This window comes from Bacillus inaquosorum, from assembly GCF_023238325.1.
GTDB lineage: Bacteria > Bacillota > Bacilli > Bacillales > Bacillaceae > Bacillus > Bacillus inaquosorum.
Genome location: NZ_CP096592.1, coordinates 3,099,419 through 3,214,761 on the forward strand (window position 1 = coordinate 3,099,419; position 115,343 = coordinate 3,214,761).

Below are 115,343 nucleotides of genomic sequence, written 5' to 3' on the forward strand. Positions count from 1 at the left end.
CCAAACTAAAAAAAACTCCCTCATCCCTAAAAGGGACGAGAGACTTTCGTTTTCCCGCGGTACCACCCTCGTTAGCGCGGCATTCGCCGCACTCACTTGATACTTTTAACGCAGTTATGCGTCAGCGGCTTTTCACCGCTGCAACTCTGAGGTGAGTTCGGAAACAAACTTGATTGACTTTCACCAGCCGTCAACTCTCTGTTACAATATCTGCTTCTTACTGCTCCTCTTCATTGTTCTTATCGCAACCGTAATCTTAACTGTATTTTATAGAATTCTGTTCATAAGTGCAAGCAGGTTTGTATACAATGGGAATGTACCCTGAACGGGCGAGGATTGAGGACAATTATTCGGGTGGAGTTTTGGTTTGACGTTTGGACTCGGCCGGTTCGCCGCCGCTGTTCAGTTCTCTAACAAAGTCAAAACTTCTGAGAACAGCTTCACCGCCGTAGCCTGAGATAATGGATAAGATGACAAGTTGAATTCCTGAATCGGGGTCAGCGGATAATACAAGTAAAATGGAAGCCGTCATTCCGATAAACCAATCTTCCAAAAATCCAAGGTAGATAAACCGCTTCGTCATTCTGGGCTTCTCCAGCCTGCCTCTCTTTTTCACATGACCGAGAATCCCCATGATACCTCCAATTACACAAGCAATGAGTACCTGATGCAGCATCTTCATCATCACCTTCCTAAAGCCCTTATTTCGTAAAGCGACTTCAGGCCATCCAGCCCCCTTAAACGATTCCGATGATTTTCGATATCTACATACTGGCAAATCTGAAAAAGCTTGTTTCTTCCATTATATGTGAACACATGATCGGTAAGCTTGATGCATTGGATTCATTTTTCACCCAGTGACATTGACCTAGTCACTTATTAAGCTTATACAATATTCTTCCGTTCATATGTTCAATCTCTGTTCTTATTTTTAGTGTATACGAGGACAAGCCCTAATGACAAACAACAAACTGCGCTTGCTTGAATCAGAACATGTGTTGTGCTACGGTTACTGTAGAATTCATTACAAAAAGGGGAGTACCAGGCTTTCGCACAGTTAGCTGACAGCCTAAGGGGGATTTATATGGCTAGTTTTCAATCATTTGGAGTACAAGGACAGCTGGAAGTCATCAAAAAAGCGCTTGATCACGCGCGAGTCGGTGTGGTAATTACAGATCCCGCACTTGAAGACAATCCTATTGTCTACGTCAACCAAGGCTTTGTTCAAATGACCGGCTATGAAGCTGAGGAGATTTTAGGAAAGAACTGCCGCTTCTTACAGGGAAAACACACAGACCCCGCTGAAGTAGACAACATCAGAACCGCGCTACAAAATAAAGAGCCGGTTACCGTTCAGATCCAAAACTACAAAAAAGACGGAACAATGTTCTGGAATGAATTAAATATTGATCCACTGGAGATTGAAGGCAAGACCTATTTTGTCGGTATTCAAAAAGACATCACCAAGCAAAAAGAGTATGAAAAGCTTCTCGAGGATTCCCTCACAGAAATTACTGCACTTTCAACGCCTATTGTCCCGATTCGCAACGGCATTTCGGCTCTTCCGCTGATCGGCAGCCTGACAGAGGAACGATTTAATTCCATCGTCTGCACATTGACGAATATCTTATCAACATCCAAGGATGATTATCTGATCATTGATTTATCAGGATTGGCACAAGTGAATGAACAAACTGCAGACCAGATTTTCAAGCTGAGCCATTTGCTGAAATTGACAGGAACCGAATTAATTATTACTGGCATTAAGCCCGAATTGGCTATGAAAATGAATAAACTCGATGCCAATTTTTCATCGCTAAAAACATATTCAAATGTAAAGGATGCCGTTAACGTGCTTCCGATCATGTAAAAAGATCCCGCTCATCCGGCGGGATCTTTTATTATGAAGAGATTGATGCTTGCCTATTTGTTTCTTTTGCCGGTTTTATCCGTTTGTCATATAAAAGCGTTGTGGCAATACTGATCAACAGCAAAACCAAAAGAGATAAAACAAGAGCCTGAATGCCGAAGTGATCGACAAGCAAACCGCCGAACAGCGGACCAATCATTCTCCCGCCTGTCGCCGCGCTGTTGACAAAGCCTTGATAAAATCCTTCTTTCCCTTTAGGGGCAAGCTGGTTGGCAATCGTTGGCACCGCAGGCCAGACAAGCATTTCCCCGATAGTCAGGATCACCATTGCAGCCAAAAACATCGGGAAGTGCTTTGCCGTCAGCAGCATGCTGAAGGATACAATAAAAATGATAAATCCGATGACCATTTGCGCTTTCAGCGACTCCGCCCATTTTTTCACCACAAAACTGACAAGCGGCTGGCCAAGCACAATTAAAATTCCGTTAACCGTCCACAGCACGCTGTATAAGGAAAGAGATATTCCAATGCTTTGTGTGTACGAAGCAATCGTGGTAGACCACTGAGAATAAGCGAGCCATCCAAGTACATAGCCACTGCATAATATGATGAGCGCGGCAAATTTTGCTTTGCTGTTTACAGCATCATAATCAAGCACAGACGTTTGAGACGCATCCTTCGTCTGAATATTTCGAAACCCGAAATATACGATAAAGAAAAAGATCAGATACAATACAGCATTCGCCAAAAATACATATGAAAACGAGAAAGACGCCACGACACCGCCAAGCGCTGATCCGACAGCCACACCAGCGTTTTGCGCGACATAAATCGCATTAAATGCCTTCCTTCCCCCTTCAGGCCACACTGATCCTGCCATTGCGTAGCTGGCCGGAAAAACAACACCGGAACCAAAGCCCACAATCGTCAGCAGCACAATATAGGCCGGCCAATCATGAAAAAAGACAAGACCCATCAGGCTTGCTAACGTAATCGCAATCCCAAGCATAATCGATTTAAAGCCGCCGATTTTATCAAACAAAACACCGCCGCATAAATTTCCGGCTACGCTGGCGCCTGAATTCAGCATGAGGACAAGCCCCGCTACTGTTAATGACTTTCCTAAATGATTATGGATATAAATCGTATTCAGCGGCCATAAAAAAGAAGCACCCGTCACATTAATAAACATTCCAATAATTAAAATTTTAAGAGCACGCGGCATACTAATCCCCCTTTCTTACCTAAAAAAGCTCATGAAAAAAACGAAACCTAAAACGGCTCCGTACGAATCCAGTTATCATAGCACATTCATTCTATCTGTCTATCTCACATTTTTCAACTGATGAGCGTGAAAAAATCTAACAAATATTGTTCATAAAATGTAAAATAAATAGAAAAAGGGGTAATTTTATGGAAATGGTATTAGCATTCTTAGGTTTTCTTGCATGTCTCATTTCGCTTGGCTATGGATTGTATCACCTCGTCAGATATGTGCTGAAAAAGGAAAAACGTTTCTCTAAGAGACTCTTTTGGCCGCTTTTCATAGGAGGTCTCGTGCTGCTCTTCACCGGAGCAGGATTGTCAGAACCTGATGCTGCTGCAGCAAATGCTGAGAAAAAATATTCAGCGCTAAACGCCGAATACAAAAGTCTCACAAAAGAGCATGAAGAACTTGAGAAAGAATATAAATCTGTCAGCTCTGAAGCAAAGAAATTGAAAGACAACACAGAAGATCAAGGCAAGCTTGAACAGCTTAAAAAAGAAAATAGCGAACTAAAAAAGACTCAGAAATCATTAAAAGCTGAGATGAAAGAGCTTCTAGAAAATCAAAAACAGCTCAAAGAAGATACAAAAACGGTAAAGGCTGAAAATAAAACACTCCAACAAGATAAAACAAAGCTTGAAAAACAATTAAAAGAGGCAAAAAGCCAAACTGCCAGTTCTCATGAAGACACTGGAGGTTCTTCCAGCAATACGAATAAAAGTGATGAAGCCAAAACAGCTGACACAGCAGAAGGCTGTAATATCAAAGGAAGCAAAAACGGCATCTACCACACGCCGGGCAGTACATACTATGACCGGACAACCGACCCGGCTGAAATGTTTTGCTCAGTAGAAGAAGCTGAAAACGCCGGTTATCGGGCGCCAAAACGATAAACAAAAAGCTCCAGAATCTCTGGAGCTTTTGCTGTTTTACAACGACGATTTAATAACCTTCTTATAATAAAGAACTGACAGAAAACCAAAAATGGAGTAGAGCGCAGTATATAACACCATCACCACTATCATCGGCGTCCACACCTCAGATCCGAATAAGAACCAGCCGGATTGGACGGCAAAGTAGCTGTGGAAGAGGCCGACAACCAGCGGAATGCCGAAGTTGTACATTTGTTTGATGCGTATCCCCTTTATCAGGTCGCTCTGCGTAAAACCGAGTTTTCTCAAAATCGTATAGTTCGGTTTTTCATCTTCACTTTCACCCATTTGTTTAAAATAAAGGATACATCCTGATGTAATCAGGAACGTTAATCCTAAGAAGCCGACGATGAACATAACGAGACCAAACAGTGATTTTTGCACGATGCTTGTATCCAGTCTTGATAAATGCTGATCTTTCTTGTTCACCTTTTGAAAAAGCTCATTTGCTTTTTCCAGCTGGTCTTCTTGTTTTACATTGATGCCGATAAATTCAGATTGCGCGAGCTGAATGCGGGGGTCTTTATCTTGGTTCAGCCGTTTATACAGGCTGTCATCCACTATAACTGTGGGCATTCCCCCGCTTGTGAACGTGTAGGATACAAGAAACTCATCTCTTAATCCTTTATAGTTTAATGGTTGCGTTTCATGCTTGCTGTTTACTTTAATGCTGCCGGAGTCTTTTAAAATCATTATTTTTTGCAGCAAGTCGGTATACCCTGAGAAAACCGCCTCTCCAGCCGCCACATCGACTCCTTTTACATTCTTGTCGCTGACAACGGCAAGCTGTAATTTGCTAGGATCGCCCTGCATTTCTTTCGGGTTTCCATCCATGATATGTGTGACATCAAAAGTTGCTTGCAGAACGGGAGTTTCTTTTTTTACATACGAAATGTTGCTTTCACTCAAACTGTTTTCAAATTGTTTGGCATCTTTCTCATTCATGAATGAAAAATCAGCCGCTACATTTTGTTCAGCAGTCTTTTCTGCAGAGTAATACGAAATATAAGCGAGCGATAACAGCCCGATGGCGAGCGCTGAAACGGTTGTAATAATCGTCAGCAGCAACGCATTTGATTTCATTCTGAACATGATCGATGACAGTGACAGGACCTCGGAAATATTTAAGTATCCGCCCTTGCTTTTTCGGATGATGTTCGAGATAAACGTAACCGATCCTTTATAGAAGAGAAACGTCCCGATAATGACGGTCCCCAGGATAAAACTCATCGCAGCAAACAGTTCATTAATGGTCTTAAATTTTCCGCCGAACAGCTCAGAGGACACATAGTATCCTGTCAAAATCAGCACGATGCCTAAAGCGCCGATCAGCATCTGGAAAAATGATATTCTCTTCACTTTATCTTCAGTGGAGGACGTCACTTTAAACAAAGATAAAATACTCTGGTTTTTGATAAACGTATAATTCATGATCATAATCAAAAGGTAAATGCCGCAGAACACAATGATCGTTTGGATCAAGGCTTGCCCGGAAAAATGCAGTTTCGCATCAGCTTCGACATCGACAATTTTGAACAAGATCATGAGCACAAGCTTTGATATTGAAAACCCGGCAAATACCCCGATGGCTAAAGAGCCGAAATACAGCATGATATTTTCTGCACTTAAGATGCGAAAGATTTTATGCTTCGTCATTCCGATTAATTGAAACAGCCCGATTTCTTTACTCCGTCTCTTAATAAAAATCGTATTGGCATATAAAATGAAGATCGCCACTACAGCCACAAGCAAAATCGAAGCGGTTTTAATAGCCGCGGCTCCCTTGATTGAAGCCTTCACTTCGTTAATCGCAGGGTCATATTGCAGTGTGACAAAGGCGAAATAAAGCGCCACGCTAAAGATTAGCGCAAACACATACAGATAGTAATTCCGAAGATTCTTTTTCAGATTTCGCAGGATGAGCTGATTAATGTTCATGCTGCACCCCGCCTAACACGCCTTGCGTTTTCATGATATCCTGGAAAAACGTCTGCCTGTCTTGGCCCCCTTTATTAAGCTGCGTATACATTAGCCCATCCTTAATAAAAATGACTCTGCCGCAGTAGCTGGCCGCGACAGGATCATGGGTGACCATAATAATCGTGGCGTTGCGTTTTTGATTGAGCTGGCTCAGCTTGTTTAATAGATCGGAGGCTGATTTCGAATCCAGCGCGCCGGTCGGTTCATCAGCGAAAATAATGCTCGGGTCATGAATAAACGCTCTCCCGGCCGATGTTCTCTGCTTCTGGCCGCCGGAAATTTCATTCGGGTACTTATCACGTAATTCATAAATTCCCAGTTCCTTTGCAACTTCCTCAAACTTGCGATTGGCTTCCTTTTTTGATATTTTCGTGATCGATAATGGCAGAAGGATATTCTCTTTTACTGTCAGTGTGTCTAACAAATTGTAATCTTGAAAGATAAAGCCTAAATGCTGTTTTCTAAATTCAGCCAGCTGCTTTTCCTTCATAGAAGTCATTTCGTTTCCGTTAATGTTGATCGTTCCGTGACTGACCTGATCAATCGAAGACAGTACGTTGAGCAAAGTGGTTTTGCCCGATCCGGAAGCACCCATAATACTGACGAATTCGCCCTTTTCAATGTGAATATCGATGCCCTTCAGCACTTCCTGTTTATTCAGCTTGTTTCCATAGCTTTTTCGAATTTTATTCGCTTCTAAAATCATCATTTCCGTAGTCTCCTTTATATTGGATAATGTTATTATAAAAAGGATTGCCGGGCTTTTCCTTCGATTAGGCGAACAAAAAAGAAAAGCATGTGACATTTTCGTCACACGCTTATGACACGTTCAAATTGATTCCGTTTTGGAAAGGTTAATGTAAAAACTGTCCCCGCTCCGAACTCCGAATGCACATCAATATGGATCAATAACGGCGCCGCGGCTTTTTTCGCCAAGTACAGCCCCATGCCAGTGGATGCTTGATCATGGTGGTCCGTTGTAGATGTAAAACCTTTATCAAAAATACGCGGCACATCTTTTTGATCAATGCCTCTGCCAAAGTCTTTCACTTCGAGGTGCGTCCGCTCCCCTTTTTGAAAGCTTTTGATCTCAATTTCAGAGGCTTCGCTGTATTTCACTGCGTTTGTCAGCAGCTGCCTGATGATAAATGCCAGCCATTTTGCATCGCTCAGCACCTCCTCAGCCTCCAGCTGAATATCAAAGCCAATCCCTTTTTGGATACACCACGATTGTAAATCTTTGATTTCCTTGAAGATCAAAGGCTGAAGCTGAATGAATTCTACAGACAGATCATTTTCAATAAATGACATGCGTTTTTGATGAAGCTGCTGATCAAGAAGCAGGTGAATACGGAGCCATTCATATGACAGCTGGGATTTCAAAGCTTGGTCTTCCATTCTATCAATGATTAAATGCATCGCTGTTAATGGGGTTTTGACCTCATGAATCCATGCCATCAGCTCATCTTTTTCATTTTCTAATGCCAAGCGATGCCGGTCTGCGGTTTGCTTCAAGTGTTCCGTTTGCCCGGTAATGCTTCTTTCAATCATTGATTCAAACGGCGTTTCCGGTTCACTTATCGCTGTCACATCAAGATTGTTCTCCCATGTTTTCAGGCTTTTATAAAACGCCGTTTCTTTCCGATAGCGGACCCAAAGGAATATCATAAAAAACAAGACACACAAATACACCATATAAAGAACATTTTCAAATGAAATGGAGGGATCAACAAAAGCAATGAGCAAAATCAAAACCTGCTGAAACAAAAACACGGCAATCCAGCTTCGCCTTTCAGTGAGGAATGCTTTAATCATAGAAATGATCCTCTTCCTTCGCTAGGTAGCCTTGGCCGACCTTCGTCTCGATATATGTGCCAAGCTGCAGGGCGTCCAGTTTTTTTCGCAGGCGATTGACATTGACGGTCAGCGTATTATCACTCACAAAACGCTCATCGTTCCACAAGCTTCTGATCAGCTCTTCCCGGCTGACGATCTTGTTTTTTTGTTCTATTAATTGTTTTAAAATAAACATTTCATTTTTAGTCAGTTCAACAGTGCCTTTGTCGTTGCTGACGAGGTTCTGCTCTGCGTCTATGGCAGCCCCGCACCACGTTTTGAGCGTGCTCGCCTCCGTATTATAATGATATACACGCCGGAAAATCGCTTGGATTTTCGCAATTAGCACATCAAAATGAAACGGCTTTTGAATAAAGTCATCTGCCCCGAGCTGCATGGACATCACCATATCGGCAGGATGATCTCGGGAGGATAAAAAGAGAATCGGTACATTTGACCGGGAGCGGATCAGCCGGCACCAATGAAATCCGTCAAATTTAGGAAGCTGGACATCAATAATGACACAATCAGGCTGAACCGCCGCAAATTCCTGCAGCACTTGACTGAAATCCTGAATGCCGTATACATCATAGGACCATCCCGTTAAACGATCCTTAATTTCATGAAACAGCGATTCATCATCTTCAATCAGCAAAAGTTTAAACAATTGACTCACCGCACTTTTTCCTTTTTTATCAAGTGTATAGCAAAACGCCATCATGCGCTATAGAGAAAGCCGGCTGTCTCAGCCGGCTCGTACGCATTATAATTCTCTTCTCAACGCTGTCAGTACGTTGGTTTTGGTTGCTTTTCGTGCCGGGTTCATTCCGGAAATCACCGCAACCCCTCCGCAAATCACAACGGCAATGATGACAAGGCTGACCGGGATGTAGGAGAATGTGTAATTCAAATCGCCCGCATCGCCCCCGCTTGTCGCCGCGAGAATCATTGGAACGGCCAAGTTAACAAGGTAGCTCACGCCATAAGAAATGATAATCCCAATCACACAGCCTAAAATCCCGATATACGCGCTTTCCATCAAGAACATTCGGCGAATAATAGACGGACTCGCTCCAATCGCTTTCATAATGCCGATCTCCTGCGTTCTTTCTGTAACCGCCATTGTCATCGTGTTAAAAATGCCGATTGCAGAGATAATAACAGCGATACATCCGACAAAGATCAAGCCGATTTTGAAGACCATGAAGAAGGTGTTGGCTCCCTCAAGCTCGGTAGTCACTGAAGTAACATAGTACCCGTCATCTGTTAGATCATTTGTCAGCTGTTCCACATTCTCAAATTTATCAGCAAAAACGCCGATGTTAGTCTCAACATTTCCGCCTTTAAAATCCAAAAATTCGGAAAAATCTTTTTTGAATTGATCACTGATGAAGATGTTTGAGTCCTCCATCCAATCTTGAGATGGTTTTTTTGTAATACCAACAATTTTAAAGTCATATGTTTTTGTTTTTTTAACATCCCCTGTTTTGGGATCTGTTTTTGATACACTTAATTCAATTGTTTTGTTCAGAATGTCTTTCGTATAGCCTTTTGGTTCTTTTATATCTTCTGGATTTCCTTTTGCTTCCTCAATTTTTTTGTTATATTCTTCCGATTCCTTTTTCGTCAATAATCTCTTTGCAAAGTCGTATCCTACTACGATTTCATTTTCCGACTTTGCGACTCTTCCCTTTTCCAATTCCATATTGGCCTTTAATTCATCACTCATATTAGTAAAGATGAGATTAGAGCTTTCATTTGTACGATTGCCTAAAGTTGCTTTGTTTGGTTCATACACTTGCGTTCTTTCTACAACTGACCTTACATGATCATACTTCTCTAAATCAGCTTTTTTAATAGGCTTATCCCCTTCCTTGCCCATTACACTGACTTTAGTCACAACCTGCTGGCTCATCGTCATATCTGTGATTGTCTTTTGAATCCCGAATCCAACCGACGACAGCACAACCAAAAACGCACACGCCATTGTTGTCGCAAGAATTGTCATAAAGACGCGGAGTCTGTTTTTCTTCATATTTCTTCTGATAAAATGAACCTGATCCTTAAACCTCAACGGTAATTCCCCCTTTTAACACACCGTCATGAAGCTGAAATTTTGAATGTCCGATAGAAGCGACTTCATCATCGTGAGTAATGATCACAAATGTAATGCCACGTTCACGGTTCAGCTGCTTGATCAATTCCAGCACTTCCTGTTCCGTTTCTGAATCAAGGCTTCCCGTCGGCTCATCCGCTAAAATAATGGATGGGTTTAAAATCAATGCTCGCGCAATGCTGACACGCTGCTGCTGGCCGCCTGACAGTTCATTCGGATAATGAGCGGCGTGATTTTCCAGACCGACGCGTTTCAGCATGTCCTGCACCTTTTGCTTGCGCTCGGACGGTTTGATCCCTTTTAACGCCAGCGGCATTTCAACATTCTCATACGTTGTTAACCCTGGGATAAGCTGAAAGCTTTGAAAAATAAATCCGAAATGGTCAAGACGAAATTGTGCCCATTCCTTTTCATTAAAGCCCGTAACATCAGTGCCGTTAATGACAATCCGCCCTTTTGTCGGCGATATGTAGCCGGATATTAAATTCAAAAGCGTTGATTTTCCTGAGCCGCTTCGTCCGACGATACAGGCGATTTCCCCTTTCGCCACGCTTAATGAAACATCCTTCAAAACTGGAACTTCATTCTCACGGCCCTTTTTCCCGATCGTGAAAGAATGGTCGATATGCTGAACATCAATCATATGTTCTCTCTCCCTTATAAAAGTTTCGTTTTTTTATAAATCGCAAAATAACTGATGAAGAAACCGATCACAGCTCCTGCAGCCATGCCAATAAGATAGCCGGCAAAGCTCTCCGTTGCGGCAAATCCAAAGTAGCCAAAGCCCAAAATGCCAATGATGATGACAATCACTTGCACCGGACGATCCAACGCTTTCCACAAAAAGAAATATCCGTTTCGTTCATTTGACAGTTTGACGAAACTGATGTAGCCGATAATGTAGAACATGATACTCATCACAGCCGGAATCACTAAATATTTCGGTGAATCTTCAACCCAGTTTGGAATGACATATGTGATTGGAAATATATACTGCATCCATTCAGGTATAGGGTAATCTAAAAATGCTGCTCCGCCAAAAAGGATATCAATGTTGATTGCAGGCAGAGTAATAACTAAAAAAGGCAAGATGGTAACGGTAAATGAGACCAGCAGCTGTGCAAAAATATGGCCTGTCAAAGCTCCGCCAGCCATAACCAAAGAATAAGCCAGCATGCTGACGATAATCATTCCCAGGCTGTAGTTGTGAAAATAAACAGCCTGTTCAGGCTTCAAAAGCATTATCAGCAAAACAGATAAAACATAACCTATGAGTTGCGGTATCACAATCACCATTCCGCCGGTAAGGAACTTCGCATTAAATATCTGCCCTCGTGTATAAGGAAGGCTCAATGTAAAATCAAACAAGCCCTTGCTTCGTTCAATCCCAAGCTGGCTGACCGCCAAAACAACACCCCAAATCCAAAACAGTGAGATAAATGTGCCGTTTAAATAGTTAATCGTAAATACGCAGGTTCCGACCCACTCGTTCTGATTAGCCACGCAGCCTTGATATGAGATGTACGTATTTAAAACAGTAAAAGGATTGCTAAGCATAAATACCAAAAAAATCATGATTAGCAGAGCTTTATTTTGCTTCCACTCTTTATAAAACAGCCCAAAATCCGGCACATCACTTCCCTCCAAACCGAAAGTATTTCTTAATGTTTCGTTTTCTTATAAATAGAGAAGTAGCTCACAAAGAATCCAGCCACTGCTCCAATGATCATACCCAAAATATAACCAATAATGGAATGTCCAGAGTAATATCCAAATAACCCAAATCCAAGAATTCCGAAAGCTATGACAAGGATTTGTACCGGACGATCTAATTTGTTCCATAAGAAAAAGTGTCCGTTTCGCTCACTTGGAAGCTTTTTGAAGCCTATTAATCCAATTAAGTAAAAAAGAATGCTCATTACGGCTGGAATCAATAAAAGATATTTACTGTTAGTCAGCCATTCATTTACAACGTAACTAATCGGTACTAGATACGATAAATTGCTTGCCAGAGAGAAATAATTCTCAGGTGAAGGAAACAATTCCCACATACTCACACCAAAAACAACTTCAAAGTTTCCAACCGGCAATGCAACAATTAAATACGGCAATATGCCGGCAGAAAGAGCAGTTAATAGCTGGGCAAAAGAATTTCCAGTTAACGCTCCGGCGGCCATCACGAGTGAAAAAGCCATAAAACTAATCACGATTACTCCAACGCTGCTGTGCTCAAAATAGTAAACGTGTTCAGGGCTATAAACAAGAATTAGCAGCCATGCAAGTAAAAAGCCAATCAATTGTGACAGCACAATCACAAAACCGCCTAACCAAAATTTCGTCTGAAAAATTTGGCTTCTGTTATATGGAAGGCTTAATATAAAATCCATCGTGCCTTTCGAACGTTCCATTCCCAGGAAGCAGACCGCCAAAATGACACCCGGCACCCAGTTGATATCTATCAGATTGCTTATGGAATAATTCACAATAAAATCACAATATTGCGGGTCTTGGCGATCAAGACATCCTTGATAAGTCAAATACGTATTAACGATAGAAAGCGGATTTGCCAGCACTAAAAACACAATACTTAACAAAAGCACCACTTGATTCTGCTTCCACTCTCGATAGAGGAGGCCTCGGTCTACCATCTCCGCTTCCCTCCAAACTTCGCAATGAACACTTCTTCCAAGTTGACAGGAAGCTCATTCCACACTTTTGGCTTCAGCTCTCTTAAAAAGCTCTTGTTCTCTTGGTCGCTTTTCGGAATCAGCACCGTATAGAACACGCCGGCCTGATCGAGCATCGGAATGTTTTGCTCTCTGATGGCCAAATTGACATCTGTATCAAACGCCATTTGAATTTTGATGTATTCTTCTTTTAGCTCATCAAGATCCATCACATTCGTCAGCCTGTTATCTTCGAGAAAACCGATTCGGTTGCACATCCGCTCTATGTCCTCAAGCCGGTGGGAGGTGATCAGAATGCTCGTATCACGCTCTGCCACTTCATCGACCATGAGCTGCAGTACATCATGCCTTGTCACCGCGTCTATTCCATCCGTCGGCTCATCAAGGAGAATCAGCGCCGGTCTCGCTGCAAACGACAGAACGAGTGACAGCTGTTTTTTCAAACCTGTCGACAGCTCGCGGTATTTTTTCGTTTCTGGAATTTCGTATCTGTTCATCAGCTCATTTGCGTACGTGACATCAAATTTCGGATACATTCTTCTCAGGATATCGACAAGCTGCTTGTATGTATACTTATCATAAAAAGGATTCTGAACAGGCATGTAGATGATATTCTGTTTCACCTTCGGATGCTTTTTAATTTCTACGCCGTCAAATAAAATCGTTCCGCTGTCGGCGAAAATGATTTGCTGGATTAAGCGGAGCATCGTCGTTTTGCCTGATCCATTGCGGCCGAGCAGTCCGAAGATTTCTCCTTTTTCAATTGTTAATGAAACATCTTTTAATACTTGATTGCCGTCTATCGTTTTTGACAGCTGCCGTAGTTCAATCATTTTCTGTGCCTCCTTTCACATCAGCGCTGATTTCCTTTATCCATTCTTGCAGTTTCTCCAGCTCAACCCCTGCATAGTGTGCATCGATGATGAGCTGTTTGAGTTGCTCTTTAATCATCGTCATCTTCCCTTCAACCAGTGTCGTTTTTGCATTCTCCGATATATAGGTCCCTCTGCCCCGAAGCGTTTCAATAATCCCCTCTCGTTCAAGCTCTTTGTACGCTTTGCTGACAGTATTCGGATTCGCAATAATGATCGTCGCCAATTCTCTGACAGAAGGAAGCTTATCACCAGGCTTCATGATCCCTTTCAAACAAAGCTCTTTCATTTGCTGAATAATTTGTTCGTAAATGGGTGTTGAGCTTCTTGGATCGATTTGAATCATTTACTTCCCTACTTTCTATACGATCTGAACCTTTATAGATAAAACTGATCAATTATACTTTTTTGACATTCAAAACCGATCATCACAAGAACAAGAAAAAAAGAACAAGCGATCACAGATGCCGTGATTAGCATTGGCACGTTACGTTTGTTTCGTTTTTTATGTTTCATAACTGCCTCCCTTAATTTCAACATATATAAATGACTTTCCATCAGTGTCTATAGTGTATTACTTCAATTAGTACACTTAATACAATAAATACTTTGACGCACAAAGTCAATCCTTTTTTCACAAAAAACGGACCCTTATCAAAAGGGTCCGTTTCTTATACATCAAGAGGGTGCTGCAGGATCATATTATTTTGTAAAGCTTGCAGCTGAAGTCTCATTCTGTACAGCTGTTCTCTCTGCTGATCATTTGACGACAGCCACAGCTTATTCAAGGCATTTACCGCGTTTTCAAGCTGCATTTGTGCATCACTGTATTCTTGATCGTTATAATGCTCTTGTTTAGAAGCGATTTTCAGCTGTTCTTCAGCATAATCATACGCCTGCATACATTGCTGGAGATGTTCATCTACTGATTGTCTTGTTGCCACAGTAACCCCTCCTCTTGGTAATGGAAACAATCCATCATTCATATTGTAGCCCCATCTGACTTCGTTCAATAAAGTAATTTATGGTCGATATTCATTTGTTCTCTTGTGAAATGCGTGCTACAATTTTAGGATGCAATCGTACGCAAGGAGGCACATGAATTGTGATACAGAACAATCCTTTTCCTTATTCAAATACGGAAAAACGCTATCATACATTGAATTATCATCTCAGAGAACATTTCGGCCATAAGGTGTTTAAAGTGGCGCTTGACGGCGGCTTTGACTGTCCGAACCGGGACGGCACCGTTGCCCACGGCGGCTGTACATTTTGCAGCGCAGCAGGCTCCGGCGATTTTGCCGGAAACCGGGCCGATGATTTAATTACGCAATTCCATGACATCAAAAACCGCATGCACGAAAAATGGAAGGACGGCAAATACATCGCCTATTTTCAGGCCTTCACCAATACGCATGCGCCGGTTGAGGTGCTTCGTGAGAAATTCGAATCCGTCCTTGCCCTTGATGATGTGGTCGGCATTTCGATCGCCACACGCCCGGACTGTCTGCCTGATGATGTCGTTGACTATTTGGCAGAGCTGAATGAACGCACATATCTGTGGGTGGAGCTTGGGCTTCAAACGGTTCATGAACGGACCGCTCTTCTGATCAACCGCGCACATGATTTTAACTGCTATGTGGAAGGCGTCAATAAATTAAGAAAACACGGCATACGGGTCTGCTCACATATTATCAACGGACTGCCTTTGGAAGACCGGGACATGATGATGGAAACCGCAAAGGCCGTCGCAGATTTGGACGTACAGGGCATTAAAATCCATCTGCTGCACCTATTGAAAGGCACACCGATGGTCAAGCAATATGAAAAGGGAAAACTGGAATTCCTTTCTCAAGATGAATATGTGCAGCTCGTCTGCGATCAGCTAGAAATCATTCCGCCGGAAATGATCGTCCACCGCATTACAGGTGACGGACCGATAGAATTGATGATCGGGCCGATGTGGAGCGTCAACAAATGGGAAGTGCTTGGCGCCATTAATAAAGAATTTGAAAATCGCGGCAGCTATCAAGGAAAGTTCTTTCAGCGGCTTGAGGAGGAATCAGCGCTATGATTTTGAAAAAAATTCTTCCTTACAGCAAAGAGCTGCTGAAAATGGCCGCGGGAGAAGGAGATATCGTCGTAGATGCAACGATGGGCAACGGACACGATACGCAGTTTTTAGCGGAGCTTGTCGGTGAAAACGGCCATGTGTACGCATTTGACATCCAAGAATCAGCCGTGGCCAATACGAAGGAACGGCTCGGCGAGACATTTCAAGCGCGAACAACGTTATTTCACAAAAGCCACGACAAAATCGCTGAATCCCTTCCGCTGGAAGTACATGGCAAAGTGGCGGCCGCTGTGTTTAACCTCGGCTATCTGCCGGGCGGGGACAAATCGATTACGACGAACGGCAGTTCAACGATCAAAGCGATTGAACAGCTTCTCAGCATCATGAAAGATGAGGGCCTGATTGTTCTGGTCGTCTATCATGGTCATCCGGAAGGCAAAGCTGAAAAAAACGACGTGCTTGACTTTTGCCGGGACTTGGACCAGCAAACAGCCCGTGTGTTAACATATGGATTTATCAATCAGCAAAATGACCCGCCATTTATTGTCGCCATCGAAAAAAAAGCTCAAATCAGCAAATGATTTGAGCTTTTTTCTTTGAGTTTTTCATCCAGGCCATTTTTTGAAATTTCCGGTAGGCTCTGCCGTTGATATAAAAGAAAAAGGAGGTTTTTCCGCTTGCTTTGATCAGCTTCTTCGCGAGCCGGCCCATTTCCTTTTGGCCCGCCACTTTATCATCTGACAAATAAACACCCAGCAAGCCGCGATTGATTAAACGATGGAAGTTTTCATGCGGAATGCCTTGCAAATGTTCGTCGGCTTTATGGATAAAGTGTTCAAGCCGCTTCATCATTTCTTCATGCGACTGATAATACGAGCAGAAATTCAAGTCCCCTTCTAGCAAGTCCTCCTCTTGATCGATCAAATAATCCAGCAGAATGTGAAGACCTTGTATGTAAGGAAAATAACTATTGCGGATTTTTTTAGCGGTGTTTTCTGTGAAATCAGGCTGGAACGAATACGCAACAAGACAGAAAATGCCTAGCGTAGAGCCTGCACAAGCTGAAAACTCATACCATTCCATCTTAGGCAGCTCTGATTCATATTGAGTAAACCACTTTTCAAGCCGCGGAACACGCTCATGCTCAATAACGTGCTTATGCACCTGCAAATCGCAATAATAGCCGCACAGTTCAAGCAGATACGGTTTAATCATGTCGTAGTGCTCAATTGAACCAAGTACACGCTGGCACGTTTTGACCAACTCATGCAAATATCCACTGTCATCCTGTTCTTCACGGAATTGATAATAATTTTGCGGTTCCGCTCCCACTGTCAGTGCGTCCTGCATTGAGGTGTGGAGCATCCGAAAATCCTGCGGGTCAAGTGATGTGCTGCGGTCGCACAGATTGTCCAGATAATCACTGATCGTTTGATACGCGATGATAAACTCGACGCATTTCTGCTTTTGATTGCCTGACAACAAGGCCAGTATGCCGCCGCCTTCACAGTGGAACGTTTTGTCTCGAATACTTGCGGTTGCCTGTGCTTTTAATTCACTGTTATGAATTGATTCTGATTTTTGCTTCCATATGTCCAGCTCTTGATGAACGAGCGGAAAAATATCTCGATATACTTTTGCCATCAGTCCAAAAGGATGTTCCGGTACTGTCAACACATGCACCCCCAACTAGTTCAAATATATTGATCAGTAAACGCTCTTGCTGCTTTAAAGACATCTTCTCTTTCGGGTTCATTAAATATTTCATGATAAAGCCCTTCCCACTCTTTGTACGCTTTATTGTGGGAAGCAACACCTGAAAACCACTTGATCACCATCGTTTTGTCGACAAGCTTGTCGTCACCTGCCTGCATAACAAGGAGCGGCACTCTCAAAAACGCATCTGTCGGCACCATCGCTGACTCAATTGTTTTTAACAGTTCTCTGTACCATCTGACAGATACTTTCCTGACGTATAACGAATCATTTTGGTCTACCTCGATGACGTCCTCATTGCGCGTCGCCATATCAATTGATAATCCCGAATCAACCTTAAGTGACGGAGCAATGACATTCAGGCCTCTTGATGCAATGTCAAGCGCTTTATTGACTTTAATTTGCAGTCCGAGACACGGTGATGATAAAATAATTCCCGTAATGCGGGGATTTCTTTGCTGTTTAAACCATTCAATCGCGACCAGGCCGCCCATGCTGTGACCAAGTAGAAAAACAGGCAGCTCAAAGGTTCGCGCTTTATCTATCCAAGTATCTACTTCATCAATGTATTCTTGAAATGAGCGAATATGACCTCTTGCCCTTGTGGTTGTCCCCTGACCCGGCAAATCGCCCATGACAACGTGATAACCCGAAGATCTCCACATTTCAATCAGCCATTTATATCGTCCGTGATATTCACTTGCCCCGTGGATCATCACAATCACTGCAACAGGTCTGTCTGCTTTCCAGGTCCACATGCTGTTCACCTCATACGAAATTTAAATAGAGAAAGAAGGATGAATGTTATGATCTACCCTTATAAGGAACACAAGCCAGATATTCACCCAACAGCCTTTGTAGCTGATAATGCCACAATTACCGGTGACGTCGTTATCGGAGAACAGTCCAGCATTTGGTTTTCTGTTGTCATAAGGGGAGATGTCGCGCCGACCAGAATTGGAAGCAGAGTCAATATCCAAGATTTAAGCTGCCTCCATCAAAGTCCGAACCGGACGCTTCTCATTGAAGATGACGCCACGATAGGTCATCAGGTTACACTTCATAGCGCTGTTATCCGAAAAAACGCCTTAATTGGCATGGGCTCAATCATCTTAGACGGAGCCGAAATTGGCGAAGGGGCCTTTATTGGTGCCGGCAGTCTTGTCCCTCCGGGAAAAACCATCCCGCCTGGCCACCTCGCCTTTGGCCGACCTGCAAAAGTCATCCGCCCTTTGACGGAAGAAGACCGACAAGATATGCAAAGAATACGGTCGGAATATGTAGTAAAGGGCCAATATTATAAATCACTTCAGCAAACATAAGACCTGCTTCGTCTTACTTTACCATTTTTCAAATTATGTTTGAAAGCAATAACCATCGTTTACCCGGACGTAATGACAGTTCGGGTTTTGATTTTTCCATAAAACGTTCACATGTAGCATTAAACGTATGACTTTTATCTTATCATAAAACATAATCTGCAACTGTAATCTGGCTCTGCAAAAATCACATTCCTATTCTTTCCTATTCTCTATTTTCTATGAGTACATACAAAAAGAGCCCGCTGGGAGCTCTTTTTGTCAGCTGATATTGCGTTCGCTGGCAGCAGCCGCATTTTTCTTATGAAAACCTTTTCCATAATACACAGCAAGTAAGATAAGAAACCATATCGGCCCGATAATCACGGCTACTCTTGTATCGGGACTGTAAGCCATAAGAATAACGACAAATGCTAAAAATGCCAATGACACATAAGACGTAAACGGAAAGAAAGGCATTTTGTACTTTAAGTGTTTCTTTTCTTCTGGCTGCAAGCTTTTCCGGTATCTAATTTGAGAAAGCAAAATGATCGCCCACGTCCAAATCGCTCCGAACGTCGCAATGCTTGTAACCCAAGTAAACACTTTCGCAGGTACAACGTAGTTTAACAGCACGCCGACCAATAAAGCGCCCGCTGAAGCCAGAACAGCTTTACCCGGGATGCCGCCTTTTGTCAGCTGGCCATAGGCTTTTGGCGCCTCCCCCTGTTCTGCTAAGTTAAACAGCATCCGACCCGTGCTGAAAATGCCGCTGTTGCATGAAGACAGCGCGGCCGTCAAGACGACAAAGTTAATGATGCCTGCCGCAGATGGAATGCCCACTTTTTCAAATGTGAGGACAAACGGACTTCCTTGTGAGCCAATTTCCTGCCATGGATAAATAGACATAATGACAAATAAAGCACCTACATAAAAAATCAAAATACGCCAAAATACCGTATCTATTGCTTTGGCTAACGATTTTTGCGGGTTCTTCACTTCACCAGCCGTCACCCCGATCATTTCAATCCCTAAATAGGCGAACATCACCATTTGGAGTGACAATAAAACCCCTTTTATGCCATATGGAAAAAATCCTCCGTTGTTCCACAAATTGCTGATTCCCGTGGCAATGCCTCCATTGCCGACCCCTGCGATGATCATCAATAACCCGACAGCAATCATAGATAAAATCGCGACAATTTTAATCAAAGCGAACCAAAATTCCAGCTCTCCGTAAGCTTTAACAGCCAAGAAGTTAACACCCGTCATAATGATCAGCGCCGATAATGCCCATATCCAGTTTGGCACGTCCGGAAACCAGTATCCCATATAAATACCGACAGCAGTGATTTCAGCCATACAGGTGACAACCCATAAAAACCAGTAGTTCCATCCGGTTAAATAGCCTGCAAGCGGTCCCAAATAATCACGCGCATACCTGCTGAAGGAGCCAGCGACCGGTTTTTGAATGGCCATTTCTCCAAGCGCTCTCATAATAAAAAACATGATCAGGCCGCTTACGGCATACGCTGCCAAAATACCGGGCCCTGCTAATTTGATAGCTGATGCGGAGCCGAGAAACAACCCCACTCCAATGGCAGCTCCTAAAGACATTAGAGAAATATGCCTCTGCTCGAGTCCGCGGTGCAGCTCTTGTTTTTGTTTTTGCATGCTCTTCTCCCCTAGAAAAAAATATCAATAAAACATTTTTCTGAATTTTTCGTGTGGATTAGGTAATCAATGATCATGGAGAAATAAAAGTATACAAGGCTTTCGACGAATCGAAAGCCTTGTCTGTTACACAAAGATGACTTCTTTAGGCTGATGGCTCAGCTCTTCAGGCATATACCGTTTTTCGATATTGATGCTGTGCCAGATCATAAAGATTAATACAGTCCAGATTTTACGGCTGTTATCAGCCTTATCCGCACAGTGGTCTTCAAGAAGCTGAAGGACATAATCCTTGTGGATGTAAGCATCCGTTTGGCTTTCCTGAATAATGTTCCGCACCCATTCGTTCATTTCGTTTTTCAGCCAATGACGGATCGGTACAGGGAAACCAAGCTTTTTGCGGTTTAAAACGTGCTCAGGCACAATTCCTTCAGCTGCTTTGCGAAGAAGATATTTCGTCGTGCCGTTCTTTGTTTTCAGTTCGTCAGGAATTTTTGAAGCGACGTCAAATACGACTTTATCCAGGAATGGCACACGCAGTTCCAAAGAATTCGCCATCGTCATTTTATCTGCTTTTAACAGAATGTCACCGCGCATCCAAGTGTGGATATCAACATATTGCATTTTGTTGATATCGCTGTATGAGCTGCTTTCTGTAAAGTAAGTCTTTGTCACATCGCGATATGAAAGGTTCGGATTATAATGTTTCAACAGCTGTTTTTTGACAGACTCTTCAAAGATCTTCGCGTTACCGATGTAACGATCCTGAAGCGGAGTACAGCCGCGCTCAAGCAGGCTCTTTCCTCTCATTCCTTCAGGCATAACGGCCGCAACGTGCAGAAGCATCTTTTTCAGGCCGGACGGAATGCGCTCAAACGGTTTAAGCGAAAGCGGTTCACGGTAAATGTTATATCCGCCGAAGAGCTCGTCTGCACCTTCACCTGATAAGGCAACCGTTACATGTTTTTTCGCTTCTTTTGCAACAAAGTACAATGGAATCGCCGCCGGATCAGCAAGCGGATCATCAAAATGCCATACGATCTTCGGAAGCTCGTTCATGTATTCCTCAGGGGAAATGACTTTGCTGATATTTTCAATGCCAAGTGCCGCAGCAGTTTCTTTCGCTACATCGACTTCACTGAAGCCCTGCTGTTCGAATCCGACAGAGAAAGTTTTTAAGTTTGGATGAAATTCTTTCGCAACGGATACAATAAAGGAAGAATCGATTCCGCCAGACAGGAATGAACCGACAGGAACGTCACTTCTCATATGAACGTTTACAGAGTCATAGATCGCGTCTCTGACTTCTTTCACAAGCTTATCTTCTTCGGTCTGAACTGGCTTGAAGTTCGCTTTGAAATACGTTTTGAATGTGATATCGCCGTCCGGGCGGATTGTAAACTGTGAACCCGGCTCTACTTTTTTCACATTGGCATCAAGCGTGCTTGGTTCAGGAACGAATTGGAAAGACATGTACTGCTGCAATGCCTCTTTATCTATTTCAATATCATTCTGAGCAACCATTAAACTTTTTCTCTCTGAGGCAAAATAAACCTGATCATTGATCGTTGTGTAGTACAACGGTTTAATGCCGAATGGATCTCTTGCTCCATAAAGCACATGATCGTTTTTATTCCAAATCAGAAAGGCAAACATACCGCGCAGTTTGGACGCCGCTTCTTCTTTATAGTGACGGTAAGTCGCAAGAAGAACCTCTGTGTCCGAATCCGTGTTGAATGTATACCCCTTTGCTTCAAGTTCTTCTCTCAATTCAATATAGTTATAGATTTCTCCGTTAAAGATAATCCAATATGTTTCATCTTCATATGATAAAGGCTGTCCGCCATTTTCTACATCAATAATGCTGAGCCGTCTGAATCCGAATCCAACGTGCTCATCATGGAAATATCCATCACTGTCAGGACCGCGGTGAACGATCATTTGGTTCATTTGTTTGATTAGTTCTTCTTGATCAGCGGTTTGAGCTAACGGATGCTTGTTAAAAACCCCGACAAATCCACACATAGTATTGCCTCCATAATTAAAATTGTCATCATTGAACCCCTATTTATAGACGCTGTGAATAGTATTTGGTTTCACGGTTATGTAAAAAAATAAACATGAATACAACGTAAAAAAGGGAAAGCCGCTTAACCAGTAAGCGGCTATAAAATTATTCTCCTAACGCTTCTTTACGCAGCTGCTCCGCTTTGTCTGTACGTTCCCACGGAAGATCAACATCGTGGCGTCCAAAGTGGCCGTACGCAGCAGTTTGTTTGTAGATCGGACGGCGTAAATCAAGCATTTTGATAATGCCGGCAGGTCTTAAATCAAAGTTATTGCGAACAACTTCAATCAGTTTTTCCTCAGAAGCTTTTCCGGAACCGAATGTGTTGATTGAGATTGACACAGGCTGTGCAACACCAATCGCGTAAGCAAGCTGTACTTCGCAAGAATCTGCAAGCTCAGCCGCTACGATGTTTTTCGCAACATATCTAGCTGCATATGCCGCAGAACGGTCTACCTTCGTCGCATCCTTACCTGAGAACGCGCCTCCGCCGTGGCGTGCATAGCCGCCGTACGTATCAACGATGATTTTGCGTCCTGTAAGTCCCGCATCCCCTTGAGGGCCTCCGATAACGAAACGTCCTGTAGGGTTGATGAAATATTTTGTTTCTTCATCAATTAGCTCTGCAGGAACAACCGGATTGATAACATGTTCTTTAATGTTGCGCTGGATTTGCTCAAGCGTAATTTCAGGGTGGTGCTGAGTTGAAATAACAATCGCGTCAATGCGGACAGGTTTGTTATTTTCATCATACTCAACCGTTACCTGTGTTTTGCCGTCAGGGCGAAGGTACGGAAGAATATCTTCTTTACGCACTTCACTCAGGCGGCGGGCCAATTTATGAGCAAGTGAAATTGGAAGAGGCATAAGCTCTTTCGTTTCATTGCACGCATAACCGAACATTAAACCTTGGTCACCCGCACCGATCGCTTCAATTTCTTCGTCACTCATTGTGCCTTCACGGGCTTCAAGCGCTTGGTCTACACCCATCGCGATATCAGCAGACTGCTCGTCAATTGATGTTAAAACCGCACAAGTTTCCGCATCAAATCCGTATTTCGCACGTGTGTATCCGATTTCTTTAATTGTTTGGCGAACTGTTTTCGGAATGTCAACATACGTAGATGTTGTGATCTCTCCGCTGACAAGAACCAAACCAGTTGTCACAGACGTTTCACAAGCAACACGCGCGTTAGGGTCTTTCTTTAAAATTTCATCTAAAATGCTGTCAGAAATCTGGTCACAGATTTTATCCGGATGCCCCTCCGTAACAGATTCTGATGTAAATAAACGACGATTTTTACTCATGATTTGCTTCCTCCTGCACAAGGCCTCCCGAAAGACCTTGTATATATGATACGGAACTCGCTCCCTCTTTTATACAATGTAACGTTATATTAGAGAATGTTAATTGGCATATTTATGAAATAAAAAAACCTTTTCCATCGAGGAAAGGGTTTGGACTTTGTGCCTTTCACTCTTATCGCTCAAGGAATCATACAACCTTGCAACAGGTTAGCACCTTGGTTGTCTCACACAGTTGAACATAATAAATAACAGAGAAACCGGTTGCTGGGCTTCATAGGGCCTGTCCCTCCGCCAGCTCGGGATAAGAGTATCCGCTCAATGAAATATCTTATCGTAAAAGGGTTTGCAATGTCAATATGATTCAGAAGAAATAGGCACCTATATCGAGGGAAAACATTGGAAAACACACACACAAAAAATGATAAATAGTATAGACTATTTGAAAATATATGTTATACTAATTCACAATTAGCAAAACACAAAAAACGATAAAGGAAGGTTTCATATGAACTCAGTTGATTTGACCGCTGATTTACAAGCCTTATTAACAAGTCCAAATGTGCGTCATAATTTATCAGCAGCACAGCTTACAGAAAAAGTACTCTCCCGGAACGAAGGCATTTTAACATCCACGGGTGCTGTTCGGGCGACAACAGGCGCTTACACAGGACGTTCACCTAAAGACAAATTTATCGTGGAGGAAGAAAGCACGAAAAATAAGATCGATTGGGGCACGGTGAATCAGCCGATTTCAGAAGAAGCATTTGACCGGCTGTACACGAAGGTTGTCAGCTATCTGAAACAGCGAGATGAGCTGTTTGTTTTCGAAGGATTTGCCGGAGCAGATGAAAAATACAGGCTGCCGATCACCGTCGTAAATGAGTTCGCATGGCACAATTTATTCGCCAGACAGCTGTTTATCCGTCCGGAAGGCAATGATAAGAAAACAGTTGAACAGCCGTTTACCATTCTTTCTGCTCCGCATTTCAAAGCGGATCCAAAAACAGACGGCACACATTCCGAAACCTTTATTATTGTCTCTTTCGAAAAGCGGACGATTTTAATCGGCGGAACAGAGTATGCCGGCGAAATGAAGAAATCTATTTTCTCCATTATGAATTTCCTGCTCCCTGAAAGAGATATTTTATCTATGCACTGCTCCGCCAATGTCGGTGAAAAAGGCGATGTCGCCCTTTTCTTCGGACTGTCTGGAACAGGCAAGACCACACTGTCAGCCGATGCTGACCGCAAGCTGATCGGCGACGATGAACACGGCTGGTCTGACACAGGCGTCTTTAATATTGAAGGCGGATGCTACGCCAAGTGCATTCATTTAAGCGAAGAAAAGGAGCCTCAGATCTTTAACGCGATTCGCTTCGGGTCTGTTCTCGAAAATGTTGTTGTTGATGAAGATACACGGGAAGCCAATTATGATGATTCCTTCTATACCGAAAATACGCGGGCAGCTTACCCGATTCATATGATTGACAACATCGTGACCCCAAGCATGGCAGGCCACCCGTCAGCAATTGTATTTTTGACGGCTGATGCATTCGGGGTCCTGCCGCCGATCAGCAAACTGACGAAGGAGCAGGCGATGTACCATTTCTTAAGCGGTTATACGAGTAAACTTGCCGGAACCGAACGCGGTGTGACGTCTCCTGAGACGACATTCTCCACATGCTTCGGCTCACCGTTCCTGCCGCTTCCTGCTCACGTCTATGCTGAAATGCTCGGCAAAAAGATCGATGAACACGGCGCAGACGTTTACTTGGTCAATACCGGCTGGACTGGCGGCGGCTACGGCACAGGCGAACGCATGAAGCTTTCTTACACAAGAGCAATGGTCAAAGCAGCGATTGAAGGCCAATTAGAGGATGCAGAAATGATGACTGACGATATTTTCGGCCTGCACATTCCACTTCACGTTCCTGGCGTTCCCGATCATATCCTTCAGCCGGAAAACACGTGGAACAACAAGGAAGAATACAGAGAAAAGGCTGTCTACCTCGCAAATGAATTCAAAGAGAATTTTAAAAAGTTCGCACATACAGATGCCATTGCGCAGGCTGGCGGCCCTCTCGTTTAGAAAGCAAAAGCCAAGAGCAATTATGCTCTTGGCTTGTTTTAATTGACAGAATGCAGTGAAGTCAGCTTGTACGTAATGATGGTCCGGCCGTCTTCCCATTGAAGCTTCTGCACTTCAGCTGTGCCCGATTTTTCGCCAAACTTTGTTTTGCGTACATCCATCGGAATCTCCATCGGATACACACGGTATCCATCTTTCTCTAACGTGAATATATTTTCATCTATGCGAACTTCTTTTCCTTTTGTCACAATCAGTGTATTAAATTCAACAGGCATTCCCAAAGTGAAATCCCCTTTCGTTCTCTTTTTTCTTTATCATACCATATTTCACCGTCAGCGGTTTTTCATCCATTGTGTGAGCTGCCGTACGATACGCCGGTTTTCTTTTGGCGGAAAATAATGTGTGAATTTACTGTAGTACCACGTCTCCACCGGCTTATGCAGCTGTTTTAGCTTCTCTTCAAATAGATAGGAATGCTGAATCGAAACGTTTTGGTCTTTTTCTCCATGGATTAATAGCACGGGGGCCTGAATTTTATCTACTTGGTCAAATGGTGTTCTCCATTTGTATTCCTCAGGCACCTTTTTCGGTGTTCCGCCGATGACTCTTTTCATCATTCGCCGCAAATCATGCCGCTCCTCATATGTAAGGATCATATCACTGACGCCTCCCCAGGAAACAAATGAAGCCGCTTGCCGGCCCATTTCAATCGCAGTGAGCATTCCCATAATTCCGCCGCGGGAAAAGCCGAAGATATGGATTCTGTCCTTCTTGACATTTGGATGCTGCTGAAGGAGTTGAAATGCAGAAAAGGCATCCTCCCTGTCTTTTCCGGCAAAATCCTCATTGCCCTCTCCTCCTTGATTTCCTCTGTAAAAAGGAGCAAACACAACAAACCCTTGGGATGCAAACTGGATAATCCGGCCCGGCCGAACCATGCCCACGCTTTTAATTCCGCCGCGCAAATATAAAAAACCGTCATATTGTCCCGGTGCCGCCGGCTCAGCCAGAAGCCCCTTTACCCGTAAGCCATTTGAAAGATAGCAGATCGTATACAAACGCACATGCTGACTTGGCGACGGAAATCTTCTTTTCTCAACAATCAAAGCAGCCGCCTCCTTTTTTCTATATGCTTTCCTTCCTCCAAAATTACATCCGAAGAACCTGATTAGGCATTCACACATTTTTATACCCATCATACGATATGTAAAGCAAAAAAGGATATTAACTTGATGCTAAATAAGGAGGTTGTCTATGTGAACAAATGGTTAAGGCTGGGCTGCGCCTGTGTCGGCAGTATATTTCTGATGATCGCCCTGGCGGCTTGCAAGCAGGAAGAAACGCTCACCAAAGTCAAAGTAGCTGAAGTGACCCATTCGATTTTTTACGCACCTTTATATGTTGCTGAGTCTAAAGGATTTTTCAAGGAAGAAGGGCTTGATGTTGATGTAAACACGACATGGGGCGGCGACAAAACGATGACATCGCTTCTTTCAAACGGCTCAGACATCGCACTTGTCGGGTCAGAAACATCTATTTATGTCGAAGCGCAAGGGGCTAAAGACCCTGTCATTAATTTCGCCCAGCTGACCCAGACAGACGGAACGTTTCTTGTCGCGAGAGAAGATGTTGAACACTTTGACTGGGATCAGCTGGAAGGAAAAACGTTTCTCGGCCAGAGAAAAGGCGGCATGCCGCAAATGGTCGGCGAGTATGTGCTGAATAAACATAAAATTGACCCGCATAAGGATATTGACCTTATCCAGAATATAGACTTCGCCAATATCGCCAATGCATTTGCTTCTGGAACCGGCGAGTATGTACAGCTCTTTGAACCGCAAGCTTCTCTCTTTGAGAAAAAAGGCATCGGCCATATCGTAGCTTCTTTCGGAGAAGAATCAGGCCAGGTTCCTTATACGACTTTTATGGCGAAACAAAGCTATCTGAAGAAACATGAAGACACAGCCGTCAAGTTTACAAAAGCCATTTATAAGGCGCAGCAGTGGGTGGAAAACCACTCGGCGAAGGACATCACTGACGCCATTAAAGATGAATTTGATGATACCGATCCAGAAGTCATCGAAACATCCATTGAACGCTATAAAAAGCAGCATTCGTATTCGCCAGACCCTCTGCTCAACGAAAAAGAATGGGAGCTGCTCCAAACCATTATGGATCAATCGGGAGAACTGCCGAAGCACATTCCATACACTCAGCTAGTAAATAAACAAATTGCCGAAAAAGTCACCTCGGAAAAATAGGAGGCGCCATTTATGTCTTTCTTACATGTCGACCATGTAACCCATACTTATTTTTCTGTAAAAGAAAAAACAACGGCCGTGCGGGATATTCATTTCAATGCTGAAAAAGGTGATTTCATCTCATTTCTCGGCCCAAGCGGCTGCGGAAAAACAACACTGCTTTCCATTATTGCCGGCCTGATTGAGCCATCGGAAGGCAGAGTTCTGATTGAAGGCCGTGAGCCAAATCAAAAAGAACATAACATTGGCTACATGCTTCAGCAGGATTACTTATTTCCCTGGAAATCTATCGAGGAAAATGTGCTTCTCGGTTTAAAAATCGCCGACACGTTGACGGAAGAAAGCAAGGCCGCTGCACTCGGTCTATTGCCGGAGTTCGGCCTCATAGATGTGGAGAAGAAATATCCGAAAGAGCTGTCGGGCGGAATGCGCCAGCGGGCCGCGCTTGCAAGAACTCTTGCGCCAGATCCAAGTCTGCTTTTGCTGGATGAGCCATTTTCCGCGCTTGATTTTCAGACAAAGCTGTCATTGGAAAACCTGGTATTCCGTACATTAAAGGAGTATCAAAAAACAGCAGTGCTTGTCACTCATGATATTGGGGAAGCGATAGCGATGAGCGATACGATCTATTTATTTTCAAACCAGCCGGGCACCATCCATCAGATTTTTACCATTCCTAAGGAATTGGCCGCGATGATGCCTTTTGACGCCCGCCAAGCGCCATCCTTCCAGACGCTGTTTCAAACGATATGGAAGGAGCTGAATTCTCTTGAGAAACAGCAAAGAAACCATTGATTTGCTTCACGAGCAATATCAATTAAAACAGAAAAAGGAAAAATGGAATGTACATTCCTTTCAGCTTGCCATATTTATTCTCTTTTTCTCGGGTTGGGAAATCTCCAGCAGGCTCGGCTGGATTGATCCACTGATCTTCAGCTCTCCGTCAGCTGTATGGCGTTTATTGCTGGAGAAACTGGGTGACGGGTCTTTACTGTCACATATCGGCGTCACTTTATTTGAAACAGTGCTTGGATTTTTGCTTGGGACGTTGATGGGCACGTGCCTCGCTGCTTTGTTATGGTGGTCCAACCGGCTTGCCAGAATTTTAGATCCGTATCTCGTTATTTTGAATGCAATGCCGAAAGTGGCGCTGGGTCCGATCCTGATTGTCGCGCTCGGTCCCAGTTTTATCAGCATTATTGCGATGGGGGCCATCATCAGTGTCATTATCACAACCATCGTCGTGTACACTGCCTTTCAAGAGGTTGACGAAAACTATATAAAAGTCATGAAAACATTCGGTGCAAAAAAATGGGTCATTTTTAAAGAAGTGATTCTGCCCGCATCCTCCCCCGCTATTATTTCAACACTGAAAGTAAACGTCGGGTTATCATGGGTTGGCGTCATTGTAGGGGAATTCCTTGTCTCTAAGGTCGGGTTGGGATATATGATTATTTACGGTTTTCAAGTCTTCAATTTCACGCTCGTCTTCTTAAGCCTGCTGATCATCGCCATATTTGCCACTCTGATGTATCAGGGCGTAGAGCTTCTGGAAAAGAAATGGACGAAGGGCAGGACATAAAAAAACCCGGCACATGTGCCGGGTTTTTCATTCGATCCATCCAGCTTCTTTCAGTTTTTTCAAACTGATCGGAAGAACGGAATCCTTCATAATAAAGCTGAATTTTTTATTGCGGGAAAGGTTTTCCGGAAGCTCATGAAACAGAACCGGGCCTTTCGTTTCAAAGTAATCAGCTTGCTTTTCAAGCTTTTCTATATCTGCAAAATATATATTTTTTACAATCACTTTTTCTTTACCGAGAACTTTATACTGTCCGAGGTACTTGAGGCTTTTCACTCTCGCACCCGTCTCTTCCTTTACTTCCCGGAGCGCCGCCTCTTCTGCGCACTCCATCGGCTCTACTTTCCCGCCTGGAAACTCATAGCCTCTGTCCTCATGTTCTGTTAAAAGCCATTTGCCGCCAAAACGGCAAATCACCCAGACATGTTTCGGGCTGTCCGAGAAAGGCTGAGTGTCAAAGGAAAGCTGAACAGTATTCTGATAATAATCTTTAAACTCGTACATGTTTATCCCTCAAATCCGTTCCTAGCTATCTTCCATACATCATACCACAGTTATGTTTCTTCGGAAGCCTTTTATCAAAAAATTAGGGAAACCCAGCACGCCATCAGGGTATAAAGCATGCAGACCAGCTCGTACAGTTTTTTGCCGTGCCTTTTGCCAGAATGTGCGACTGGCGCTCTGGGCTTTATTATGACCCGTGAACAGCTAAAAGTTACGGTTTGCGTTTGAATTTATTTTTTAACGTTTCTAAAAGATCGACAAGCATCTGAGGAACCGGTATGCCGAGAGAGCTGGCTGTCACTACAATTTGCACAGACTCATAAAGAATATAAAACATAATAGCCAAGTCACGTATTGACCCCTGTGTATTCAGCAGCTGATCAAAAAAGTGGCATACAGAGATCAGAGCCAGCGTGACTAATTTTTTGACAAGCCGGGTAAATACTTTTTTAAACGCCAGCTTGTGAATAATCGTTTCCTTCAAGGTCGTACTGATAAATTCAATGGCCATAAGAGAGAGCAAAATCAGGAATGAATATTGAAAACCTCCGAAGAAAAACCCCGCTGCTGAAACGCTGACTGCGAAAAACGAAAAGATGCCAAAGTCTCTATCCATTTATACCAACATCCTTTCACAGAAACGGCCTTACGATATTCTATGGAAAACAAGCCGAACGGATTGGATTTTTCAGAAAAATGGACTGGTTGTCGCCTATTTTTTTGGGATACAAAAGAAAAGCCGGACGTCTTTTAATAAGACATCCGGCCTTTCTTTTTTGGATTTATCCCAGGTAAGCTTTCAGCATCCAGTTGTGTTTTTCAATATTTTGATGGATCGCAAGGAGCATGTCCCCTGTTGTTTCATCACCGACTTCATCAGCTAAATCCATTCCGTTTTTCAGCTCTTCCGCGATGACTGTAAAATCATCATATACGCTCTGAACCATTTGTTCAGCCGTTTCATTTCCTTCCGCTTCTTTTATAGAAGCTGTTTCCAAGGATTCCTTCATTGTCGCAATTGGTTTTCCGTTCAGTGCCAAAAGACGTTCTGCTAAGTCATCAATATAAGTTGCCGTTTCGTTATACAGCTCTTCAAACTTTTCATGAAGAGTGAAGAAATCTTTCCCTTTCACATACCAATGATAATTATGTAGTTTCACATACATGACTGTCCAGTTGGCTACTTGTTTGTTCACTGCTTGAATCAATTGTTCTGACATGATTATCTTCCTCCTTGTTATATGACTATGTATACCCTTTATATCGTACGTTAAAACCTCTTTTTTACCCTTATCTGTCACAATTTCTTCTACTATGCTACAATTGTTAAAAAACGGGAGGTGGAATGTCATGACGCTTCTCATTACGGTAAGTATTTTGATTGTGCTGGCTGTTTTGCTTGTCACCATTTGGACGACTGTGAAAGCCTATAATGTAAAGCACACCATCGATCCTCCGCAAGAAACTCGCTCTGATTCAAAACGTCAATGATTATGTGAATGCTCGTCATCAGTCTGATTGCTGGCAGCATCAGCGTCTCCGACTTGGACTTTTAAGGTCGGCATGCTATGCTGTTTTTTTGCTGTGACATGGGATTGGACAGTGTATATACCATCTTCCTTAAACGTTGTTTCCAATCGATATACGCCTTTTTCCTGTTTCGCTTTATACATTTGGCTGGCGTCTTTTTCTCCTTCTTTCCACACTTCAAACTCCACTTCATCAGCATCCGTCACCGCTTCGTCACCATAAGATACCGCTGCTTCATAAGCGGCACTTTCTCCGGGATTTACTTTTTCAGGTCCGGTCAGCTTGACATCCAATACCTCGGGCGTCTCAGCTGTATTTGCTTTGTTTTCGCCAGATCCGCATCCATTAAGCAAAAAAGCAGAAAAAAGCAGAACAACCCATATCTTTTTCATGCCATCACCCTTTCATCATTTACCTAAATAGTAGCAAACGCTTACAGCAAATGGTATATAAAAAAAGAAGACGTCACAAAAAAGACCTTTTTGCTTAAGTGCAAAAAGGTCCCTTTCTGTTTAGCCAAATACTTTTAGCAATTCTTCTTTATCCTGTGACAGCCAGAAACGCATTAAACGTTTAGCGCCTTCCAGATCATGAAGCTTCGCCTGGCCGCACTGCTTTTCATTTGCAGCCGGAATTTCGGTAATTTCTACTGCTTCGTTCATTGTATCTTCAAGAAGATCAACGATTTCCGCTGGTGTCGGCTCTCCGCTCACAACAAGATAATAGCCTGTTTGGCAGCCCATTGGAGAAATATCGATGATATCAAAATGATCATATTTCTCAGCGTGAGAACGAATCGTAAACGCGAGCAAATGCTCAAGTGTGTGAATGGTGTCAGGCTTCATCGCCTGTTTATTCGGCTGGCAAAAACGAATATCAAATTTATTAACAACGCCGTCTGTTCCTACTTTATGCACGCCGCAATGTCTTACGTATGGAGCAACAACCGCATTATGATCAAGCTCAAAACTTTCTACTGAAGGCATAATGGCACTCTCCCTTTTTTAAAAATGTACATTCATTATAACATACCTTTCCGATAAGAATTATCGAATAACTTTTCAATCTGCGTTTTTTTTCTTATACTTGCATCAGAAAGGTTGCTGAAGAAATATGAAAACCCTATTTATCGCTCTGATCAGAGGATATCAAAAATTCATCTCGCCGCTGACACCGCCAACATGCCGCTTTTATCCGACTTGTTCCCAATACGGAATCGAAGCGATTAAAACGCATGGTGCTCTAAAAGGCGGATGGCTGACCATCAAACGGATTTTGAAATGCCACCCGTTACATCCGGGAGGAGTCGATCCCGTTCCTGAAAAGAAACGAAAACATTAAGCGTTATAGCCGTTTACGACAAGATCCAGTTTTCCGGTTTTAGGATCAATAACTAACCCATGGACAGGAACATTTTCCGGGAACAGCGGATGATGTTTTATAACGTCTACGCTGTCTTTTACACTAGCTTCCACTGAATCAAAGCTTTTAAACCATTGATCGAAGTCAACACCGGAGTACTTTAATGTTTCGATGCGTTCTTCAGGAATTCCTCTTTCTTTCATTCTATCAAGCATGCTTTCGCTGCTGATTTTGCTCATGCCGCAATCGTGATGCCCGATCACACATACCTCATCTGCGTTCAGCTCATACACTGCGACGAGCAAACTTCTCATGATGCTTCCGAATGGGTGTGTCACAAGCGCACCAGCACTTTTAATGATTTTCACATCACCGTTTCGCATATTCATTGCATGCGGCAGCAATTCAACCAAACGAGTGTCCATGCAAGAAAGAATTGCCATTTTTTTATCTGGGAATTTTGATGTTTGAAACTTTTCGTACTCCCTTTGTTCAGTAAATGTCTTGTTAAATTCAAGAATATCATTTAGTAGGCTCATAAGCTAGCTGTATTCCTTTCTGGTCTTTTTACTCTTCAATATATCACAGCATTTGTCTTTTCGTCATCTTATCAAAAATCAAACTGAGCAAGAAAAAAAGACAAACCCTCAGGTCTGCCTCATTTCCCCATATTATAGCGTTTTTTGAACTGCTCCACTCGTCCGCCTTTTTCATTGAATTTCTGGCGGCCTGTATAAAACGGATGCGTGTCAGAACTGACCTCTACTTTAATGACCGGATATGTGTTGCCGTCTTCCCACTCTGCTGTTTCATTAGATGTTTTAGTAGAGGTGCTGAGAAAACGGTAGCCGCTGTTGACATCCTGAAATATGACTTTGTGGTTCTTTGGATGAATTCCTTCTTTCATGTCTATCCCCTTTCTTCAAATCGTAATAATTACGTTTTATTTTATATCCTCACAAACGTTTTGTCAATCTCCTTACATCCTTCCCTAGGTTTTCGCATCGTAAACCTCACAGCATTTAAGAATAGGAAGAATAATCTAACCGAGGAAGCAAATAATAAACCCAAAATACATACAGAACGTCTTTTTAGAAAGGTGGTTTACGATTGTGGATGATTTAGTTTTGGCTAGAAGCCTTTTTGGCACGACAATGGGCTTTCATATCATTTTTGCAACGCTTGGAGTCGGTCTGCCGCTGATGATTTTAGTGGCGGAATTGATCTATCAAAAAACGAAAGATGACCATTATGCGATCATGGCGAAAAGATGGACGAAAGCGCAAGCCGTTTTGCTGGGGGTCGCCATACCGACCGGGACGATTGCGGGCACTCAGCTCGCGCTTTTATGGCCGGGATTTATGGAAGTCATCGGCCGGGTCATGTCTCTGCCGTTTCAAATTGAGATCTATGCTTTTTTTGTTGAAGCCCTTTTCATGTCGATTTATGTATATGCCGCAGACCGTTTGTCACCGGCTATGAGGATTGTTGCTGTTTTCTTTGTATTAGTCGGCGCCGCAGCGTCAGCTGTTCTGATTACGAATGTTCACGCCTTTGAAGGAACGCCGGCCGGTTTTAAAATTTTAAACGGAAAAATTACAGATGTTGATCCGTGGGCTGCGTTCTTTAACCCAAGCTTTTTTATCACTGCCGGCCATGTCGTTTTATCCGCGTTTATGACGGGAGCTTTTATCGTGGCTTCTGTGGCTGCATATAAAATGATCCGGACGAGAAAAAAGGAAAAGGTCTATCGCTTTCACCGGAAAGCCCTTTTGCTTGCACTGACGATCGGCGGTATTTTTTCATTGCTGACCGCTTTGAATGGACACGAATCTGCACAGATGCTTTATGAATATCAGCCCGAAAAGTTAGCCGGTGCCGAAGGCTTGTTTGAAACAAGGTCTCACGCCCCTCTTGCTATCGGCGGTTTTACCGACCCGAATGAAGAAAAAGTAAAATGGGCAATCGAGATTCCATGGGCGTTAAGCTTTTTAGCAGCGAACCGCTTTGACACAGTTGTAAAAGGATTAAATGCATTTCCGAGAGACGAATGGCCTCCGCTGTTTATTCACACGCTTTTTAATGCGATGGTCGGAGTAGGAATGCTGCTCATCCTTTATTCCATTATCGGTGTGGTCTGGAGAAAGGTGCTAAAGAAAGACCGTTTCCCAACGTGGCTTTTGGTCATTTTTATGACGGCAGGCCCTTTTAGCATCATCGGCATTGAATTTGGCTGGATTTTCGCCTGTACGGGGAGGCAGCCTTGGGTCATCTATCATCTCCTGAAAACGTCGGATGTTGTGACGACGACTGGCTCGATCGGGGTGCTCTTCTTATTTTTCACATTCGTTTACGCCGTGTTGGGCGCTGCTGTCGTCTACGTGCTGCTGTACTATTTCCGCAAACACCCGGTTGACGAAGATTTAAATACAGCGGAGTCGTAATGGCTCCGCAAACAGGAAACCAAATGGAAGGAAGATCGATAAATGGACATTTCAACTGACGCTCTGATCGCCATCTCAATTATTTGGGGTTTTGTGTTTATCTACGCCGTCATGGCGACAATGGATTTTGGAGCGGGATTTTGGTCTATGATCTATTTAAACAAGGAGCACATGAAGGCCACCGACATTGCGAACCGCTTTCTGTCCCCGACTTGGGAGGTAACAAATGTCTTCATCGTGGCCATCGTTGTGGCGCTTTTCAGCTTTTTTCCGGGCGCGACATTTGTGCTCGGAACCGTTTTATTAATTCCCGGAAGCATGATTTTACTGCTTTTAGCGATCCGAAGCGGGTTTCTCGTTTTTTCAAACACAGCGAAAGAACGAAAATTGCTAAGATATATTTCCGGCATCTCCGGCTTTATCATCCCTGCTATTTTAATTTTGGTGCTTCCTGTGACGCACGGAGGGTTTATAGAAAAAACGGACGGAATCTATAACTTAAATATGTCTAAAATCTTTTCAAGCCCGAACGCCTATTCATTTATCGGGTTTGCGATTTTAAGCACTTTATTTTTATCCTCACTGCTGCTTGCTGATTTTTCAAATGTGGCGGAGGAACAAGATGCCTACCGCGCTTACAGAAAAAGCGCCTTGATTACCGGCCCTATTTCACTCCTGTTTGCTGTATGCATTATGCTGACTATGCGGAATGAAGCAAACTGGCTGTATAGCGGCATGATGAATGATTTCTCTTGGATTATTGCATCGTTCATTACATTTGTCATTGCTGGAATTGCTCTTTTTCTGCCTAACAAGAGCTTTGGCCAAAACATCGGAAAGCCGCGGCTTGCACTTGTCGCGATTGCGATACAGTATTTTCTGGCAAGCTACGCGTACGGGCGGGCGCATCTCCCTTATATGATTTATCCTGATGTGACAGTTATGTCGGGCTTCACAGAACCAGCAACGTTCAGAGCGCTGTTTGCGACGTATATTGTTGCATTTATCATCCTCTTTCCGGGCTTCTTTTTCTTCTGGAAAATGTTTATGCGAGATAAGCGGTATATCCGTCAGGAGGAATAGAGGACAAACCCGCCGGCTATACTAAGGCAGAACCTTGATAAGGAGGGGATGGCATGGAGCAGAAAATTCTATGCGAAGTCAACAACTGTTCTTATTGGGACAAAGGGAACAAATGCACCGCTGATGCCATTTATGTTGTCAGCCATACTGGTGAAACGGCTGAAAACAGCCGGGAAACGGACTGCAAAACGTTTAAGCCGCATGATTTGTAATCAAAAGAAAGAGCTGCCTCAGCCAGCTCTTTCTTTTCGCATGTTCAATGTTCTCAGTTTTTTTGTCATGACCCCGTTTGCAGGTGAAAACAATAAGGCACCTGTATAACATACACCTGTCATGGCCGCCATCGCTCCGGAAATCGAAACATTAAGCCACGTTGCGAAGAAATAGCCCATGACCGCTGAAAGCCCTCCAATCACCGCGCTGAGGATCAGCATATAAAGCAGCCGGTCAGTCAGCAAATGAGCTGCAGCAGGCGGGACAATCAGCATGGCCACAACCAATACAGCACCCACCGAATCAAAGGAAGCAACGGTCGTCAGCGACAGCATGCCCATTTGCACATAATGAATCAGCAAAACCGGTATTCCCAGAGCTAAAGCCATTTGCGGATCAAACGAAGCGATTTTGAACTCCTTATAGCACACACTGATCAACAATACATTTAAAACCAGAACAGATGCCAGCATCCAAAACGCTTTCGGCCCGATGTCAACTCGGAATACCGTAATCGTATTCCACGGCACAAAAGCGATTTCTCCCATTAACGAGTGCTCAATATCAAGATGGACATTCGCTCCATACACAGATAGCAAAATGACGCCGACTGCAAATAAGGATGTAAAAACAACGCCTATGGCGGCATCTGATTGAACCCCCTTGCTGTGGAGAAGCTGAACCAAAAATGCCGTTAACAGTCCAGATACAGCCGCGCCGATAAACATAGGAATCCCGTCAAGACTTCCTGTCACAAGAAAAGCACCGACGATGCCAAGCAACACAGTATGGCTGATCGCGTCGGCCAGCATTGCCATTCTTCTCAACACCAAGAATGTGCCGATCAGCCCACAGCTCACACCGACTAGTACACCAGTAGCTATAATCCATGCTTCAAAACTCATTTGCGATCTGTCCCTTCTCGGCATCAGGGGGTGCCTTTCGAAGCTCAGGCATCCGTCCATACAGCTTTAAGAGTGAAAAAAGCCGCTCTCTCGTTTCCTCAGGCAAACGATCCGGGACAAAATGATCCTGATCGAATTCTATATTCGCAAGCTCCATTTCATGCATGAGGTACACTTCATACATCCGCTGCTTCAAAGCGATGTGATAGCCTTTTTCTATCCCAGTGCGTGTCATTTGCCAAACCCCGTTTTCGATACGCACGATGCATCTCTCTTTTTCCAAGTTATTCAATACCCTAAGACATAATGAAGGGGATATCCGCCTTTTCTTTCTTACACCTTCAGCCGTTACATAAAGATCCTTCTTTTCATACTGCTCATAAATCGTCAGCAGCACCTGCTCTCGGCTTGTTTTCCGCCGCAGCCTTATCAGCCTTATTGCTTTTGCTGCCAATCCACGCTTAGGCGCGCAAATCATTGAAAATAGAAAGATCATTGTTGCTGATAAGATCATTAACGGCCCTGTCGCCATGCCCTTCATCGTCGTGCTCAGCAAGGTTCCGGCCACGCCGCTTACACCGCCTGTGACCCCGGCAATGACCATCATTCCGGTTAACCGCTCGGTCAAATACCTTGCAGCTATGGCAGGCGTAATCAGCATAGCCGCCATTAATATCACACCAACTGTCTGAAGCCCGATGACGACAGCACAGACGATAAGGCAAGCCAAAAGCCCGTTTAAAAAACGAACCGGCATTCCCAACCCCTTTGCAAACGCCAGATCGAAAGTGATCAATGTAAACTCCTTAAAGAAAACAATACAAAGAAGCAATAAAACAGCGGATATTCCTGCAATCAGAATGATATCCTGTCTGATCAATGAAGCGGCCTGGCCGAACAAAAAAGAATCAAGCCCGCTTTGGCTTCCCGCCCCCTGCTGCTGAATATATGTCAGCAGTATGATTCCGACGCCAAAGAACACAGAGAGAACAATCCCGATCGCCGAGTCCTCTTTTGTTTTTGAAAGCCGCGGAATCAGCTGAATACACCAAGTTCCAAGCAAACCTGCAAGCGCTGCCCCCAGCAAAAAGAAAGGCAGTGATTTTTGCCCGGTGAACAGAAAAGCGAGACACACGCCCGGCAGAGCTGAATGAGCCATCGCATCGCCGATTAAACTTTGCTTTCTCAGCAGCACAAAGCTGCCCAAAACACCGCTTGCCGCCCCGAGCAAAAGTGTACCCGCAAGCACCCACTGTGTATTTGGATGCTGGAGCTGCAGCCACAAACTTTCAAACAATGCGCTCACCCCTTCTGTCCTTCTGCCAGCACTTTATCTTTTAGAAACGTCAGCTTTCCTCCATACGTTTTTTGCAGGTTTTCGATCGTAAAAACGTTTTCCGCCGGTCCGAAAGCGATTTTTCTTAGATGAAGCAGTAGGATCCAATCGAAATAATCCTCGGCGGTCTGCAGGTCATGGTGGACGACAAGCACTGTTTTTCCTTTTTCTTTGAGTTCTGCCAAAAGCGTCATAATCGCCCGCTCCGTCGCTGCATCAACGCCGGCAAACGGTTCATCCATAAAATAAATGTCGGCGTCCTGGCAGAGCGCCCGGGCAAGAAACACACGCTGCTGCTGGCCGCCAGACAGCTGGCTGATCTGCCTTTTCGCATAATCAAGCATCCCGACTTTTTCTAAAGCGGCCTTCGCCATCTCCACATCAGTTTTTTTTGGCCTTTTTAATAAGCCGATGCGGCCGTATCTCCCCATCAGCACAACATCGAGCGCGCTTGTGGGAAAATCCCAGTCAACCGAGCCGCGCTGCGGAACGTATCCGATTCTTGTCCGCTGATCCTTATAGTCTTTGCCGTAAATAGAGATGTCTCCTGAAGCGCGGGGCACAAGACCGAGAATGGTTTTGATCAAGGTTGATTTTCCCGCGCCGTTTGGACCGATAATGCCAATCAGTTTTCCTTCCGGCACCTGCAGTGAAATTTCCTGCAGAACAGGCTTTTTATGATAAGCGACCGTTACATTATCGAGCTCAACAGGGAACATATCCATCACCTCTTTTCTTTATTTAAGCGCTTTGGTAATCGTGTTGATATTGTGGCGGAACATTCCTTCGTAAGTGCCTTCTTTTGTTCCCTTTTCACCCATGGCATCCGAATAAAGCTGACCGCCGATTGTGACTGTATGGCCTTTTTCTTTAGCCCCTTCTGCCACTGCATTGATTGATTTTTCAGATACGCTGCTTTCTACAAAAACAGCTTTTATTTGTTTTTCTGTCAGGAGATCGACCAGTTCCTGAACATCCTTTAATCCGTAATCCGAATCTGTGCTGAGCCCCTGCAGGCCTTTCACCTGAAATCCATACTCTTTCCCAAAGTAGGCAAAGGCATCGTGAGCAGTGACAAGCACACGGCTTTTCTCCGGAATATTCTCGATCTCCTGGCGCGACCACTTATCTAAATATTGCAAATCTTCTTTGTACTCTTTGGCATTTTTCTTAAAATCATCCGCGTGCTCAGGCATCGCTTTGCTGAATTGCGCTTCGATTTCATCCACTGCATAGATCCATAACGGAATGCTGAACCAAACGTGCGGATCAAACGTCTTGCCTTCTCCTGCAGAAATGAGCTTGTTTTTCGGTATAGCCTCAGCGACTGCCGCTGCTTGTTTTTGTTCGCCGATTTTTTGGAGAACGTCCTCCATTTTTCCCTCCAAATGCAATCCGCTGTACAGAACAACATCGGCTGACATTAGTTTTTTCGTGTCACCCTGTGAAGCTTTGTAAAGATGCGGATCGACTCCCGGCCCCATTAAAGAGGTGACTTTTACATGCTTTCCTCCAATGTTTTCGGCTGCATCGGCAATTTGGGATGTTGTTGCCGTTACCTGCAACTGTTGATCAGCGCTTTTTCCGGCTGAATCTGTTCCGCATCCCGTTAGAGCAAAGCAGGTCAAAAGCACTGCTGCCATCAGTCCCTGTTTCATTTTAACCCTCCTCTTTGCCATCAATGTCCGCTTATATTATCTTATGTTTTCATTTCTTAGACATGTGACATTAAATTAGCCAAAAGCATATTTTATTTAGTTAGGACAAAAAGTTTCCTTAGTGCAAAATTATCGCGTTTGCCCACTTTTGTCAAGGACAATTTTCACAAAAAAACCGGCTGGGTTAGCAGCCGGTCCAAACGAGAAGGGATGTATTCAACGAACGCTTTTACTATAACAGCACACTGACATTCTTTCAAAATGGCAAAATGCTTTTTTCTTATCCATGTTGCGTGAAAACATCCATTTTGGTCACATATTTTCGCATAATGTCCTGGTTCACCTCAACCCCTAAACCAGGCTGTTTTGACACAGAAATAAATCCATTATCAATACGGATATCAGGGGTCACAATATCCTCATCCCAATAACGTGAGGATGAAGAAATATCACCAGGTATTGTGAATTGCGGCAGTGAAGCTAGCGCCACGTTCTGGGCTCTGGAAATGCCAGTTTCCAGCATTCCGCCGCACCAAACCTGCATATGGTGCTCTCTGCATAAATCATGAATTTTTAAGGCTTCTGTTAAGCCGCCGACACGGGAAGGCTTAATATTAATGATTTTGCAGCTTCCGAGCTCAATCGCCCGTCTCGCATCATCAGCCGAACAAATGCTTTCATCAAGGCAAATGGCCGTTTTCAAATGTTTCTGCAAGTGGCGGTGATCAACGATGTCATCAGCTTGAAGAGGCTGCTCAATCATCATTAAATGGTACTCATCAAGCTCCTTTAAACGGCTGATATCCTTCAGCTCGTATGAGGAATTGGCATCGGCCATAAGCGGGATGTTTGGGAACCGACTGCGGATGGCCTTGACTAATTCCACATCCTGCCCAGGCTGAATTTTAATTTTTATTCTTTGATATCCTTCTTTTTGATAGCTCTCGATTTCCTTCAGCATATCGTCAAGAGGCGCCAGGCCGACAACTACCCCGGCAGGGACTTTATCTCTTATCCCGCCCAATGCCTCGGCAAGGGAAATGCCCTTCTTTTTTGCATAGATATCCCAGACAGCCGATTCAAGTCCTGCTTTTGCCATCCGGTTTCCTTTGAAGCGCGCCAGGCTGTCCGGCACTTCGGAAGGGTGCTTAAATTCACGTCCGACAACATTGGGAATAAAAAAATCCTTTAACATGTGCAAACATGTTCCAATGGTTTCTTCGGTGTACCAAGGCGAAGAGAACGCAGATACTTCTCCCCAGCCTGTGACACCGGATGTATCAATGGCTTCCACGATCAGAAATTTACGCTCTTGAAGCGTTTCAATACTGTTTTTGAACGGTTTCTTTAAATTCATGCTCAAATGGTAAAGCGTAATTTTCTCTATTTCGATCATAGCAGTTCTCCTTTACGCGCATCCTTCAGCTGATTTCGCAAGAGCTTATTAGACGCATTGCGCGGCAGGCTGTCCAGTATAAAGAATTTCGCCGGAATTTTATATTTCGCCAAGCGTTCTTTGCAGTAGGCGGTCAATTCTTCTGCGCTTACAGGCTTGTGAAGGACAAGATAGGCGTGGGGCACCTTCCCCCATTTTTTGTCCTCAGCACCTGAAACACCGGCTTCGGCCACAGCGGGGTGTGAAAGCAGCACTGACTCCACCTCAGCCGGATAAATGTTTTCTCCGCCTGATATGATCAGATCTGAACGTCTGTCTAATACATATAAAAAGCCGTCGCTGTCTAAATACCCCAGATCACCTGTTTTCAGCCAGCCATTTTGAAAGGAAGCTTCGGTTGCGCTCTCCCGGTTAAAATAGCTTTTCATGACATTCGGGCCTTTGACCATGATTTCACCGTGTTCAAACGGTTCACATGCCTGTCCGTCCCGCTCTATTTTAATTTCGCATGAAAACAGCGGTTTCCCTGCAGATCCGAGCTTTTCCATACTGAATTCCGGCGACAGGGTGACGATTTGTGAGCATGTCTCTGTCATTCCATAGGACTGAAAGACAGGGAATCCTTTCTCACGGCATTCCTCAAGCAACGGTAGCGGTGCAGGGCCTCCGCCGAGCAGGATGCATCTGATGGTTTCAGGGCAGCGGCTTGTTTCTTCCAAAAGACTGGCCAGCATTGTCTGCACCGCAGATATCATTGTCACTTGATGCCTGGTGATAGAATCCAGCACATCGCTTACGGAAAAGCGCTGGTGAAGCACGACAGTCATTCCGTAGATCACAGATTTAAATAACGCGGACAATCCGCTGATGTGAAAGAGCGGCAATGCGATAAGCCAGCGGTCTTGTTCTGTTATACCCAAATTAAGCGCGGATGACACCGCACTGAAATAATGGTTTCCGAACGTTTGCTGAACTCCCTTGGGCTTGCCTGTCGTACCCGACGTATACATCAGCGTTGCCGTTTTATCCAATTGCATATAATTCTCGATCGTAATTTCCTTTGCGTCTACTTGGGCAAGTTCGTCCACATCAATAGTTTGAACGGTGTGCTCATAATCTTGCTTGTCAAAGCTTGAATCTGTCAGTAAAAAGCGGGCGCCGGAATCCTCCAGCTGAAACAGCCTTTCATGTGTTGACAGCTTCGTATTCAGAAGCACCGCCTTAACACCGAGCAAAAAACAAGCGTGAACGGCGTAAACCATTTCTGTACGGTTTTGGAGCAAAATAGCCGCAGTGTCCCCTTTCCGAACCGAATGAGCAGCAAGCTGCGCCGCCATTTGCTTAGACGCAGCAAACAAGTCTGCAAATGTCACGGTTTGGTCTCCATAGATGAGAGCGATTCTCTCAGGTGTCAGATGTGCCCGTTGCATGAGCCAGTTGGGCTGTTCAGTCAGCATGTCATCATCTCCGAGGTAAAATGTCTGTATTGAAAAGAAAACAGCTTGGACCGCAAAGTCTCAAGCTGTTTGTTTACTAAGTATTGCTGATCACGGGAAACGAGGGAACTGTCCGAAATCAGGTTTGCGTTTTTCCTTAAAGGAATCACGGCCTTCTTTTGCTTCATCTGTTGTGTAGTAAAGAAGGGTAGCATCCCCTGCAAACTGCTGAATTCCAGCAAGTCCGTCCGTATCCGCGTTAAACGCAGCTTTAAGAAAACGAAGTGCGGTCGGGCTTTTTTCAAGCATTTCTTCACACCATTTAATCGTTTCTTCTTCAAGTTGTTCCAAAGGAACGACTGTGTTGACAAGACCCATGTCCAGTGCTTCCTGCGCGTTGTACTGACGGCACAGGTACCAGATTTCACGAGCTTTTTTGTGTCCAACGATTCGAGCCAGATAGCCAGAACCGTAACCAGCGTCAAAGCTTCCCACTTTAGGGCCTGTTTGTCCGAAAATCGCGTTGTCGGCAGCGATTGTTAAGTCACATACGATGTGAAGCACGTGGCCTCCGCCGATCGCATATCCGGAAACCATCGCAACAACCGGTTTCGGAATGACGCGGATTAAACGCTGAAGATCCAGTACGTTTAGACGCGGAATCTGGTCGTCTCCTACATATCCGCCGTGGCCGCGCACTTTTTGGTCTCCGCCAGAACAAAATGCTTTGTCTCCGGCACCTGCAAGCACGATAACCCCGACGTTTTGATCGTCTCTCGCGTCAGCAAACGCATCAATCATTTCAGCAACCGTTTTAGGGGTAAACGCGTTATGTACCTCAGGGCGATTGATTGTTATTTTTGCAATACCATTATACGTTTCATACAATATTTCATCGTATGTCCGTTTTGTTTTCCATTCTGCAGCCATATGATGACCTCCTTTTATTCTCTATGTGAGTGAATCAGATGCTTGTTAAAAACTCACTCACTATTTTACCAAAAAATCGCGGTTGTTCCACATGGACCGTATGGCCGGCGTTTGGAACAATCTCTATTCTACTAGATGGAAGCTTCTTATGCACCTCTTGATTGATGGCACAAAACTTTTCGTCCCACTCCCCACAGATCAGAAGCACAGGCACCTCAATTTCGTCTACACGGCTCCACCAGGAAGGCTGTGAGCCGGTGCCAATACCGGTTAAACTGTTCGCAAGCCCAATCTTATTGTTTCGCAGACGGCCCGACCGTATCCTGTGCCGAATATCTTCAGCCAGCCGCTGCTGGGATGAAAACAAAGGGATGCTCTCCCAATACTGCACAAAAGCTTTGATGCCGTTGCACAAAATAAAATCTGCAAGCTTTCGGTCCCGCATGATTCGTTCCCGCCGCTCTTCAAGCGTTTTGAGCCCCGGCGTTGTGCTTTCAAGCACAAGTGCCGATACCCGTTCGGGATATGTCATCGCAAAAGAATAAACAAGCCTTCCTCCCATAGAATACCCAATCAATTTCACTTTGTGAAGTTTTAATTGATCAAAAATCTGGGCAAGGTCAGAAACTTGCCGGCTTGTGCCGTATCTTTTCCCATTCAGAGGGGCATCGGTTTCACCATGCCCTAAACAATCAATTTTGATCAAACGGGAATCAGGCAGCATCCCATCAAGAAAATTCCATGATTGTTTGCTGCCGGTAAACCCGTGCAGACAGACGATGGCTTCGGAAGCATTCGGCCGCTCGTCTGTCACAGCATATCGGACACCGTCTGAAACCGTTATGTTTACAGTTCCCATTGTTTTTTCACTTCCCGCACAGCCTCATTCAGCATATCGCGATGAAGGTGGACTCTTGATTGTCGATCCGTTTTGATTTCTATCAAATGGAGTCCGGGCTTGTCTGCCTGCGGCGCGTAAGCTGCTTTGAATTCATCCCATGAAGCCGGGCATGAATACGTACCGCCGTATAGTGCAGCCGCATGCTTGAAATCGAGCCCTGTCGGCGTGCCGAACAAATCTTCAAAATGTGCTTTCTCAGATGCCTGCGGCAAAAATGAGAAAATCCCTCCGCCGTCATTATTCACGAGAATCACAGTAAGAGGAATGCCCAGCTTTTTAGCAGCCAGCAGTCCGTTTAAATCGTGATAAAAAGATAAATCTCCAATCACGAGGGTAACAGGCGCTTTTGTCCCTTCACATACCCCCATGGCAGAGGAAACGACACCGTCTATCCCGTTTGCGCCCCGGTTTGAATAAATTCGGAAATCGCGTTCCTGCTTTTCAAAAAACGTATCAACATCCCTGATTGGCATGCTGTTGCCGACAAACAGCGAGCTGTTTTCAGGCACAAGATGCTGAAGGATCCGATAGAGATTGCCTTCAAACGAAACCTCTTCACTGCTGATTGTTTGCAAATGCTCACGGAACCGCCCATTGACAAACTGCCACTTTTCCAGCCATTCTGATGACCTGGTGATGTCAGCAAGGTCAGCCATGATCGCTTCAGCAAAAGCAGACGCGTTGCAATGAATCATATGCGCGCTTGCCTGTGTCGGGTCTCTCCACCCTCCATCCTCGTCAATCACAATCTGCTGAATCGCCGGATCATCCTTAAGCCATAAGAAAACCGGTTTTGAAACAGGCATCGGACCAAAGCGGATGACAACATCTGGACGCAGTTTCGCCTTCAGCTCATCATCTTTTAAAAATGAATCGTACGCATCAATGACAGTGCTTTTATCATGGACGCCGTTCCGCAGATTAGACAGCGGGTCCGCTAAAATCGGATATTGAAGCGCCTTTGACAGTGCAATAATGTTTTCCTTATCCGTATCACTATGGAGCTCTCCGCAGACGATCATTCCTTTTTCAGCCTCTGTCAGCATCACAGCCACATCGGACAGGGATTCCCGGTCAACAGACTGCGTTCCCGTTTTCACAGACACGTGACGGCCTGTTCTCATTCTTCCAAACGGCTCAGCTGAAAGATCCGGCATCAGCGGTTCGCGCAGCGGCACATTCACATGCACAGGTCCCATAGGGCGCTTTTGTGCTTCGCCAGCGGCACGGCTGGCCAGCGTTCGAATATATCTCAGCATATGCGGAGACTCTTCAGGAAGAGCAGAGTCTGTGAAAAACTTAACAAAGTTACCGAATAAGAAGTGCTGATTAATAGCCTGCGGTGCGCCTACTTCGCGCAGCTCGTGAGGCCGATCAGCAGTTAACACAATAATGGGCACTCTTGAATAATGGGCTTCAATCACAGCCGGATAAAAGTTAGCCGCGGCTGTTCCTGATGTGCAGATCAAAAGCACGGGACGCTGCTTCGCTTTTGCCAGCCCTAAAGCAAAAAACCCGGCAGATCTTTCATCAATTTGAACATGGACGCTGATATCAGGATGCGCGGCTGCAAGAATAGCCAGCGGTGTGGATCTTGAGCCCGGACAAACGACGGCGTCCGTAATTCCGGAAAGGGCGAATTCATCCATAAAACTTCCGATGTAATGAGTAATCGGGTTAGCTGTCAACGCCTCTCACCTCCTAATGCAGAGATCATCGGCTTCAATTTAATCTGCGTTTCCTCATATTCCAATTGCGGGTCTGAGTCTTCCACAATGCCGCACCCAGCAAACAGCCTTGCTGTGCTGCCTTCGATCAGCCCTGAACGGATGGCCACTGCGAATTCCCCGTTATCCTGGCTGTCAATCCAGCCGATAGGAGCCGCATACCAGCCGCGGGACATCGGTTCGATCTTTCTGATCACTTCAACAGCTTTTTTCTGAGGTGCCCCCCCAAGCGCAGGTGTGGGATGCAGTTTCTCAATTAAGTCAAAAAGCGAAGCAGACTCACGAAGCTGTCCGACAATCGGCGTAAATAAGTGCTGGACGCTTTTCGTTTTGTACAATGCAGGTCCGTCAGGCTTTTCAACCTCCGAACAGCTTGATATGAAAGCGTTATGGATCATGCCTACAACAATATCATGCTCCAGCAGATTTTTCTCATCGTTTAATAATTCAAGGCCTATCCGGCGGTCTTCTTCTTCATCCGCGCCGCGTTTAATGGAGCCTGCCAGACAAGAAGACATAACAGTGCTGCCGTCTCTTTTGATCAGTCGTTCTGGAGACGCGCCGACAAAGGTTTGGCCTTCCTGTTCGATTGCGAAAACATAGCTTGTCTGCTGATCGTTCAGAAGCGTTTTAAGCATCGGTTCAATTTGGACCGGGCCGTCAAACGTGAGCAGCAGCTCTCGGGCAAGAACCACTTTATCATATTGTTTCTCTTTAATTTGGCTTGTTGCCGTTTCGATTGCTTTCAGCCAATTATCCTTATCCAGCTCTTGAGATGCTGCAATCGCAGCCTGATCTCCTTGCTCTAAAACTGGAACCATAAATTCCGCTGCAAAAGCTTTTAAGCCTTCCAAAACAGCTTCTGCATCTTCTTCTTCGCTTACCCATCTGTTGACTGTTAAGAATGGGCCTTCAGCAGTCATCGTCAGCATAAGCGCAGGCACAAAGAAATCCCCTTCCGAGAAATGGTCCCATTGTGTACCTCTTTCTTCGCAAGGGTCAAAAGAAAATCCTCCGAATAACACAGGTCCCACTGCAGAATGCTGCAGCTTTTCTTCTTCATAAATATGAAAAGCCGTCTTTTTAAAGCGCTCCCATTGTTCAAAAACCTCGCGGTACCGCTCGCTGTTTTTTTGATTTGTCTGGAAAACCGCTTCTTTGCCAAGACCGACTATTGTCAATTCACTTTCAGGATCTGACCAAAAAAATCGATTGCCTGTATATTTTTTTGCTCCGTAATTGAAAAATGATAGAGGGTCAAGAGACTCGATTTGTCTCGAATAGCTTATTAAGACAGCATGGTTGACTTCTTTGGCTTTATGTAATGCATGTAGAACTTCCTTTCGGAACGTACGCTGCACCGTTGTCACCATGAGACATTCCTCCATAATCCTTAAAATGCTTTTAATACCATACACCTGTGTCTCCTTTGTGTCAAACACACAGATCATGCAGTCCAAATGGCCTGCCTTACCTATTATAAACCTAATTTCAGAAATGAAAAAGAAACAAACCTTAATTTTCTTTCTCCACTGATAGCAAAGGTTGTATCCGCTTACCATATAAGGAAAATCTCCTATATTCCTCCACGCGCCATTTATGAAAGTTCTCAGGCGATCTGTTCATACTAAGGGTATGCATCACAGAGAAACGAGGCGATCACATTGCTTACAAAAGACCAGCTGCAGCATTTAAAAAATGAACTGGAACAAACGAAAAAAGATATCTTAAACCGTTTCAAAGACAATGACCATTTTCAGCTTAACTCAGCCTTTCCTTATGATTCGTGGGGTGAGCTTTCCGCTTACGACAACCATCCCGGCGATCAGGCGACAGAGCTTTACGAGCGTGAAAAAGACATCGCTCTCGACTTGCATGAGCGAGAGCATCTCCGGGACATTGAGCATTCATTGAAGGCGATAGAAAACGGTACGTACGGTATTTGTGAAGTCAGCGGAAAGGAAATCCCTTACGAACGTCTTGAAGCGCTTCCGACGGCCACGACGCTCGCAGAGTATTCGTCACAGGATGTCGTTTCCAAAGACCGTCCGATCGAAGAAGAAACACCTTTCGGGCAATTTGAATTTGACGATGATGAAGAAATCAGAGCGCCTTATGACAGTGAAGATTCCTACCAGGACGTTGAAAAATACGGAAACTCATCAACACCGCAGGATATGGAAAACCCGCCGCTCAGCTATGATGATATGACGATGAATGCCGAAGAAAATATCGGCAATACGGAGTCATACGAAAATTTCATCGCTACTGATATCACAGGAAAAGAAATTACAGTTTATCAAAGCAGAGCCCATGAGCGTTATGAGGAAGAACTCGATGAAGAGGGAATCATGACAACATTCGGCGATCTCCACGCTGATTGAACCCCCGATTATTGGGGGTTCTTTTACGTTTTCTGCATATCAGGGTTTGATCTTTATAAGATAAAGGGTAAGTTTAAATGTAAAATAAATACATACGGAGGTTACAAACATGAAGAAGATTGTCGGCGCCATAGCGGTATTTGTGATTACATATGCGCTGTTTTCAGCCGCAGACTACCTGTTTCCAATTGACCAAGAATGGTACAATTCACTGGAAAAACCGGACTGGACGCCACCCGGATCTGCGATCGGCATCATTTGGGCCATCCTGTTTGCCCTGATCTCCCTTTCAGCTGCCATTGTGTATGCCGCGTTTTCATTTAAAGATGCGAAAAGCTTTTGGCTTATGCTTTTGCTTAATTATGTGCTTAATCAGGCATTCAGCTATTTTCAATTTACGCAAAAGAATTTGCTGGCTGCATCAATTGACTGCCTGCTTGTCGCGATCACAGCACTCATATTAATGATCGCAGCGAAAAAATACAGCAAAGCCGCAAGCTATCTTCTTTTACCTTATTTTTTATGGAGTGCATTTGCGACATTCTTATCCTTTACAATCTATTCAATGAATCTGTGAACAAAAAAAGCCGCTTATACAGCGGCTTTTTCACATCATCGGCCGGATGCCCCAAATGTCTTTCGCATATTCCCGGATCGTGCGGTCGCTGGAGAAATAACCAGAATGGGCAATGTTTAAAACCGAACGCTCAGACCATTTCCGCTGATCGCGATAATCAGCTTGAATACGCTCCTGCGCATCTGCATATGAGCTGAAATCCTTCAGCACAAAATACTCATCATTATGCGGAAGCAGCGAGTCATAGATCGATTCAAATTCATCTGCTTCCCCTTCAAAAAAACCGTTGATCAGCTGATCGACCACCTGTCTGATTCTGCGGTCATGCTGATAATATTCCCTCGATCTATAGCCGCCGTTTTCCTGATACGATAGAACGTCATCCGCCTTTAAACCGAATGTATAAATGCAATCAGGCCCCACCCGCTCAAGAATCTCAATATTTGCGCCGTCATGCGTGCCGATCGTCAAAGCGCCGTTCATCATAAACTTCATATTTCCTGTACCAGACGCTTCTTTGCTTGCGGTTGAAATTTGTTCACTCACATCTGAAGCCGGAAAAATACGCTCAGCCATAGAAACTCTGTAATTTTCCAAAAAAACAATCTTAATTAGCTGTTTGACTGCCGGATCATAGTTGACCTTTTCTGAGACAGAATGGATCAGCTTAATGATTTTCTTAGCATAATGATAGCTTGGTGAAGCCTTTGCACCGAAAATAAAGGTTTGCGGATAGATTGAAAATCCCGAGTCCTCCTTAAGCCGGTTATACAAATACATAATATGAAGAACATTCAGCAGCTGCCGTTTGTATGCATGAAGCCGTTTTACCTGTACGTCGAATATGCTGTCAGGATTCACAACCACCCCGGCCGTGCAAAAAATCAAATCGGCAAGCTCTTGTTTTTTCCTGCTTTTGTTGTTTTGAAACTGCTCGATAAAAGCGGGATCAGAGGCGTACGATTCTAATCCGATAAGGGATTCCGGCTGTTTCACCCATTCATTGCCGATCGCCTCTGTAATGATGGCAGACAAGCCGGGATTCGCTTTTAGCAGCCAGCGCCTGTGGGCAATTCCATTCGTCTTATTGTTAAAACGACTCGGGAACAGCAAATGAAAATCGTGCATCTCCCTTTCCTTTAAAATATCAGAATGAATTTTGGCAACGCCGTTTACACTGTAGCTGCCCACTATAGCCAGATGAGCCATTTTGACAACACCATGCGCCGTAATCGCCATGGCCTCTATTCTTTTCCAGTCTCCGGGATACTTTTCCCAAACCGCTCGGCAAAACCTTTCATTGATCTCTTCAATAATCATATACATTCGCGGGAGCAGCGGCTTAAACAAATGAATCGGCCATTTCTCAAGCGCTTCTGACAATGTTGTATGATTTGTATAAGAAATCGTATGTACGGTAATATGCCAGGCCTCTTCCCAGCTCATGTTCTCTTCATCGAGTAAAATCCGCATCAGCTCAGGCACCGCAAGCGCAGGATGGGTGTCATTAATATGGATGCTTACTTTTTTATGCAGGCCGGATAAAGATTTATTTGTTTTTCGGTAATTGTTCACAATGCTTTTTAAGCTTGCGCATACTAAAAAATACTGCTGCTTCAGCCGCAAAATTTTCCCCTCGTCATGGGTGTCATCAGGATATAAAAATTCAGAAACAGCTTCTGTTTCCCGCTTATAAGACAAAATATTGCCGCCATGATAGTGCGCAGAAGGCTCGGCGTTCCAAAGCCGTAACGTATTAACGGTGCCAGTCTCATAGCCGATGATCGGGATATCATAAGGGACAGCGGAAACAATTGTAGCTTGTTCGTGGCGAAAATGCAGACGCCCGTTTTTTTCTGTCATATGCACCTCGCCCCAAAACGGCACATCAACTGCCTGATCCGCATTTCTTACTTCCCATACATTCCCGTTTTTCAGCCATTGCTCAGGCAGTTCCACTTGATGCCCGTCTACAATTTTTTGTTCAAACAAGCCATGTTTATAACGAATGCCCATCCCGTGCCCCGGCAAGTTCAACGAAGCCAGAGAATCTAAAAAGCAAGCGGCCAAACGCCCAAGCCCGCCATTGCCGAGACCTGCATCGCTCTCCATCTGAACGATCTCCTCTAAATTGATGCCGATATCCTTCAAGCCTGCTTCTACAACATCACGAACGCCCAGATTCATTAAATTTTGTTCAAGGAGCTGACCGAGAAGAAATTCGATTGACAAATAATATGTCTGCTTCCCGGAATTGGACCGGCTCTTTTCATTCGTCTGGATCCAATCAGCGCTGATATACTCTCTGACCATATTGCCCAACGTTTTATATTGATCCAGCTTGGCAGAGTCTTTAAAGCTTTTTCCGCACGTCATTTCCAGACGCTTTAAAAATAAGGCTGCAAAGCGTTCTTTACTCGAGAACATCCCGTCCACTCCTTGTCACATGCTCGAAAATGCGCTGATACTCTTTGGCTGACTGCTCCCAGCTGTAATCTGCATTCATTGCGGTCTTCATGATGCTCTTCCATACGTCCTTTTGACGATAAAACGACAGCGCCCTCTCAATCGTAAATTTCAGATCATGCGCATTGAAGGCAGAGAACGTAAAGCCATTACCCGTTCCCTCTTCCTCCTGATAGGAACGGACAGTATCATAAAGCCCGCCCGTCTCTCTGACAATCGGAATGGCGCCATATTGGAGAGCAATCAGCTGCCCCAAGCCGCACGGCTCAAATTTCGACGGCATCAAAAACAAATCAGAGCCCGCATAAATTTGATGGGCAAGCGGCTCGTCAAACCCAATATACGCTCGGCACTTCTCATGAAAAGCAAATTCTGCATACCGGAAATAATCTTCAAATTCGCGTTCCCCTGTACCCAGCACAATCAGCTGTATGTCCTGCTCCTCAAGAAGTTCATGCATAATCCTGCGGACAAGATCAAGTCCCTTTTGTTTAGTCAGCCTTGTCACCATACTGATCAGCGGAATATCGTGTCGTTCCGGAAGCCCCATCCGCCGCTGAAGCTTCTTTTTATTTTCTTCCTTGTTTGCAAGATGCTCCGAATCGTAATGCGCCTCTATATAAGGATCGCTTTTTGGCTGGTAGAAGGAATCATCAATGCCATTTAAAATGCCGGTTACATCATTTTCCCTATATCGCAAAACCTGTTCCAGCTGTTCACCGTAATAAGGCGTCAATATTTCATTTCTGTAAGTAGGGCTTACAGTTGTCACATGATCAGCCGCAATGATGCCCGCCTTCATAAAATTAACAAATCCGTTGCATTCTAACCTTTCATAATGAAAATGATCCATCTCAAGCCCCAGCAAGTCATGTGTGACATCAGGCGGAAATATGCCTTGAAACTGCAGGTTGTGGATCGTGAGCACACTTTTCATCTGCTCATAAAAAGGATGTTTTCTGTATTCCTCTTTCAGCAAATAATTGACCATCGCTGTATGCCAGTCGTGAGTATGAACAATATCCGCTTGAACATTCACAGCTTTGGCAGCCTCCAGTACAGCTCTTGAAAAAAAGGCAAATCGTTCACCGTCATCATAATGCCCGTACAACGAATCCCTGTTAAAATAATATTCATTGTCGATGAAATAATAATTCACATCATCTTCGGCCATATGTTCAATTCCGCAATATTGCTGACGCCAGCCAACAGCTACCGTACACTCAGCCATTTTTCTCATGCGCTTTTTCCAACGCTCAGGTATTTGGCTGTACTTCGGCAGCATCACAGCTACTTCATTGCCTAATCGTGCAAGTGCCTTTGGCAGAGCACCGGCTACATCGGCAAGACCTCCTGATTTAACAAACGGGGTACATTCTGATACAGCAAATAATACCTTCAAGAATTCATCAGCTCTCCTTGCACCAAACCTTTTCTTAATACAAGCGGCTGCTCAGCTGTTCCTGCAGCCTCAGTCGCATTTCCGATTTTAACGTCCTTATCAGAAATGACCTGCTCAAGCAGGCACTCCTCGCCAATCTGCGTTTTTTGCATAACAATGCAGTTTTTCAGCTTCGTACCCTTTCCGACATGAACCGCCCTGAACAAAATGCAGTTTTCAACCTCTCCTTCAAGCACACAACCGTTTGCCACCAAGGAATTTTTGACAGTGCTGTGTTTTCCGTATTTCGTCGGCGGCTCATCCTTCACTTTTGTATAGATCGGCTGCTGGGGCAAAAACACCTGCTGCCAAAAACGAGGCTGAATGAGCTCCATACTGTGGGTATAATACTTTTCCACCGAATCAATGACAGCGGCATAACCTGAATATTCATAAGGGCAAATGGTCAAGGAGGATGATTCTTTTTCAACAGCCTCCTGAATGGTTTTATAGCCTTTTTCACTATGTCCGTAGATCAGATCCTTTAAGAGCGCTGTAGACATGATATAGATTTGCAGCGACTGGCCGTCCTGAAATACCTCGGTGACATCGCAGCCAACCTCCTGATGGCGTTTCAGCACATATTGAAATTGAATGTTGCATACGGTATGGCTGTTGGAGATCACGGCATATTGCTGTGTGCTTCTGTGGAAGTAATCAAGATGGTCGGAAAACTGGCGAAAGGAACCGAATTCATCGTATTCTTGGTGAAGATGGGGTGACGGGAAAAAAAAGAGGCCATCCTTTTTTCGATGCAAATCCCATTCCTTACCCGCTCCAAGATGATCCATAAGCGAACGATAGCGATACTTCGGAAAAATCGCGACGCTCCTAATATCCGCATTCACCATGTTGGAAAGCATAAAATCGATCAGACGGTACCTGCCGGCAAAAGGGATCGCCCCAAGCGACCGCTGTGCCGTTAAATCCTGAAGAGAATGCTTATATGTGGTTTCATCTATAACACCTAACATTTGATTATTGAACACTGGCTTTGCCCCCTCTTCAGTATTAAATCAATTCTTTTTCTACAAATTCCTCTGAAACGAGCAGCACCTCCTGAATGTCTTTTTCGGATCGAATCACTGCGCCATCCGGAAGCACCAGACCCTTAGGCACGATGGCATTTTCAATCACTACATGCTCGCCAATTGTCACATCCGGCATAATGACCGACGATTTGACAGTCGAATGCTTGCCGACAGTAACACCTTGAAAAAGAACGGAATGAGACACATTTCCATACACGACACACCCTTCGTTCACAAGCGAATCATGAACCTGTGCGTCAGATGAAATAAATTGCGGAGGCTGATTGGGATTGACGGAGTAAATTTTCCACTTGCGTTCAAACAGCTTTAGCTCCGATTCCTCTTTTAATAAATCCATATTGGCTTCCCACAAGCTCTGCACTGTTCCGACATCCTTCCAATATCCTTTAAACGGATATGCGGAAAGCTTCTTTTTTTCCTCTAAAAGCAGAGGAATAATGTCTTTGCCGAAGTCGTGGCTTGAATAAGGGTTTCGGTCGTCCATCTCAAGGTACTGTTTCAAAAGCGGCCAATTGAATATATAAATTCCCATTGAGGCAAGATTGCTCTTAGGAAATTTGGGCTTTTCATCAAAATGCGTGATCATCCCATCTGCATTGGTCTTCATGATGCCAAAGCGGCTTGCTTCCTCCCAGCCCACTTCGATGACAGAGATGGTGACATCCGCTTTCTTTTCAATGTGAAAATCGAGCATTTTGCCGTAGTCCATTTTGTAGATGTGATCTCCTGATAAAATCAGCACATACTCAGGATCATACTGATTCAAATAATTGAGATTTTCATAAATGGCGCTTGCCGTCCCTTTATACCATTTGACTTCTGATGACTCGGCATAAGGGGGTAAAACCGTCACGCCGCCATTATATCTGTCAAGGTCCCATGCACTGCCGATTCCAATATAGGAATTCAGCTCAAGCGGCTGATATTGTGTTAAAATCCCGACCGTGTCTATGCCTGAATTGGAACAGTTGCTGAGCGTAAAATCAATAATCCTGTATTTTCCCCCGAAAGATACAGCCGGTTTTGCCATATGTTTTGTTAATCCGCTAAGACGGCTGCCCTTCCCGCCGGCAAGGAGCATGGCTACACATTGTTTTTTCATCTTTTTATCTCTCCTCTTTTTTTAACCGCCCGTAAAATTGAAATGCCGTAAGGGGGGATGGTCATCGTGATATAACACGGTTTATGATGAAGAGCTCCCTTTTTGGCCGCTAACGGCTTTTTGTTGATTTGTCCTGAGCCTCCATATGTTTCACTGTCGCTGTTCAGCACTTCGATGTATTGGGTTAGAAAAGGAACACCAACATCATATTGATGATAGACCGCGGGTGTAAAATTACAAATGATGACAAGCGCCTCACCGTGCCTTTTCCCATAACGAATAAAAGAAAAGATTGATTGTTCGTTATTATGGACATCAATCCATTCAAACGACTGGGCACGATGGTCATTTTCATAAAGGATTTTGCTTTTTTGATAAAAGCGGAGAAGATCTTGCGTAAAAACGCTGGCTTTCTGATGCATGGGGAAGGAGTCCAAAAACCAATCTAGCTGCTCTGTGTCTTTCCATTCATCAAATTGGGCAAATTCTGAACCCATAAAGATCAATTTTTTTCCGGGATGAGCCGTCATATATCCGAGCAAAAGCCGATACTGGGCAAATTTCTGCCAATAGTCGCCAGGCATTTTATTAAGAAGTGATTTTTTTCCGTATACGACTTCATCATGAGAAAACGGCAATACAAAATGTTCACTAAACGTATACAGTAATGAAAAAGAGATAAGCTGATGACAATTCCGCCTTTCTTCTGGCGGCGTCTCCATGTATGTCAGTACGTCATTCATCCAGCCCATATTCCATTTAAAATGAAAACCGAGCCCCCCTTCCTCAACGGCACCTGTCACTTGAGGCCATTCCGTAGAATCTTCCGCAATCATCATGACATGCGGATATGCCTCTCTCATGGTTTGATTGAGTTTTTTTAAAAATTCAACAGCATATGGATTCGTATGGCGTTCATCCTGATTTGGCCAATACAGGATGTTAGCCACTGCATCAACCCTAAATCCATCTATATGATAGAATTCTGCCCAGTACAACGCATTAGAAATTAAAAAACTATGAACTTCCGGTTTTCCTAGGTCAAAGTTTGCCGTGCCCCATAGCCAGTTCTCCCGATCACGTTCTTCTTGATATTCATAAAGAGGCTCTCCATCAAACATATAAAGACCATGTGCATCTTTACAAAAATGTCCGGGCACCCAATCCAGTATGACTCCGATGTTTTCTTGATGGCATTCATCCACAAACTTCATCAAATCATGGGGTGTGCCAAACCTGCTTGTCGGGCTGTAATAACCCGTTCCTTGGTACCCCCAGGAACGGTCATAAGGATGCTCATATACCGGAAGCAGTTCGATATGAGTAAATCCATGTTCTTTGATATAAGGAATAAGCGACTGGCTTAATTCTTGATAGGAGTAATGCCTGCCATCAGAATGTTTCTTCCACGAACCGAGATGAAGCTCATAAATAAAAACAGGTTTCTCATACACCGTCTTAGCCTTTTGTTTCTTTTGCCATAATTGATCTTTCCAGCTGTACTCACCTAAATCGTAAGTAAGTGACGCTGTATGTGGCCTGACTTCCGAATAAATAGCATATGGATCTGCCTTCAGCCTGATCTCACCGCTATGAGTCACGATTTCATACTTATATCGTTCCTTTTCTCCCAAACCTGGAATAAATAACGTCCAAATGCCGTTATCGTTCACTCTGTGCATCACATGCTGCTCTCCTGACCAGCTGTTAAAATCCCCTGCCACTCGTACTTCTGACGCATGAGGCGCCCACACACAAAATTCATATCCGCTTTGGCCATTCAGCTCGCGATAATGCGAGCCAAACAGCTGATAGCTTTTAAACAGACTGCCTTCGTGAAAAAGATAAACATCATGTGCTGTCGGGCTGGCAGCGGCCATGTAATCATCCTTTCTGACATCATAGTTTTCACTTATAGTATTTATTCGAAGAAATAAAAAAAAGCCCTTTCATGAAAGCGCTTATACTTATTGACATTTAACTTCATTTTCCGAAGAAAAACGAAATATATGAAGATTTTTGTTGTCTGTTTGTAGAATAAAGTATGAAATCTAAGGCATATCATGATTTATAAAAATAAAAAAACCTTGCAGGATATGCAAGGTTTTTGGATGACCCGTACGGGATTCGAACCCGTGTTACCGCCGTGAAAGGGCGGTGTCTTAACCGCTTGACCAACGGGCCGTTGCTTGAGAACTTATATTTGTAATCATATGGCGGAGAAGGAGGGATTTGAACCCTCGCGCCGCTTACACGACCTACACCCTTAGCAGGGGCGCCTCTTCAGCCACTTGAGTACTTCTCCATTTGGCTCCACAGGCAGGATTCGAACCTGCGACCGATCGGTTAACAGCCGATAGCTCTACCACTGAGCTACTGTGGAATATAAAAATCATGGTGGGCCTGAATGGACTCGAACCATCGACCTCACGCTTATCAGGCGTGCGCTCTAACCAGCTGAGCTACAGGCCCATGACAATATAGAAATGGAGCGGGTGATGGGAATCGAACCCACGACATCAGCTTGGAAGGCTGAGGTTTTACCACTAAACTACACCCGCAATTTTTATTTGGGGCGATTGATGGGAATCGAACCCACGAATGCCAGAGCCACAATCTGGTGCGTTAACCACTTCGCCACAACCGCCAAAATATATATATTGATAAATGGTGGCTCGGGACGGAATCGAACCGCCGACACACGGATTTTCAGTCCGTTGCTCTACCAACTGAGCTACCGAGCCTAAGTATTTAAATGGCGGTCCGGACGGGACTCGAACCCGCGACCTCCTGCGTGACAGGCAGGCATTCTAACCAACTGAACTACCGGACCATTTTAAAATTTACACGTGAATTTTCTTGGTTGCACCCTTCGGGCACTTCTTATTTCATTCATGTATTTTGGTTGCGGGGGCAGGATTTGAACCTGCGACCTTCGGGTTATGAGCCCGACGAGCTACCGAACTGCTCCACCCCGCGATGATTAAGAATATATATGGCGGAGGAAGAGGGATTCGAACCCCCGCGGGCTTTGACACCCCTGTCGGTTTTCAAGACCGATCCCTTCAGCCAGACTTGGGTATTCCTCCGTATAATGGTGGACCTTGTAGGACTCGAACCTACGACCGGACGGTTATGAGCCGTCTGCTCTAACCAACTGAGCTAAAGGTCCATTGGTAGCGGCGGAGGGGATCGAACCCCCGACCTCACGGGTATGAACCGTACGCTCTAGCCAGCTGAGCTACACCGCCAAATATTTATTGAAATCAAGTGGAGCCTAGCGGGATCGAACCGCTGACCTCCTGCGTGCAAAGCAGGCGCTCTCCCAGCTGAGCTAAGGCCCCAAGAATGGTCGGGAAGACAGGATTCGAACCTGCGACCCCATGGTCCCAAACCATGTGCTCTACCAAGCTGAGCTACTTCCCGATTTCATGTAGATCATGGCGCGCCCGAGAGGAGTCGAACCCCTAACCTTTTGATCCGTAGTCAAACGCTCTATCCAATTGAGCTACGGGCGCAAAACTTAATGCCGAGGGCCGGACTTGAACCGGCACGGTAGTCACCTACCGCAGGATTTTAAGTCCTGTGTGTCTGCCAATTCCACCACCCCGGCGTGGATGGTATAGTTGGAGCGGAAGACGGGATTCGAACCCGCGACCCCCACCTTGGCAAGGTGGTGTTCTACCACTGAACTACTTCCGCAGAAATGGTGCGGATGAAGGGACTTGAACCCCCACGTCTGTAAAGACACTAGAGCCTGATTCTAGCGCGTCTGCCAATTCCGCCACATCCGCAATCATGTAAATGGTGAGCCATGAAGGACTCGAACCTTCGACCCTCTGATTAAAAGTCAGATGCTCTACCAACTGAGCTAATGGCTCTTCTTACAAGAGACTTGAATATTATATCATATAAAAGTGGTGCCGGCAAGAGGACTTGAACCCCCAACCTACTGATTACAAGTCAGTTGCTCTACCAATTGAGCTACACCGGCGTATATGTAAAATCGAGTATGTATATTAATTAAAATGGTGGAGGATGACGGGCTCGAACCGCCGACCCTCTGCTTGTAAGGCAGATGCTCTCCCAGCTGAGCTAATCCTCCATAATTGCACTAACGTGCAATTGCTTGGCGGCGTCCTACTCTCACAGGGGGAAACCCCCGACTACCATCGGCGCTGAAGAGCTTAACTTCCGTGTTCGGTATGGGAACGGGTGTGACCTCTTCGCTATCGCCACCAAACAAATTGAGAGTGTTCTCTCAAAACTAGATAACAGGTGTGACATCATTCAAAATGTGGTTAAGTCCTCGATCGATTAGTATCTGTCAGCTCCATGTGTCGCCACACTTCCACCTCAGACCTATCAACCTGATCATCTTTCAGGGATCTTACTTCCTTGCGGAATGGGAAATCTCATCTTGAGGGGGGCTTCATGCTTAGATGCTTTCAGCACTTATCCCGTCCGCACATAGCTACCCAGCGATGCCCTTGGCAGAACAACTGGTACACCAGCGGTGCGTCCATCCCGGTCCTCTCGTACTAAGGACAGCTCCTCTCAAATTTCCTGCGCCCGCGACGGATAGGGACCGAACTGTCTCACGACGTTCTGAACCCAGCTCGCGTACCGCTTTAATGGGCGAACAGCCCAACCCTTGGGACCGACTACAGCCCCAGGATGCGATGAGCCGACATCGAGGTGCCAAACCTCCCCGTCGATGTGGACTCTTGGGGGAGATAAGCCTGTTATCCCCGGGGTAGCTTTTATCCGTTGAGCGATGGCCCTTCCATGCGGAACCACCGGATCACTAAGCCCGACTTTCGTCCCTGCTCGACTTGTAGGTCTCGCAGTCAAGCTCCCTTGTGCCTTTACACTCTGCGAATGATTTCCAACCATTCTGAGGGAACCTTTGGGCGCCTCCGTTACCTTTTAGGAGGCGACCGCCCCAGTCAAACTGCCCACCTGACACTGTCTCCCCGCCCGATAAGGGCGGCGGGTTAGAAGGTCAATACAGCCAGGGTAGTATCCCACCGATGCCTCCACCGAAGCTGGCGCTCCGGTTTCCAAGGCTCCTACCTATCCTGTACAAGCTGTACCAACATTCAATATCAGGCTGCAGTAAAGCTCCACGGGGTCTTTCCGTCCTGTCGCGGGTAACCTGCATCTTCACAGGTACTATAATTTCACCGAGTCTCTCGTTGAGACAGTGCCCAGATCGTTGCGCCTTTCGTGCGGGTCGGAACTTACCCGACAAGGAATTTCGCTACCTTAGGACCGTTATAGTTACGGCCGCCGTTTACTGGGGCTTCAATTCGCACCTTCGCTTACGCTAAGCGCTCCTCTTAACCTTCCAGCACCGGGCAGGCGTCAGCCCCTATACTTCGCCTTACGGCTTCGCAGAGACCTGTGTTTTTGCTAAACAGTCGCCTGGGCCTATTCACTGCGGCTCTCTCGGGCTTGCACCCTAACAGAGCACCCCTTCTCCCGAAGTTACGGGGTCATTTTGCCGAGTTCCTTAACGAGAGTTCTCTCGATCACCTTAGGATTCTCTCCTCGCCTACCTGTGTCGGTTTGCGGTACGGGCACCTCTCACCTCGCTAGAGGCTTTTCTTGGCAGTGTGGAATCAGGAACTTCGCTACTATATTTCGCTCGCCATCACAGCTCAGCCTTATGGGAAACGGATTTGCCTATTTCCCAGCCTAACTGCTTGGACGCGGATATCCAATACCGCGCTTACCCTATCCTCCTGCGTCCCCCCATTGCTCAAATGGTGAGGAGGTGGTACAGGAATATCAACCTGTTGTCCATCGCCTACGCCTTTCGGCCTCGGCTTAGGTCCCGACTAACCCTGAGCGGACGAGCCTTCCTCAGGAAACCTTAGGCATTCGGTGGAGGGGATTCTCACCCCTCTTTCGCTACTCATACCGGCATTCTCACTTCTAAGCGCTCCACCAGTCCTTCCGGTCTGGCTTCACAGCCCTTAGAACGCTCTCCTACCACTGTTCGAAGAACAGTCCGCAGCTTCGGTGATACGTTTAGCCCCGGTACATTTTCGGCGCAGAGTCACTCGACCAGTGAGCTATTACGCACTCTTTAAATGGTGGCTGCTTCTAAGCCAACATCCTGGTTGTCTAAGCAACTCCACATCCTTTTCCACTTAACGTATACTTTGGGACCTTAGCTGGCGGTCTGGGCTGTTTCCCTTTCGACTACGGATCTTATCACTCGCAGTCTGACTCCCAAGGATAAGTCATTGGCATTCGGAGTTTGACTGAATTCGGTAACCCGGTAGGGGCCCCTAGTCCAATCAGTGCTCTACCTCCAAGACTCTTACCTTGAGGCTAGCCCTAAAGCTATTTCGGAGAGAACCAGCTATCTCCAGGTTCGATTGGCATTTCACCCCTACCCACACCTCATCCCCGCACTTTTCAACGTGCGTGGGTTCGGGCCTCCATTCAGTGTTACCTGAACTTCACCCTGGACATGGGTAGATCACCTGGTTTCGGGTCTACGACCACGTACTCATGCGCCCTATTCAGACTCGCTTTCGCTGCGGCTCCGCATCTTCTGCTTAACCTTGCACGGGATCGTAACTCGCCGGTTCATTCTACAAAAGGCACGCCATCACCCGTTAACGGGCTCTGACTACTTGTAGGCACACGGTTTCAGGATCTCTTTCACTCCCCTTCCGGGGTGCTTTTCACCTTTCCCTCACGGTACTGGTTCACTATCGGTCACTAGGGAGTATTTAGCCTTGGGAGATGGTCCTCCCGGATTCCGACGGAATTTCACGTGTTCCGCCGTACTCAGGATCCACTCAGGAGAGAACGAAGTTTTGACTACAGGGCTGTTACCTCCTATGGCGGGCCTTTCCAGACCTCTTCATCTACCTCGTTCTTTTGTAACTCCGTACAGAGTGTCCTACAACCCCAAGAGGCAAGCCTCTTGGTTTGGGCTAATCCCGTTTCGCTCGCCGCTACTCAGGGAATCGCATTTGCTTTCTCTTCCTCCGGGTACTTAGATGTTTCAGTTCCCCGGGTCTGCCTTCTCATATCCTATGAATTCAGATATGGATACCACTCCATTACGAGTGGTGGGTTTCCCCATTCGGAAATCTCCGGATCAAAGCTTGCTTACAGCTCCCCGAAGCATATCGGTGTTCGTCCCGTCCTTCATCGGCTCCTAGTGCCAAGGCATCCACCGTGCGCCCTTTCTAACTTAACCGTTAAAAAGAATCACTATGTGATATCTTGTCTTACTAATTGAATGTGATGTCTACTGTTATCTAGTTTTCAAAGAACACGTTTCGAAGGAATGATCCTTCAAAACTAAACAAGACAGGGAACGTTCTGTTTATAAGACCCAAGGTCTTATATTCCGTAAATATCCTTAGAAAGGAGGTGATCCAGCCGCACCTTCCGATACGGCTACCTTGTTACGACTTCACCCCAATCATCTGTCCCACCTTCGGCGGCTGGCTCCTAAAAGGTTACCTCACCGACTTCGGGTGTTACAAACTCTCGTGGTGTGACGGGCGGTGTGTACAAGGCCCGGGAACGTATTCACCGCGGCATGCTGATCCGCGATTACTAGCGATTCCAGCTTCACGCAGTCGAGTTGCAGACTGCGATCCGAACTGAGAACAGATTTGTGGGATTGGCTTAACCTCGCGGTTTCGCTGCCCTTTGTTCTGTCCATTGTAGCACGTGTGTAGCCCAGGTCATAAGGGGCATGATGATTTGACGTCATCCCCACCTTCCTCCGGTTTGTCACCGGCAGTCACCTTAGAGTGCCCAACTGAATGCTGGCAACTAAGATCAAGGGTTGCGCTCGTTGCGGGACTTAACCCAACATCTCACGACACGAGCTGACGACAACCATGCACCACCTGTCACTCTGCCCCCGAAGGGGACGTCCTATCTCTAGGATTGTCAGAGGATGTCAAGACCTGGTAAGGTTCTTCGCGTTGCTTCGAATTAAACCACATGCTCCACCGCTTGTGCGGGCCCCCGTCAATTCCTTTGAGTTTCAGTCTTGCGACCGTACTCCCCAGGCGGAGTGCTTAATGCGTTAGCTGCAGCACTAAGGGGCGGAAACCCCCTAACACTTAGCACTCATCGTTTACGGCGTGGACTACCAGGGTATCTAATCCTGTTCGCTCCCCACGCTTTCGCTCCTCAGCGTCAGTTACAGACCAGAGAGTCGCCTTCGCCACTGGTGTTCCTCCACATCTCTACGCATTTCACCGCTACACGTGGAATTCCACTCTCCTCTTCTGCACTCAAGTTCCCCAGTTTCCAATGACCCTCCCCGGTTGAGCCGGGGGCTTTCACATCAGACTTAAGAAACCGCCTGCGAGCCCTTTACGCCCAATAATTCCGGACAACGCTTGCCACCTACGTATTACCGCGGCTGCTGGCACGTAGTTAGCCGTGGCTTTCTGGTTAGGTACCGTCAAGGTACCGCCCTATTCGAACGGTACTTGTTCTTCCCTAACAACAGAGCTTTACGATCCGAAAACCTTCATCACTCACGCGGCGTTGCTCCGTCAGACTTTCGTCCATTGCGGAAGATTCCCTACTGCTGCCTCCCGTAGGAGTCTGGGCCGTGTCTCAGTCCCAGTGTGGCCGATCACCCTCTCAGGTCGGCTACGCATCGTTGCCTTGGTGAGCCATTACCTCACCAACTAGCTAATGCGCCGCGGGTCCATCTGTAAGTGGTAGCCGAAGCCACCTTTTATATTTGAACCATGCGGTTCAAATAAGCATCCGGTATTAGCCCCGGTTTCCCGGAGTTATCCCAGTCTTACAGGCAGGTTACCCACGTGTTACTCACCCGTCCGCCGCTAACATCAGGGAGCAAGCTCCCATCTGTCCGCTCGACTTGCATGTATTAGGCACGCCGCCAGCGTTCGTCCTGAGCCAGGATCAAACTCTCCGATAAATGGATCACAGGTTAAGTTCACCGCATCCTGCGGCGACACCTGTGTGACCTGCATCGTGCAGGCCCTAGTTTGACTGACTACGCACATCACTGTGCGATTTATTTAAAAATGAATTAACAGGTACGTTTTGTCTTGTTTAGTTTTCAAAGATCATTCTGTTACTTACTTCTCAATGAAGCAGCTTTACTAATATAACATTCGGCTTCTTTTTTGTCAACAACTTTTTTTAAATTGTTTTGAAGCTTCTTGTTTTGTCTGCTGTTCATCAGCGACGTTTAATAATATAACACCTGTATTCATTTATAGCAATAGTTTTTTTAAAAAAATCTATAAAACAAATAAACTATAATCTTTGTCATGGTATCTGTCGCGTATTTATCATATAACTATTTTAAAAGAACATCTATTCAGTAATGCAATCTTGTTGTTTTTTTCTTTTTCTTGTATAGTAGAAACGAACTAAATACTGATGACCACAAGGGGAGCATTAAAGCTGAGAGTGAGCGGTTACGTTCTGACCCTTTGAACCTGTTAGTTAACGCTGGCGTAGGGATGTGGCAAAGTCAAATGAATTGCAGATTGTAAAGCAGTGCGTGGAACTTTTCTCATCCTTCCGCGTGCTGCTTTTTTGTTGTCCTTTTGGTTTGTCTATTGATGGAAGGGGATTTTATGAATCAATCTAAGCAACTGGTTCGCCTTATTGAAATTGCAATTATGACTGCGGCTGCTGTTATTTTAGACATCGTCTCAGGAATGTTTCTCCGTATGCCTCAAGGAGGCTCGGTCTCCATCATGATGATTCCGATCTTTTTGATTTCGTTTCGGTGGGGTATCAAAGCTGGCCTTACTACCGGTCTGCTGACAGGTCTTGTTCAAATAGCGATCGGAAACTTATTCGCACAACACCCTGTACAGCTATTGCTAGATTACCTTATCGCGTTCGCAGCTATCGGATTAAGCGGATTTTTCGCTTCTTCTGTCCGTAAAGCCGCTGTATCCAAAACAAAAGGAAAACTGATTGTTTCAGTAGTCAGCGCAGTTTTTATCGGCAGTTTCCTCCGCTATGCCGCACATGTCATTTCAGGGGCTGTGTTTTTCGGCAGCTTCGCTCCAAAAGGAACGCCTGTATGGATTTATTCTTTAACTTATAATGCTACCTATATGGTTCCTTCATTCATCATCTGTGCAATTGTCCTTTGTTTATTGTTTATGACAGCACCGCGTTTGCTCAAAACTGACAGAGCTTAACGAGAAACCCCCAGCGCAATCCGCTGGGGGTTGTTTTTTGCTATCTGTTAAGGACTGTTTTCAAAGCAGGAAGATCCGGCCAGCCAAACCCTATTTCTTTCAGCCTTTCTCCTGCAATTTCAAAGCTGTCCTCCGCTTCTCTTTCAGGGGAATAGGACTGATAAAATGTAATTGAGGGGTTCTTCTCCATCACCCAAACAAACATGCTCGAAAAGCTATGATGAAGCAAAAACTCTGCTCCTTTTGCTAAGAGCGCTCTCCCTGCCCCTTGCCGCTGATGTTCTTCTAAAAGGTAAATAGCGTATAGCTCGCCGTCATAGCCTTTTTGTTCAGAGCGGATAGGTCCAAATGAAGCAAAGCCGAATATCGAACCTTTTTCATCCTGAGCGACAAATACACCCTTTACCGAGCGGCTTTTCCATTTGTCTTCAAATTCCTTATAATTCAGACTGTTTAAGTAATCAGCCGGGACAATTCCTCGATATGTTGTCCTCCAGCTGTCCACATGCACCTTTGCAATGTCCTTTATATCTTCTACCTTTGCTTCTCGTAAGATTACCATCTGCTGCTATCCTTTCCGCAGTCATTATTCTGGTTTTTGGACCGTTTTTGCTTCTTTTATTTCATTTGTTAATTCGTTAATGCTTTGTTTTACGTTTCCTTTTCCTGAAAAGTTCTCAATCATTTCTTTTACGTCAATTCCCGACGATGCTTTCAAGCTTTCTTGCAGGCTTGACATTAAGTTTGTCGCATAGCTGGTTACTTTGTTGGCGCCGCTTGATTCACCGCTTCCTCCTGTATCAACAACGGTGATTTTATCAATATTTGAAAGAGGTGCCGCTGCTTGTTTCGCGTATTCCGGAAGCATTTTTACGATCATGTCGAAGATCGCAGCCTGCCCGTACTGCTCGAAGGCAGCCGCAATTTTCTCTTTTGCTTCCGCTTCTGCCAGACCTTTTAGGCGGATAACCTCAGCTTCTGTTTCCCCTTTCGCTTTTTCAGCTTCTGCTTTTGCAAGCCCGTCAATTCTGACTTTTTCCGCCTCAGCCTTCGCCATTGCTTCTATACTGTACTTCTTGGCATCGGCTTCCGCGAGCTGTTTGGCTTTCTCGGCTGCTGCGGACTGCTCGACTGAATAACGGTCTGCATCGGCTTTTTTCTTTACCTCTGAGTCGTATTGGCGTTCACGGCGAAGAATTTCTTTTTCTTCCAGTTCTATTTGTTTTTGGCGTTCGATAATTTTAACCTGCATTTCCTGCTCTGTGACTTGCTGGCGCGCCCTGGCAGTCTCTAAATCATATGCCTGGTCGGCATTCGCTTTTGCCGTATCTTGTTCTCTGCGGTATTCAGCCATTTTGAGCTGATTGATTTTTTCAGCTTCAGCAATTTCTGTCGCCCGTTCAAGTTCTGATTTTTTTGCATCTTTGTCCGCTTCTGCCCGCTTAATCCGGGTTTCTTTATCAGCCTCTGCTGTTGCGATATCAGCATCACGCTTTACCTGGGCAATTCTCGGTTTCCCTAATGATTCAAGATAACCATTTTTATCACGTACATCTTTAATGGTAAAGGAGACAATCACAAGCCCCATTTTCGCGAGGTCCTGTGAAGCGACACGCTGCACCTCTTGAGAAAATTTCTCCCTGTTTTTATAGATTTCTTCAACTGTCATTGAGCCGAGAATGGAACGAAGATGGCCTTCTAAAACCTCCCGCGCTTCCTGCTCACGGTCTTCTTTTGATTTTCCTAAAAATTGTTCGGCCGCTGTAGCGATTTCTCCTATAGAACCGCCGATTTTAATAATCGCAGTTCCATCGGCCATTACAGGCACTCCTTGTTCTGTATAGACTTCAGGTGTCGAAACATCCAGTTTGCTTGATAATAGGCTTAGCGGCTCTGCCTGCTGGAAGACGGGTAGAACAAAGGTTCCTCCGCCGCGGACGATTTTAATACGGTTGCCGCCTTCATCGACATGAACGTTTTTATTGCCGAGATAGCTCCCCGTTACGATTAACGCTTCATCAGGCCCTGCCGTACGATACTTTGTGATAAACACGGCTATTAGTGCAATTAATAAAAAGAATACAACTCCGATGACAATTATAATCGGCATTGTCATATCACATTCCTCCTTGTTTTATATAGGTTCATGCGGAGTAACCGAAAGAACTCCGTTGTTGACATCTACAACTAAAACCGTTGTTCCGTAACTGATCTGCTGATTCTCAAAGCTGACCGCTGACTTCGAGATGGTGCCGCCTATCCCTTCAATGACCACTTCACCAAACCCGTCAACAGGAACAGCTGTAATCACTTTACCGACTCTTCCTTTTAGATCAGCTTCTCTATAAGCCAAAGATTCTTCAGCGGATGATAATGGTACGAGTACAAAGATGTGAAGCAATGTCACCAGAATGATCGAAAGGATGCAAGATAAAAACGCGAGCAACAGGCTGGACAGGGGCAATGTGAGCTCGCCTATATATCCGCCTGCTGAAAAACATGTGAAAAATGCGAGCACCAATGTCGGATTAAGAAGCGGAATGCCTTCTGACAGCCCTGCAAATACATCTCCGAAAAAAAGAAATAACAGCGTAAGACTGCCCGCAATAATAAGCGTATAAAGATAAATTGTTTGTATAGGAACGCCCAGTAACTCCAAATGCCTCATCCTTTCCTCATCAATGCATTGATGAACGGCTGCCGTTACCATTTATACGAGACACAATAGAAAAGGTTTCGAAATTTTTAGATAAATACTCCCTGTTAAGTGCTTTATAAATGATAATTGCTTATATATATGGTAATGTCATTTTAGGAGGAGATATGATGAGTATCTTTAATGAAGCCAGATTAGAAACGTGGAACGAAGTGAAAGGACTTTCTGACGAAAAGCTGAATCAAAAGCCTTCTGCTGAAGAATGGAGCATACGTGAAGTTCTTGACCATTTGAAAAAAATCGATATGGCCGCACAAAAAATGCTGAAGGAACGTGTAAAGGAAGCTCCTGTTAAAGAAGTTGAAGAAAAACCGCTTGAGACTGCACAGGACAGAAACAATAAACGGAAAGCTCCGAGTCACCTTGAGCCTGAGCATGATTTTATTTCAGGCAGTCAAATGAAACGCGAGCTTGATGTAGTGAGAGAGCAGCTGACAGCTGCAATTGCCTCTCTGAAAGAAGAAGATCTTAAGAGAGTGCTTCCGCATCCTGTGTTTCAAGAGCTGACTGTCAGACAGTGGATCGATTTTATCGGCCACCATGAAAAACGGCACCTCAGCCAGATTAAAGAAATTAAAGAAAAGGTAGAAAGGGTCTGATTTGATCAGACCCTTTCTGCTTTTCGTTTGACTTTCCGCTGATAGGAATGAACTTCTATTTCATCACCTGCATAAACAGCACCGGGTCTCTCAACAATGCAGACAATCCCTCTTATGCCCAGTGCGTGTCGGACGAAAGCAGGCGCCAGCTTCGGCTTGTCCGGATAATAAGATTGAATGACTTCGCCCGGCTGGATACACGGATCATTTTCACCCTCACACAGCAATGCGGCTCCGCTTGGGAAAATGAGCCGGCTTCCTTCTTTTAATGATGTGAAATCATGTATGCCGCTGACTGCCACATTCGCCCCAAGCCATTCCGGCAAAATGCTCGGCACTCCCATTTTTAAAGCAATTTGATCACATTCCTCTATTGATACAATAGAAATTTGTCTGCGGTTGAAAATTTCTGTCCCTTTTGAAAACATCGGTTCTCTGGCTCCCGCTTTTTTGGTCAGGCCAAAATGCAAGTCGCCGGGGATGCCGCCATAATCAAAATCAAGCTTGTCCATTTGCTTTGTTACGAAACTTTCTGTATCTGCGATATATAAGCCTTCCGTTCTTGCAGTCATACGCTTCCACATCAGCCGGTACCTTCCTTCTTCTCTAAAATTTCCATCTATGCTTCATTATCCAAAAAAAATCCCGCTCTGTAAATGAGCGGGACATCGATTATACTGTTTTAGGTGTAAGGTTAAAGCAGCGCTTGTAGATCCAATTGTATGCTTTTTCATTTAAATCTCTAGGATTTCCGAAGGTTTGCGGATCTTTCATTGCTTCTTTTGACAAGCGTTCGATCATATCGGGTGATACTCCCTGCTCTTCTAAAGTCGGTACTTCTAAATCTTCAACAAGGTCATACATCCAATTAACAGATGCTTTCGCAGCTTCTTCTGTTGTCATATTGCTTGTATCAATACCGAACGCTTTCGCAATACGTGCAAACTTCTCAGGATAGCCCTTCCAGTTGTACTCCATGACAGGGCCCATCATCGCAGCCACACATTGACCGTGAGCGACTGGGATAATACCGCCAAGTGTTTGGCTCATCGCATGAGCCGCGCCCGCTGATTCACTGCCGTAAGAAAGACCTGCAAGCATCGCAGCCTGCGCCATTCCGTATCTTGCTTCCAGATCCTCTCCGTCAGCAAATGCTCTTCTAATGTAATGAGCGGCATATTCAATCGCCATCAAGGCAACTGCATCCGTAATTGGCTGCGCAAATTTCATAGTATAGCACTCAATGGCATGAGCAAGCGCATCAATTCCCGTCATGGCTGTTACATGCGGAGGCATTGAAATATGAAGCTCAGGATCAATGATGGTCAGGTGCGCTGCGATCAGCGGACCGCCCGTGTTGAATTTGAATTCTCTTTCTTCATCTGTGATAACCGCCCACTGGGTTACTTCCGATCCTGTTCCGGCCGTTGTCGGAATTGTCGTCAGCGGAGGAATGCGGTTTTCCAGCGGTTTTTTTCCATCTGCCGCTTCATAATCAAGCACGCTTCCTTCGTGAGTTGCTTCTACTCCGATTGCTTTCGCTGTATCCATGGAGCTTCCGCCTCCAACTGCCACTAAACCATTACAGTTCTCTTTTTTGTATAGCTCAGATCCTTCATTCACCAGACGGACAGGCGGGTTTGGCTCTACTTTATTAAAGAGCACCACTTCAATGCCTGCTTCTTTAAGTGATTCGATAACAGGATCAGCGACGCCGGCTTTATAAATCCCAGGGTCTGTGACAAGAAGTGCTTTTGAAACACCCAGCGCAGCTACTTCTTCACCCGTATGCTTGACGGCTCCGATTCCGTGCTTAATCACAGTCGGAATTTCAAATGTGTGGAATTTTTGCATGCTTTCTACTTTCATATTTAATGTCATCATCAATCTCCCCCTCTTATGAATTGAACCAATTAACCGCTGCTGGTTTTGTATTGCGATACACATGTTTGACTTCTGTGTATTCTTCAAGGCCCATTTTTCCAAGCTCGCGTCCGAACCCGGATTGCTTATAGCCGCCCCATGGCGCCTGCGCAAAATACGGATGGAAATCGTTAATCCAAACGGTTCCCATTCTCAAGCGGGCTGCTACGCGTTCACACTTTTCAATATCTTTTGACCATACCGCTCCGGCCAAGCCATAGATGGTATCATTTGCAAGCGCGATTACCTCTTCTTCCGAGCTGAAGGTTTCGACTGTCAATACAGGACCGAAAACCTCTTCCTGAACGATTCTCATGCCAGACTTGCAGTTAGAGAAAATAGTAGGTTCATAGAAAAACCCGTTTTGCAGCGCAGGATCTTCCGGGCGTTTGCCGCCTGTCTCCAGCTTTGCGCCTTCTTGTATTCCGATCTCTACATATTTTTCTACCTTTGCCCTGTGCTCTGCAGAAATAAGCGGGCCGCTTTCTGTCTCTGCGTGAAAACCGTTTCCGAGTTTTATGCGCTTTGCCCGTTTGACAAGCTCTGCTAAAAACTGATCGTGAATGGCATCTTCAACAAGCAAGCGGGAACCGGCAGAGCACACTTGGCCGGCGTGGAAAAATACAGCGTTTAACGCCTGATCAACCGCAACCTCTAAATCTGCGTCCTTGAAAACGATATTGGGATTTTTCCCGCCCAATTCAAGCGCGATTTTTTTGACGTTTCCGCTTGCCGCCTGCATGATTTTTTTGCCTGTTTCGATTCCACCCGTAAACGAAATCAAATCGACGTCTTTGTTTGCGGCAAGCTCGTCGCCCACTGTGGCTCCCGGTCCAAGGACAAGATTCGCGACCCCTTTTGGAACACCGGCTTCTTCCATTAGCTTAAAGACTTTGATTGTCGTCAGCGGCGTGATCTCACTCGGCTTCATGACGATCGTATTTCCTGCAGCCAGTGCAGGCGCGATTTTCCAGCTCGCTTGCAGGAGCGGATAATTCCACGGAGTAATCTGGCCGCAAACCCCGATTGGCTCTCTGATGATTTTGCTTTCCGAATCAGGGATCGGAGATGAAATGATCTCTCCGCCATCTTTGTCCGCCAATCCGGCGTAGTATTGAAAAACATTGGCGATATCGTCCATATCGGCCTTACTTTCTTCGAGTGTTTTTCCCGTATCAAGAGATTCAAGCTCAGCCAGCTCATCAAGATCGCGTCTGATTAATTCCGCAATTTTCAGAACAATATTCCCGCGTTCAAGTCCAGATAGAGATGGCCATTCTCCTTTGTCAAATGCTCTTCGCGCGGCTGCGATTGCCTTGATGGCGTCCTCTCGCCCTCCCTCGCTTACGGTTGCAATTTCTTCTTGATTAAATGGATTGATAATGCTTCGGATCTGCTCTTTTTCGGCACTGATCCATTCTCCGTCAATGTATAATGTTTGACTCATATAAGCCTCCTTGACGTAAATAAAGTTTGTTAAATAAAAATTTAATGTTTTTAACAACCTTAATCTAACACATGGTTTTTAAACTGTCAAAGCCCCATCTTGATTTTTCATTTTGACTTTTCTTTATGTTTCGTTAAGATAAAGAACATAAAGAAATAACTTAACGAATTTAATTTTCTAAAGGAAAAGAGGGTCAGTATGGATGAAAATCCAGAGTTTGCAACTATAGAACAGGCACGGGATCTTGTTATCGACTCCATTGCTGAAACGATGGATCTTTACGGAATTACCCGCAGTGTCGGGATCTTATATGGGACGATGTATATGAGGGATGAGATGACGCTTGACGAAATGCGTGAGGAATTGCAAATGAGCAAGCCAAGCATGAGCACAGGTGTCAAAAAGCTTCAGGACTTAAATGTAGTGAAAAAAACATTCCACCGAGGCATCCGTAAGCATACATTTGTGGCTGAAAAAGATTTCTTTAAATTTTTCACTAATTTCTTTCCGCCTAAATGGGAGCGGGAAGTTCAAGTAAATGTAGCAGCGATTGAGGAAGCTCAGGCTGATTTACAAGAGGTTTTAAGCAAGGAAGGTCTCAGTGAGGACATAAAAAATGAAGCGCTCCAGTTATACGAGCAGCTGGAAAGCTCTAAAGCCTACTATGACTGGCTGAAACGTCTTGCTGAATCGGTGCAGAGCGGGGAAATTTTTAAGTTTATACCGATCGAAACAAAGTAAAACATTAAAAACGCCTGGGAAACCGGGCGTTTTTTTGTTCGTTTATATGTAATTACTACAAATTTGAAAAATACGGGAAAAACACCCCATTTACTTCCAAAATATTTGATGGTAATTTTATGTAGGTAAAATTTGTATTTGGCCATTCAGAGGAGGTGAAAAGCGGGCAGGCCTGTATATTTTATAACTTTTTAGGGGGAATTTTATTATGAAACGCAAATTATTATCTTCTTTGGCAATCAGTGCATTAAGTCTCGGCTTACTCGTTTCTGCACCTACAGCTTCTTTCGCGGCTGAATCTAAATCAACTTCCGCTCATACCGAGTCTACTATGAGAACACAGTCATCAGCTTCATTGTTTGCAACAATCACAGGGGCCAGCAAAACTGAATGGTCTTTCTCTGATATCGAATTGACGTATCGTCCAAACACGCTTCTCAGCCTTGGCGTTATGGAATTTACATTGCCAAGCGGATTTACTGCAAATACGAAAGACACGATGAACGGAAATGCTTTGCGTACAACACAGATCCTCAACAACGGGAAAACAGTAAGAATTCCTCTGGCACTTGATTTGTTAGGAGCTGGCGAATTTAAATTAAAACTGAATAACAAAACACTTCCTGCCGCTGGTACATATACTTTCCGTGCGGAGAATAAATCGTTGAGCATCGGAAATAAATTTTACGCAGAAGCCAGCATTGACGTGGCTAAGCGCAGCACTCCTCCGACTCAGCCATGCGGCTGCAACTAATCTAAAAGACCGGTTCACGCCGGTCTTTTTTGCGTTTTCATCTCCCCTTTTTTCTCTATTTCCAGTTATCTTTTTTCTTGTTTAAAATTTAAATTGACAAACACTAGAAACAGGAGTAAATTCTTGAGTGTTCAATTTCATACAAACTCTTTTACCGCTTAATCAAACACGAACGGGGGAACCAACGATTGGCTGTTTTATTAACAGCCTTGGGGTGAATCTTACTAAGTAAGAGGGGGTACTCTGAATCCCTAATCCGACAGCTAACCTCGTAGGCGTATACAGAGAGGAGGTCTATTTTCGGCCATTCTTTGCAATGGCCTTTTTTGCTTCAAAAACGTTAATTTACTAAGGGAGATATGAACATTGGGAAGAATTAAAAATAAGCAATTTGCCGTGATCGGGCTGGGCCGTTTTGGCGGCAGCATTTGCAAAGAGCTGCATAGAATGGGCCACGAGGTCCTTGCGATTGATATCAACGAAGAAAAGGTAAATGCATACGCTTCTTACGCAACTCATGCAGTGATTGCCAACGCCACCGAAGAGAACGAATTGCTTTCATTGGGAATACGTAATTTTGAATATGTGATTGTTGCCATCGGAGCGAATATTCAAGCGAGTACGCTGACTACCTTATTATTAAAGGAGTTTGACATCCCGAACATTTGGGTAAAGGCGCAAAACTATTATCATCATAAGGTGCTTGAAAAAATCGGCGCTGACCGCATTATTCATCCTGAAAAGGATATGGGCGTCAAAATCGCACAAAGCCTTTCTGATGAAAATGTTTTGAATTACATTGATTTATCTGATGATTACAGTATTGTCGAGCTGTTGGCAACACGCAAGCTTGATTCAAAATCGATTATTGATCTGAATGTAAGAGCGAAGTACGGCTGCACGATCCTGGCTATTAAACATCATGGAGATATTCGTCTTTCTCCCGCACCTGAAGACATCATTCACGAACAGGATTGCCTGGTAATCATGGGGCACAAAAAGGATATTAAACGTTTTGAAAACGAAGGGATGTAGACAAAGGTGACACTTCAAAAGGATAAAGTGATCAAATGGGTTCGGTTTACACCGCCTCAAGTGCTTGCAATCGGTTTTTTCCTTATCATTATCATCGGTTCTGGGCTGTTAATGCTTCCGATTTCTACAACGAAGCCATTGTCATGGATAGACGCCCTTTTTACTGCGGCTTCCGCTACAACCGTTACTGGGCTTGCAGTTGTCGACACCGGCACTCAATTTACACTTTTCGGGCAAACGGTCATCATGGGGCTGATTCAGATCGGCGGGCTTGGATTTATGACATTTGCCGTTTTGATCGTCATGATATTAGGAAAAAAAATCGGATTAAAAGAACGAATGCTTGTCCAGGAAGCCTTAAACCAGCCGACAATCGGCGGCGTCATAGGCCTTGTCAAAGTCCTGTTTCTGTTTTCGATTAGTATTGAATTGATAGCAGCACTCATTTTATCCATCCGGCTTGTGCCTCAGTATGGCTTGGCATCCGGCTTGTTTGCCAGTCTGTTTCACTCGATATCTGCTTTTAACAATGCCGGGTTTTCGTTGTGGCCGGATAATTTGATGAGCTACGTTGGCGATCCTACAGTGAACCTTGTGATTACTTTCTTATTTATTACAGGAGGGATCGGATTTACAGTTCTGTTTGACGTTATGAAACATCGGCGCTTTAAAGCCTTTTCTTTACATACGAAGCTCATGCTGACAGGAACGCTGATTCTGAATGCGATTGCTATGCTTGTGATCTTTATTTTAGAGTACAGCAACCCTGGCACGCTTGGCCACCTGCATGTAGGGGATAAACTGTGGGCTTCCTATTTTCAGGCAGTGACGCCGAGAACCGCAGGCTTCAATTCCCTCGATTTCGGAAGCATGAGAGAAGGAACAATTGTATTTACTTTATTATTGATGTTTATCGGAGCAGGAAGCGCCTCAACGGCGAGCGGCATTAAGCTGACTACGTTCATCGTGATTTTAACGTCTGTTATCGCTTATTTGCGAGGTAAAAAAGAAACGGTTATTTTCCGCCGTTCCATCAAATATCCGATTATCATTAAGGCTTTAGCTGTGAGCGTCACCAGTCTGTTCATCGTGTTTTTAGGAATTTTCGCCCTGACGATCACAGAACAAGCGCCCTTTATTCAAATTGTATTTGAAACCTTTTCCGCATTCGGAACTGTCGGTCTATCAATGGGATTGACTCCTGAACTCACAGCAGCAGGAAAATGTATTATTATTGTCATCATGTTCATCGGAAGAATTGGTCCTTTGACGTTCGTCTTTTCATTCGCGAGAACAGAGAAATCAAATATTCGTTACCCTGACGGCGAGGTATTTACGGGATGATAACAAAAAATCCGGCGATTTAGGCGCCGGATTTTTTTATGATTCGATATGAGATTGATTTTGTCTTTTTTCCTGCTCCGCAATGATTTCGTTATCTTCTGCGTTATCACGGGTCACTTTTTGTGTAAGAATCGCACCGACCGCTACAAGTATCATAACAGCAATGTAGTAGCCTTTTTCATTGAGTTCCAGGTTATCAGCATTATAGAGTCCGACACTAAACAAAAATACTCCCGCAAAAAAAGTGAAATAAGCTAATACTGTAAAAGCAACCGTGTTTCTCCGTCTATATTTCTGCACCTTTGTTCCCTCCTGAAAGCATAGTCAATAAGTGATAACTTCCGTGGAATATTATACCTCAAATTCCCCAGAATGGAACAAAGAATTAAAAATACCAGTAAAAAGGTCTCAGGTTGCTTCCTTTATTTCAACAGCTGAATCATCAATCCAGCCGATGAGTTTATCATTGATTTGAAATTGGTACCATACGGACTGGCCTTTCTGCTTTTTAGATACAACCTTTATGTCCTTGCCGACGTAAGATTGGGCAGATGTCAGTTTAATGGACCGTTCATCAGTAGAAGGCTTGGACCATACGTCTTGAACGGCACTGTCTTTGATAGAACCGTATAAATCCACTGATTTCAGGGATGGATTTACCTCATCGTACTCATCTAAATCGTATTTTTCTACAATAGCGCTGATTTTGTCAGCGTAGTCAGGGTCTGTAGCATATCCTGCTGTTTGCAAGGCAGTTGCCGCTTCCTTATAATCCTCAGCCTCAAGCACCGGTTTATACTTCTTTTTATTCCACGATGTGCCGCGGACAAACAATTGGGCGTGGTCATTCATAGATTCAAAAAACGTGCTGTATTTTCGAAACTTCGCGCGAATGGTTTTTCTTTTCCCTTTTTCAAATTCGTCCGTTTCCATCGTGACGTGATGGCCTTTATAATTTCCTTTTACGCCAAAAAGGTTGTTGGCCTGAGCAGCAAGCTCGCTGTTCCCCCAGTCAGATTCGAGAATGGCCTGAGCGATCGTGATGCTGGGGAGGACATGATATTTCTCATACAAAATTTGTGCATGTCCGGACAGGCTGTCAATAAATACTTGCTGTTCATCAATTTCTTCAGGTTCTTTGGATGTTTCAATCGGTTTTGATAAAGTTGTCGCTAATACAAACAGGGCTAGCGGAATCGATACAATGAAAAATAGTGAAATGAAGAGTCTACGTTTTTTCAGTTTTTTACGGGCCATGAAAACCTTCCTTCAAGTTAAAAGATTACGAATGTAAAAGAATCTACCTTTTAGAATTTTACTTGCACTTCTAATATTTTTCAATTCTTTAGGGATAAAGTTGTGAAAGGATTGCAAACAAAAAACCTTTTCCCTCAAGGAAAAGGTTTTGATCATATATCAAAATTCTGTTTAAACTTTCTGAGTGCATTACGATATTCTGTATCATGTATCACTTTATGTGATTTGACAGCAGCCTTTGACAGTCCATGTGCTGAAACGGCCGGTTTCGCTTTATCATGCGGTTTATGAGCCAGCTTGTGCCCCATACCTGTGGCGTTCATACAGAATGATAAGCAAACGAGCAGCACGCTCAGGACAAAAGAAATGAAAAAGAGATCATGATAAGCAGTCATCATAGAATCCTGCATCGTACCGCTTTGTCTGGCAGCATCTTTTTTCGTAAAGAAGCCGATGAGGATTGGAACTCCCATATAGACAAACAATCTTAAAAACTGAACAGCTGTCATTCTCTTGACCAAATCAGGCAGCGGGCCGCCCATAGCAGCTCCCATCAGCCCAGCGGCAACTGTCAGCCCTGTTCCAGCCGCAAGCATAATAAACAGCACTGCGAATATAGAGAGTGACGATTGATCCTGCATATGCAGCCATTGAAAATTCACAAACACGAGAATGAGGCCGCCGATAATACCGAGCATCCCTGGCCCGACTCTATCATAAAACAGTGCGCTCAAAATGGCCGCGATCGCCACTCCGATTAAAAGAGTCAAGTTTAAAAGAATGAGATGCTCCTGAGAAATATCATACATTTGACGGAGCAAGCCTTGAAAAGCAGCAAGGCTGACAGCTACCGTTATCGTCCCTGCAGCTATGATAAATAAGCCAAGCACCGGTTTTGGCAGCAGCATCAGTTTAATAGAAATAAAGGGGTTCTTCACTTTATATTCCACAATCAATAGAACAAGGAGCAAACATAACGTAATCCCGAAACCCGTCCATACATAACCTGATGAAAGCCCCCATTTTTGCAGAAAAATGAAAGTAACCGCTGAGGCTGCAGCAAGGCAAACAGATAAAAGGATTCCCGCACCATCTAGCGGCTGTTCTTGTTCTGCCGCCCCATGATGCTCATCATGAAGAAAGAAATAGCTCATCGCGACACCGATCAGTGACAGTGCGCCAAAGATAAAAAACAGCCATCTCCAGTGGCCGCAGCTTGTTGCAATTGTTCCTAGGATCGTACCGATGATAACAGAGCCATAAAATCCCCCGATCAGCACCAGCAGTGCATAATTCCTGCGGTCAATCGGAAATGACAGAACAAGCATAGGGATCATAATCATCAGCATGACGCCTGTAGCCGCTCCCTGTAAAAAGCGCCCTGCCGCCATCCATGCAATATCGCTCGAAAATGCGAAGAGCAGTGAGCCAAGTATAAAAACGGGTAATGAAGCCAAATAGATCGGACGGGCACCGAATTTTTTCCTCAGCAGCGGTCCTGCCGGCACTAATAAAGCAAAGGCCATATTGCCGATCAATATTGGATTTACTGAGGTGAAGTCACTTGTTCCAACCGTCTTCTGAACAAGGCCTTGAACTGACGACAACGCCGTGTTAGACATCAATCCCGGCCCGACCGCTAAAACGGCAAGCAAAGAAATCACCCAATAGTGTTTTGTCTTCATGTTGTCATTCCTTCCTATATGAATACATACGAAACACATCTTTTTTTGAAAACAAAAGAAGCTAATAGATTTTGCATGCCATTAGCTTTCATTCTAATTCTCTCCCCATCAGGGGACATGATATTATTTTATGATAATATGTGAATAAATGAGCATATACTCAAACATTATTCCAAACCGATGGTGTTTTGTCAATGGCGCAAATTTCAAGCACAAAACACGAACAGCTTTGCCCGGAGCCATAGGGCTCGAACTCCACTTCGTGAGCTTCCATAAGCGAGTCAATCAAAGTAAGCCATTTTAAAAGTGCATCGGAAAAACTTTCGCCTTCTTCTTAGGTAACGACGGCGCTTTTCCGTTCACTTTTTTATTAAAATTCGAATTAATAAACATGAATAAGTTGTTGGCCGCACATTTTTTTGTGTTCACTAGGCGTTTGCCGCCTCTAAATTGTATATAGGTAAATATCATGAATTAATCTGCGAAATACCTATGCTAGTCAATAAATGACCCGGGAGGCAAAAACGTATGGAACTGTATGAGTGTATCCAAAACATTTTTAGCGGCTTGAAAAATCCATCGGTTAAAGATTTGGAAACTTCTTTAAAACAAATTCCACACGCATCAACATTGAGTCAACCGTATATTAAGGAACCAGACCAGTACGCTTACGGCCGAAATGCAATCTTTAGAAACAACGAATTGGAAGTTATCGTTATTAACATTCCGCCACACAAGGAGACAGCAGTACACGATCATGGTCAATCCATTGGTTGCGCAATGGTGTTAGAAGGAAAACTTCTCAATTCTATTTATCGCTCAACCGGCGATCACGCGGAACTTTCCAATTCATACTTTGTCCACAAAGGAGAATGTCTTATTTCAACTAAAGGTTTAATTCACAAAATGTCCAATCCTGCTTCCGAACGAATGGTGTCTCTTCATGTTTACTCCCCCCCTTTGGAAGACATGACGGTCTTTGAGGAACAAAGTGGTGTATTGGAAAGTTCATGATTTACAGGTGAACCGCTCTACTTTGACTTAGGATCAACAGAAGGGGGCAGCGAATGATCCTTTTATTAAAAACAAAAAAACCCTTATAGAATAAGGGTTTAAAGGTATGGAGCCAAGGGGGCTCGAACCCCTGACCTCTACGCTGCCAGCGTAGCGCTCTCCCAGCTGAGCTATGGCCCCGTATGTAACGTCATGTTTATTATAGATGATTTTTTGTTGAAAAACAAGCTGTTTCCTCTTGAATGAACAGAAAAAATAAGGCTCCAAAAGAGCCTTATTTTTCGGTTTACATCATGATTAAAAGTAATATCACACCGAGGATGATTCGGTAGATTGCAAATGGGACGAGTTTGATTTTGTTGATCAGTTTTAAGAAGAAACGGACGACAAACAGTGCGACAACAAAGGCGCAGATAAAGCCGACGATGAAAAACGGCATCAGGTCCGAGCTTAAGCTGTCCCAATGCTTCACAAGGCTTAAAAAGCTCGCTCCCATCATGATCGGCATCGCCATAATAAACGTAAAGTCGGCTGCCGCGCGGTGGTTTAATCCGAGAATAACGCCCCCGGAGATGGTTGAACCTGAACGCGAGAAACCCGGCCAAAGGGCAAGACATTGGAATAAGCCGACCCCTATTGCCTGCTTATATGAAATGCGGTCGAGAGTGTCTGTCGCTGTTTTCCGTTTATTTACCCAATCAGCAAAAAGCATCAGGACTGCCCCGGCGATTAAACCGATGGCAACAGTTTTAACGGAAAATAAATATTCATCAATGTAATCCTCGAACAAAAAGCCGAGGACAGCTGCAGGCACGAGCCCGACAGCAATTTGCGCAATGCTTAATTTATGTCCCTGCTCCTGGTCGCTTGTAATATTCTTTTTTAAGCCGAGCAAATTCAAAATCCGGTCTTTAAACACGATCGCTACCGCTAAAATGGAGCCTAGCTGAATAACCACTTTGAATGAGTTGGCAGCTTCTTCTGACATCAGATCGCTTGATTTAAGCCAGATATCGTCTACTATGATCATATGTCCTGTCGAAGAAACCGGCGCGTACTCTGTTAATCCTTCTACGATTCCTAAAATGGCAGCTACAAACAATTCCCATAGAGTCATGATTTTGATTCTCCCCATTAGACATTTATTTTTTTACATAACGGGAGCTTTCCATAAATGGAAAGCCCGTCTTACATAACTATAAACGAAAATCACACTTTATGACCCGACGTATTTTCTTTTTTTTCTTCATCGTATAAGTGTGACTGCATTTTAAACCAGTCAAATAAATGTGTTGTAATGACTTTGGCAACTGCATAACCCGGAATTGCCAGAATGATTCCAACAACGCCAAACAGCTTGCCGGCTGTTAATAGCAGAAAAATAATCGTAATCGGGTGGATGTGAAGGTTTTTCCCCATAATTTGCGGAGAGATCAATTTCCCTTCAATCAGCTGAACAATGGTCCATACGATGACCAGCTTAAGCAGCATGAGCGGCGATGTCACTATGGCGATGATAATCGCTGGCGTAATGGCAATCGTCGGTCCTAAATATGGAACGATGCTTGTACAAGCCGCAATGACGGCTAGCAATGAAGCATAATCCAGCCCGATAATCAAATAACCGATAAACAGCAAAAACCCGATACAGAAGCTGACAATGATCTGGCCTCTGATATAAGAACTTAACCGATGATTCATTTCGCTTAAGACTGTATATGTCTGTTCTTTCAATCGAGTCGGCACAAACTTCAGTATGTAGACCGGCAATTTTCTTCCGTCTTTTAATAAATAGAAAAGAATAAACGGAACCGTGACGATCGAAATGATAATCTCAGTCAGTGCGCCGATAAAATTCCCAACGCCGGTAAAGGTGCTGTTCACAATCGTCGCCGCCTGATCTGAAATCTTTGTTGCGAGATCAGATATATTGATGTTCATCGTTTGCTGGGCCTGGTTTACGAAATTGCTGCCGATAAGCTGTTTCGTCTGATTTTCTACGATATCCACATATCTCGGGATGTTGTCAATCAAGCTCATAATTTGTTCTTTTAAAAAGGGGATGATGGACACGATCGTGATCGTGATCAGCCCGATAATCAATAGATATAACAGCAAAATAGAATAGATTCTTCTTATTCTTCTTCTCTCAAGGAAATCGACGACTGGGTTTAACAGATAAAACACAATACCCGTTAAAATAATCGGCAGTGAAATCGTTTTGAGAAGAACAATAATCGGGGTAAAAATGAATGATGTTTTTGTAAAAACAAGAATATTTAAACCAATCAGCAGCAGCACAAGCAAAAATAAAACAAACTTATTGTCCAAGAAGAATCGCTTGAATCTGCCGCTCCATGTTTGCAACGTCTCCACTATCGTTCCTCCGTCATACTTAGTTTAATTAAATTGTACACTATCGTCCCTATAATGAAAAATAATAACGGCTAATTGTTGGAAAAACTTCCTTGCTTTAAAGATGTGATTTGATCTATCATGTGCTTTTCTCCTTTTTAAGCTATAATTTAGCTATATCATACAAAAGGAGCGATAAGAGTGATACGTTTTGCAATAGTAGGAACCAACTGGATTACAGACCGCTTTCTCGAGTCAGCAGCGGAGATAGAAGATTTTCAGCTGACAGCCGTTTATTCAAGATCGGCTGAACGCGCTGCCGAGTTTGCCGCTAAACACGGTGCTGAGCACACCTTCTCAGATCTTCAGGAAATGGCGGCAAGCGATTGCTTTGATGCCGTATACATAGCCAGTCCGAATGCCCTTCACAAGGAACAAGCCGTTCTCTTTATGGACCATGGCAAGCATGTGCTTTGTGAGAAGCCGTTTGCTTCGAATACAAAAGAAACGGAAGAGATGATCTCAGCGGCTAAGGCAAACGGCGTTGTCCTCATGGAAGCGATGAAGACCACTTTCCTGCCGAATTTCAAAGAGCTGAAAAACCACTTACATAAAATCGGCACTGTCCGCAGATTTACCGCAAGCTACTGCCAGTACTCCTCACGGTATGACGCGTTCAGAAACGGCACCGTCTTGAATGCGTTTCAGCCTGAGCTTTCCAACGGATCATTAATGGATATCGGTGTCTATTGTATTTATCCTGCAGTCGTGCTGTTTGGTGAGCCGCAGAATGTGAAGGCGAACGGATATGCTTTGTCTTCCGGAGTGGATGGAGAAGGAACCGTCATTCTGTCTTACGACGGGTTCGAAGCCGTTTTGATGCATTCTAAAATCTCTACTTCTTATGCCCCGGCGGAAATCCAGGGTGAAGACGGAACGATTGTGATCGATACGATTCACCGGCCTGAACGAGTGGAAATCCGCTATCGCGACGGCCGCCTGGAAAACATCTCGATTCCTGATCCTAAACCGGCGATGTTCTACGAAGCAGAAGAATTTGTCACGCTCATAAAAGAGAAAAAGCAGGAATCGGAAGAAAATACATTTGAACGGTCTTTGATCACCGCCAAAATCATGGAAGAAGCAAGAAAGCAAATGGGGATTGTGTACCCTGCCGATCAAGCCTAAAAAATCCGCCCGCGTGCAAATGCCGCGGCGGATTTTTTATTAGACAATCGGAGTAGATGCATTCCTTTTTAAAAGCACCTTTTGTTCATACTCTTTTATGTCATGGAGCCATGCCTCTTTTACCGGCACGCCCATTTGTTCACAGTAGGAATCCCAGATGGCCCCGAAAGGATATGTTTTGAATTCCTCCATCAGCGCCAGCCTTTCTGTAAAGCGGCCCTCTTCCTGCAATTGTTTTAAATAGCCGTTCGGGAGAAGTAAGGCATACAATATAGCTTTGACCATATTTCTCGTTCCGATGGTCCAGGCGGCAACACGGTTAATGCTGGCATCGAAAAAATCGAGGCCGATAGCGACCTTCTCAAGTGCCTGATTGCGTACAATTTCAAGCGCGATTTCTCTCAATTCATCATCTAAAACCACAACATGGTCGCTATCCCAGCGAACGGGACGGGACACGTGCAAGGCGAGTTTATCTGTGTAAAGCAGCATGGACGAGATCTTATTTGATACCGTTTCAGTCGGGTGGTAATGGCCTGTATCAAGTAAACAAAGCTTATGATTCGTCAAAGCATAAGCTAGATAAAACTCATGAGATCCGACAACATATGATTCTGAACCAAGCCCGAACAGCTTGCTCTCGACTGAATCAAGATTGTGTTGTTCACTGATCTCCTCTGCGAAGATCCGATCCAGTGATTCTTTTAATCTTTTACGCGGTGTCAGCCTGTCACTTGGGATATCTTTATATCCGTCGGGAATCCAAATATTCGTCAAGCAAGGTGTGCCTAATTCTTTCCCGAAGTATTCCCCAATACGGCGGCACGCGATGCAATGCCTGATCCAATATTCCCTGATGGTCGGATCGGGGTGTGAAAGGGTGAGTCCGTCTGCCGCTTTCTCATGCGAAAACAAGGTAGGATTAAAATCTAAACCAAGACCGAGATCTTTTGCCCATTTCACCCAGTTTTCAAAATGCTGCGGCTTCAATTCGTCCCGTTCAGTCGCTTCCCCGTTTGTTTCTGCATATATCGCATGCAGGTTCACGCGGTGCTTTCCAGGAATGAGAGAAAGAGCCTTCTCCAAATCTCTTCTTAATTCTTCAGGGGTTTGCGCTTTTCCGGGATAATTGCCGGTCACATCAATTCCGCCTGAAAGCTCCCCCTTATTTACTTCAAAGCCTTCAATGTCGTCACCCTGCCAGCAGTGGATTGAAATGGGCACTTGTTCTAATTGCCGAAGCGCCTCTTCAACATCGATTCCCCATTTTTCATACGCCTGTTTTGCACTGTCATAATTGGCTTTTATGGTCATGCGTCTCTCTCCCTTTTTCAGTTTTTTAATCCAAATAAAAAACTTCCTTAAGATCTATTGAAACAGGACTGAAATCTGGATTGGTTTTCATTAATGGCGACATCGATTTCCACCACCTCTGGCAAACTTCTGTGTCCGCCATCTTTCTCCACTTCTCTTCATCCTCTATTTCTAAATAAGCAAAAAGCCTGCCTGTTTCTTCGTCTAAAAAAATGGAATAATGGTGCGCTCCATGAGCTTTAAGTGCTTCTGCCATTTCAGGCCAAATGTCATCATGCCGCTGTTTGTATTCCTCGTACTTGTCTTGATGGACAAACATGATACTGGCTTTTCTTTTCACACCTAATCACCTCTTCACCTTTTAGATAGCGCTTTCAAAACAGTTTGCCGAAATGACTGAATGATCGTGCTTCTGTCAATGTCTTTAGGTGTAAACACTTTGATCGGAAAGGAATTTCTGACGGCTTGCCGGGCTTCTTTTATGTCTTTGACTTCTTTGGCAGCAATCATTTGCATTAGTATATTTCCGATGGCGGTTGCCTCTATGGGCCCTGCGTATACCGCTTTTCCGCTCATGTCTGCCGTTAATTGATTTAAGAAATCATTCCGGGCTCCGCCGCCAATGATATGAAGCTGCTGAATCGATTTTCCTGTGATCGTTTCCAGCTCTTTGATGGCTATCGCATAGATGATGGCTAAATTGCTGTAGATGCAGCAGGCAAGTTCGCCTGCAGTGCGGGGAATCTTCTGGCGGGTTTCTCTGCAATAATGTTGTATTTCCTCTATCATGCTGTCTGGATTCAGGAAACGTTCATCATTTAAGTTTATAAACTGCAGGAATGGTTTTGTTTTTCGGGCTTCTTCTGCAAGCTGCTGGAAAGAGTAATCTGCTTGTAATTGCTGTCTTACTTCTTGTATCACCCACATGCCGATGATGTTTTTGAGAAAGCGAATGGTGTTGTTTGCGCCCCGTTCATTCGTATAGTTGTTTTTTAAAGCCAGATCAGTTAATATCGGCGTTTTGTTTTCAACCCCGATTAACGACCATGTTCCGCTGCTGATATACGCCCAGCTATCGTTTACACCTGGAGCCGCGATGACGGCCGAGGCAGTATCATGCGTTGCGACTGTTATCACCTTGCAAGCCGGCAGATCATAATCCGGGAACCAATCATTTCTCAGCATGCCGAGCTCACGCCCCGGTTCAGTCAGCGGCGCAAATTGATGTTCCTGAACAGACACGGCTTTAAGCAATTCAGGATCAAGCTTTCCAGTTGAGACGTTTAAAAGCTGTGTTGTGGATGCATTTGTAATTTCCGTTACGGCTTTTCCGGTTAAACAATAGCCTAAATAATCAGGAACCATAATAATTTTGTCTGTTGTTTTCAGCAGCTCACGGTCTTCTTCATACAATTGATAAATCGTGTTAAAAGGCTGAAATTGTATTCCTGTTTTTTGATAGATTGTGTCTTTTGACAGGGTGTGTTCCAGTTTATCTATTGTGTGTTCTGTTCTTTTATCCCGGTAGGACATCACTTCCTGCAAACGATTGCCTTTGTCGTCCAGTAAGACATAATCAACTGCCCATGTATCAATGCCTAAGGTGCAGCGTTCATACCCAAGCGCTTTCACCTTTTGCAGTCCTTGCAGGATTTGTTTTAGCAAATGATCGATATCCCAAAAACAATGTCCGTCTCTTTGAATGAAGCCGTTAGCGAATCTGTGAATCTCTTGTACTTCAAGCTTCCCTTCCTTCAGTTCACCTACCATGACTCTCCCGCTTGATGCGCCTATATCAATGGCAGTATATATCATTCTTTCACCCTCTCTTCGGAAGGGGAACAGCTGTCACGTTCACCTTTTTGTCTTCAAGAGCTTTTACCGATACCGGATCAAGTCCGGAATCAGTAATAAGGCGGCTGATATCTTGCAGCGAGGCGATATGTGAAAACTCGCGGTTCCCCCATTTGCTTGAATCGGCCATCAAAATGGTCTGATCAGACCTTTCGATCATCCGTTTTTTGAGCAGTGCCTGCCACTCGTTTGAGTCGCTCATCCCGTTGTTTAAGTCAAATCCTTTACATGACAGAAAGGTTTTGTTGACATGGTAGGTCTCAAGTGAACGCTCTGCTAACGGGCCGGCAAACGATAATGATTTTGCCAGCAAAATGCCGCCTGTTGAAATGACTGATATGTTTTCTTTATTGCTGAGTTCAATGGCTGCCTTCATTGAGTTTGTAATGACGGTGAGCTCAATATCAGGGAGTATTTTCGCCATGTACCAGGCGGTGGTGCTTGCATCGAGAATGATTCGGTCTCCGCTCTTTACATATTTGACTGCTTCGTGAGCGATGGCTTTTTTTTCTATGACATTTGTGATTTCCCGTTCAGAAAAATGAACTTCTGATTCCTGCTGCTGAATACTGACCGCTCCTCCGTGGCTTCGGCTCAGTTTATGTTCTTTCTCAAGCTTCTCAAGATCGCGCCGAATGGTTTCTTCTGTGACAGAAAATATGTCACTTAATTCGGATACGCGGATGCTTGAACGCATATTCACTATTTCTACTATTTTTTGCTGCCGTTCTGCTACTAGCATCGGTAACGCCCTTCCTCATATCGTAATCCGTCTTGTTATTTTTATCATAGCATACTTCTAACGCGTGAAAGCAGCAGGGACGCCGCCGTCTACCGTGATCATGCAGCCCGTTGTTTTTTCGGCTTTAGAAGAAGCAAAAAATGCGATGGCTTCGGCAATATCCTGCGGGTAAATATTGACGAGCAACGCCGTGCGTTTCCGGTAATGTTCCTCAAGCTGATCTGGTTCAATCCCGTATGCTGCGGCCCGTTCCTCCCGCCAGCTTGATCCCCAGATAGCCGATCCTTGAAGAACCGCATCCGGCAAAACGGAGTTTACCCGAATGCCGTATTCTCCTCCTTCAGCTGCGATACACCTTGCCAAATGGGTTTCAAGCGCTTTTACAGAGCTGTAGGCAGATGCGTTTTTACCCGCATAAACTGAATTTTTTGATCCGACAAATACCATGCTTCCGCCTCTGTTTTGCTGTTTCATTTGTTTAAACGCTTCACGGGCCACAAGGAAATAGCCTGTTCCTAATACATTCATATTAAGATTCCATTCTTTTAGACTTGTTTCGTCAAATGGGCTTGATGTGGCCAGCCCGGCATTATTGACGACGATATCAATGCCGCCGTAAGCAAGCGCCGCTTGTTCAAAGGCTGACTGTACTTCTTCTTCCTTTGTCACATCCATTTTGACAGCCATTGCCCGTCCTTCTCCATATGCATCGTTTATTTCCCCGGCAATTTTCTGTGCACCTTCTATATTAAGATCTGCTGCGATCACGTGCCCTCCTTCATCTGCAAAGCGGCGGCATGCTGCACTGCCTATTCCGCCGGCTCCTCCTGTTATCAACGCTACTTTACGGGAAAATTCTGCTTCCGGCGGGGCCAGCGTGAGCTTGTATAATTCTAGCGGCCAATATTCGACATGGTAGGATTCATTTTCATTTAAAGAAACAAAGTGCCCAAGAGCTGTTGACCCTTTCATAACAGCGATGGCCCTCCGATATAAAGCGCCGCTTACTTTAGACATGGCGTAACTTTTTCCCGTATTCACCATTCCGATGCCAGGAATCAATATTACCCGCGGGGCTGATTCAAAGATTTGGTCCCCCTCCTGCTGATTGCGTGTAAAGTAAGCCTGATATTCTGATGTAAAACGTTCGACTCCTGATTTGATCAGATCCGCCAGCTTATGCACATCTTGAGTTTTCGGATTCCACTCAATGTACAGCGGAACCCGCTTTGTGTGAACAAGATGATCCGGACATGCCGCACCGATTTGCGAAAGCGCTGGCGCTTGGACACTGTTGACAAATTCTAAGACGTCATCATGATCATCATAGGAAAGGATCATTTTCTTTTCTTCACTGACAGCTCCTCTAATCACAGGCATGATGGCTGCTAAGATTTGTTTTCTTTGATCCTCCGGCAGCGGCTGATATCTTTTGCCTCCGAATATCTCATGTTGATTGATACGATCGTTAATATATTGCTCAGCTTCTTGAATGATGGATATCGTTTTTTCATAACATGTTTCAGACGTCTCGCCCCAAGTGACTAATCCGTGTTTCTCCATTAACACAAGCTCTGCGTTGGGATTGTTCGCTACGCCTTCAGCGATCATTTTAGATAAAGTAAATCCAGGGCGTACGTATGGCACCCATACAAACCGGTTTCCGTAAATGTCTTCAGCGATTTGTTTTCCATTATCAGCGCAGCAAATGCTGATAATCGCATCGGGGTGGGTATGGTCAACGTGATTGTATGGCAGAAAAGCGTGTAGCAGCGTTTCAATTGAAGGGCGGGGATGCTTGCTGTCAATCATACAATGAGACAAGTAGTCTACCATTTCTTCATCTGACATGTGGTCCCTTTCGATCAGCGGGCGGATGTCATCTAATCTCAAACCGGTAAAGTTATGCGCTCTCATTGTTGCCAGATCAGAACCGCTTCCTTTCACCCACATGACTTCTGTTTCACGGCCTCTGAAATCCTTTTCCGTTGTTTTCATAGACGTATTCCCGCCGCCCCAGTTGCAGACAGTGCGATCTGACCCGATCAGATTGGACCTGTACACCAATTCCTCTACGCCTTTTTGCAGCTGTGCAGCATGATCTGAATCCCATACATGTTTCACCATATTTGATATTCCTCCGTCCCCTTTTTATTTGTATCCGTTTTCATTATATATGATCTTTGTTTGTTTTTGAATTATTTTTGTTTATTTTGTTTTAATAAAAAAAGAAAGCGGCAGGATATGCCGCTTTCTCTTTCCATTACGATTCAATTTTAAATTTCTTCGTGATGTCCTGAAGTTCTTCCGCCATGTTTGCCAACGTTTCAGCTGAAGAGCTGATTTCTTCCATGGACGCAAGCTGTTCTTCCGCCGAAGCTGCGATGTCTTGAATGCCTGCAGAGCTTTCTTTCGCCACTGCAGAAATGTCTTCAACCGCACTTGACACTTCTTGTGATCCGTCTGACAGCTGTTCCACCGTCGCGTTCAGGTTTTGCAATTCGCCGGAAATTTGAGTTGTCATCTCATAGATTTGTTTAAAGCTTTCCGCTGTTTGGTCAGTAATCTGCAAGCCTTCCTTCACTTCATGATTCACGGATTGGAACATCGCAAGTGAAGTGCTGATTTCTCTGACAATTTCTTGAATTAACCCTTCAATTTCCTTAGCTGAGTCTGCTGATTGTACGGCAAGTTTTCTAACCTCTTCCGCTACTACTGAGAAGCCTCTTCCGTATTCTCCCGCTCTTGCCGCCTCAATCGCAGCATTTAATGCCAGCAGGTTGGTTTGATCAGCAATACCGTTAATCACATTTAAGATGCTTGTGATGTCTTGCGATTTTGTTTCTAGACCTTTCACAACCGCTTCCGCTTTTTGAACGGATTGGTCGATTGTTTTCATTTGGCCGACTGTGTGTTCAACCAGTTTCTCTCCGCTGCCCGCTGCCTCAGAGGACTGGATCGATGATTTCGTAATCGTTGAAGAGGCCTGAGCCACTTTTGAAATCCCGTGGTTCATTTGAGAAAGATGGTTTGAGCTTGTTTCCAGTTTCTCGCTTTGCGCCTCATTGCCATCTGAGAACTGTTCGATGGCGAGTGTAATGTGTTCAGTTGCTTTGCTTGTTTGGGCTGCGCTTGCCGTCAGCTCTTCAGAAGATGATGCCACGTTTTCTACAGACGTTTGAATGACACCAATAACAGAACGCAATGATGCAGACATTTCGTTAAAGCTTTCGCCAAGCTGGCCGAACTCGTTTTTCGAGTGAATGTCAATGACTTCTGTGAGATCCCCGCTGCTGATTTTCGCGGATGTAGAAACCAGTTTTCTTAACGGCTTGGTGATGGCCCGGATAATAAAGAGAATGAGTATGCCGCCGATCGCAATTGACACGCATAGAATGATAACCGCTGTGTTCAGTACCGGACTTGAAGCATCTTGCAATTCACTGACAAAGTATGTGCCCGCGATTTTCCAGCCTGTCAGTTTATTAGTCGTGAAGGCCATTTTCTTTTCTTTGCCTTCGAAGATATATTCAAATGAGCCGTCTTCTTTGGAATATACTTGGTTTGTCCAGTTGCCTGATCCTGTTGTCCCAGGCTTAATCGTCGGATGGGCGATATATTTTTTGTTGCCTGTTGTAATAAATGCAAAGCCATTTTTGCCGATTTTGATTCTCTGTGAAGCAGTAAGCACTTCATCCAGATTTAAATCAAGTGCTATGACTCCTGAGCCGTCTTTTATTTGTTTTGAAATTGTGACAACCATATCCCCTGTTGCTTCATCAGTATACGGTTCTGAGAAAACAGCCTGTCCTTTTTTCGCAACGGCTTGTTTGTACCAGTCACGTCCTGTCGGATCGAAGCCTTTAGGGACACCGCTATCCGGATATTTGTAAAGCTTCTTACTTTCGGAAGCCGCATAGATTGCTCCTACATCGTCGTTTAGTGTCGTGTACTGCTTAAGTTTCTCTTTCAGTAAGGTTTTGTTTTTGCCTTGTAATATGTCTTTATCGATTGTCTCACTATAATAATCTATTGCTTTCACTTTATCTTCCAGTTTATTTTGCAGCGTACTGTTGAGCTCTTCAACATTTCCCTTCGCACTGTTTATCAGCTCTCTGTCTAACGCGTTCCAAGCTGATTGATAACTGAAATATGCTAAAACCCCAACCGGCAAAATAAGCACTGCCAGAAATGCAGCGATAAGCGGTTTGCTGATCGATGGCTGTTTGATCCATTTTATAAATTTTCCCATTCTTGCTGACTCCTCCTTTAAGCTAAATCTAATATCGTCAAACTAGGATAAAAGGTTTAATAAAAAAACTAAAAAAAACACCCAAGCGTACAGGCTTGGGTGTTTGGGCTCATTATTCGATTTTAAATCGTTTGGTCATGTCGCGAAGCTCTTCCGCCATAGACGAAAGGGTTTCTGCTGACGAGCTGATTTCTTCCATGGAAGCAAGCTGCTCTTCGGCTGATGCCGCGATATCTTGGATATGAGCTGAACTTTCTTTTGAAATCGATGCAATGTGCTCGGATGCTCCCGAAACTTCCTCAGAGCTCGCAGAAAGCTGCTGAACCGTCGCACTCATATTTTGCAGTTCGCCGGCGATTTGGTTCGTCATTTCAGAAATGCGTTTAAAGCTCATTTCTGTTTTATCTGTGATATCAAGGCCTGTCTGCACCTCTTGATTGACAGACTGGAACATGCCGAGAGATGTATTGATTTCCTTCACAATCTCGATGATTAATCCTTCAATCTCTTTTGCTGAATCTGCTGATTGAACTGCCAGCTTTCTCACTTCTTCCGCTACAACGGAGAAGCCGCGGCCGTACTCGCCTGCGCGCGCCGCTTCAATCGCTGCGTTTAGGGCAAGCAGGTTCGTCTGATCTGCGATACCGTTAATTACACGCAAAATATTGGTGATATCTTTCGACTTCGTTTCCAATCCGCGTACGACTTGTTCTGCTTCTTTAACGGACTTGTCAATGACGTTCATTTGGCCGACGGTTTGATGAACAAGCTTGCCGCCTTCACTTGCAATTTCTGTCGATTGAACAGATGAATCTGTAATCACTTCAGAAGCTTGAGCCATATTCGTCAAGCCGTCATTCATTTGATAAATGTGCTCTGCTGCAGTTTCAATGTTTTCGTTTTGTTTTTCATTGCCGTTAGAAAACTGCTCAATCGCCAATGTAATGTGCTCTGTTGCCTTGCTCGTTTGCGCTGCTGATGCGGTCAGCTCCTCAGAGGAAGCCGCAACATTGTCTACCGAATCCTGGATGGCGTGTATGAGAGAACGAAGTGACGACGCCATATTGTTGAAGCTTTTGCCGAGTTCGCCCAATTCATCTTTTGAACGGATATCAATGGTTTCCGTCAAGTCTCCCTCGCTGATCCGCTTAGAGGAACCGACGAGCTGTTTCAGCGGCGTTGTAATCGACCGAATGATCAATGTCATGACGATAATCCCTATGATAATAGCTGCTGCCAAGACAATTAAAGCAATGTGAAGGACAGGCTGGGCTGCCTCATGAATTTCGTCAAGATACATGGTCCCACCGATTTTCCATCCCGTTAACTTGTTTGTGTCAAAGGCCATTTTTTTCTTATCGCCGTTCATCGTGTATTGAAAATCGCCTTTATCCGCATTTAGCACCTTGTCGAGCCAGTCACCCTTCAATTCAGTTCCTGAGGTTTCATTAGGATGGGCGACAACCTTTTTGTCCTTCGTCATGATAAATGCGTAGCCTTGTTTGCCAATGTTGACTTTTTTGGTTGTTTTCAGCAGGTTTTCAATCGTCATGTTGATTGCGATAACGCCTGAACCATCTTTTGTCTGTTGGGCGATTGTCACAACCATTGTATTTGTAGAAGCGGTTTTATAAGGGTCAGTCACAACAACTTTACCTTTATTCGCAACCGCTTTTTTGTACCAGTCGCGTTCAACCGGATTATAGCCGCTCGGCATCGGAAGATCCGGGTAACGGGTGAAGCGCCCGTTTTTGTCACTTGTATAAATGGATTCTACATCTTTATGAATGCTGATATATTGTGAGAATTTCTCTTTTATGCTTGCATTGCTTTTTGCTTTATATCTCTCTTTTGTCAGCCATTCGCTGAAGTAAGCGGCGCTGTTTTCTTTTTCACCGATGCTGGTGTTAATAATTTCGTTTAATTGCTGTACATTTTCCAATGCGCTCCCCATCATCTGTCTGTCGAGTGAGCTGCTTGCCGATTGATAAGCAATGGCTGCCAATATGACAACCGGTATGATGAGGATCGACAGAAAGGAAACGAGAAGTTTCCGTGTAATTGATCTTTGTTTTATGAGTTGGAGTATTTTTTTCATCATTCATTTCTCCTTTTTTATGCTACCCTTCATATCGGCAGGAAATGGGTAAATATATACAGTAAAAAAGAAGAAATTTAACAAAAGTAACTAATTCCCCATAAATAGATAGTTATTTAGTCCTATTATCTATCCACCTTAAATCGTTTTGTCAGATCACGGAGCTCTTCAGACATTCTTTCAAGCGTCTGTGCAGATGAACTGATCTCCTCCATGGATGCCAGCTGTTCCTCAGCAGAAGCGGCGATATCTTGGATGCCGTCCGAGATTTCTTTAGAAATGGCCGTGATATCATTTGAAGCAGCGGAAATTTCTTGAGCTCCCGCTGACAGTTCCTCAACCGTCGCATTCATGTTTTGCAGTTCGGAAGCAATTTGATTGGTCATGTGCGATATATGTTTGAAGCTTTGTTTTGTTTCATCCGTCATGACAAGCCCTGTTTCAACTTCTTTGTTTACGAACCTTCTTTCAATCATTCACAAATTATATCAGCGGACCTTCCTTTATATTACATTGAAAATGAAAGTAAAAATGAAAAACAGTTCTAAAATCACCGAATGCACTAGGTCTTTGTTATGAATTCCTTATAAAAAAACAGCGCCTTGATAAGCGCTGTTTTTTTATGCTTTTATTCAATTTTAAATTGCTTTGTCAGATCACGAAGCTCTTCTGCCATCTGCGCAAGGGTGGTCGCTGATGAACTGATTTCTTCCATTGAGGCAAGCTGCTCCTCGGCTGAGGCAGCAATGTCTTGGATGCTTGCCGAGCTTTCTTTCGACACATCGGCAATGCCGCTGACTGCTGCTGAAACATGCTGTGAACGGTCTGACAGCTGTTCGACTGTTGAATTCATCGTCTGCAATTTGCCTGCGATTTCGTTTGTCATGCTGAAAATGCTCTGGAAGCTTTCTTTTGTATTGTCTGTGACAACAAGTCCAGACTGTACTTCCTGATTCACTGCTTTAAACATATGAAGAGAGGTTTCGATTTCTGCTACGATTTCTTGGATCAGCTTTTCGATTTCTTTTGCTGAATCAGCAGATTGAACAGCCAGTTTGCGCACTTCCTCCGCTACGACAGAGAAGCCGCGGCCTGATTCTCCGGCACGCGCCGCTTCAATGGCTGCGTTTAATGCCAGCAGATTTGTTTGGTCAGCGATGCCGTTAATGACTCTCAAAATGCTTGTGATGTCTTTTGATTTTCCTTCTAAGCCTTTGACTACAGCTTCAGCCTGCTGAACTGATTGATTAATTGAGTTCATCTGTCCGACTGTCTGCTGGACAAACTTTTCACCCGTTCCGGCGATTTCTGTTGATTGGATAGACGCCTTTGTAATATCTGATGATGTTTGTGAGACTTGCTGGAGCCCTTCATTCATTAAATTCAGCTGATGAGAGCTGGAATCCACCTTTTCGCTTTGCTCCTCGTTTCCGTTTGAGAACTGCTCAATCGCCATCGTGATATGCTCGGTGGCTTTACTTGTCTGTCCGGCAGATGCGGTAAGCTGTTCGGACGATGCGGCCACATTGTTCACCGAGTCCTGGATAGTGCTGATCAGTGAGCGGAGAGATTGTGCCATTCCATTGAAGCTTTCCCCTAGCTCTCCAAGCTCATCCTTCGAACGGATTTCGATCGTTTCTGTCAGATCTCCGCTGCTGATTGTTTTCGATGATTGAACGAGACGTTTTAACGGTTTTGTAATCGAACGAACGATAAACAGAATTAAAAGCCCGCCTGCCGCAATGGAAGCGATCAGCACGATCATGCCTGTTATCAAAACAGACTTTGAGGCATCCTTGATTTCACTCATATACATTGTGCCGGCAATTTTCCACCCAGTCAGTTCATTTGTTGTATAGGTCATCTTTTTATCTTCGTTACCCAGAGTGTACTGGAGTTCACCGCTGTCATTGGCATACATTTTGGCAACCCACTCTCCTGACAGCTTTTCTCCAGCCTTATGGTCCTGGTGGGCAACATAGGTTTTGTTTTTCGTTGCAATGAAAACATAGCCTTCTTTTCCGACCTTGATTTGTTTCATCTGTTCTAACAATTTATCAATGGTAATATCCATGGCGACAACGCCAGATCCGTCCTTCAGCTGCTGGGCAATAGTAATGACCATGCTTCCGTCATTCGCTGCCACGTAAGGATCTGTCACTACAATTTCACCGCCGGCCTTCATCGCATCTTGATACCAAGGGCGCTGCCTCGGATCGTATCCATCCGGCAATTGTTCTTTCGGCGCTTGTACATAATTGCCGTTTTCTGCGCCTCCATAAATTCTGGCTACTCCTTGATTAATCGAGACATATTGTGAAAACTTAGCCTTGAGCTCTTCTTGATTAGACTTTCCTTTGAACGCGGAGCTTTTAAGAGATTCACTGAAAAAGGTAACTGCTTTCGCTTTTGCTCCCAGATCATTTGTAACGGTTGTATTAAATGTATCTACACTGTTTTTCGCATTTCCCATAATTTCCTGATCCAGCTTTCCGCTGGCGCTTCGGTAAGAACTAAATTCCAATATAAGAATAGGGATAATGAGAATTGCAATAAATGAGACGATTAATTTCCTTGAAATAGACGGTTTCTTCAGCCAGTTGATAAAAGTCTTCATGTCCAGTTTCTCCTTCGAGTTTGATACAGTATATATCGGCTGCTTAAAAAAGTTTTAAAATAAAAAATGGAAGAAGTTCTTTTTCGGCTGCCTTCTGTTTTTTTAAACTTTCATTGCCCAAGCCCTTTGCATATCTTATAAAAAACAAGGGGGGCTAAAGATGATTATTGTATCCGGACAATTGCTCCGTCCCCAAGATATTGAAAACTGGAAGATTGATAAGAATTTGAATCCGCTGTTAAAAGAGATGATTGAGACGCCCGTTCAGTTTGATTATCATTCAATTGCTGAACTGATGTTTGAGCTGAACCTGCGGATGAATATCGTTGCAGCAGCAAAAACGCTGCACAAAAGCGGAGCGAAGTTTGCCACTTTTTTGAAAACATATGGGAATACAAAGTATTGGAGGGTTTCACCGGAAGGCGCGTTGGAACTGAAATATAGAATGCCGCCTTCAAAAGCCATTCGGGATATTGCAGAAAATGGCCCGTTTTATGCGTTTGAATGTGCGACCGCAATTGTTGTTATTTATTATCTGGCCTTGATTGATACAATCGGGGAAAAAAAATTTGATGCCAACTTTGACAGAATTATTTTATATGACTGGCATTATGAGAAATTGCCGATATATACGGAAACAGGACATCACTTTTTCCTCGGAGATTGTTTGTATTTTAAGAATCCTGAATTCGATCCGCAAAAAGCGCAGTGGAGAGGCGAAAATGTGATTTTACTGGGAGAAGATAAATATTTTGCCCATGGCCTTGGAATCTTAAGCGGACAGCAAATTATCGATAAGCTGAATTCTTTTAGAAGAAAGGGAGCCGTACAGCCAGCCTACCTTATGTCTCAGGCGACCAGATTGGATGTTCCGTCTCTTTACCGCATCGTCCGCTAAAAGCCCCATCGCCTATTTCCGGGACGATGGGGTTTCAAATGCTTTTCGTTTTCGATAAAAAGGGGCTGTGCCAAAATACTGGTTCGCAGCCCATTCCATTTTTTCGAGGTCATTTCTTGTCACGATTGGATCTAAGCTGCTCCATTTAATAAAACGGACAAAATAGTACCCTTTGATAGGAGCCATTGTAACTTTTGAGTGAGGCCAGCCTTCAAATACAAACTCAATTTTCCCTCTTTTTTTATAAGAATATTGAAGAATGTTCATCATCTGTCACCTCTGTTTATCAAGTTACGGTCGGCAAAGCTCGGCTAACAGCGTTTTCACATCAGCGGGCCCGTTAAGCATTCCGACAGATTGCCCGGCCCACAGAGACATGTACCCGGAATCTTTTTCACTGGCTGCGTGCTTTCTCATCGGCTTTGTTAACGTGTTTTGCAATGGATAAGGAAGCGCGTTTGCCTCCTCAGTTTGCTGCTCTTTCATCCATTGATTGACTATACCCCTTGCAGGCTTACCTGAAAACAATGAGGTGAGGCGCGTGTCTGTCCCCCGCGCTTTATTTAATTCGCGGCTGTACGCTTCAGATACTTCGCATTCCTCACACATGAGAAACGGCGTCCCAACCTGTACGCCTTGGGCTCCGAGACAATGAGCGGCTTGGACGCCGCGCCGGTCGGCAATTCCGCCTGCAGCGATTACTGGAACGGAAACGGCGTCTGCCGCCTGGGGAATCAGCGACATGAGGCCCAGAGCGGATTCCCCGCTGACAGGCAGAAAGGAACCGCGGTGGCCGCCCGCTTCGCTTCCTTGCAGTACGATGATGTCCATTCCGCGTTCTTCAAGCAGGACAGCTTCCTGCGGAGTCGTAGCTGTCCCGATGAGAGAGCAGCCATTTTTCTTTAACGCTTGAATGCTTTCGTCCGGCGGAATGCCAAACGTAAATGAACAGGCTTTTACATTGTGTTTGAGAATGATGTTTATTTTTTCATGGAAGTCCTTCCATTCTTCTTCCTCTGAAGAGAATGGAGAAGCCTGTTCGGCAAACGGAATTCTGTTTTTCCAAGTTTTAATCATGTCCTCATCCGGTTCTTTTCTGCTTTCCGGAACAAACACATTCACCTGAAATACTCGATCAGTCAGCTGCTGCATCTCAATGATTTGCTTTTCGAGCATGTCGGGACTGAGGTATCCTGACGCCAAGCTGCCGAGCGCGCCTTCATTCGACACAGCGGCTGCCAGTCCGGGCGTGACAAGCCCGCCGGCCATTGGCGCTTGGATGACAGGTTTTGTCAGCGATAATGCTTTCATCCATTCTGTCATGAAAACCCTCCTGTTACCCTATGATTTTGATATAACATGTCCGTGTACGCGGCCCGTCAAATTCGCAGAAATAAATGCCCTGCCACGTTCCAAGAATGAGTCGGCCGTTGTCAATAATGACATGCTGTGAAGCTCCGACCGTACTCGACTTCATGTGTGCAGCTGTATTGCCCTCCATATGGCGATCCAGCTCGTGTTCCCATGGATAGACCTCATCAAACCTTCTGAGCATATCTTTTTTGACATCGGGATCGGCATTTTCATTAATTGTAATGCCCGCAGTCGTATGAGGACAATAAATCAGCGCCGCGCCGCTCGTTACACCTGTTTCTTGAAGAAACGCCTCCACCTCGCGGGTGATCTCAATCATTTCATCTCGTTTGGTCGTTTTGATTTGCAATGTTTTCAGCATTTGTTTCTCCTTTCATTTGTCCGCTCTATTTGCTAATTCGTTCTGTGTTCTTTTTTTCCTGTTAAACCACTCACATAAACTTGACAAAAACAAAAAACTCCAGTCTTTGGCTGGAGTTTAGCGCCATACATATATTCTTGCTTCATACGGCTTTAACAGTACTGATGTTATGTGCTTGTGCGGCTCTGTTTCCACATTTGACAATATGAGTGCGTCTGATGACAATGGAAATCCGGGGCGCTTGAAAAAAGCCGGCGTTCCTGTCAGATTGGCTGCAATCAGTGCAGTATGGCTCTCGTTTTTCCGAAGATATGCAAAGATTTGCTGATCTTCCGGTAAAATGAGCTCGTATGTTCCATTGATAAAAACATCGTATGTTTGACGCAGTTTGATCAAGCTTTTGTAAAAGTGGTATACGGATGATTTGTCGTTTTTTTGCGTCTCGGCATTCAGCCATTTGTAATTCTCATTGATTCCGATCCACGGTTTTGCATCAGAAAATCCGGCGTATGGATCAGCAGTCCATTGCATCGGCGTTCGTGAATTGTCCCTTCCCTTTTTCCAGACAATTTTCATCACGTCCTCGTGGGAAGCACCTTTCGCCGTTTCTATATCATACAGGCGTTTCATGGCGACATCATCATAGTCCTCAATAGATGGAAATGCCACGTTTGTCATGCCGAGTTCCTGCCCCTGATAAATAAACGGTGTGCCTTTCATGAGAAAATAGACAGAAGCAAGCGCTTTTGCACTTTCTTTCAGGTACACTCCGTCGTCTCCCCACACAGAAACTGAACGGGGCTGGTCGTGATTTTCCATAAACAGAGCATTCCAGCCGATCCCTTCAAGACTGTCCTGCCACTCTGTTAGAATTCGTTTGAAGGAAACGATATCAATGCTTTCATTGATCTCTACATCCCACAGGCCGAGATGCTCAAATTGAAAAATCATGCTGAAGATGCCGTTTTTTTCACCAGCCCATTCAGCCGCTTCCTTTGCAGCGACACCGTTTGCCTCTCCGACTGTCATAATCGGATAGCGGGAAAATGTATTTTCCTTTAGCTCTGTTAGCATATCCATAATGCCGTCAGCATTCATATGATAAGGAAAGGAAGGAACGCAGTCCAGCCCTTTGGGATTCGGCATATCTGGAAGCCCCTCTTTTTTCTTAATATGCGTAATGGCATCCACCCGAAATCCGTCAATTCCTTTTTCAAGCCACCAATTGATCATGTCGTAAACGGCATTTCTCACTTTTTCATTTTCCCAATTCAAATCAGGCTGTTTTTTATCAAAAAGGTGAAGATAATACTGGCTTGTCTTTTGATCATACTGCCATGCCGGCCCGCCGAAAATACTTTCCCAATTGTTTGGCGCTTTTCCGTTTTTGCCCTCCTTCCAAATATACCAGTCGCGCTTTTCCGAGTGTATGGATGAACGGGATTCAATGAACCACGGGTGTTCGTCGCTTGTATGGTTCACGACAAGATCCATAATCAGCTTCATGCCCAGCTCATGAATGTCACCAAGCAGCTGGTCGAAATCAGCCATGGTGCCGAAATCGCTTAATATGTTTTTGTAATCCCTGATATCATAGCCGTTATCCGCATTGGGCGAATCGTACAAAGGGCAAATCCAGATGACGTCAGCGCCCAGCTCTTTTATGTAGTGAAGCTTGGATCTGATTCCTTGAATATCCCCGATCCCGTCGCCATTTGAATCTTTAAAACTGCGGGGGTAAATTTGGTAGACAACCGCTTCCTTCCACCAAGCCTTTTTCATACAGCCACTCCCTCCTAAGTGTCCCGGTCTATATATCTTATGTAGAAAAAAGGCTTTGCAGCATTGCTTTTTCCGAAAACCGCCGACGTCATAAAAAAACAGCCGCTCAATCTTCGGCTGCTTTTTATAAAAAGTCAGTTTTTTTAATTTCTATAAAACGGATGTGATGATCTTCGGCGTCGAGGATTTTAAACTCACAGCCCTCCGCGTGTATCACATCTCCTGCTTTCAGCTCCATTTTTTGCGTCAGAAGCCAGCCTGCAATCGTATCAATTTCTTCATTTTCAATGGCAATGTCGAGCAGATCGTTTACTTCGTCTATTAGCGCTTTTCCATCCATTACATAATGATGCTCGCCTTTTTTCAAAATGTGCGGCGTTTCATCCTGATCATATTCATCGCGAATTTCCCCGACGATTTCCTCGATAATATCCTCGACAGTGACAAGACCCGCCGTTCCCCCGTATTCATCTACGAGAATCGCCATGTGAATCCGCTCCTTCTGCATGCGGATCAAAAGCTGCTGAACAGGGATGCTTTCAATGACTCTGATGACGGGCCTCATAATCTGCTTCAGCTTGATCGGCTGTCCGAGAAAATAAGCTTTAAACATATCTTTGCTGTTGATGATCCCTAAAATATGATCCTTGTCTTCTTTAATGACAGGGTAACGTGTATACCGTTCATTAATGATGTGATGGATCGCTTCTTCAAGCGACTGCTCCAGAGAGATAACCGCAATTTCTGTCCGCGGAATCATAATCTCTCTCGCTACCCGGTTGTCGAATTCAAAAATCTTATTCACATAGCGGAATTCAGACTGATTGATTTCTCCCTTTTCATAGCTTTCTGAAAGGATCAGCCTCAGTTCCTCCTCGCTGATGACAACCTCATGCTCCTTCACTGAATGAAAGCCAAACAATTTCACAAGAAAACTTGCAGAGCCGTTCAACGCTTTAATAAATGGATACGTGATTTTATAAAACCAGATTAGCGGCTTTGCAATCCATAAACTGACAGCTTCAGCCTTTTGAATGGAAACCGTTTTCGGGGCAAGCTCACCCATCACCACATGCAAAAAAGTGACGATGATAAATGCAACGATAAATGTGACAATGTGGTTAAACGGTTCCGGCATGCCTGTCATTGTAAATAAGGGATGAAGAATGCGTTCAAATGTCGGTTCACCAAGCCATCCAAGGCCGAGGGCAGTAATCGTAATCCCGAGCTGGCAGGCTGATAAATACTCGTCAAGGTTGGAGATGATTTTATGTGCGGCAAGCGCCCGGCTGTCACCGCTTTCGATGAGCTGGTTAATTTTTGAACCTCTGATTTTGACGATCGCAAATTCCGCTGCAACGAAAAGAGCCGTAATGCCAATCAAAACAAAAATGGCGATCAGTTGTAAAATAAGCAAAAAAAGCCCTTACCATAAATGGTAAGGGGCCACCTCCTTAACGTTAATTCTCATTACGACCGTTTAAGAAGATCATCACAAAGCGAAGAAGCTCAAACAGGGAAACCAGGGCGGCGGCCACATACGTTAAGGCGGCGGCGCTCAGCACTTTATTTACCCCATTCTCTTCATTGTTCCGGATGAATCCTTCTGACACAATAATTTGCTTCGCGCGTGAACTTGCATTGAATTCGACAGGCAATGTAATCAGCTGGAAAAAGACAGCGGCTGAAAACAAAATGATGCCAAGCCCGATCAGATTCAGGCTGCCGAGAAGCATGCCTCCTAAGAAAAGCAAAGGAGCTACACCGGATGCAAAATTCACGACTGGGAAGATTTTATGTCTCAGCACAAGCGCACCATATGACTCCTGATGCTGCAAGGCATGTCCGACTTCATGGGAAGCTACGGATATGGCGGAAATTGAGCGGCCGTAATAGACCGGCTCAGATAAACGCACCACCCGTCTTGTCGGGTCGTAATGGTCTGTTAAAGTGCCTCTTACCGGTTCGACCGGCACGTCGTAAAGACCGTTTATATCTAAAATCCGTCTTGCCGTTTCTGCCCCTGTACGTCCGCTTGAGGCTTCCACTTTTGAATATTTTTCAAAGTTGCTCTTTACTTTAAATTGTGCCCAAAACGACAATCCCAATGCGGCTATTGTTAAAAATATAAACAGCATTTTTCATCATCCTTTTTCCATGATCATTTCTCTATTACGATTATTTTAATGAGTTTTCTTTTCCGTGTACAGAAATGCGCTTCTTCCTCCGGCTCGGAGCACACAATCCGATCAGCAGAAAGAACAGACCTGCTGAAAACAAATAAAAGGAAAAGCTGCCGACCAGCTCTTTCAGAAAATGAAGCCAGGAGAAGCTGCCGGAAAAGTGATTATATGAATTCAAATCGAAAATAAACAAAATCACCGCGGATGCCGCCAGCTGCGTACCGATCAAAACCACGATCGTTCTTTGCAAGATCGTCATCTTTTTCATCCTTTTTGTTTTAGTTTATGGAGAAATCCATTTTTATATGTTTTGTTCATTTTTTGAAAAACATCATCGGAAGTGGGACATACTGTTAGAAAAAAGCACGGGTGTGATGGAAGCCATGAAAGTGACGAGTGAGGAAAAGGAACAGCTGAGCACAGCAATCGACCGAATGAATGAAGGGCTGGATGCATTTATCCAGCTTTATAATGAATCGGAAATCGATGAGCCGCTTATTCAGCTTGAAGATGATACAGCCGATTTAATGAAGCAGGCACGAGATACGTACGGCCAGGAAAAGCTAAACGAGAAATTAAATACAATTATTAAACAGATTTTATCCATCTCATTATCTGAAGAAGGAGAAAAAGAATGAAATCAAATCGGATATTTATTTCATGGCTCAGGTGGCCGTTATTTATCCGAATCGGGGTTATTATTTTATGTCTGATTCTTTTATTCGGCCAAATCATTTATGTACTTGAGCCGAAGCAGTTCACTTCGGTATTTGAAGGCATTTGGTGGGCTGTCGTTACCGTTTCGACAGTCGGCTATGGAGACTATGTGCCGCACACGCCGCTTGGACAGGCAGCCGGAATACTGCTGATTTTGAGCGGAGCAAGCTTTGTCACCGCATATTTCGCCACGTTATCTGCAGCCGCAATCAGCAGACAGCACCGCTACATCGAAGGAAAAGTCGCTTACAAAGGGCGGGGCCACATCATTATGATCGGGTGGAATGAAAAATCAAACCGGCTGCTGAAGGAGCTGCAGCTTACGGCCCCTTCCAAGACGGTTGTGCTGATCGATGAATCTTTAAAAGAAGGCCCGCTTATCGAAAACGTCCATTTCATACGCGGGCACGCTGCCGATGATGAGACACTGAAACGGGCCAATGTTGCTGAAGCGGAGTCAGTGATGGTGACAGCTGATCAGTATAAAAGTGAAGCTGAAGCAGATATGCTGTCAGTGCTGATTCTTTTATCTGTTAAAGGGCTTAACCCCCTTGCATACTGTATCGTCGAGATTTTGACTGACCGGTTTGTCACCAATGCGGAGCGGGCAGGCGCTAATCAAATCATCGGAACTTCAGAATTTATCAGTCGGGCAATGCTGCAGCATTATCAAGTCAAATTACGGCCGTCTAAGCAGAACGGAATTAAGCTGACACTTGATCAACATGTGAAGCTTCTTTCTGTTCCTGACGATCTAAAGGGAGCTGCTTACAAAACGTGCGTCCTCCATTTCCTTGATCACAACACGACAATTATCGGCATACAAAAAGAGGAAGGGCCGATGATTTCCCCTCCTCTTACATATAAAGTGCTCGAAACAGACCAATTTCTTGCGATCTAATGCAGCAGAACATCCTCCAATTCTTTCACAAGGGAGGCGCCGATATCCAAATACGCCGGATCAATTTCCGCGTCGCGCCTTTCCGGCTCGGAAAATTGATTAAACAGTGATTGGAATGGCCCTCCCTCGGCATAATCGTCAAGATCCGCCTGAAACACCTGCCTCAGCATAAATGGCGTTCCGATCCGAACAGCCGCCCCGCGTTCATCGAGACTGCCCTGTACCGCATTGACGGGAATCCTTAAAAACAAATAGCCGTCTCTATCATCAATTTTATAATCAAAGTAGCCGTGATCGTATTCCCAGCCGCCGTTTATCACATAACCGAGCGGCTTCATTACTTGTTCCAGTTCTTGAAGCAGAAAAGACTGCCCATCTATCGCGGAAGGTATTGGTATCATCAAAATGCCCCTTTTTCACTTATCCTGTCCCGCCGAACAAGACTTCATTCAGAGGCGGACTACATGGAAATCGTTGTTTCTTTCGTGCGGCCAACTAAAAAGAAAGCGCATTCAATTAAAAAGTAAACAGCCATTGCCGCTGCAAGCCCTGCAGCAGATTCCCATGAAACATAAACAACTGCGGCATAGAGTCCTAATTTAGTGAAAAGAGTATGAGATCGTTTTAAATGCATCAGCCGGTGTACCGCATCGGTAAAAAGCGCAAGCGGCAAACCAATGAGAAGAAAGGCGTGGATGAAAAAGTGTGATAGCGTGCCGCCGAAGCTTGAAGAAAACTCTGTATACACGGCATCAAAGGAGATAAGAATGCTTAGAACAGCTGCAGAAAAAACGGCAATGATGAGATGTTTAACCATTTGTTTCATGAACATCAGCACCTTTCTGATTTTATAAAAAGCCGACTGGCGATGCCAGTCAGCTTTCTCACATTAATCTTCCAGACGTTTTTCAAGCTCTGCTTTTTTCTCTTCAAAGCCAGGTTTGCCGAGTAACGCAAACATATTGACTTTATACGCCTCTACTCCAGGCTGGTCAAATGGATTGACGCCAAGGAGATAACCGCTCATCGCGCAGGCTTTTTCGAAGAAATATACAAGGTATCCAAAAGTATATGCATTCAGCTCAGGAATGTTGACGATTAAGTTCGGAACATTTCCGTCTGTATGGGCAAGCATCGTGCCTTGGAACGCTTTCTTGTTAACGAAATCAATCGTTTTTCCGGCTAAATAGTTTAAGCCGTCAAGATCGTTATCCGCTTCTTCTATTGTCAGTTCATGTTTCGGTTTCTCTACGTTCAGCACCGTTTCGAATAAATCTCTGCGGCCTTCTTGTACATACTGGCCTAATGAATGAAGGTCTGTTGAATAGTTAGCTGAAGAAGGATAAATGCCCTTCTCATCTTTCCCTTCACTTTCTCCGAACAGCTGCTTCCACCATTCCGCAAAGTATTGAAGCGCCGGTTCATAGTTGATGAGCATTTCGATTGTTTTGCCCTTATTATAAAGCACATTGCGAACAACCGCATATTGGTATGCAGGGTTTTCTTCCAATTCAGAAGTCGCAAAATCTTTGCTCGCATCCAGTGCGCCTTTCATCATGTCGTCAATGTTGACGCCGCTGACAGCAATCGGCAAGAGGCCTACAGCTGTTAATACAGAATAACGGCCGCCGACGTCATCAGGAATGACAAATGATTCAAAGCCTTCTTCGTTAGAAAGCGTTTTTAATGCGCCGCGCTCTTTATCAGTTGTCGCGTAAATCCGGGCTTTCGCTTCTTCTTTGCCGTATTTCTCCTCAAGAAGCTTACGGAAAATACGGAAAGCGATTGCAGGTTCAGTTGTTGTGCCTGATTTAGAAATCACATTAATAGAGAAGTCAACATCTTCAAGAAGATCCATGACATCTCTCATATAAGATGAACTGATGTTGTTTCCGATGAAAATAACTTGCGGATTGCCGCGTTTTGCCTTTGGCAATGTATTATAAAACGCGTGATTAAGCGCTTCGATCGCAGCCCGCGCACCGAGATAAGAACCGCCGATGCCGACAACAAGCAATACATCAGAGTCAGATTTGATTTTTTCGGCGCTTTTTTTGATGCGCGCGAATTCTTCTTTATCATAATGTTCAGGGAGGTCCACCCAGCCTAGAAAATCGCTGCCAGCGCCTGTTTTTTCATGAATATTATGGTGTGCTGTTTTTACAAAGTCCCGTAGGTATGTAAGTTCATGTTCGTTGAAGAAAGTCAACGCTTTTGAGTAGTCAAAGCGTACATGCGTCATTGCTTGTCCCTCCATAACGGTATAATGTTTTCATCTTTCACTTTATATGAACTTATCTGTGAAATCAAGTCAAGAAGAAAGGGCGGAATGACTGGATTCCGCCCTTTGGATTATAGAGACGCGCGAAGGATGGCAAGTACGTCATCTTTGTTCAGTTTTTGGAAGTTGCCGAAGCCGCCGTGTTCCATTTCTTTGGCAGCGATATCAGCAATCAGTTCAAGCTTATCTTCTCCGATATTGTAATCGGCAAGGCGGGAAGGTGCGCCGAGGCTTGTCCAGAATGCAGACAGCTTGTCGATTCCTTCAAGTGCGATTTCTTTATCTGTTTTGCCTTCAGTATCAATGTCAAACATGTTGAGCATGAGGTTTTTAAAGCGGCCGACATTTGTATCAAGCGTGTATCTCATCCAGTTCGGGAACAGAATCGCGAGTCCGCCGGCATGCGGAATATCATATACAGCTGAAACAGCGTGCTCCATTGTATGAGAAGCCCAGTCGCCGAAGTAGCCCATTTGGAGCGTGCCGTTTAAAGCGATTGTGCCTGCATACAGGATTGTTTCACGAAGCTCGTAATTTTCCAGATCTTCAAGAAGCTTAGGAGCTGTTTCGATAACCGTCTGCAGAACCGCAAAGCACATTCTGTCTTGAAGCGGCGTGTTTTCGACATTATGGAAGTATTGCTCAAATACGTGGCTCATCATGTCAACCATGCCGTATACTGTTTGATTTTCTGGGACAGTGAACGTATTTACAGGATCTAAAATGGAGAAACGCGGATGAGTCACATTGCTGCCCCATACATATTTCTCGTTTGTTTCCCAGTTTGTAATCACGGAATCAGGGTTCATTTCAGAGCCTGTCGCAGCAAGGGTTAAAACAGTGCCGAACGGGAGCGCATCCTCTGCTGTTACTTTTTTGCTGAAAATATCCCAAGCGTCGCCATCGTATTTGACGCCGGCAGCAATCGCTTTTGTGCAGTCAATGACACTGCCTCCGCCGACTGCAAGCAGAAAATCAATGTGATGCTCTCTGCATAGGTCTATGCCTTTTTCCACTGTCGCAAGACGCGGGTTCGGTTCTACACCTGACAGCTCATGAACCACAGCGCCTTCTTCTTTTAAAATGCCTGTGACTTGATCATAGAGGCCGTTGCGTTTAATGCTTCCGCCGCCGTAAACAAGCAGCACATTCTTGCCGTATTGCTTTAATTCTTTTCTTAATTGTTCAATCTGGCCTTTTCCGAAGATCAGCTTCGTCGGATTATAATAAGTGAAATTTTCCATTGTAAAACCTCCAAATAATGCTGGTAAAAAAAACAGATTTTCCATTGTAACACAAGTTAACAAAAAGAAAAAGGGAAGCAGCCGAACGGCTGTTTCCCCTTTTTTTATAGAGATGCTTTCAAAATGGCAAGCACATCTTCTTTGTTGAGTGATTTAAACTGGCCGAATGTACCGTTAGCCATAGCCTTGTCTGCAATTGTGTCAAGCTGCTCATCATTAATATCGTAATCAGCAAGACGGTTCGGTGCGCCAAGGCTTGTCCAGAATGCAGACAGCTTATCGATACCTTCAAGTGCAATTTCTTCATCTGTTTTACCTGCTTCTTCAACATCAAACACGCGAACTGCAAGCTGTTTCATGCGGGCAGGGTTTTCAGATAATGTGTGTCTCATCCAGTTCGGGAACAGAATCGCCAGTCCGCCGGCATGCGGAATGTCATAAACGGCTGATACTGCATGTTCAATATTATGAGTTGCCCAATCCCCTCTTGCACCCATAGAAAGCATGCCGTTTAATGCGATTGTTCCTGTATATAGGATCGTCTCACGCAATTCGTAATTTTCGAGATCATTGATCAGCTTAGGCGCTGTTTCAATGACTGTACGCAGAAGTGATTCACACATACGGTCCTGATACGGCGTATTTGATACATGATGGAAGTATTGTTCAAATACGTGGCTCATCATGTCAACCATACCGTAGATCGTGTGATTTTTAGGAACGGTGAATGTATTCACCGGATCAAGAATCGAGAATTTAGGGAATACGAGCGGGCTGCCCCAGCCGTATTTTTCTTTTGTTTCCCAGTTTGTAATCACCGAGCCTGAGTTCATTTCAGAACCAGTCGCAGCGAGAGTCAATACGGTTCCGAATGGCAGAGCATCCTTCGGCTGATGTTTTTTTGTGACGATATCCCACGCATCACCATCATACTTCGCTCCTGCGGCAATCGCTTTTGTACAGTCGATTACACTTCCGCCGCCGACAGCCAGCAAGAAATCAATGTTGTGTTCTTTACAGATGGCAACACCTTTATTAACAGTCGACACACGCGGATTCGGTTCAACGCCTGCTAATTCCTGCACGGTCACTCCGGCTTTATCCAGCTGTTCAATCACTTGATCATACAGGCCGCTGCGTTTAATGCTTCCGCCTCCGTAGACAAGCAATACGTTTTTCCCGTAAGGTTTGAGTTCCTCCGGCAGTCTTTCCACTTCCCCACGCCCGAAAATTAATTTGGTCGGATTCCAGTATGTAAAGTTTTGCATGACATCTCCTCCTTAGATTTTTTATTATGCAGAATGTCCTTACTACATGTAAAGCAATCAGCTCTCACCGGGTTGCATATCGCTTGGTTTTATATGGCAGGATGCTGGGAAAGAAACTGATATAGGTAAGGGAAGGCTGGATTCCCTCAATATGGAGAATGCATGTATAGATTCTCCAATATGTCACAATCTATAACTGTTTTAATAATTCATGGAGGAGGTTGCAGAACATGAGTACCATTCAGAGAATTTGTCTTGTTTTAACCATCATTGGCGCTATTAACTGGGGACTGATCGGATTTTTCCAATTTGACTTAGTAGCGGCCATCTTCGGCGGCCAAGGTTCAGCCCTTTCCCGCATCATTTACGGACTTGTCGGAATCGCCGGTTTAATCAACCTCGGTCTGCTGTTTAAGCCAAACGAGGAAAGATCACGTGAAGAGGCAGCAAATCCTGAAATGCGATAGGATAAAAAAGCACCGAACATTCCTGTCCGGTGCTTTTTTCATGCTTATTTTTTGATAAGGTCTTTGCGGTTGGACATTTCGATCCACTCTTCAAGCTTATCTTTTAATGTGTTGAAACCTTGTGGTGTAGAAGCTTCTTCGCTTACTTGCGCAGCTTTAGGTTTTCTTGGTTTGCTTTCTTTTTTCTCAGGCGCAGCTTGTGTCGCACGAATTGAAAGGCTGATTTTTCCTTTTTCTTCATCAACAGCAAGTACTTTTACTTGTACTTCGTCGCCAACTGAAAGGTGCTCGTTGATATCTTTTACGAAACCGTGAGTCACTTCAGAAATGTGTACTAAACCTTGAGTTTCTTCATCTAATGCAACAAACGCACCATACGCTTGTAATCCTGTAACTTTACCAGTGTAAACACTGCCCACTTCAAATTTTGCTGCCATTCATAACAACTCCTAAGTTAAATTAAATATCTGTTTATACGCAATTTAAAATTATATCACACATGTCTTATTTCCGCAAAGAAAACTTTTTTATAAAAAATCAGGTTTATGCACAGCAAAAAGGGGGTAAACTGAAAATACCAAAGGCTTTCTAGTATTCCCCCCTTTTATTGGATGCGAACAAAAAGGTTCGTATCTTTTTTTATGTTGTTTTGTGCAGGAAGCGTTTTATTCTGACTAATGCTTCTTGAAGCTGCTCGATCGAGGTTGCGTATGAACAGCGGATATAACCTTCACCGCTCGGACCAAACACACTTCCCGGAACAACAGCCACTTTTTCCTGCGTCAGAAGCTCCTCGGCAAACTGCTCCGAACTCATTCCCGTGCTTTTGATCGATGGAAAAGCATAGAAAGCGCCGCCTGGATGATGACAGCTGAGGCCGATTTCATTGAGCGTTTCTACAAACAAATTCCGTCTTCTTCGGTAGCTTTTTTTCATTTTTTCTACATCTTCCATGCCGTTCTTCAGACCTTCCAAAGCGGCAAACTGCGCCATTGCCGGCGCGCACATCATCGCATACTGGTGAATTTTAAGCATTGCATCCCGAAGAACGGATGGTGCTGCGGCAAAGCCGAGTCTCCAGCCTGTCATCGCAAACGCTTTTGAAAAGCCAGAGATGACAACCGTCCGTTCCTTCATTCCCGGTAATGCCGCTATGCTTGTAAATTCCTCATCATATGTCAGCTCAGCGTAGATTTCGTCAGCTAAGACGATTACATCATGTTTTTTGGCAAACTCAGCAATCTCATTCAGCTCTTCCTTCGAATAAACCGAACCTGTCGGATTCGATGGCGAGCAGATGAGAATGGCTTTCGTTTTTTCAGTGACTGCCGCTTCAAAATCCGCAGCCGTTGCTTTAAACCCTTTGTCTGCCGTTGTGTGGACATGAACCGGAATGCCGCCCGCCAAAGAAACAAGCGCATCGTACGCCACAAAACACGGCTCAGGAATGATGACTTCCTCACCTGGATTCACAATAGCGCGAATTGCAATATCCAAAGCCTGACTTGCCCCTACTGTCACAATCAGCTCATTGTCTGGCGAGTAGCGAAGGTCAAACCTGCTGCTCAAATAACGGCTGATTTCCTCACGCAGTGAGTATAAACCGGCATTGGCTGTGTATGATGTATAGCCTTGTTCAAGCGAGAGAATGCTTGCTTCACGGACATTCCATGCGGTAACAAAATCAGGTTCGCCGACGCCTAAAGAAATGACGCCTTCCATCGTTGCCGCCAAATCAAAGAATTTGCGGATGCCGGACGGCTTTATTTGTTGTACATAGTCAGATAAATACGAAGTCATTTACGGGGACACCACGATTCTTTTGTCGTCGTCTCCTGTTTCAAACACTTTGCCGTCATGCTTGTATTTTTTCAGGATAAAATGAGTTGTCGTAGATACAACTGAATCAAGTGTGGACAGTTTATCTGAAACAAAACGCGCTACGTCAGACATCGAATTGCCCCGAATCACGACAGACAAATCGTACACGCCTGACATCAGGTAAACTGATTCAACCTCCTGGAACCGGTATATCCGTTCCGCCACTTCATCAAAACCGACTCCCCGCTTCGGCGTTACTTTGACGTCAATCATGGCTGTTACGCCTTCATGCCCGTCGACTTTTCGCCAGTCAATCATAGCGGAATAATCGATGATAACCTTTTCTTTTTCCAGTTTGTCAATAATTGTTTTCACTTCATTTACAGGGATCCCCGCCATCTTTGCAATTGTTTCTAAATCGGCGCGGCTGTTTTCGTCTAAAATTTCTAATATTTCTGTTTCTTTCTCTGTCAATTTCATTCGATTCACACCTTTGCAATGTCAAGAAATCTTCATGACATTATATCACGTTTTTTGACGAATGCTAAGAAAAAAACAAGGAGAAACTTCCGCTAGAATTGTCAATTTAAGGGCACAATACAGACATCTTATAAAAGGGAGTGACACAGAATGGAGGGGGTTTCACCAATAAGGCGGCTTACGGTCGATGGTGTCAATGTATACTATGAACATTATCAAAATCCGGGCAGGCAAACGCTTGTCTGCGTACACGGTTTTTTATCGTCTGCTTTCAGCTTCAGAAAAATAATCCCACTTCTCCGGGACAAGTACGACATCATCGCGCTTGATTTGCCTCCTTTCGGCCAATCCGAAAAATCGAAAACATTTATCTATACTTATCAAAACCTCGCGAAGCTTGTCATTGGGATTTTGGAACACTTGCAAGTCAAACAGGCTGCGCTTGTCGGCCATTCTATGGGCGGACAGATATCGCTGTCTGCTGTTCTGCAAAAGCCGGAGCTTTTTTCAAAGGTTGTGCTGCTTTGCAGTTCAGGGTATTTAAAACGTTCGCACCCGACAATCACTTTCGGGACCCACCTCCCGTATTTTCATCTTTATATCAAGCGCTGGCTCTCGAAAGAAGGCGTGATGAAAAATTTATTAAATGTTGTGCATGACAAATCGCTGATTGATGAAGAGATGATTGACGGCTATGGCAGGCCGTTTCAAGACGGGCAGATTTTCAAAGCCATGACAAGGTTTATCCGCCATAGAGAAGGAGATTTAGAACCCGAACAATTAAAGAAAATGAACAAGCCTGCTTTATTGATTTGGGGCGAGGAAGACCGAATCGTTCCTGTGGAGATCGGTAAACGGCTGCACGAGGATTTGCCTGATTCCGTGCTGTACTCACTTGGCCAGACTGGACACCTGGTGCCTGAGGAACGGCCTGAATTCGTTTCCGAACATATTGCAGAGTTTATTAAATAACAAAAAAACCGGTGTAGAACCGGTTTTTTAAGGCGTGCAGGAGCTGCTGTCTTTAATGAATAAAAGCTGGCCAGCCACTTCCCGGCAGCTGTCGATCGGCAGCGTTTGTTCAAAAGAAACTTCAAATATATGCTGAATGCTTTTCGCCAACACGTCGGGATCGTCTTCATCATAGACAGCCTGCACGACATCAACAGCTTCCGTTTCGTAAAATCCTTCTCCATATTTAAACGGGTCCCATTTGGCAATGATCTTGATCATTTCCCTGACCGCTTGACTTTCTTCCATAATCATCACCGCTTATAATAAGATTTGCAGTTCTATTTTATCATAGTTACGTTAAGAAGAAGAAACCATGAGGGGGTAACAGAATGAACTTTGATAAACGAGAAGAACGCCTAGGTACCCAATCGGTCAAATGGGACAAAACAGGCGAATTATTCGGCGTGACAGACGCACTCCCGATGTGGGTGGCTGATATGGATTTCCGCGCGCCGGAAGCGATAAATGAAGCATTAAAAGAGCGCCTTGACCACGGGATTTTCGGTTATACGGCCCCAGATCAAAAAACGAAGGATGCTGTGTGCGGATGGATGCAAAACAGGCACGGCTGGAAGGTGAACCCCGAAAGCATCACATTCAGCCCGGGCGTTGTCACAGCTTTGAGCATGACGGTACAAGCTTTCACGGAACCTGAAGACCAAGTGGTTGTCCAGCCTCCTGTTTATACACCTTTTTACCATATGATTGAGAAAAACGGCCGGCGCGTTTTACATAATCCGCTGCTAGAAAAAGATGGCACATATGCAATGGATTTTGAGGACTTGGGGGCGAAGCTCAGTGATCCAAGCGTTAAAATGTTTATTTTATGCAATCCTCAAAACCCTTCAGGGCGTTCGTGGAGCCGGGAGGATTTACTGAAGCTCGGCGAATTGTGCCTTGAGCACGGCGTTACAGTTGTATCAGATGAAATCCATTCCGACTTGATGCTGTACGGAAACAAACACACGCCGTTTGCTTCTCTCTCTGACGATTTCGCTGAGATATCCGTGACATGTGCTGCGCCAAGCAAAACATTTAATATCGCCGGATTGCAGGCGTCGGCCATCATTATTCCGGACCGGCTGAAGCGCGCCAAGTTTTCCGCAAGTCTGCAGCGCAATGGTTTAGGCGGGCTGAACGCATTTGCAGTTACGGCGATCGAAGCTGCTTACTCAAAAGGCGGACCGTGGCTCGATGAATTGATCTCTTATCTTGAGAAAAACATGAACGAAGCTGAAGCCTTTTTGAGCACCGAGCTCCCAAAAGTCAAAATGATGAAGCCGGATGCATCTTACCTGCTCTGGCTCGACTTCAGCGCTTACGGCTTGTCCGACGCGGAGCTTCAGC

General features: G+C 44.6%; 108 protein-coding genes, 22 tRNA genes, 3 rRNA genes, 3 pseudogenes, 3 riboswitches and 1 other annotated feature (1 of these 140 cut by a window edge). Of the genes and pseudogenes, 30 read left to right on the forward strand and 106 right to left on the reverse strand.

The genetic code is table 11. From position 1 onward, the window contains the following. Nucleotides 1-28 precede the first annotated feature (28 nt). Nucleotides 29-243, reverse strand: a binding site (T-box leader). A 103-nt stretch (nt 244-346) separates the two neighbouring features. Then, nucleotides 347-682: a DUF4257 domain-containing protein gene (locus tag M1M80_RS15680; RefSeq protein ID WP_003246114.1), complete on the reverse strand. Its 336-nt coding sequence runs from the start codon at nt 680-682 to the stop codon at nt 347-349. 402 nt (nt 683-1,084) lie between these two features. Here M1M80_RS15680 and ytvA point away from each other — a divergent pair, with 402 nt between their 5' ends. Then, nucleotides 1,085-1,870, forward strand: a complete 786-nt coding sequence (gene ytvA / locus M1M80_RS15685) for a YtvA family blue-light photoreceptor (RefSeq protein WP_003238003.1) — start codon at nt 1,085-1,087, stop codon at nt 1,868-1,870. 31 nt (nt 1,871-1,901) lie between these two features. Here the strand turns inward: ytvA and M1M80_RS15690 are convergent, their stop codons facing one another. Then, entirely contained in the window at nt 1,902-3,095 is a 1,194-nt protein-coding gene (locus M1M80_RS15690; protein WP_003238004.1) for an MDR family MFS transporter, read from the reverse strand. 188 nt (nt 3,096-3,283) lie between these two features. Here M1M80_RS15690 and M1M80_RS15695 point away from each other — a divergent pair, with 188 nt between their 5' ends. Further along, complete coding sequence (locus M1M80_RS15695) at nt 3,284-4,030, forward strand: LMBR1 domain-containing protein (protein ID WP_060399320.1); 747 nt, start codon at nt 3,284-3,286, stop codon at nt 4,028-4,030. A 36-nt stretch (nt 4,031-4,066) separates the two neighbouring features. On the opposite strand, the gene bceB is transcribed toward M1M80_RS15695, so the two are convergent. From bceB to M1M80_RS15755, 12 genes are all read right to left on the reverse strand, one after another. After that, nucleotides 4,067-6,007: a bacitracin ABC transporter permease BceB gene (bceB, locus tag M1M80_RS15700; RefSeq protein WP_060399321.1), complete on the reverse strand. Its 1,941-nt coding sequence runs from the start codon at nt 6,005-6,007 to the stop codon at nt 4,067-4,069. Next, nucleotides 5,997-6,758: a bacitracin ABC transporter ATP-binding protein BceA gene (gene bceA / locus M1M80_RS15705; protein ID WP_060399322.1), complete on the reverse strand. Its 762-nt coding sequence runs from the start codon at nt 6,756-6,758 to the stop codon at nt 5,997-5,999. The genes bceB and bceA overlap by 11 nt, the downstream gene beginning before the upstream one ends. Nucleotides 6,759-6,859: 101 nt before the next feature. Then, complete coding sequence (locus M1M80_RS15710; protein ID WP_060399323.1) at nt 6,860-7,864, reverse strand: HAMP domain-containing histidine kinase; 1,005 nt, start codon at nt 7,862-7,864, stop codon at nt 6,860-6,862. Continuing rightward, the gene (gene bceR, locus M1M80_RS15715; protein ID WP_060400052.1) at nt 7,857-8,552 is read right to left on the reverse strand and encodes a two-component response regulator BceR; all 696 of its coding nucleotides are present in this window, start codon (nt 8,550-8,552) and stop codon (nt 7,857-7,859) included. Before bceR ends, M1M80_RS15710 begins: the two co-directional genes overlap by 8 nt. 96 nt (nt 8,553-8,648) lie before the next feature. Further along, on the reverse strand, nt 8,649-9,959 hold the full coding sequence (ytrF, locus tag M1M80_RS15720) for an ABC transporter permease YtrF (RefSeq protein ID WP_060399324.1): 1,311 nt from the start codon (nt 9,957-9,959) through the stop codon (nt 8,649-8,651). Continuing rightward, nucleotides 9,949-10,644 (reverse strand): ABC transporter ATP-binding protein YtrE, encoded by a 696-nt coding sequence (ytrE, locus tag M1M80_RS15725; RefSeq protein ID WP_060399325.1) that lies wholly within the window; start codon nt 10,642-10,644, stop codon nt 9,949-9,951. Before ytrE ends, ytrF begins: the two co-directional genes overlap by 11 nt. Nucleotides 10,645-10,658: 14 nt before the next feature. Beyond that, nucleotides 10,659-11,633: a cation-translocating P-type ATPase gene (locus M1M80_RS15730; protein WP_060399326.1), complete on the reverse strand. Its 975-nt coding sequence runs from the start codon at nt 11,631-11,633 to the stop codon at nt 10,659-10,661. A 29-nt stretch (nt 11,634-11,662) separates the two neighbouring features. Beyond that, nucleotides 11,663-12,649 (reverse strand): ABC transporter permease YtrC, encoded by a 987-nt coding sequence (ytrC, locus tag M1M80_RS15735; RefSeq protein WP_060399327.1) that lies wholly within the window; start codon nt 12,647-12,649, stop codon nt 11,663-11,665. Then, nucleotides 12,643-13,521: an ABC transporter ATP-binding protein YtrB gene (ytrB, locus tag M1M80_RS15740; protein WP_060399328.1), complete on the reverse strand. Its 879-nt coding sequence runs from the start codon at nt 13,519-13,521 to the stop codon at nt 12,643-12,645. The genes ytrC and ytrB overlap by 7 nt, the downstream gene beginning before the upstream one ends. Continuing rightward, complete coding sequence (ytrA, locus tag M1M80_RS15745) at nt 13,514-13,906, reverse strand: GntR family transcriptional regulator YtrA (protein ID WP_060399329.1); 393 nt, start codon at nt 13,904-13,906, stop codon at nt 13,514-13,516. The genes ytrB and ytrA overlap by 8 nt, the downstream gene beginning before the upstream one ends. 32 nt (nt 13,907-13,938) lie before the next feature. Continuing rightward, nucleotides 13,939-14,076, reverse strand: coding sequence for a hypothetical protein (locus M1M80_RS15750; RefSeq protein WP_003238016.1), 138 nt, complete (start codon nt 14,074-14,076; stop codon nt 13,939-13,941). A 155-nt stretch (nt 14,077-14,231) separates the two neighbouring features. Beyond that, nucleotides 14,232-14,504, reverse strand: a complete 273-nt coding sequence (locus M1M80_RS15755) for a YtzC family protein (RefSeq protein ID WP_003238017.1) — start codon at nt 14,502-14,504, stop codon at nt 14,232-14,234. A 161-nt stretch (nt 14,505-14,665) separates the two neighbouring features. On the opposite strand from M1M80_RS15755, the gene mnmL reads away from it, so the two are divergent. Together mnmL and mnmM are read left to right on the forward strand one after the other, a co-directional pair. Then, on the forward strand, nt 14,666-15,634 hold the full coding sequence (gene mnmL / locus M1M80_RS15760; protein ID WP_060399330.1) for a tRNA modification radical SAM protein MnmL/YtqA: 969 nt from the start codon (nt 14,666-14,668) through the stop codon (nt 15,632-15,634). Beyond that, on the forward strand, nt 15,631-16,215 hold the full coding sequence (gene mnmM / locus M1M80_RS15765) for a tRNA 5-(aminomethyl)-2-thiouridylate-methyltransferase MnmM (RefSeq protein ID WP_060399331.1): 585 nt from the start codon (nt 15,631-15,633) through the stop codon (nt 16,213-16,215). The genes mnmL and mnmM overlap by 4 nt, the downstream gene beginning before the upstream one ends. On the opposite strand, the gene tbcS is transcribed toward mnmM, so the two are convergent. After that, nucleotides 16,205-17,308, reverse strand: coding sequence for a tetraprenyl-beta-curcumene synthase (tbcS, locus tag M1M80_RS15770; RefSeq protein WP_060399332.1), 1,104 nt, complete (start codon nt 17,306-17,308; stop codon nt 16,205-16,207). The genes mnmM and tbcS overlap by 11 nt on opposite strands. Nucleotides 17,309-17,328: 20 nt before the next feature. Then, nucleotides 17,329-18,108, reverse strand: coding sequence for a phospholipase YtpA (gene ytpA, locus M1M80_RS15775; protein WP_060399333.1), 780 nt, complete (start codon nt 18,106-18,108; stop codon nt 17,329-17,331). 48 nt (nt 18,109-18,156) lie between these two features. On the opposite strand from ytpA, the gene M1M80_RS15780 reads away from it, so the two are divergent. Further along, complete coding sequence (locus tag M1M80_RS15780; protein ID WP_060399334.1) at nt 18,157-18,672, forward strand: gamma carbonic anhydrase; 516 nt, start codon at nt 18,157-18,159, stop codon at nt 18,670-18,672. Between the two features lie 258 nt (nt 18,673-18,930). On the opposite strand, the gene alaP is transcribed toward M1M80_RS15780, so the two are convergent. The 3 genes from alaP to metK all read right to left on the reverse strand — a co-directional run bounded on the left by alaP (nt 18,931) and on the right by metK (nt 23,698). Continuing rightward, a complete protein-coding gene (alaP, locus tag M1M80_RS15785) occupies nt 18,931-20,322 on the reverse strand; it encodes an alanine permease AlaP (protein ID WP_060399335.1) in 1,392 nt (463 codons plus the stop codon). Nucleotides 20,323-20,448: 126 nt separating this feature from the next. Continuing rightward, the gene (gene asnB, locus M1M80_RS15790; RefSeq protein WP_060399336.1) at nt 20,449-22,347 is read right to left on the reverse strand and encodes an asparagine synthase (glutamine-hydrolyzing); all 1,899 of its coding nucleotides are present in this window, start codon (nt 22,345-22,347) and stop codon (nt 20,449-20,451) included. Nucleotides 22,348-22,495: 148 nt separating this feature from the next. Beyond that, nucleotides 22,496-23,698 carry a methionine adenosyltransferase gene (gene metK, locus M1M80_RS15795; protein WP_060399337.1) on the reverse strand — a complete coding sequence of 401 codons (1,203 nt, stop codon included), beginning with the start codon at nt 23,696-23,698 and terminating at the stop codon, nt 22,496-22,498. A 169-nt stretch (nt 23,699-23,867) separates the two neighbouring features. Further along, a riboswitch (SAM riboswitch) is annotated at nt 23,868-24,006 on the reverse strand. A 197-nt stretch (nt 24,007-24,203) separates the two neighbouring features. Here metK and pckA point away from each other — a divergent pair. Then, nucleotides 24,204-25,787: a phosphoenolpyruvate carboxykinase (ATP) gene (gene pckA, locus M1M80_RS15800; protein ID WP_060399338.1), complete on the forward strand. Its 1,584-nt coding sequence runs from the start codon at nt 24,204-24,206 to the stop codon at nt 25,785-25,787. Nucleotides 25,788-25,825: 38 nt separating this feature from the next. On the opposite strand, the gene M1M80_RS15805 is transcribed toward pckA, so the two are convergent. Beyond that, entirely contained in the window at nt 25,826-26,068 is a 243-nt protein-coding gene (locus M1M80_RS15805) for a DUF2584 domain-containing protein (RefSeq protein ID WP_003223304.1), read from the reverse strand. Nucleotides 26,069-26,119: 51 nt separating this feature from the next. Next, nucleotides 26,120-26,893, reverse strand: a complete 774-nt coding sequence (locus M1M80_RS15810; RefSeq protein WP_003238031.1) for an alpha/beta hydrolase family protein — start codon at nt 26,891-26,893, stop codon at nt 26,120-26,122. A gap of 150 nt (nt 26,894-27,043) precedes the next feature. Between M1M80_RS15810 and M1M80_RS15815 the strand changes: the two genes are divergently transcribed. The 3 genes from M1M80_RS15815 to M1M80_RS15825 are packed head-to-tail and all read left to right on the forward strand — an operon-like array spanning nt 27,044 to nt 29,630. Further along, the gene (locus M1M80_RS15815) at nt 27,044-28,048 is read left to right on the forward strand and encodes an ABC transporter substrate-binding protein (RefSeq protein WP_060399339.1); all 1,005 of its coding nucleotides are present in this window, start codon (nt 27,044-27,046) and stop codon (nt 28,046-28,048) included. 12 nt (nt 28,049-28,060) lie between these two features. Continuing rightward, the gene (locus tag M1M80_RS15820; protein ID WP_003238035.1) at nt 28,061-28,843 is read left to right on the forward strand and encodes an ABC transporter ATP-binding protein; all 783 of its coding nucleotides are present in this window, start codon (nt 28,061-28,063) and stop codon (nt 28,841-28,843) included. Then, entirely contained in the window at nt 28,818-29,630 is an 813-nt protein-coding gene (locus M1M80_RS15825; RefSeq protein WP_003238036.1) for an ABC transporter permease, read from the forward strand. The genes M1M80_RS15820 and M1M80_RS15825 overlap by 26 nt, the downstream gene beginning before the upstream one ends. 27 nt (nt 29,631-29,657) lie before the next feature. On the opposite strand, the gene ytkD is transcribed toward M1M80_RS15825, so the two are convergent. From ytkD to M1M80_RS15840, 3 genes are all read right to left on the reverse strand, one after another. Then, nucleotides 29,658-30,134, reverse strand: coding sequence for an RNA deprotection pyrophosphohydrolase (gene ytkD / locus M1M80_RS15830; protein ID WP_003238038.1), 477 nt, complete (start codon nt 30,132-30,134; stop codon nt 29,658-29,660). A gap of 211 nt (nt 30,135-30,345) precedes the next feature. Next, nucleotides 30,346-30,750, reverse strand: coding sequence for a phage holin family protein (locus M1M80_RS15835; protein ID WP_003238040.1), 405 nt, complete (start codon nt 30,748-30,750; stop codon nt 30,346-30,348). A gap of 166 nt (nt 30,751-30,916) precedes the next feature. Beyond that, a complete protein-coding gene (locus tag M1M80_RS15840) occupies nt 30,917-31,354 on the reverse strand; it encodes a Dps family protein (protein WP_060399340.1) in 438 nt (145 codons plus the stop codon). Between the two features lie 130 nt (nt 31,355-31,484). Between M1M80_RS15840 and ytzI the strand changes: the two genes are divergently transcribed. Next, nucleotides 31,485-31,625, forward strand: coding sequence for a YtzI protein (gene ytzI, locus M1M80_RS15845; RefSeq protein WP_003238044.1), 141 nt, complete (start codon nt 31,485-31,487; stop codon nt 31,623-31,625). Here the strand turns inward: ytzI and M1M80_RS15850 are convergent. Then, on the reverse strand, nt 31,619-32,056 hold the full coding sequence (locus M1M80_RS15850; protein WP_060399341.1) for a FixH family protein: 438 nt from the start codon (nt 32,054-32,056) through the stop codon (nt 31,619-31,621). The two genes, ytzI and M1M80_RS15850, sit on opposite strands and share 7 nt — an antisense overlap. 120 nt (nt 32,057-32,176) lie before the next feature. Beyond that, nucleotides 32,177-32,650, reverse strand: coding sequence for an S-ribosylhomocysteine lyase (locus tag M1M80_RS15855; protein ID WP_003238048.1), 474 nt, complete (start codon nt 32,648-32,650; stop codon nt 32,177-32,179). A gap of 127 nt (nt 32,651-32,777) precedes the next feature. Here M1M80_RS15855 and yidD point away from each other — a divergent pair, with 127 nt between their 5' ends. Next, on the forward strand, nt 32,778-33,005 hold the full coding sequence (gene yidD / locus M1M80_RS15860; RefSeq protein ID WP_003238050.1) for a membrane protein insertion efficiency factor YidD: 228 nt from the start codon (nt 32,778-32,780) through the stop codon (nt 33,003-33,005). On the opposite strand, the gene M1M80_RS15865 is transcribed toward yidD, so the two are convergent. Further along, nucleotides 33,002-33,565, reverse strand: a complete 564-nt coding sequence (locus tag M1M80_RS15865; RefSeq protein ID WP_060399342.1) for a beta-class carbonic anhydrase — start codon at nt 33,563-33,565, stop codon at nt 33,002-33,004. The genes yidD and M1M80_RS15865 overlap by 4 nt on opposite strands. Before the next feature lie 119 nt (nt 33,566-33,684). Further along, nucleotides 33,685-33,933: a type B 50S ribosomal protein L31 gene (locus M1M80_RS15870; RefSeq protein WP_003219346.1), complete on the reverse strand. Its 249-nt coding sequence runs from the start codon at nt 33,931-33,933 to the stop codon at nt 33,685-33,687. A 205-nt stretch (nt 33,934-34,138) separates the two neighbouring features. Between M1M80_RS15870 and M1M80_RS15875 the strand changes: the two genes are divergently transcribed. Genes M1M80_RS15875 through M1M80_RS15885 form a run of 3 tightly spaced genes read left to right on the forward strand, consistent with a single transcriptional unit; the run spans nt 34,139 to nt 36,765 of the window. Next, nucleotides 34,139-35,470 (forward strand): cytochrome ubiquinol oxidase subunit I, encoded by a 1,332-nt coding sequence (locus M1M80_RS15875; protein WP_060399343.1) that lies wholly within the window; start codon nt 34,139-34,141, stop codon nt 35,468-35,470. Nucleotides 35,471-35,512: 42 nt separating this feature from the next. Continuing rightward, entirely contained in the window at nt 35,513-36,553 is a 1,041-nt protein-coding gene (locus M1M80_RS15880; protein WP_003238056.1) for a cytochrome d ubiquinol oxidase subunit II, read from the forward strand. A gap of 53 nt (nt 36,554-36,606) precedes the next feature. Further along, nucleotides 36,607-36,765 (forward strand): DUF1540 domain-containing protein, encoded by a 159-nt coding sequence (locus M1M80_RS15885; RefSeq protein WP_003238057.1) that lies wholly within the window; start codon nt 36,607-36,609, stop codon nt 36,763-36,765. A gap of 18 nt (nt 36,766-36,783) precedes the next feature. Here M1M80_RS15885 and mntD read toward each other — a convergent pair whose 3' ends face one another. The 10 genes from mntD to M1M80_RS15935 form a co-directional block, all read right to left on the reverse strand. After that, complete coding sequence (gene mntD, locus M1M80_RS15890; protein WP_060399344.1) at nt 36,784-37,671, reverse strand: manganese ABC transporter permease MntD; 888 nt, start codon at nt 37,669-37,671, stop codon at nt 36,784-36,786. After that, nucleotides 37,661-38,968 (reverse strand): metal ABC transporter permease, encoded by a 1,308-nt coding sequence (locus M1M80_RS15895; RefSeq protein WP_060400053.1) that lies wholly within the window; start codon nt 38,966-38,968, stop codon nt 37,661-37,663. The genes mntD and M1M80_RS15895 overlap by 11 nt, the downstream gene beginning before the upstream one ends. Before the next feature lie 5 nt (nt 38,969-38,973). Then, nucleotides 38,974-39,726: a manganese ABC transporter ATP-binding protein MntB gene (gene mntB / locus M1M80_RS15900; protein ID WP_003238062.1), complete on the reverse strand. Its 753-nt coding sequence runs from the start codon at nt 39,724-39,726 to the stop codon at nt 38,974-38,976. Nucleotides 39,727-39,744: 18 nt separating this feature from the next. After that, the gene (gene mntA / locus M1M80_RS15905) at nt 39,745-40,665 is read right to left on the reverse strand and encodes a manganese ABC transporter substrate-binding protein/adhesin MntA (RefSeq protein ID WP_060399345.1); all 921 of its coding nucleotides are present in this window, start codon (nt 40,663-40,665) and stop codon (nt 39,745-39,747) included. Nucleotides 40,666-40,945: 280 nt separating this feature from the next. Further along, nucleotides 40,946-42,061 (reverse strand): o-succinylbenzoate synthase, encoded by a 1,116-nt coding sequence (menC, locus tag M1M80_RS15910; protein ID WP_060399346.1) that lies wholly within the window; start codon nt 42,059-42,061, stop codon nt 40,946-40,948. Next, nucleotides 42,058-43,518 (reverse strand): o-succinylbenzoate--CoA ligase, encoded by a 1,461-nt coding sequence (locus M1M80_RS15915; RefSeq protein ID WP_060399347.1) that lies wholly within the window; start codon nt 43,516-43,518, stop codon nt 42,058-42,060. Before M1M80_RS15915 ends, menC begins: the two co-directional genes overlap by 4 nt. Before the next feature lie 90 nt (nt 43,519-43,608). Further along, entirely contained in the window at nt 43,609-44,427 is an 819-nt protein-coding gene (gene menB, locus M1M80_RS15920; protein WP_003219322.1) for a 1,4-dihydroxy-2-naphthoyl-CoA synthase, read from the reverse strand. A 34-nt stretch (nt 44,428-44,461) separates the two neighbouring features. Next, nucleotides 44,462-45,286: a 2-succinyl-6-hydroxy-2,4-cyclohexadiene-1-carboxylate synthase gene (gene menH, locus M1M80_RS15925; protein WP_060399348.1), complete on the reverse strand. Its 825-nt coding sequence runs from the start codon at nt 45,284-45,286 to the stop codon at nt 44,462-44,464. Then, complete coding sequence (menD, locus tag M1M80_RS15930) at nt 45,274-47,016, reverse strand: 2-succinyl-5-enolpyruvyl-6-hydroxy-3-cyclohexene-1-carboxylic-acid synthase (protein ID WP_060399349.1); 1,743 nt, start codon at nt 47,014-47,016, stop codon at nt 45,274-45,276. The genes menH and menD overlap by 13 nt, the downstream gene beginning before the upstream one ends. Continuing rightward, nucleotides 47,013-48,428 carry an isochorismate synthase gene (locus M1M80_RS15935; RefSeq protein ID WP_060399350.1) on the reverse strand — a complete coding sequence of 472 codons (1,416 nt, stop codon included), beginning with the start codon at nt 48,426-48,428 and terminating at the stop codon, nt 47,013-47,015. The genes menD and M1M80_RS15935 overlap by 4 nt, the downstream gene beginning before the upstream one ends. A 291-nt stretch (nt 48,429-48,719) precedes the next feature. Here M1M80_RS15935 and M1M80_RS15940 point away from each other — a divergent pair, with 291 nt between their 5' ends. Next, a complete protein-coding gene (locus M1M80_RS15940) occupies nt 48,720-49,439 on the forward strand; it encodes a yteA family sporulation protein (protein WP_003238073.1) in 720 nt (239 codons plus the stop codon). 109 nt (nt 49,440-49,548) lie between these two features. After that, complete coding sequence (locus tag M1M80_RS15945) at nt 49,549-50,016, forward strand: TspO/MBR family protein (protein ID WP_060399351.1); 468 nt, start codon at nt 49,549-49,551, stop codon at nt 50,014-50,016. 30 nt (nt 50,017-50,046) lie between these two features. Here M1M80_RS15945 and glgP read toward each other — a convergent pair whose 3' ends face one another. From glgP to M1M80_RS16090, 29 genes are all read right to left on the reverse strand, one after another. After that, a complete protein-coding gene (gene glgP, locus M1M80_RS15950) occupies nt 50,047-52,443 on the reverse strand; it encodes a glycogen phosphorylase GlgP (protein ID WP_060399352.1) in 2,397 nt (798 codons plus the stop codon). Beyond that, nucleotides 52,430-53,884, reverse strand: a complete 1,455-nt coding sequence (glgA, locus tag M1M80_RS15955; RefSeq protein WP_060399353.1) for a glycogen synthase GlgA — start codon at nt 53,882-53,884, stop codon at nt 52,430-52,432. Before glgA ends, glgP begins: the two co-directional genes overlap by 14 nt. After that, nucleotides 53,881-54,912, reverse strand: coding sequence for a glucose-1-phosphate adenylyltransferase subunit GlgD (gene glgD, locus M1M80_RS15960; protein ID WP_080429054.1), 1,032 nt, complete (start codon nt 54,910-54,912; stop codon nt 53,881-53,883). Before glgD ends, glgA begins: the two co-directional genes overlap by 4 nt. A gap of 22 nt (nt 54,913-54,934) precedes the next feature. Beyond that, the gene (locus M1M80_RS15965; RefSeq protein ID WP_003238078.1) at nt 54,935-56,077 is read right to left on the reverse strand and encodes a glucose-1-phosphate adenylyltransferase; all 1,143 of its coding nucleotides are present in this window, start codon (nt 56,075-56,077) and stop codon (nt 54,935-54,937) included. Next, nucleotides 56,074-57,957: a 1,4-alpha-glucan branching enzyme gene (glgB, locus tag M1M80_RS15970; RefSeq protein ID WP_060399354.1), complete on the reverse strand. Its 1,884-nt coding sequence runs from the start codon at nt 57,955-57,957 to the stop codon at nt 56,074-56,076. The genes M1M80_RS15965 and glgB overlap by 4 nt, the downstream gene beginning before the upstream one ends. 232 nt (nt 57,958-58,189) lie before the next feature. Continuing rightward, nucleotides 58,190-58,261 (reverse strand) — tRNA-Glu (locus tag M1M80_RS15975). Between the two features lie 30 nt (nt 58,262-58,291). Continuing rightward, nucleotides 58,292-58,382: transfer RNA gene (locus M1M80_RS15980), tRNA-Ser, on the reverse strand. Nucleotides 58,383-58,385: 3 nt separating this feature from the next. Then, a tRNA-Asn gene (locus M1M80_RS15985) sits at nt 58,386-58,460 on the reverse strand. Between the two features lie 12 nt (nt 58,461-58,472). Continuing rightward, nucleotides 58,473-58,549, reverse strand: a tRNA-Ile gene (locus M1M80_RS15990). A gap of 15 nt (nt 58,550-58,564) precedes the next feature. Next, nucleotides 58,565-58,638, reverse strand: a tRNA-Gly gene (locus M1M80_RS15995). Between the two features lie 10 nt (nt 58,639-58,648). Continuing rightward, nucleotides 58,649-58,724, reverse strand: a tRNA-His gene (locus M1M80_RS16000). A 21-nt stretch (nt 58,725-58,745) separates the two neighbouring features. Continuing rightward, nucleotides 58,746-58,821: transfer RNA gene (locus M1M80_RS16005), tRNA-Phe, on the reverse strand. Between the two features lie 12 nt (nt 58,822-58,833). After that, nucleotides 58,834-58,910, reverse strand: a tRNA-Asp gene (locus tag M1M80_RS16010). Nucleotides 58,911-58,979: 69 nt separating this feature from the next. Further along, nucleotides 58,980-59,056, reverse strand: a tRNA-Met gene (locus M1M80_RS16015). Nucleotides 59,057-59,073: 17 nt separating this feature from the next. After that, nucleotides 59,074-59,166: transfer RNA gene (locus tag M1M80_RS16020), tRNA-Ser, on the reverse strand. A 6-nt stretch (nt 59,167-59,172) separates the two neighbouring features. Next, a tRNA-Ile gene (locus M1M80_RS16025) sits at nt 59,173-59,249 on the reverse strand. Nucleotides 59,250-59,251: 2 nt separating this feature from the next. Beyond that, a tRNA-Met gene (locus M1M80_RS16030) sits at nt 59,252-59,328 on the reverse strand. A 20-nt stretch (nt 59,329-59,348) separates the two neighbouring features. Then, nucleotides 59,349-59,421 (reverse strand) — tRNA-Ala (locus tag M1M80_RS16035). A gap of 5 nt (nt 59,422-59,426) precedes the next feature. Further along, nucleotides 59,427-59,503 (reverse strand) — tRNA-Pro (locus tag M1M80_RS16040). Nucleotides 59,504-59,518: 15 nt separating this feature from the next. Next, nucleotides 59,519-59,595, reverse strand: a tRNA-Arg gene (locus tag M1M80_RS16045). Nucleotides 59,596-59,604: 9 nt separating this feature from the next. Next, nucleotides 59,605-59,690: transfer RNA gene (locus tag M1M80_RS16050), tRNA-Leu, on the reverse strand. Between the two features lie 14 nt (nt 59,691-59,704). Beyond that, nucleotides 59,705-59,779, reverse strand: a tRNA-Gly gene (locus M1M80_RS16055). Between the two features lie 5 nt (nt 59,780-59,784). Further along, nucleotides 59,785-59,871 (reverse strand) — tRNA-Leu (locus M1M80_RS16060). Nucleotides 59,872-59,882: 11 nt separating this feature from the next. Next, nucleotides 59,883-59,958, reverse strand: a tRNA-Lys gene (locus M1M80_RS16065). Between the two features lie 37 nt (nt 59,959-59,995). Next, a tRNA-Thr gene (locus M1M80_RS16070) sits at nt 59,996-60,071 on the reverse strand. Nucleotides 60,072-60,106: 35 nt separating this feature from the next. Continuing rightward, a tRNA-Val gene (locus M1M80_RS16075) sits at nt 60,107-60,182 on the reverse strand. Between the two features lie 22 nt (nt 60,183-60,204). Beyond that, nucleotides 60,205-60,320, reverse strand: a 5S ribosomal RNA gene (rrf, locus tag M1M80_RS16080). 54 nt (nt 60,321-60,374) lie between these two features. Beyond that, nucleotides 60,375-63,302: ribosomal RNA gene (locus M1M80_RS16085) — 23S ribosomal RNA — on the reverse strand. A 169-nt stretch (nt 63,303-63,471) separates the two neighbouring features. Beyond that, nucleotides 63,472-65,021 (reverse strand): 16S ribosomal RNA (locus M1M80_RS16090). Together the 16S, 23S and 5S rRNA genes with 21 tRNA genes alongside form the textbook arrangement of a ribosomal RNA operon. 469 nt (nt 65,022-65,490) lie before the next feature. Further along, a riboswitch (TPP riboswitch) is annotated at nt 65,491-65,592 on the forward strand. Nucleotides 65,593-65,691: 99 nt separating this feature from the next. Here M1M80_RS16090 and thiT point away from each other — a divergent pair. Continuing rightward, nucleotides 65,692-66,270, forward strand: a complete 579-nt coding sequence (gene thiT, locus M1M80_RS16095) for an energy-coupled thiamine transporter ThiT (protein ID WP_019259283.1) — start codon at nt 65,692-65,694, stop codon at nt 66,268-66,270. 40 nt (nt 66,271-66,310) lie between these two features. Here the strand turns inward: thiT and M1M80_RS16100 are convergent, their stop codons facing one another. Genes M1M80_RS16100 through M1M80_RS16110 form a run of 3 tightly spaced genes read right to left on the reverse strand, consistent with a single transcriptional unit; the run spans nt 66,311 to nt 68,929 of the window. Continuing rightward, complete coding sequence (locus M1M80_RS16100) at nt 66,311-66,832, reverse strand: GNAT family N-acetyltransferase (protein ID WP_060399355.1); 522 nt, start codon at nt 66,830-66,832, stop codon at nt 66,311-66,313. A gap of 24 nt (nt 66,833-66,856) precedes the next feature. Next, a complete protein-coding gene (gene floT, locus M1M80_RS16105; protein ID WP_003242269.1) occupies nt 66,857-68,386 on the reverse strand; it encodes a flotillin lipid rafts scaffold protein FloT in 1,530 nt (509 codons plus the stop codon). A gap of 18 nt (nt 68,387-68,404) precedes the next feature. Beyond that, entirely contained in the window at nt 68,405-68,929 is a 525-nt protein-coding gene (locus M1M80_RS16110; protein ID WP_080429055.1) for an NfeD family protein, read from the reverse strand. 167 nt (nt 68,930-69,096) lie between these two features. Between M1M80_RS16110 and M1M80_RS16115 the strand changes: the two genes are divergently transcribed. Beyond that, nucleotides 69,097-69,585 (forward strand): DinB family protein, encoded by a 489-nt coding sequence (locus M1M80_RS16115; RefSeq protein ID WP_032732387.1) that lies wholly within the window; start codon nt 69,097-69,099, stop codon nt 69,583-69,585. A 5-nt stretch (nt 69,586-69,590) separates the two neighbouring features. Here M1M80_RS16115 and M1M80_RS16120 read toward each other — a convergent pair whose 3' ends face one another. The 3 genes from M1M80_RS16120 to betB all read right to left on the reverse strand — a co-directional run bounded on the left by M1M80_RS16120 (nt 69,591) and on the right by betB (nt 72,955). Beyond that, nucleotides 69,591-70,169: an MOSC domain-containing protein gene (locus tag M1M80_RS16120; protein ID WP_003242263.1), complete on the reverse strand. Its 579-nt coding sequence runs from the start codon at nt 70,167-70,169 to the stop codon at nt 69,591-69,593. An 88-nt stretch (nt 70,170-70,257) separates the two neighbouring features. Continuing rightward, the gene (gbsB, locus tag M1M80_RS16125) at nt 70,258-71,466 is read right to left on the reverse strand and encodes a choline dehydrogenase (RefSeq protein WP_032732389.1); all 1,209 of its coding nucleotides are present in this window, start codon (nt 71,464-71,466) and stop codon (nt 70,258-70,260) included. 16 nt (nt 71,467-71,482) lie between these two features. Then, on the reverse strand, nt 71,483-72,955 hold the full coding sequence (betB, locus tag M1M80_RS16130; RefSeq protein ID WP_060399357.1) for a betaine-aldehyde dehydrogenase: 1,473 nt from the start codon (nt 72,953-72,955) through the stop codon (nt 71,483-71,485). A gap of 198 nt (nt 72,956-73,153) precedes the next feature. On the opposite strand from betB, the gene gbsR reads away from it, so the two are divergent. The 4 genes from gbsR (at nt 73,154) to ktrB (ending at nt 76,829) form a co-directional block, all read left to right on the forward strand. Further along, nucleotides 73,154-73,696 (forward strand): transcriptional regulator GbsR, encoded by a 543-nt coding sequence (gbsR, locus tag M1M80_RS16135; protein ID WP_003242257.1) that lies wholly within the window; start codon nt 73,154-73,156, stop codon nt 73,694-73,696. 208 nt (nt 73,697-73,904) lie between these two features. After that, on the forward strand, nt 73,905-74,450 hold the full coding sequence (gene bslA / locus M1M80_RS16140) for a biofilm surface layer hydrophobin BslA (RefSeq protein WP_003242255.1): 546 nt from the start codon (nt 73,905-73,907) through the stop codon (nt 74,448-74,450). Between the two features lie 145 nt (nt 74,451-74,595). Beyond that, nucleotides 74,596-74,744, forward strand: a riboswitch (cyclic di-AMP (ydaO/yuaA leader). Nucleotides 74,745-74,816: 72 nt separating this feature from the next. Continuing rightward, nucleotides 74,817-75,485, forward strand: coding sequence for a potassium uptake protein KtrA (gene ktrA, locus M1M80_RS16145; protein WP_003242252.1), 669 nt, complete (start codon nt 74,817-74,819; stop codon nt 75,483-75,485). 6 nt (nt 75,486-75,491) lie between these two features. After that, entirely contained in the window at nt 75,492-76,829 is a 1,338-nt protein-coding gene (ktrB, locus tag M1M80_RS16150) for a Ktr system potassium transporter KtrB (RefSeq protein WP_060399358.1), read from the forward strand. 36 nt (nt 76,830-76,865) lie between these two features. Here the strand turns inward: ktrB and M1M80_RS16155 are convergent, their stop codons facing one another. From M1M80_RS16155 to M1M80_RS16165, 3 genes are all read right to left on the reverse strand, one after another. Next, on the reverse strand, nt 76,866-77,129 hold the full coding sequence (locus tag M1M80_RS16155; RefSeq protein WP_003242249.1) for a YiaA/YiaB family inner membrane protein: 264 nt from the start codon (nt 77,127-77,129) through the stop codon (nt 76,866-76,868). Between the two features lie 108 nt (nt 77,130-77,237). Beyond that, nucleotides 77,238-78,086: an exo-glucosaminidase LytG gene (gene lytG, locus M1M80_RS16160; protein WP_060399359.1), complete on the reverse strand. Its 849-nt coding sequence runs from the start codon at nt 78,084-78,086 to the stop codon at nt 77,238-77,240. A 152-nt stretch (nt 78,087-78,238) separates the two neighbouring features. Further along, nucleotides 78,239-79,771, reverse strand: a complete 1,533-nt coding sequence (locus tag M1M80_RS16165) for an MFS transporter (RefSeq protein WP_060399360.1) — start codon at nt 79,769-79,771, stop codon at nt 78,239-78,241. A 528-nt stretch (nt 79,772-80,299) separates the two neighbouring features. Between M1M80_RS16165 and M1M80_RS16170 the strand changes: the two genes are divergently transcribed. Then, the gene (locus tag M1M80_RS16170) at nt 80,300-80,785 is read left to right on the forward strand and encodes a cysteine dioxygenase (RefSeq protein WP_032732386.1); all 486 of its coding nucleotides are present in this window, start codon (nt 80,300-80,302) and stop codon (nt 80,783-80,785) included. 107 nt (nt 80,786-80,892) lie between these two features. Here the strand turns inward: M1M80_RS16170 and M1M80_RS16175 are convergent. The 3 genes from M1M80_RS16175 to M1M80_RS16185 all read right to left on the reverse strand — a co-directional run bounded on the left by M1M80_RS16175 (nt 80,893) and on the right by M1M80_RS16185 (nt 83,161). Further along, nucleotides 80,893-80,965 (reverse strand) — tRNA-Ala (locus M1M80_RS16175). Between the two features lie 106 nt (nt 80,966-81,071). Further along, nucleotides 81,072-81,902, reverse strand: coding sequence for an undecaprenyl-diphosphate phosphatase (locus tag M1M80_RS16180; protein WP_003242240.1), 831 nt, complete (start codon nt 81,900-81,902; stop codon nt 81,072-81,074). Between the two features lie 92 nt (nt 81,903-81,994). Next, the gene (locus M1M80_RS16185) at nt 81,995-83,161 is read right to left on the reverse strand and encodes an AI-2E family transporter (RefSeq protein WP_060399361.1); all 1,167 of its coding nucleotides are present in this window, start codon (nt 83,159-83,161) and stop codon (nt 81,995-81,997) included. Nucleotides 83,162-83,341: 180 nt separating this feature from the next. Here M1M80_RS16185 and iolU point away from each other — a divergent pair, with 180 nt between their 5' ends. Then, nucleotides 83,342-84,328 carry a scyllo-inositol 2-dehydrogenase gene (gene iolU / locus M1M80_RS16190; RefSeq protein ID WP_003242236.1) on the forward strand — a complete coding sequence of 329 codons (987 nt, stop codon included), beginning with the start codon at nt 83,342-83,344 and terminating at the stop codon, nt 84,326-84,328. Nucleotides 84,329-84,367: 39 nt separating this feature from the next. On the opposite strand, the gene rhaA is transcribed toward iolU, so the two are convergent. From rhaA to mcpB, 10 genes and pseudogenes are all read right to left on the reverse strand, one after another. Beyond that, nucleotides 84,368-85,642 carry an L-rhamnose isomerase gene (rhaA, locus tag M1M80_RS16195; protein WP_060399362.1) on the reverse strand — a complete coding sequence of 425 codons (1,275 nt, stop codon included), beginning with the start codon at nt 85,640-85,642 and terminating at the stop codon, nt 84,368-84,370. 25 nt (nt 85,643-85,667) lie between these two features. After that, nucleotides 85,668-85,982: an L-rhamnose mutarotase gene (gene rhaM, locus M1M80_RS16200; RefSeq protein WP_060399363.1), complete on the reverse strand. Its 315-nt coding sequence runs from the start codon at nt 85,980-85,982 to the stop codon at nt 85,668-85,670. Nucleotides 85,983-85,996: 14 nt separating this feature from the next. Then, nucleotides 85,997-87,457, reverse strand: a complete 1,461-nt coding sequence (gene rhaB / locus M1M80_RS16205) for a rhamnulokinase (RefSeq protein WP_060399364.1) — start codon at nt 87,455-87,457, stop codon at nt 85,997-85,999. Nucleotides 87,458-87,461: 4 nt separating this feature from the next. Beyond that, the gene (gene rhaR / locus M1M80_RS16210) at nt 87,462-88,238 is read right to left on the reverse strand and encodes a rhamnose catabolism operon transcriptional regulator RhaR (protein ID WP_060399365.1); all 777 of its coding nucleotides are present in this window, start codon (nt 88,236-88,238) and stop codon (nt 87,462-87,464) included. Between the two features lie 57 nt (nt 88,239-88,295). Next, nucleotides 88,296-90,365 carry a bifunctional rhamnulose-1-phosphate aldolase/short-chain dehydrogenase gene (locus M1M80_RS16215; RefSeq protein WP_060399366.1) on the reverse strand — a complete coding sequence of 690 codons (2,070 nt, stop codon included), beginning with the start codon at nt 90,363-90,365 and terminating at the stop codon, nt 88,296-88,298. A gap of 136 nt (nt 90,366-90,501) precedes the next feature. Next, a complete protein-coding gene (locus M1M80_RS16220; protein ID WP_060399367.1) occupies nt 90,502-92,490 on the reverse strand; it encodes a methyl-accepting chemotaxis protein in 1,989 nt (662 codons plus the stop codon). Nucleotides 92,491-92,602: 112 nt separating this feature from the next. Next, entirely contained in the window at nt 92,603-93,553 is a 951-nt protein-coding gene (locus M1M80_RS21735; protein ID WP_369877620.1) for a methyl-accepting chemotaxis protein, read from the reverse strand. Beyond that, nucleotides 93,548-94,591, reverse strand: a pseudogene (locus tag M1M80_RS21740) (cache domain-containing protein); the annotation flags it as partial. The gene M1M80_RS21735 and the pseudogene M1M80_RS21740, both read right to left, overlap by 6 nt. A gap of 122 nt (nt 94,592-94,713) precedes the next feature. Continuing rightward, nucleotides 94,714-95,046: pseudogene (locus M1M80_RS16230) on the reverse strand (methyl-accepting chemotaxis protein); the annotation flags it as partial. A 170-nt stretch (nt 95,047-95,216) separates the two neighbouring features. Next, nucleotides 95,217-97,205, reverse strand: coding sequence for a methyl-accepting chemotaxis protein McpB (gene mcpB, locus M1M80_RS16235; protein WP_060399370.1), 1,989 nt, complete (start codon nt 97,203-97,205; stop codon nt 95,217-95,219). Nucleotides 97,206-97,365: 160 nt separating this feature from the next. Here mcpB and M1M80_RS16240 point away from each other — a divergent pair, with 160 nt between their 5' ends. Continuing rightward, nucleotides 97,366-98,103 (forward strand): protein-glutamine gamma-glutamyltransferase, encoded by a 738-nt coding sequence (locus M1M80_RS16240; protein ID WP_003242213.1) that lies wholly within the window; start codon nt 97,366-97,368, stop codon nt 98,101-98,103. A 12-nt stretch (nt 98,104-98,115) separates the two neighbouring features. On the opposite strand, the gene M1M80_RS16245 is transcribed toward M1M80_RS16240, so the two are convergent. The 8 genes and pseudogenes from M1M80_RS16245 to M1M80_RS16275 form a co-directional block, all read right to left on the reverse strand. Beyond that, the gene (locus M1M80_RS16245) at nt 98,116-98,370 is read right to left on the reverse strand and encodes a hypothetical protein (protein ID WP_003242211.1); all 255 of its coding nucleotides are present in this window, start codon (nt 98,368-98,370) and stop codon (nt 98,116-98,118) included. Between the two features lie 24 nt (nt 98,371-98,394). Continuing rightward, entirely contained in the window at nt 98,395-99,426 is a 1,032-nt protein-coding gene (locus tag M1M80_RS16250; RefSeq protein ID WP_060399371.1) for a nitronate monooxygenase, read from the reverse strand. Between the two features lie 13 nt (nt 99,427-99,439). Then, the gene (locus M1M80_RS16255) at nt 99,440-99,838 is read right to left on the reverse strand and encodes a secondary thiamine-phosphate synthase enzyme YjbQ (protein WP_003242206.1); all 399 of its coding nucleotides are present in this window, start codon (nt 99,836-99,838) and stop codon (nt 99,440-99,442) included. Continuing rightward, nucleotides 99,798-99,912: pseudogene (locus tag M1M80_RS21745) on the reverse strand (hypothetical protein). Before M1M80_RS21745 ends, M1M80_RS16255 begins: the two are co-directional and overlap by 41 nt. A gap of 43 nt (nt 99,913-99,955) precedes the next feature. Further along, entirely contained in the window at nt 99,956-101,620 is a 1,665-nt protein-coding gene (locus M1M80_RS16260) for a glycoside hydrolase family 13 protein (protein WP_060399372.1), read from the reverse strand. 124 nt (nt 101,621-101,744) lie between these two features. Beyond that, nucleotides 101,745-103,037, reverse strand: a complete 1,293-nt coding sequence (locus M1M80_RS16265) for a hemolysin family protein (RefSeq protein ID WP_060399373.1) — start codon at nt 103,035-103,037, stop codon at nt 101,745-101,747. Between the two features lie 43 nt (nt 103,038-103,080). Then, entirely contained in the window at nt 103,081-103,758 is a 678-nt protein-coding gene (locus M1M80_RS16270; RefSeq protein ID WP_003242198.1) for a zinc metallopeptidase, read from the reverse strand. Between the two features lie 40 nt (nt 103,759-103,798). Beyond that, on the reverse strand, nt 103,799-104,062 hold the full coding sequence (locus M1M80_RS16275) for a YuzI family membrane protein (RefSeq protein WP_019259310.1): 264 nt from the start codon (nt 104,060-104,062) through the stop codon (nt 103,799-103,801). A 46-nt stretch (nt 104,063-104,108) separates the two neighbouring features. Between M1M80_RS16275 and mstX the strand changes: the two genes are divergently transcribed. Next, entirely contained in the window at nt 104,109-104,441 is a 333-nt protein-coding gene (gene mstX, locus M1M80_RS16280) for a biofilm formation protein MstX (protein ID WP_060399374.1), read from the forward strand. Beyond that, nucleotides 104,438-105,421: a potassium channel family protein gene (locus M1M80_RS16285; protein ID WP_060399375.1), complete on the forward strand. Its 984-nt coding sequence runs from the start codon at nt 104,438-104,440 to the stop codon at nt 105,419-105,421. Before mstX ends, M1M80_RS16285 begins: the two co-directional genes overlap by 4 nt. Here the strand turns inward: M1M80_RS16285 and M1M80_RS16290 are convergent. The 5 genes from M1M80_RS16290 to M1M80_RS16310 all read right to left on the reverse strand — a co-directional run bounded on the left by M1M80_RS16290 (nt 105,418) and on the right by M1M80_RS16310 (nt 110,214). Then, a complete protein-coding gene (locus tag M1M80_RS16290; RefSeq protein WP_003242191.1) occupies nt 105,418-105,822 on the reverse strand; it encodes a YugN-like family protein in 405 nt (134 codons plus the stop codon). The two genes, M1M80_RS16285 and M1M80_RS16290, sit on opposite strands and share 4 nt — an antisense overlap. A gap of 59 nt (nt 105,823-105,881) precedes the next feature. After that, nucleotides 105,882-106,253, reverse strand: coding sequence for a hypothetical protein (locus tag M1M80_RS16295; protein WP_060399376.1), 372 nt, complete (start codon nt 106,251-106,253; stop codon nt 105,882-105,884). Nucleotides 106,254-106,310: 57 nt separating this feature from the next. Beyond that, nucleotides 106,311-107,663: a glucose-6-phosphate isomerase gene (locus tag M1M80_RS16300; protein WP_003242188.1), complete on the reverse strand. Its 1,353-nt coding sequence runs from the start codon at nt 107,661-107,663 to the stop codon at nt 106,311-106,313. 110 nt (nt 107,664-107,773) lie between these two features. Beyond that, complete coding sequence (locus M1M80_RS16305; RefSeq protein ID WP_003242187.1) at nt 107,774-108,946, reverse strand: iron-containing alcohol dehydrogenase; 1,173 nt, start codon at nt 108,944-108,946, stop codon at nt 107,774-107,776. A 104-nt stretch (nt 108,947-109,050) separates the two neighbouring features. Next, a complete protein-coding gene (locus M1M80_RS16310; RefSeq protein WP_003242185.1) occupies nt 109,051-110,214 on the reverse strand; it encodes an iron-containing alcohol dehydrogenase in 1,164 nt (387 codons plus the stop codon). Between the two features lie 230 nt (nt 110,215-110,444). On the opposite strand from M1M80_RS16310, the gene M1M80_RS16315 reads away from it, so the two are divergent. Beyond that, nucleotides 110,445-110,681 (forward strand): DUF378 domain-containing protein, encoded by a 237-nt coding sequence (locus tag M1M80_RS16315; RefSeq protein WP_003220771.1) that lies wholly within the window; start codon nt 110,445-110,447, stop codon nt 110,679-110,681. Between the two features lie 44 nt (nt 110,682-110,725). Here the strand turns inward: M1M80_RS16315 and yugI are convergent, their stop codons facing one another. From yugI to M1M80_RS16330, 3 genes are all read right to left on the reverse strand, one after another. After that, nucleotides 110,726-111,118 (reverse strand): S1 domain-containing post-transcriptional regulator GSP13, encoded by a 393-nt coding sequence (yugI, locus tag M1M80_RS16320; RefSeq protein WP_003228864.1) that lies wholly within the window; start codon nt 111,116-111,118, stop codon nt 110,726-110,728. A 202-nt stretch (nt 111,119-111,320) separates the two neighbouring features. Next, nucleotides 111,321-112,481: an aminotransferase gene (locus M1M80_RS16325; protein WP_003241096.1), complete on the reverse strand. Its 1,161-nt coding sequence runs from the start codon at nt 112,479-112,481 to the stop codon at nt 111,321-111,323. Next, complete coding sequence (locus M1M80_RS16330; RefSeq protein WP_009968070.1) at nt 112,482-112,982, reverse strand: Lrp/AsnC family transcriptional regulator; 501 nt, start codon at nt 112,980-112,982, stop codon at nt 112,482-112,484. It abuts the gene before it with no gap. Between the two features lie 150 nt (nt 112,983-113,132). On the opposite strand from M1M80_RS16330, the gene M1M80_RS16335 reads away from it, so the two are divergent. After that, on the forward strand, nt 113,133-113,954 hold the full coding sequence (locus M1M80_RS16335) for an alpha/beta fold hydrolase (protein WP_003241092.1): 822 nt from the start codon (nt 113,133-113,135) through the stop codon (nt 113,952-113,954). Between the two features lie 27 nt (nt 113,955-113,981). Here the strand turns inward: M1M80_RS16335 and M1M80_RS16340 are convergent, their stop codons facing one another. Next, the gene (locus M1M80_RS16340) at nt 113,982-114,242 is read right to left on the reverse strand and encodes a YugE family protein (protein ID WP_060399377.1); all 261 of its coding nucleotides are present in this window, start codon (nt 114,240-114,242) and stop codon (nt 113,982-113,984) included. 83 nt (nt 114,243-114,325) lie between these two features. Here M1M80_RS16340 and patB point away from each other — a divergent pair, with 83 nt between their 5' ends. Next, nucleotides 114,326-115,343: the 5' portion of a cystathionine beta-lyase PatB gene (gene patB, locus M1M80_RS16345; RefSeq protein WP_060399378.1), read on the forward strand. The gene runs 146 nt beyond the window's last position; 1,018 of the gene's 1,164 nt are visible here — the first part of the coding sequence; the start codon lies at nt 114,326-114,328; its stop codon lies beyond the right edge, outside the window.

Excerpts from the sequence above, each read along its gene's own strand:
- M1M80_RS16340 (WP_060399377.1), bottom strand. The coding sequence starts at position 114,242 with ATGGAAGAAAGTCAAGCGGTCAGGGAAATGATCAAGATCATTGCCAAA.
- rhaA (WP_060399362.1), bottom strand. The coding sequence starts at position 85,642 with ATGACCATAAAAGCCAATTATGACAGTGCAAAACAGGCGTATGAAAAA.
- M1M80_RS16275 (WP_019259310.1), bottom strand. The coding sequence starts at position 104,062 with ATGACGATCTTGCAAAGAACGATCGTGGTTTTGATCGGTACGCAGCTG.
- rhaB (WP_060399364.1), bottom strand. The coding sequence starts at position 87,457 with ATGATATATACTGCCATTGATATAGGCGCATCAAGCGGGAGAGTCATG.
- M1M80_RS15915 (WP_060399347.1), bottom strand. The coding sequence starts at position 43,518 with ATGCTGACTGAACAGCCCAACTGGCTCATGCAACGGGCACATCTGACA.
- ytrA (WP_060399329.1), bottom strand. The coding sequence starts at position 13,906 with ATGATTCAAATCGATCCAAGAAGCTCAACACCCATTTACGAACAAATT.
- mntB (WP_003238062.1), bottom strand. The coding sequence starts at position 39,726 with ATGTTCCCTGTTGAGCTCGATAATGTAACGGTCGCTTATCATAAAAAG.
- bslA (WP_003242255.1), top strand. The coding sequence starts at position 73,905 with ATGAAACGCAAATTATTATCTTCTTTGGCAATCAGTGCATTAAGTCTC.
- M1M80_RS16295 (WP_060399376.1), bottom strand. The coding sequence starts at position 106,253 with ATGTTCATGAAACAAATGGTTAAACATCTCATCATTGCCGTTTTTTCT.
- M1M80_RS16270 (WP_003242198.1), bottom strand. The coding sequence starts at position 103,758 with ATGCTGTTTATATTTTTAACAATAGCCGCATTGGGATTGTCGTTTTGG.
- M1M80_RS15840 (WP_060399340.1), bottom strand. The coding sequence starts at position 31,354 with ATGTCAGAACAATTGATTCAAGCAGTGAACAAACAAGTAGCCAACTGG.
- M1M80_RS16120 (WP_003242263.1), bottom strand. The coding sequence starts at position 70,169 with ATGTGGAAGCGTATGACTGCAAGAACGGAAGGCTTATATATCGCAGAT.
- M1M80_RS16215 (WP_060399366.1), bottom strand. The coding sequence starts at position 90,365 with ATGGTGAAACATGTATGGGATTCAGATCATGCTGCACAGCTGCAAAAA.
- M1M80_RS15835 (WP_003238040.1), bottom strand. The coding sequence starts at position 30,750 with ATGGATAGAGACTTTGGCATCTTTTCGTTTTTCGCAGTCAGCGTTTCA.
- M1M80_RS16165 (WP_060399360.1), bottom strand. The coding sequence starts at position 79,771 with ATGAAGACAAAACACTATTGGGTGATTTCTTTGCTTGCCGTTTTAGCG.
- M1M80_RS16250 (WP_060399371.1), bottom strand. The coding sequence starts at position 99,426 with ATGACAGAATGGATGAAAGCATTATCGCTGACAAAACCTGTCATCCAA.
- M1M80_RS16335 (WP_003241092.1), top strand. The coding sequence starts at position 113,133 with ATGGAGGGGGTTTCACCAATAAGGCGGCTTACGGTCGATGGTGTCAAT.
- M1M80_RS15885 (WP_003238057.1), top strand. The coding sequence starts at position 36,607 with ATGGAGCAGAAAATTCTATGCGAAGTCAACAACTGTTCTTATTGGGAC.
- M1M80_RS15780 (WP_060399334.1), top strand. The coding sequence starts at position 18,157 with ATGATCTACCCTTATAAGGAACACAAGCCAGATATTCACCCAACAGCC.
- menC (WP_060399346.1), bottom strand. The coding sequence starts at position 42,061 with ATGATCGAAATAGAGAAAATTACGCTTTACCATTTGAGCATGAATTTA.
- M1M80_RS16305 (WP_003242187.1), bottom strand. The coding sequence starts at position 108,946 with ATGGAAAATTTCACTTATTATAATCCGACGAAGCTGATCTTCGGAAAA.
- M1M80_RS16245 (WP_003242211.1), bottom strand. The coding sequence starts at position 98,370 with ATGAACATTCTTCAATATTCTTATAAAAAAAGAGGGAAAATTGAGTTT.
- menH (WP_060399348.1), bottom strand. The coding sequence starts at position 45,286 with ATGGGAACTGTAAACATAACGGTTTCAGACGGTGTCCGATATGCTGTG.
- bceA (WP_060399322.1), bottom strand. The coding sequence starts at position 6,758 with ATGATGATTTTAGAAGCGAATAAAATTCGAAAAAGCTATGGAAACAAG.
- pckA (WP_060399338.1), top strand. The coding sequence starts at position 24,204 with ATGAACTCAGTTGATTTGACCGCTGATTTACAAGCCTTATTAACAAGT.
- floT (WP_003242269.1), bottom strand. The coding sequence starts at position 68,386 with ATGACAATGCCGATTATAATTGTCATCGGAGTTGTATTCTTTTTATTA.
- glgP (WP_060399352.1), bottom strand. The coding sequence starts at position 52,443 with ATGTTCTCGAGTAAAGAACGCTTTGCAGCCTTATTTTTAAAGCGTCTG.
- M1M80_RS16115 (WP_032732387.1), top strand. The coding sequence starts at position 69,097 with ATGAGTATCTTTAATGAAGCCAGATTAGAAACGTGGAACGAAGTGAAA.
- M1M80_RS16255 (WP_003242206.1), bottom strand. The coding sequence starts at position 99,838 with ATGCTGAAAACATTGCAAATCAAAACGACCAAACGAGATGAAATGATT.
- M1M80_RS16315 (WP_003220771.1), top strand. The coding sequence starts at position 110,445 with ATGAGTACCATTCAGAGAATTTGTCTTGTTTTAACCATCATTGGCGCT.
- metK (WP_060399337.1), bottom strand. The coding sequence starts at position 23,698 with ATGAGTAAAAATCGTCGTTTATTTACATCAGAATCTGTTACGGAGGGG.
- asnB (WP_060399336.1), bottom strand. The coding sequence starts at position 22,347 with ATGTGTGGATTTGTCGGGGTTTTTAACAAGCATCCGTTAGCTCAAACC.
- thiT (WP_019259283.1), top strand. The coding sequence starts at position 65,692 with ATGAATCAATCTAAGCAACTGGTTCGCCTTATTGAAATTGCAATTATG.
- M1M80_RS16170 (WP_032732386.1), top strand. The coding sequence starts at position 80,300 with ATGGAACTGTATGAGTGTATCCAAAACATTTTTAGCGGCTTGAAAAAT.
- M1M80_RS16310 (WP_003242185.1), bottom strand. The coding sequence starts at position 110,214 with ATGCAAAACTTTACATACTGGAATCCGACCAAATTAATTTTCGGGCGT.
- mnmM (WP_060399331.1), top strand. The coding sequence starts at position 15,631 with ATGATTTTGAAAAAAATTCTTCCTTACAGCAAAGAGCTGCTGAAAATG.
- lytG (WP_060399359.1), bottom strand. The coding sequence starts at position 78,086 with ATGGCCCGTAAAAAACTGAAAAAACGTAGACTCTTCATTTCACTATTT.
- M1M80_RS16325 (WP_003241096.1), bottom strand. The coding sequence starts at position 112,481 with ATGACTTCGTATTTATCTGACTATGTACAACAAATAAAGCCGTCCGGC.
- mcpB (WP_060399370.1), bottom strand. The coding sequence starts at position 97,205 with ATGAAGACTTTTATCAACTGGCTGAAGAAACCGTCTATTTCAAGGAAA.
- ytzI (WP_003238044.1), top strand. The coding sequence starts at position 31,485 with ATGACGCTTCTCATTACGGTAAGTATTTTGATTGTGCTGGCTGTTTTG.
- M1M80_RS16290 (WP_003242191.1), bottom strand. The coding sequence starts at position 105,822 with ATGATACCAATACCTTCCGCGATAGATGGGCAGTCTTTTCTGCTTCAA.
- M1M80_RS16100 (WP_060399355.1), bottom strand. The coding sequence starts at position 66,832 with ATGGTAATCTTACGAGAAGCAAAGGTAGAAGATATAAAGGACATTGCA.
- M1M80_RS15945 (WP_060399351.1), top strand. The coding sequence starts at position 49,549 with ATGAAGAAGATTGTCGGCGCCATAGCGGTATTTGTGATTACATATGCG.
- menB (WP_003219322.1), bottom strand. The coding sequence starts at position 44,427 with ATGGCTGCAGAATGGAAAACAAAACGGACATACGATGAAATATTGTAT.
- yugI (WP_003228864.1), bottom strand. The coding sequence starts at position 111,118 with ATGGCAGCAAAATTTGAAGTGGGCAGTGTTTACACTGGTAAAGTTACA.
- ytkD (WP_003238038.1), bottom strand. The coding sequence starts at position 30,134 with ATGTACGAGTTTAAAGATTATTATCAGAATACTGTTCAGCTTTCCTTT.
- ytrE (WP_060399325.1), bottom strand. The coding sequence starts at position 10,644 with ATGATTGATGTTCAGCATATCGACCATTCTTTCACGATCGGGAAAAAG.
- M1M80_RS16285 (WP_060399375.1), top strand. The coding sequence starts at position 104,438 with ATGAAATCAAATCGGATATTTATTTCATGGCTCAGGTGGCCGTTATTT.
- M1M80_RS15710 (WP_060399323.1), bottom strand. The coding sequence starts at position 7,864 with ATGATTAAAGCATTCCTCACTGAAAGGCGAAGCTGGATTGCCGTGTTT.
- ytvA (WP_003238003.1), top strand. The coding sequence starts at position 1,085 with ATGGCTAGTTTTCAATCATTTGGAGTACAAGGACAGCTGGAAGTCATC.
- gbsB (WP_032732389.1), bottom strand. The coding sequence starts at position 71,466 with ATGACATTAAATATGAAAGTAGAAAGCATGCAAAAATTCCACACATTT.
- M1M80_RS15690 (WP_003238004.1), bottom strand. The coding sequence starts at position 3,095 with ATGCCGCGTGCTCTTAAAATTTTAATTATTGGAATGTTTATTAATGTG.
- glgB (WP_060399354.1), bottom strand. The coding sequence starts at position 57,957 with ATGGCCGCTGCCAGCCCGACAGCACATGATGTTTATCTTTTTCACGAA.
- yidD (WP_003238050.1), top strand. The coding sequence starts at position 32,778 with ATGAAAACCCTATTTATCGCTCTGATCAGAGGATATCAAAAATTCATC.
- alaP (WP_060399335.1), bottom strand. The coding sequence starts at position 20,322 with ATGCAAAAACAAAAACAAGAGCTGCACCGCGGACTCGAGCAGAGGCAT.
- M1M80_RS15855 (WP_003238048.1), bottom strand. The coding sequence starts at position 32,650 with ATGCCTTCAGTAGAAAGTTTTGAGCTTGATCATAATGCGGTTGTTGCT.
- M1M80_RS15965 (WP_003238078.1), bottom strand. The coding sequence starts at position 56,077 with ATGAAAAAACAATGTGTAGCCATGCTCCTTGCCGGCGGGAAGGGCAGC.
- M1M80_RS15870 (WP_003219346.1), bottom strand. The coding sequence starts at position 33,933 with ATGAAAGAAGGAATTCATCCAAAGAACCACAAAGTCATATTTCAGGAT.
- M1M80_RS16330 (WP_009968070.1), bottom strand. The coding sequence starts at position 112,982 with ATGAAATTGACAGAGAAAGAAACAGAAATATTAGAAATTTTAGACGAA.
- mntD (WP_060399344.1), bottom strand. The coding sequence starts at position 37,671 with ATGAGTTTTGAAGCATGGATTATAGCTACTGGTGTACTAGTCGGTGTG.
- M1M80_RS16240 (WP_003242213.1), top strand. The coding sequence starts at position 97,366 with ATGATTATTGTATCCGGACAATTGCTCCGTCCCCAAGATATTGAAAAC.
- M1M80_RS15850 (WP_060399341.1), bottom strand. The coding sequence starts at position 32,056 with ATGAAAAAGATATGGGTTGTTCTGCTTTTTTCTGCTTTTTTGCTTAAT.
- M1M80_RS15695 (WP_060399320.1), top strand. The coding sequence starts at position 3,284 with ATGGAAATGGTATTAGCATTCTTAGGTTTTCTTGCATGTCTCATTTCG.
- M1M80_RS15935 (WP_060399350.1), bottom strand. The coding sequence starts at position 48,428 with ATGGTGACAACGGTGCAGCGTACGTTCCGAAAGGAAGTTCTACATGCA.
- ytpA (WP_060399333.1), bottom strand. The coding sequence starts at position 18,108 with ATGTGGACCTGGAAAGCAGACAGACCTGTTGCAGTGATTGTGATGATC.
- rhaR (WP_060399365.1), bottom strand. The coding sequence starts at position 88,238 with ATGCTAGTAGCAGAACGGCAGCAAAAAATAGTAGAAATAGTGAATATG.
- M1M80_RS16260 (WP_060399372.1), bottom strand. The coding sequence starts at position 101,620 with ATGAAAAAGGCTTGGTGGAAGGAAGCGGTTGTCTACCAAATTTACCCC.
- M1M80_RS16180 (WP_003242240.1), bottom strand. The coding sequence starts at position 81,902 with ATGACTCTATGGGAATTGTTTGTAGCTGCCATTTTAGGAATCGTAGAA.
- M1M80_RS15750 (WP_003238016.1), bottom strand. The coding sequence starts at position 14,076 with ATGAAACATAAAAAACGAAACAAACGTAACGTGCCAATGCTAATCACG.
- M1M80_RS15865 (WP_060399342.1), bottom strand. The coding sequence starts at position 33,565 with ATGAGCCTACTAAATGATATTCTTGAATTTAACAAGACATTTACTGAA.
- ytrC (WP_060399327.1), bottom strand. The coding sequence starts at position 12,649 with ATGGTAGACCGAGGCCTCCTCTATCGAGAGTGGAAGCAGAATCAAGTG.
- bceB (WP_060399321.1), bottom strand. The coding sequence starts at position 6,007 with ATGAACATTAATCAGCTCATCCTGCGAAATCTGAAAAAGAATCTTCGG.
- M1M80_RS15880 (WP_003238056.1), top strand. The coding sequence starts at position 35,513 with ATGGACATTTCAACTGACGCTCTGATCGCCATCTCAATTATTTGGGGT.
- ytrB (WP_060399328.1), bottom strand. The coding sequence starts at position 13,521 with ATGATTGAACTACGGCAGCTGTCAAAAACGATAGACGGCAATCAAGTA.
- mntA (WP_060399345.1), bottom strand. The coding sequence starts at position 40,665 with ATGAAACAGGGACTGATGGCAGCAGTGCTTTTGACCTGCTTTGCTCTA.
- betB (WP_060399357.1), bottom strand. The coding sequence starts at position 72,955 with ATGAGTCAAACATTATACATTGACGGAGAATGGATCAGTGCCGAAAAA.
- mstX (WP_060399374.1), top strand. The coding sequence starts at position 104,109 with ATGTTTTGTTCATTTTTTGAAAAACATCATCGGAAGTGGGACATACTG.
- M1M80_RS21735 (WP_369877620.1), bottom strand. The coding sequence starts at position 93,553 with ATGGCGTCGTCACTTCGTTCTCTCATACACGCCATCCAGGATTCGGTA.
- M1M80_RS16300 (WP_003242188.1), bottom strand. The coding sequence starts at position 107,663 with ATGACGCATGTACGCTTTGACTACTCAAAAGCGTTGACTTTCTTCAAC.
- M1M80_RS15820 (WP_003238035.1), top strand. The coding sequence starts at position 28,061 with ATGTCTTTCTTACATGTCGACCATGTAACCCATACTTATTTTTCTGTA.
- gbsR (WP_003242257.1), top strand. The coding sequence starts at position 73,154 with ATGGATGAAAATCCAGAGTTTGCAACTATAGAACAGGCACGGGATCTT.
- M1M80_RS15680 (WP_003246114.1), bottom strand. The coding sequence starts at position 682 with ATGAAGATGCTGCATCAGGTACTCATTGCTTGTGTAATTGGAGGTATC.
- M1M80_RS16220 (WP_060399367.1), bottom strand. The coding sequence starts at position 92,490 with ATGGGAAAATTTATAAAATGGATCAAACAGCCATCGATCAGCAAACCG.